Source organism: Streptococcus sp. 3.1 (assembly GCF_016648915.1).
GTDB classification, from domain to species: domain Bacteria; phylum Bacillota; class Bacilli; order Lactobacillales; family Streptococcaceae; genus Streptococcus; species Streptococcus salivarius_E.
The window spans coordinates 1-107,177 of sequence record NZ_JACLQV010000006.1 but is presented as its reverse complement, the minus strand read 5'-3'; the positions used below and the strand labels follow the sequence as shown (position 1 = coordinate 107,177).

The following is a 107,177-nucleotide window of genomic DNA, read 5'->3' as shown; positions in this document are numbered from 1 at the left end:
ACATAAAAAAAGAGAAGACCTATCAGGTCCTCTCTAGATGTTAGCTTTTCGTCACCCACTACAGTTGACAAAGAGCCAAAAAAAGGCAAAATTTCCTTAAACGATTTCCGTTTTCAAGAAATTTCACCTAAACAATCATATAGTTTTTCACTTAATATCTCATATTAAGATTAGAATGAGTGATTATTTATCAAAATCAGCATAACCATTTTCGTCGAAGAAGACTGTCTTACCATCTTGGAATGTAATCCATGTATTTGTCACACGTTCTCCAAGAACTGATTCGTAATACTCCACTCCTTTTGCTGTGCTAATAGGGCTTCCTTTAACCTGACGTCCCAAGTTATCAAAGTAATACTCTTTGCCATCAATGTTTTGACGTCCAGTTACAGCCTTACCATCTTTGAAGTAATACCAAACATTGTTTCCAGTTGTCAAGAAACGGTTATTAAGACGCTCACCTGAATCTTTATCATAATATGACAGCGAACCATCCGCATTCTTAACAAAGTCACCTTTGACCTGGCTACCATCTTCTTTGAAGTAATAGTTTTTACCGCCGATACTATAGGCACCTGTCACGATTTCACCATTATCTTTGGCGTAGTACCATGTCTTACCACCATCAAGTGTGAAGAAGTCAGATTTAACTTGGCTACCATCAGCATTGAAGTAATAGTTAAGGTGGTCAATAGTTTGGCGACCTGTGACAAGGTTACCATCCTTATCAGCATGGTACCATTTACCATTCACTTCGAAGAACTTATCTTTAACCTTGTAACCATTATCTACAGTATAGTAGCTAATCTTGCCGTTTTCAGTAACAAAATCACCTTTAACTTGAGCACCATTTGCACGGAAGTAGTATTCGTGACCATCCAAAGTAAGGGCACCTGTCACATTTTTACCAGCCGCATCACGGTAGAACCATGTTGAGCCATCTGTAGTGTAGAATTCCCCCTTCTTAGCTTGTGCATAGCCTTGATCGTTGAATTCATACCAGATACCATCGATTTCTGCCCAACGATTTGTGTAGGCATTACCTGAATTTTTATCGAAGAAGTAGAGTTTTCCGTCTGGAGTCACATACTTAGTGCCTTTAGCTTGGAAGCCATTTTCATCAAAGTATTGCAATCCTCCACCAGCATAAGTCAAGCCAATTGCCATTTCTCCAGTTGGTGAGAAATAACGGAATTTAGCTTCTGTTTCTGAAGTACCTTCTTTTGGTACATCGAATACAAAGTAACCATCTTTGTACTGCTCACCAAAGCTACCAAAGTAATAATATTTACCATCTTGCTGATAAATAGAATCACGAAGCTGGATACCGTTTGGCAAGAAGAAATAAGTCTTACCATCGATATCTTGACGACCAGTTAACATATAACCTTCTTTATCGAAGTAATAGTAATTTCCAGCATATTTAATGAAAGCATTCTTAGCTTGGAAACCACTATTATCAAAGTAGGCCATACCCTTACCATCATAGTAGAAACCTGTCTTACCACCTTGATCTGTCAAAGGTTTTGGCAAGAAGATGCCATTCTCAGTAACTTGATAGTAGCGACCAGTAGCATCGTTACTGAGAACATAACGACTACCACGACCAAGGATATTAGTACCATTCATGTACTTAGCAGACCATTGCTTGATTTTAACAGATGGATCAATCTTCTTACCAGTTGATATCATCACATCTTCAAACAACTGTGGATATTTCTTTTGGAGCTCATCAAGGAACTCACCACCATATTGAGCTTGGAAGTCCTTACCTGATGATTTAGAATTTGCAACATATAAAGTGTTATTGATATAGGCATTGGCCTTTGGAGTACCATAACTATTAGCACGTGTTGCTGTTACAACTTCTTGTCCTGGCAATTGGTAAAGTTGATCTGGAACCCAGTCAGCAATTGCTTGAATACCTTGCTTGTGAAGCGCCTTAAGGGCATCACGAAGATCTTCTTTAGAACCGTATTTGTTATTCTTGCTCATGGCAAGGTCATATCGGTCAGTAAAGGCATAACCATTTTGGATAACAGAATCAAGGAAGGTACGGTCATCAGCCGATACAAATTGAGGAGCCATCTCGAATGATGTGATTCCCCATGACTTGAAGAGTTCTGCATTTTCTGCAATCAATTTATTAGTATATTGGCTATCTTTTTCAACAAAATCTTGGAAGTTTGAGAAACCTTCATAGATAACTTGTGAGTCCAATGCTTCAGTAGCAGAAAATGTCTTGTCAAGTTTCTTATCTGAACCTTTAACACGGATATCTTGGTTATCAGGTGCACCTACTGGTACCCATACACCAAGATAACCTCTCATATCAACAGTACGATACCCCTTAATTTCATCTCCACTAAAAGTCAAGTTCCCTTCAGCATCAGTGTATTTAATTTTTCCAGCTGCTGCATCATTTTCGTAAGTGACAATTCCCTTATCAGTACCAAGAAGTAATGGACGGTAGGCTTGGTTAGCATGAAGTTTACCCATGTTAACTTTCAAAGTACCATCACCCAGTGAGAAATCCTGATTATTGGCAATAAGGGTCAACATACCAGAATGTTTACTTGTTTCTGCTACACCCGTAGTTTGGTCAGCAGTCATAATATCTTTACCGTAACGAACAGATGACAAGATTTCTTTTCCATTGAACGTGTCGACTTTCATCGATTGTCCACCTGAAACATATTTCATACGGTTCTTCAAGAGCGTTGTGATAGCATCGTAGTAAGGAGACTTGGTAGCCATATATTGGCCGTTATCCGTATAAAGATCTCCATAATAAACACGAGTTACCTGCTCCATATTTTGAAGAATCAAAGCATAGGCAGCTGGAATATTGTTAATAGTATAACGTTTTTCTGCCTTCTTCATATCTTCATTATAGATTTCAAAGGCACGTTTCAATTCAGCATCAGTCATGGTATAACCATCTGATTTTGGATTGATCTCTTTTTGAACAATATCACGAATGATATCTTGAACAAGGTTATCATGAGCACGCGCAAAGATATAGTTAGCTTGTGTATCTCCATACTTACTATTATTTGTACGGTCTGTCAAACTGCTAGTAATCAAATCTTTCAATGAAGAGCCCGATCCATAAAGTGCACCCATAATTGCATAACGAAGGTTATTGTCCATGGCAAGGGCTGCACCATCATGTTTTTGATTATAAGCATTATCATTTAAATCCCAAGCTTCAAGGATAGAAATGTGAGCGAGTGCATTAGCTTCAGATTTATCCACACCAAAGGCTGCTCGGAAGTAGTTTGTATAAACTTGGAGAAGGTCTGCATCAACATTATCAACTGCATCAACACGGATACCATCAAAGTTAGCATCCTTATCACCCATAACAATTGATCCCCAGTTCACAAGATAGTGAATTTGGTTCAACTGCTCAGCTTGCACAACTGGATTTGAGTTATCAACGTCATTGGCAAGTAGGAATTCATAACCACCCAAGTATCTTCCTGTACCATTTAGAGAACCATCTTGGTTACTTGGTGTACGGTTAAGCAAACGGTAATCAGAATTTGCCCAAGGGGTCTTGTCATTATTGACATAAAGAAGAGCTCCCCCTTGAAGGTGGTCAGCAAGGGTATAGTTTTCAGTTGTAGTATTCCACTGGTCTTGTTCTTTTACAAAAGACTCAATTGCTTGACGAAGCCATTCAGTTGATTTTTTAGCTGAAATTTCTTGTTCAATCTTAATTTGAATTGTCTTAGCAGCTGCATTCAATTCAGATTGACTTTGGCTGGTTGAATAAGTTGCGTTAAGGTTAAAGTGTTTAGAGAAAGTATTGAGGTAGGCAACTTGTGTATCTACATCAGGCCACCATGCCATCAAAAGTGGACGGAAGTCTTTCTCAGTTGATACACGCCATTTTTCACCATTTTCCAAAATAGTGACTGGACGGTACCAGCTATTAGGTGTCAAATAACCATCTACCAACTCAAAGCTTTCTTTCTTAGAATCGTAAGCACGGTTATGTGAAGAGAAAGCATCAACTAGATTAGTTGTACCTGGTGTGAACGAGTGTGTTGATGTGCTTGTCAAAGCACCATCTTTACCAAAGTAAAGCAACTGGCCATTAACTGAAACAGCAAAGTTTGTTTTGTATGAACCATCTTCTTTGACATAATAGTATTTACCATCAACTTGTTTGATGTTGTCCAAAGAGAGTGCTGCTGTTTCTTCTTTTTCAGTAACACCAGATTTTGGTTTTTCAGCTACTGTAAGCGTTGTATCTGTCGCAGTCGCAGTTGTAGCTGGTGCTTCTGTTGTTGCATCATTTACTACTGCTGCACGATCAGTTGTTGCTGGTACTGCAGTATTAGCACTTGTATCTGCTGCAGTGCTTGCTGCCGCAGGAGTTTCGACTGTTATAGTATCAGCAGCCTTGTCAGTTGTTACTGCTGTCGCATCTGTCGTAGCAGTTGCTGCTGGAGCGGCTACTTCATGCGTTTCAACGACAACATCGCTTTCAGCTGTCGTAGAGGCAACTGGTTTCGTTGTTTCATCGGCTGAAACCTTTTGATTAGCTACTGTAGCACCACCTACGATAGAGGCAAGTGCTGCCGAAGTGACGGCAATCGTCACCCACTGCTTCTTAACTTTGTGAAGCTTATAATGTACCTTTTTTCCCATTTTAGGTCCTCTTTTCATTTTCCTAGTTTGAATGAAATCTACATAATTCAAACAATTTCATTATAGCATATTTTTTTCAGCCATTTCGAGTCTTTATCAAGTCATTTCAATTTTTAATCATAATGTAAATTTAAAAACATTTCGATAATCATTAAAAACTACCGAATGTCGAAAACGGTAGTTTTTTTTTCTATTTTTTAGGAAAATTTTTAGAAATAATCGAGAGGTAAATAAGCTATCTCTATTCTATCAGTTAGCGATTTTCAAGTCAGCTATTAAGCAAAAACGACGTTATGTTGGACCCTGTAGCTGACTAAAAAGAGCAAGGTTTCTGTCACCAATTTTGCCAGAACCAGGCCAAGACCTAGAGCCACTAAGCTACTAAGTAAGAAATAGTTACAGGCCAGGAGGACCAGGACCAACATAAAGTAACGAACACTCGATCTAAAGAGGGAGCTTGTCGGATTAAAGACCACATTAGCGTTCAGCAAACACTGGCTGGAAGCCGAAATGACACGGGCTAGCACGACCGAAAGAAGCAGATTTTTCGTCAAGGCAAAGAGCACAAATAAGGCTGTTGCATCAATGACTGAGGCCAGGACGGCCGTGCCAGAGAACTTTAAAAAAGGGCTGTAAATACGGATGGAATCACGAATGGGGCGAAAGTGCGAACTTTTATTTTCCTCCAGATAAACGGTCTCGATAGGGACTTCAGAGATTTGGTGGCCTGACTTTTTGGCTTCAAGCAACATATTAAACTCGTACTCAAAACGATTGCCATCCAGATTAAGAAGCCATGGAATCAGATCGGTGGACATGCCTCGAAGACCCGTCTGAGTATCTGTTACCTTTTGGCCGGTTACTAGACGGAAAAGTCCAGCAGTTACCTTATTTCCAAAGCGGCTACGTGCTGGCACCTTACCAACAAAGGCACGCGCACCCAAGACAAGATGACTTGGATTTTCCTCGATTGCCTTGGCCACACGGACAATATCTTTAATCAGATGTTGACCGTCACTGTCAACTGTGACAATAGGTTGAGCCGAAAGGTGCTGACTGACTACTTCTTCTTGAATGTGAGCAAAGGCAGTTTTGAGAGCAGCTCCTTTTCCTTTATTGATAGGATGGGTAAGGACAGTCGCTCCAATAAAAGCCGTTTCGTCGTAATAGTCGTTATAGCCTGGGCCACTCCCATCATTAACAACAATAATACGGGCTTTAGGGAGTTTTATGGTAATATCTTGAACCACCTGAATCAGGCGTTTGTCTGGTTCATAAGCTGGAATAATAATATACATAGGCACTTCCTTTCTGTTTCATCCTATGACTCTTTAGTGACCTCCTCCAAAGCCACCTGGTTGTCCACCACCTTGGGGACCACCGCCACCTTGAGGGCCTCCGCCACCAGGCATTGAGTTCTCAATCTTAGTTTGTTTCTCACCATTAATAGTAATGTCACCACCGGTATAGGTCGCTGAACCATCAAAGTCAAAGCCAGACTGACCAGTCAAATTGATTGTTCCACCCGATACAATAATATCGCCGTTAGAATCGATTGGGTCGGTATCGCCCTCGCCAACCTCAACATTTAGGGTTCCACCGGTCATCTTGAAGAAAATCTCACTTTGACTGGCATTAGCATTGGCCGCATTGACACCATCATCCGTTGCATAGACATTGATGTTTCCACCATTGATGGTCACAGATTTACCTTCGATACCTTCAGTTGATTTTTCAACCTTGTAAGTACCACTATCAATAATCAGGTCACCAGAGGCATGAATACCGTCATCACCGGCCTTAATGGTCATGGTATTGTCAGACAGATACATGGTACCTGCTGAGGTGTCGTCATCATTGTTGACCTTAACAGCATCTTCTTCAGCCTCAATGGTCATAGTTGTTCCTGTGATGTTGAGTTCATCGTTGACATTGAAGGCATCACCGACTGAGGAAATCTTATAGGTACCGCCAGTCATATGAAGGCTGTCATTGGCTTTAATACCGTTGTTTTTCTTGGCATCAATGTTTAGAGTACCTGAACCGTTTATGGTCAAATCTCCTTTAGAGAAAATCACAGCATCCGCATCTTCATCACTATTAGAACTTGAATCAGATAGGCTACTTGTAGTGCCATCTTTAAGTGTCAGATAGACATGACCAGCACTTGTGGCATTAATGGCTGCATTTGTATTCGTCATGGTAACACCATCTAGAACAATATGAACATCATCTGAATCGCCAGCGTCAACCTTGATTTGCACACCATCAGATTTTCCAGAAATCACATAGGTACCAGCTTTGGAGATGGTTACGGTTGAACCTGACACGGCTACGCCATCACCTGAAACATCCGCAGATGAGCCTGACAACTTAATCTTAGAGGCAGAACTTTCATCATAAGATGTGTCTGAATCTTTAGAAGTAAAATAGTTGCTGTTGTTCTTATTTGTTTTCTTGCTGGTCGTTGATGTTACAGCACTTGTTTTGGAACTTGTAGTCGTCGTCCCAGTTGACTGACTGCTTGATTGACTACAAGCTGTCATGACTGTTAGGGCAGTCGCACAGGTCAATAAAGTCGTCCATTTTTTTAGTTTTTTTGATTTCATATATTTTTCCTCTCGGATTCGTTTTGATGATTACAGTTTACGGAACTTCCCTAAAACATTTCTGAAGGTTAACTAAAACTTTTCTTAAGTTAAGTTTGGTGAAAGTTTGACTTAGGCCTTCTTTCAGAAAAGTTCCATAGACTAATAGGCGAGCAAGTGAGTGCTATATAAAATAGTACATTTGCCCTCAACTTAATTTTCTACTATAAAAATAAAAGCCAAATCTTAAAGTGAAGGCTTTGAATATTATCTAATTGAACACGCCTACAACTCGGGAGAAAAAGATGGGTCCTGCTTGGAGATAAACTCCTGCGACTGGTCCCCTATTTTCCTGAGAGTTGTTTTACGGCTTTGTATCTTATCTATAAAAGGAGTTTTTTCATGGTTAAACAATTGGAAACACGTTTTAAACGTATTGAAACAAAATATGTGGTCTCAAAGGACAATCTTGAAGACCTGCTCGCTGATCTCAAGGAGTATTTGGTAGAGGATGATTATCCGACATCTACCATTTCAAATATTTACTTTGATACGGATAATTTTGATGTCATCCAAGATGCCCTTGATGGTAATCATCGTCAAGAGAAAATCCGCATGCGTACCTACCTAGCCAATCCCAAAATTGATAGCAAGGTCTTTCTAGAGGTCAAAGCTAAAGATGAGGAGGGAATCGGTCATAAGTTTCGTCTCGTTTCAACACCGCTTGCCATCACTAACTTGATGACAGACGGTAAGAATCATAGCCAAATCACCGATCGTCAGCTGTTACAGGATATTCACCACTTACGTCAGCGTTATGATGAAGGTCTCAAACCTCGTATGTATATCTACTACGACCGTTTTTCAATGAAAGAAAAAGAGACTATCCAAGGCTATGCATACAATAAAGTTCGTGTGACCCTAGACCAAAATCTGACTTACCGTGATGAAGACGTCAGTCTCTTCAAGGGAAATCATGGGTTTCCCCTTCTTGATGAAGATACGATTATCATGGAAATCAAGGCACCTGGCAAAAAGCCAGACTGGCTTCAAGCTATCTTAGACAAACATGGTTTGGAAGAGCAGAAATTCTCAAAATACAGCTGTGCCTATCATAAATCTCAAGGTCTAGATTACGGGCCACATCCAGTTCAAGAAAAAGGAGGTGCTGCCTATGTCTAATCTCTTCAATTCTATCTTTAATGATGCAACCGCAACTGCAAGTCCCCTTCAACTCATGCTGGCCTTACTGGTCAGCCTTGTTTTAGGCTTGGCCTTGACCTGGACTTACAAATATCGAACCCTCTACACCAGAGAATTCGCCATCAGTTTGACCTTGCTGCCATGCTTGATGACCCTAGTTATCTTCCTTGTCAATGGTAGTTTGGGGACCTCTATCGCCGTGGCAGGGACCTTTAGTCTCATTCGTTTTCGATCAGCGACTAGTGGTTCCAGGGAGCTAATCGCCGTCTTCATGGCCATGATTATCGGTCTGGCATCTGGAACAGGCTATCTGCTACTGGCCGTCCTCTTCACCGCCTTTCTATTGGCTGTTTGGCTCCTTTTGGAAAATCGTCAAAGTCGTACCGACAACCAACGTCGTAGACTCCTGACCATTAACGTCTCCTACCAAGACTTGATTGATCAAAAAATCACTAAAACCTTGCTCAATTTCACCAGCGAATGCGACCTGATTTCCCTTAACACCACTGGTGGGGGCGAGACCATGCAGCTGGTCTACGAAGTGGATTTGAATCCCCAAGTGGATGACTTCCAATTGACGAATCACCTTATCTCAAGTATTGAAAATTGTGATCTTGCCCTAACCAAAAAAGCTAAAAAGAAAAAGAATTTATAAGACAAAAAGACATCTCCGACTGATTTTCGGAGATGTTTTTGAATGTTTTGAGGTTAACATTTTCACTTAGCTATAGCCTATGCTTCTATGCCGCCAGTATGGAGTGCGAGATTATCGCAGGAATCAAAGTATCATCTAATCATCGTCATCTTGGACAACCTTACCATCTTGTATGTTAAAGGTATAGCCAATATATCCGGAATTGTCATAGTTAGCGGAATTTTCTTTATCAGTTGTGAAAAAATAAAATTCGTACTCTCCGTCTGGTAGCTTGCTAGCATCCAGTTTAGTTACTGCCTCTTCTAAATCTTTCTTACTAGTATTTTCTGTATCGCCTACTTCTATTCTCATAGTGACAAGGTGTTCATCAATCATTGTTTGGTAGGGAATTTGATAATAGCCATAAAAATCATCCTTCCCGTTTTTACGGTTTTCCTCAGCTAAATGCTTTTTACGATTACCAGCCTCTTGATCAATCGTAGTATTATCGCTGAAGGAGAATTCTTCGATATCAAGGCCTAAAGATTGTTTTTTAAGCTCCTTAAAGAGTTTCTGCTCTTCTTTTTTTACAGATTTTTGTTGTAAGTAGCTTTCCCAGTAATGACCAGGGGTCACATATTCTTCACCATTAACTGTCCAGTCCAGGTTAAAAGTAATTTGTGAATCTAATGATATGGTTTGATTATCGTAGGTGTCCTCTGAATAGGTATAATCGACATAAATACCATCTGAATCTAGAAACACCTTTTTGATAAGCTTAACTTGGACCTTTCCCTTAAAACCATTATGAGCCAAGATTCTTTGCGTTTTTTCCCTGGCTTTTGAGTAAGTAATTGGAAGTAGCACTGTGCAACGAACTAAAAGAATAGAACAGAGGAGGAGAATAGCTAAGTAAGAAAACTTTAAAATATTAGGAGTATTTTTCTTCATAGGACATCCTTCCTTTCCTCAATGATTTGTATAAATAAGCACACCAAATCCTTCAAATAAAACGAGCTTCCTTCACTCCTATCATAGCATTTTAAAGCGCTTTCTCATGGTAGTTAGAGGAACAAAATAATTAAAATTCCTCATAGCAAAAAAGCCTGAAATTAATCATCACTTCAGGCTTTTCATCTTAGTTCAAATCGGTTGAGATAATCCTTAATAATCTGTTACTTCTTTTCGGTCATGGATATTGCTTTGCTTGCCCTGACGTGCTTTAAGTACGGCTTCAACGTCTTCAGGGCTGACCCCTGTTTCAACGAGCATAACGGCTAGGTGATAGAGGACGTCTGCTGTCTCGTTGGCAATTTCTTCTTTATCAGCATTTTTGGCCCCAATCACAACTTCTGTCGCTTCTTCGCCAACCTTTTTAAGAATCTTGTCTAGCCCCTTGTCAAAAAGATAATTGGTATAAGACCCTTCTTTGGGATTCTTTTTACGATCTAAGGCTTCCTTATAAAGTGTTTCTAACATAGCTACTCCTATCTGTCTCGATTGTCATCATATATATCCGTAAAGAAACAGCTGTAGGCTCCTGTATGACAGGCTGCTCCTTCTTGTTCCACGGCGATAAGCAGGGTGTCCTGATCACAGTCAGTCTTGATGCTTTTGACATGTTGGAAATGACCAGATGTGGCTCCCTTATGCCAAAGCTCGTTTCTAGAACGGCTCCAGTAATGCATTTGTTTGGTCTCTAGGGTCAACTGATAGGACACCTCATTCATATAGGCCAACATGAGCACCTGTCCCGTCTTGTAGTCTGTCACAATAACCGGAACCAGTCCTCCTTGTTTCTCAAAATCAAGTTTAACCTCTGTCATCGTCTCACCTCAATTCCTGCATTTGCCAAGACTTGTTTGGTTTCGCCTATATTTACCTCACCAAAGTGGAAGATAGAGGCTGCCAGTGCACCAGTCGCTGTTGTCTTTTCAAAGACCTCTACAATGTCCTCAATATTTCCCGCGCCACCAGAAGCGATGATCGGAACATCAACGACTTCCGCCACACGATTTAGCATTTCCAAATCAAAACCAGACTTAGTGCCGTCCTTGTCCATGCTGGTTAAGAGAATTTCTCCAGCCCCCAAGGCGACGACTTCTTGAGCCCATTGGATGAGGTCCCTACCTGTATCCTTACGGCCACCCGCCACAAAAACATGCCAGCTCCCATCAGCCATCTTTTTGGCATCAATCGCAGCCACCACACACTGGTTGCCAAATTTTTGAGCACAATCAGCGATTAGTTGTGGGTTGGCAAGGGCTGAGGAATTAACCGCAACCTTGTCAGCACCAGCTTTAAGCATCTTGTTCATGTCTTCAACTGAACGGATACCACCACCTACCGTGAAAGGAATAAAGACCTGATCGGCAACACGACGCACCATGTCAACCGTTGTTTCACGATTATCTGAAGTAGCTGTGATGTCCAAGAAAACAAGTTCGTCACAACCAGCCTCATAGTAAGCACGCGCAGAATCAACAGGGTCTCCAACATCTGTCAGATTCACAAAATTAACCCCCTTTACGACACGGCCATCCTTGACATCCAAACAGGGAATAATACGTTTCTTAAGCATATTAACCTCCGAAAGACTTGAGTTGGTCTAATGTGATATTGCCGTTATAGTAGGCTTTGCCGACAATGGTTCCTGCTACACCAATCTCTTCTAGGTGATCTAAGTCAGCTACTTCTGCAATTCCACCTGAAGCAATGACTTTGGCGGTCGTGAGTTCAGATACCAAACGTTTGTAGTGATCAAGATTGGGTCCTGTCAGTGTGCCATCTCGATCAACATCTGTATAGACAAAGAGGGTTACGCCCATCTTTTCCATTTCCTTGGCCAAGGTGATGTAGTCTACATTGCTTGTTTCCAACCAACCTTCGGTAGCGACAAACCCTGCCTTGGCATCAATACCCACGACAATTTTATCGGCACCAAATTCCTCTAAAGCTGCTCGAACGAAGTCAGGATTTTTAACGGCCATTGATCCGATAATGATACGGTCGATGCCAACTTCCAAATAGTCACGAATCTGCTCCAAAGTACGGATACCGCCACCAACTTCGATGCCAAGTCCAGAAACCTTCTTGACCTCTGCAATCAAGTCACGGTTAGTGGCACGACCATCTAGGGCACCGTCCAAGTCGACGACATGAATAAATTGAATGCCCGCATCCTTAAAGGTCTTTGCCTGCTCAATAACATCTGGATTGACAACGGTCTGTTGGTTGAAATCTCCTTTAAAGAGACGAACAGCCTGTCCATCCTTAATATCAATTGCTGGTAGAATTTGCATCTCCCCTACCATCCTTTCTAACTAAAAAGTCTTTGCTCTCACTAGCTTCTAGGCTTTACATAAACCTGCAAACTTTTCAAGAATACCTAAGCCAATATCCCCTGATTTCTCAGGATGGAATTGAGCCCCATAAACATTATCTTTATGGATCATGGCTGGCACCTCAATACTATAATCTGCGGTAACATCAATGTATTGGCTAGGGACATCTGTGAAATAACTGTGAACGAAGTAGACAGCTTGGCCATCTAAACCATCTGTCAAAGGGCTGGCTTGCTTAACAGCCAAATTATTCCACCCCATATGTGGGACAGGTTGCTCCTTGCAGGCTGGAATAGGACGGCAGACACCTGGAATAAAGCCAAGACCATCTGTTTCTTCATGTTCCAGTCCTTTTTCTGTTAAAATCTGCATGCCTAGGCAAATTCCCAAAAGGGGAACTCCCTGTGCGACTGCCTCTTTGATAACAGCTACCAAGCCTCTTCGCTCCAACTCTGCCATAGCCGTTGGATAGGCACCTACACCAGGTAAAATCAACCCATCTGCAGCTAGGATTTTTTCTTTATCGGCAGACAATTCTGCAGTCACACCAATCTTTTCAAGGGCACGCAGAACATTTGCGGTATTCCCCGCATCGTAATCAATGACGATAATCATAGCATCCCCTTTGTCGAGTTTACGCCGTGAATGTCAGGATTGATTGTGATGGCTTCACGCAAGGCACGTCCTGTAGCCTTGAAAAGACTTTCTGACTTGTGGTGATTGTTTTTTCCGTGGAGAATCTTGAGGTGGAGATTCATCTGAACATTGAAAGCCAAGGCTTGGAAAAATTCTTCTACCAGTTCTGTGTCAAAATTACCTAATTTTGGATTATCGAAACTAGCATCAAAGACCAAGAAGCTACGTCCAGACAAGTCTAAACTTGCCATGCCAAGGGTTTCATCCATAGGTACAAAAGCCGTTCCATAACGATTGATACCTGCTTTATCGCCCAAGGCCTCTTTAAGAGCTTGACCAAGGACAATACCGACATCTTCAACGGTGTGGTGACTATCAACCCAAAGGTCGCCATCAGCCTTCACCACCAAAGACATACGGCCGTGACGGGCAAACAAGGTCAACATGTGGTCAAAAAATCCGACACCTGTTTGAATATCTACTGGTTCTTGAGCATCCAAATTGAGGCTTAACTTAATTTTGGTTTCAAAGGTATTACGTTCAATTTCTGCTTGTCTCATAACTTCTTCCTCTACTCTCTCAATTATTGTCGTTTCTGACTTCAATAGCCTTAGCGTGGGCCTGCAAACCTTCCGCATAAGCCAAGGTTGTGATATCGTGTTGAGCCTTATTGACTGCTACTTTGTCATACTGCGTATATTGGATACGTTTGACAAAATCGTGCACACCTAAAGCTGATGAAAATCGGCTGGTTGCTGTCGTTGGAAGAACGTGATTGGCACCAGCATAGTAGTCACCAATTGGTTCACTGGTAAAGTGACCAAGAAAGACGGAACCAGCATTCTCCACTTTTTCTAGATAATCATAGGCCTTGTCCATAGCAATTTCCAAATGTTCTGGCGCAACTAAGTTCATGAGTTCAAACATAGCATCTGTATCATTGGCAATAATAATTCGACCGTTATTTTCGATAGATGGACGAGCAATCGCCTCACGTGGCAAAAGCTTGAGTTGACGTTCAATCTCACTTTCAACTGCATCAGCCAAGGCTTGAGAATCTGTTACCAAAATGGCGCGTGCACGTGTATCGTGCTCTGCTTGAGACAAGAGATCGGCTGCCACATAGGTTGGATTAGCGCTACTATCAGCAATAACACCGATTTCTGATGGTCCTGCAATCATATCAATACCGACAATACCGTAAACTTGTTTCTTAGCAGTCGCCACAAAAATATTTCCGGGACCTGTAATCTTGTCAACCTTTGGAATCGTTTCTGTACCAAAAGCCAAGGCCGCAACCCCTTGAGCCCCACCGACTTGATAAATGCTATCCACACCAGCCAATTTTGCGGCTACTAGAATTGCAGGAACAAAGTGTTCTTGTGGGGGCGTAATCATAATAATCTCTTTAACCCCAGCAATTTTAGCAGGGATGACATTCATAAGAACTGATGATGGATAAGCCGCAGTTCCTCCAGGCACATAAACACCTATACGATTGATGGGACGAATCAATTGACCACGAATAACACCCTCACTTGGTTGGTCCTCAAAACCAGCCTCCAACTGATGCTTGTGGTAAGATTCAATGTTTTCTTTGGCATTAACTAGGGCTTGGTAAACCTCTGGATCAATCTCTTTAAAGGCCTGATCAATCAAATCCTGTCCAACCTCAAAATCAGTCAAGTCAACCTTATCAAATTTAGCTGAATAGTCACGAAGGGCCTCGTCTCCTCGTTTTTTGACATCCTCAATAATGGCTTGAACCGTGCTTTCAACGTCTCTATTTTCTTTTGAAAGTTCCAATTGCTCCTGATAAAGAAGCTCAGCAATTTCTTTATTTGTTCCAGTTAATCGTTTCATTCGAACGGTACCTCCTCGTTCCCTACAAGTGATTCAATCTTGCGAATGAATGGCAGGACTTCCTTGTTATTTTTCAAAGAAGCCTTGTTCACAATCATTCGTGCTGAAATACGGCAAATATCTTCATAAACTTTTAGGCCATTTGCAACAAGGGTATTCCCTGTTTCTACAATATCAACAATGGCATCTGCTAGACCAATGACGGGGGCAATCTCAACGCTCCCTTGAATCGAAATTATCTCGACATCCTCACCCTTTTGATTAAAATAATCTGTCGCAATGGTTGGATACTTGGTCGCAATACGTTTACGCTTATGGTCATCAGGGTTATAGTCTTCTGTTGATGCTACAGAGAATTTACAAAGACCAAAATTAAGGTCTAACATTTCTAAATAACCTGTCGGATGTTCGACCAAAACATCCTTACCGACAATCCCAATATCTGCGACGCCGTGTCTAACATAGGTAGTCACATCTGGAGCTTTGACCAAGAGAAAACGGAACCGGTTGTCAGGACTCTCGAAAATCAAATTACGTCCTTTATCGGCCATGAAAGACATATCAAAGCCAGCTTTTTCCAGTAATTTAACCGTATCTTTCTCAATACGTCCCTTGGTCAAGGCAATTGTGATTTGATTGCTAGTCATCCAAGTCACCTCCAAATTCCACATCGTCATGTACTGCTTGATAAACTGAGTCGATATCAATGGCCCAGCCAACCGCTGTTAACTCGGTAGCTCCAAAGCGTTCAAATAGTTTATCGTAACGGCCACCTGATACAAAGGCATCTGGTACCTTGTCACCGAAGACCTTAAACATCATGCCCGTGTAGTAAGGCACTGCTGGCAATTGAGCCAAATCAAGCGTCGTCTCTGGGAGACTATCTGATAAACGATTAGTTAAAACTTCCAAACTATCCAAGGCCGTCAAAAAGGCTTCACTGTCTGTTAACTGTCTAGCCTTGGTCAAGACAGCATTTGTCTCACCAAACAAGAAGGGTAACTGCTCCAAGACCTTGTCATATTGACTTGGATTTTCTTTGGTGAACTCCTTAAGACCGGTGATCGATTTGTCACGGATATAGGCCGCCAACTCTGCTTCTTTTACAGCTGGAAGGTTTAATTCTTCAAAAATGAGTTGTAGAAGGCGGGCATGTGAAAATTCAAACTTGTAATTTTTGACCCCTGCAGCATCTAGAGCCTCTTTAGCAGAAGCTATTGCTTCTTCCAATGCCTGGTGAACAGGGAATCCTATGATCTCAATACCAGCCTGCGTATGCTCATTTGATAGGCCACGCATTTCCTCATTGTAGTTAAAGACTTTTCCAGAGTAAGAAAATTTAATCGGTGTATGAACTTGAGTCGAAGCAATCACACGCCCAATTTGGCTAGTAATATCAGGACGTAAACTAACAAGCTCTCCATTTTTGTCAAAGAAATTATAGTTTCCATTGTCCACGACATCACTAAAGACTTCGAAATGTTCTAGGGTTGGTGTCTCAATTCGAAGGAAACCCTTTGTCATCAACAAGTCACAGATACGGTGTTCAATCTGATACATGGTACGGGCACGTTTGAAAAGTTTATCGTGCATTCCTAAGGCTAATGTCGTTTTTTTCATGCTTGTAACTCCTGTATTGTCATTAATACGCGCTCCATCTCATCCTGCGTCCCAATAGAAATGCGTAGTCTGTCTGAAATACGCTCCACTTTTGGAAAATAACGAACATAAATTTTCTTACTTTGGAGGTAGTCAAACAATTGACCTGCAGTCACTCCGTGAGGTTTGACCAAAACAAAATTAGTTTTTGAAGGTAGGATATCAAAACCAATCGCCTGCAATTCTTGGCTAAACCAGTCACGTGTTGCCATAATCTTTGCGCAAGTGTCCTCATAGTAGCCCCAGGACTTAACCGCTGCAGTCGCCAAGACTTCCGCAATGCTATCCACATTATAAGGGTTGACTGAATTCTTGACGGCATTGATTACAGCCATTAGTTTAGGACTTCCTATGCCGTAACCGACACGCAAGCCAGCAAGGGAGGCATCCTTAGAAAAGGTCCTAGTGATAAACACATTGTCATACTTTTCTAGGAGCGGTAAGGCCGTCTCCCCACCAAAGTTAATATAGGCTTCGTCAATAATCACAACTACCGACTGGTTGGCTTTTATAATCTCCTCGATTTGATCTAAAGGTTTATAAATACCTGTTGGCGCATTAGGATTGGTAATGACAATCCCACCATTTTCAACCAGATAATCTTGAGTAGCTATCTCAAATGAAGAACTCAAGGGCACTTCTCTAAAAGGGATGTGGTACAAATCTGCCCATACCTTGTAAAAACCATAGGTCAAATCTGGAAACAAAACTTCTTCCTCGCTATTAAAGAAAGCTAGAAAAGCCATTGACAGGATATCGTCTGAGCCATTTCCGATAATCACTTGATCGGCAGGCACACCCAACTGTTCAGACAAAGCCTGACGTAAAGCTGCTTGATCCAAAGTCGAATACTTTCGTAACTGATGGGCATCAAAGGATGCTAAAGCTTGATGGACTGCTGGACTTGGTCCATAAGCATTTTCATTAGTATTCAACTTAATGATATTTTTCTCAGCAGGCTGACTACCCGCTACATAGGGTTCAATCTTTCGTAATCCTTTGATTTCCATAGTTTTTCCTTTCTGTTCGACTCTAATCAAGTGTACTTCTCGCTACACACTCTAAAAAAAGTGTAGCAAAAAACGTCCTCGCAAAAATAACTTTTGCAAGGACGTTGGCACGTGGTTCCACCTTAATTCGAACAGGGGTCACCCCCTCTTCCTCATGAAGTCACAAAATCTCTCTTGTAACTCCTAGTCTCTAACGGAACCACCCGTCGTACACTACTGTCATCCAGAGTTCGCATACGCTCTCAAGAATGTGTCGTCTTTGATCTCATGCGTTCTCAGCTTCCCGCATTCTCTGTGAAACGATCTGACTTTTTCTATCAACGATTTTGATTTTAGTTCATTTTACCTGAAAATTCAAAACAAAGCAAGCCTTTTTTGTATATTTTTATAAAAACTTGAAATCCTTGTATATTTAATAGCCAAAACAAACTGCTGTGAAATTGAGTTCAAATAAATAAAAAGTTGATGCGGTATCTTTTTACAAACCAAGTGGATACCTAAAGAGACTTCTGACTGTGATCGCTTAACTGGAAACCACTACTTTTTTCAGCTACTTTCATCACTACAGAAGATTTCGTTCTATCTAAATTCCTATCACAAAAAATCTTGCTCAGTTATTTTTTTTGACAATTTCTTTGTACTATTTCCCAAATTGAAATCATTTCTTCATACTATAATTTGTATATTTATCCTAAATAATTTTTCAAAGCAAGACAAAAAGCCTGAAGCACAGCTCCAAGCTCTCATGGTTAAGCTAATTTTCTAGGTCTGATAAATCCTGTCATAATACTCAAACAAAGTAGTCCAGCTGCCACATACCAATAGGGCATATCTACACTAGTTGTACGTCCTGAGACTTCAACAATACCTTTAACTAAACAAGCACTAGCGACAATAGCGATGGCTGAATTAAAGAGAAGTTTCGAGGCACGATTTCTCACCCAAGACATCCCCAGTCCAGTAAGTAGATAGATAAGTGCTCCAGCCAATGGTGCAAAGAACATCATGCGCATAAACATGGATGATTCCCCATAAGAAAAGCGTTCATAAACAAAGGTAAAGACTAGGCTAAAAATAGTTAAACCGATGTAGGTGAAAAAGTGTTTGCTGGCTGATTTTTTAGTAACCGATGTAAACAATATCACTCACCGCCCTTTCTGAGATTTTGTTTCCGTTTGTGGTTGGCTTGTTAATGACTTGACCATTGAAGTACATGGTAGATGAGCCACCACCGTCAAGGTTATAGGCTGTCGTCACGCCATAAGATTTCATCAACTCTGCCATTTCATAAAGAGTCAATCCTGACGACTCACTGGTACGACCATCAGAGACAATGACAATATAGTGCACACTGCCGTCACTTTCTTCGATAACTCCGATGGCTGTACGTGGATTGTCAGCCATGGCTTGACCAACCTCTTCATTTTCTGATACAGCTACCTTGCCATTTTCAACCAAGGTTGGACCAAAGGCAAAGGTATTCACCACACCTGAATCAACCAATTTTTGAGCCGTTGTATCGCTTTCCTTAAAGGTCTTGAAGCTACCATCTGAGTAAACGGCAAGGTCCTCGTAATCACTGTTTCGATCAGTATCACGATAGACTTGACCATTCTTAATCACATAACCTGACTGATTAGCCCCATAATAGTCACCGTTTATGGCAAAGATAGCATTGTTTTGCTGAGCAATACTTGAAGTAGTCTCGGTGATGTTGGTCCCATAGGTATTTTGTGCCAAAGCTGTTTTAAGGTAGTCAGCACTTGACAGCTTGATATCTGCCACATAGTAAGTAGTATCACTGGTTTTACCCGTTGTGATTTTGATATCCATATTGTCATCTTTATAGGTCGTATCTGTCTTAGTTACCTTACCAGTGCTGGTAGATGCTGTCGACGAAGATGTGCTTGAGCTAGTCGTATTGGCTGAAACCGTTGAGACTGCTGAGGGAATGACAAAGACCTTTAAGAGAGAGTAGACATTTGCCCCCATCAGAAAAAGGGTAAAGAGTAAGGCATAGGCATGCCTTTTGAGAAATTTCATAGAAGACCTCCAATTTTGAAAGATAAGATAGAAACCATAAGTTTCTTTTGCTTGACATTAGCATAACAAGCAAAACTTAAAATCTTCTATAAATCCCACAACCACGCTTTTCCTTTAAGTTTTCCTTAAGAAAAAGACAGCTTCAGTTGAAGCCATCTTCGCTATATAATCATATCTTCAGTAATATCAAATTCTCTCAAGAGCCCCTGAATCTTATCAAAGTTCAGACGAAAATGCTCTAACTTATGCCCATCAGAGCCGATAGAATACTTGCAACATCCCAAATCCTTAACAAGGCCCAAGGCATAACGATAAAGATCTTCGTGATGATAGAGATACATACTCTTTGCATTCAGCTCAAAAGCCAAATCATTAGCCATCATTTTCTGGAAAATGCGTTTGAGCTGCTCCTCATAGGCTTTTAGCTCATCAACAGTCACGTCAAAAAGTCGGAAACCATAGTCAAAATGGGCCAGAACATCTGCGTCCACACGACCAATAGCGTACTCCAACTTGTCCAGATACTCTTGAATAATGCTTGCCTTGTCCATATCAGCTACCTCATCATCAAGATAATCATTGACCCCATTATGGTGAACAGAAAGCAGTTTGAGATCATAGTCCTTCCCATCCAAAAAGGCCAAAATATCCTTTTCCCTAGGCTGATAATAACCAATCTCGATGCCACGTTTAATACGATTGCCATACTTGAGGTTAAGACTTTCGATTTCGTGACTATAAGCCTCGTACTCGGGCACATCGTCCTGTTTGGTATAAGGATTAGAGAGATCATAATGCTCAGTCGTTACAATCTCCCCATCAAAATGTGTCAAATAATCAGTAAAGTTCGCATCCGAATCATAGGAATGATGGGTATGCAAATGGTTATCACGAATAGACATAACTACTCCTTATTTTTCAAATACATTGTAAGCTGCTTATGGGCCAACCAGGTCAAACTCACCACCAACCCCTCATAAATAATAAAGAAAATCACAAAACATTGAAGGAAATACTCTTCTGGTAAAACGTTGATAATCGGATCCAAGATTGGATTAAAGAGCCAACTGCTATCTCCAGGAAAGAGGGCTTCATGAAAGAGCGTAAAAAACTCATCAAATCCGAGAAAAACTCCCACAACCCCAATAAGGATTGGTAAAACAGCTAAACTCATATAAAGCCTACGATAAAGACCAAAGGTGCCCTTCTTCACATTTCGCCAAAGAAAGGTCACAGCTGGATAAGCCAGTAGAATAACAAGCCCCTGTACCAAATGAAAGAGCCACTTCACATCATGAAAATGCTTTAGCCCACTCTCCGACGATGGAAAATCAGCCATAGTCAGATGACCAACCCAAGGAAAGGTCAAGTACTGCATGAGGACATTGAAATTATGCCAAAGCTCCGTCTTTCCGATAATGACATAGTCCATAAGATGCATCCAGTCAATATCAAAATAATAGAATCCCCATGCCAGATAAATTGTCACCAGAATAGACAAGGCCAAGAGCCAAATCGGAGTCAGAACAGCATTAATCCTAGTTCGCATCAAAATCCCACTCCGCTAGACTAGAAAGTACATGGTCGGGTTTTACTGGTAAATTCGCAACCTCTTCCGCCTTGGTAAATCCAGTTGTCACAAGAAGTGTTGGAAAGTCATTTTTAATACCAGCTGTAATATCAGTCAAGTAATTGTCACCAACCACGATAGTTTGGCTACGTTCTGTCCCAAGGATTTCAAGAGCCTTGTTCATGATAATAGCTTTAGGCTTACCAATAATGATTGGTTTCACACGGGTAGCCGCCTCAATAAGGGCCAAGAGGGAACCAGCACCTGGAAGAAGACCACGTTCAGTTGGGATATTCAAATCTGGGTTAGTTCCAATAAATATGGCCCCTTTGTGGATGGCAAGCGTTGCTTTAACCAACATTTCATAAGTGACTTCACGGTCCAAGCCCACCACAACATAGGCAGGATTTTCCTCATCTACCGTATATCCCGCTTCCGCAATTGCAGATTTAAGCCCAGTCTCACCGATAACATAAACCGTCTTGCCACGATTCATATCGTTCATGTAGTCAACTGTCGCCAAAGTAGCTGTATAGATGGTCTCAAGGGGCGTTTCCAACTCACACTGATTACGCAAAAGCTCTTGCACCATCTCTGGTGTACGCATACTGTTATTAGTCACAAAAAGATAGGGAATCTGACGCTTCTGCAACTCCTTAACGAAGGCTTCTCCCTCAGGAATACGATCCTTCCCCTTGTAGATAGTTCCATCTAAATCAATCAAATAACCTTTATATGTCATCTTACTCGTCTCCTATTTCTTTCCATTGGATAATGGCCTGAGCATGAATATTGCCATCAACACAAATCTGATGTTGACTGCTCAAACTTTCTTGGTCAAACTCATAGCCTGAATAAATCTCTGACCCATGATGAATTTCCTTAACATACTTGAGGTCAATATGGGCTGGTGTGTACTTGGTCAAAAAGTCCAAATCGAAAACATCCAACATCCACTCCAAGTACTTGCTATTATTAACGTGACCATTCATGTCTAGGTCAAAATAACGCACACGATAAAGCGTCTCAATTGGATTTTCCAAAGCCTTATAGCGAGGCCCTCGAATCAACTTTTTAATCTTATCAGCCCCATAAGGTGCTACCACCTCATCTGGCACTTCGGCTACCTTACGCGTTTCATAATCCATAAGAGCAAAAGTAGTCTTAAAGAGCATGATTTGTTGACCAGTTTCATCCGTGATGTAAAAATTACGGTAACAAAAAATCTTATTATAGGAAACGGCTTCAGTTGTAATGGTCACCTTTTCATTGTAGCGAGGCAAACGGTCAATCTCAATCGCATAGTCTGTCACAATCCAAACCAGACCGTACTTATCAAAAACTTCCTTATCCGTATTACCCAGAGACTCTGACTGCATACCAGATACTTGCAATGAAAAAGCCAATAAATGTGGTAACTTCACCTGATGCGTGATATCCGTCTCATAAAACGGAATCTGATAAGGAATACTAAATTTTAATCCCATCTAATCCTCCAAGATAAATTGCTCAGCGACACTATCTCCCAAAAAGAGTCCTCGTTTGGTCATACGAACCACCTCTGGATCCTTGACCAAGAGACCATCTTCCTGTAGTTTTTTCACAATGTCTCCATAAGTATCCGAAAATGACAAACCAAACTTCTCTTCAAAACGTTTAATAGACACACCTGACTTTTTACGCAAACCAAGGAAGAACTCCTCCTCCATCATCTCCGCCTTAGTCAGATGCTCCTCGTGAAGTCTAGCATGACCATCCTCAGCTATAGCCTTTAGATAATGCTGGATAGGTCCTCTATTGCGATAACGAACACCATTGACATAACCAGAGGCTCCAGCACCAACACCATAGTACTCATCATTATTCCAGTACATGAGATTGTGACGACTCTCCATCCCAGGTTTGGTAAAGTTGGAAATCTCATAATGCTCAAAACCATTCTTTTCCAACTCTTGGATAATATAGTCAAACATCTCTGCTTCCAAATCCTCAGTTGGCAGATTGAGCTTACCCCGACGCATCTTATTCATAAAGACCGTGTGATGTTCCAAGATCAAACTGTAGAGACTTAGGTGTGGAATATCCAGTTCCAGTGCCTTTCTCACATTTTCCTTGACCTGATCCATGGTTTGACCAGGTAGCGCATAAATGAGGTCAATGGAAATATTATGGAAACCAGCAGACTTCAAGCTATCAATGCTTTCATAAATCTGTGCTTGATTGTGACTGCGGCCAATTTGACGCAAGTGCTTGTCATCAAAAGTCTGAACCCCTAAAGACACTCGATTAACAGCAGATTTTTTGAGTACTTCAATCTTATCAACCGTCAAATCCCCAGGATTGGCCTCAATAGTAAATTCCTCCAGCTTTGACAAATCCAAGTTTTTCTGAAGATGACTTAAAAGGTAGTCCAATTGCTCGGCAGAAATAGCTGTTGGGGTCCCTCCACCAATATAAAGCGTGCGAAGCTCCTTGATATCTAAAAGCTCCCACTCACGAATCAAAGCCCGTAGGTAGTCATCAACGGGCTGATTTTTAATAAAGACCTTGGAAAAGTCACAATAATAACAAATTTGTGTGCAAAATGGAATATGCACATAAGCTGAAGTTGGTTTTGTTTGCATGTAACTATTCTACCATTTTTTAAGCAGAAATGAGACCATGAATGATAAGAGTTGAGGCAAAAAAGAAGCTATCTCTTCAGATAGCCTCTTCCTATTATTTTGTTAATGAGAATGGGAAAGCATTGTAGTTGCTATAATCAAAGGTTGGGCCCAAGTCTGAAATGAATTGAACTGGCGTGTAGGTTCCATTTTCAAGAATAAAACCAGGCTTAGCTTGGAAACCAGCTCCCCCTAGTCCAGTAATACCAGGAAGCAAGGTTGAAAAATCGCCACCTTCCCAAACGTAGAGATTACCGGAAATTTGAACAGCTTTTGCAGTTGTTGAGCTTTGACGATAGGGTTCGTAATCGACATTGAAATTAGCTTTTGAAGTGATGTTCCCATCAGCATCAACTGTAAAACTAATGTCTGTTGCTTGAGGACTCGTACCAGTCCAAGTTCCCACTAATGCTGCTGGAACAGGAGCATCACTTTGAGTATCAGTTGTTGCTTGACTAGACTTGTTTGACTCAGAAGCAGCACTACCACTTGTTCCTGCTTGACCATCAGTTCCTGCTGTGGCTTGATTTTTTGAAGAGCTAGCTTCAGGAGCACTCGCTTCTTCTTGACCTTGAGAATCCTTTGAAGATGAATCCTCTGTCTTAGACTTTTTAGCAGATTTCTTCTCAGATGCTTTTGTTTTTGTTGATGACTTCACAACTTTAGAAGTTGACATTGTAGATGATGATGCAGTGTCTTTTTCTGACTTAGAGCCACATCCAACAAGGGTTGTAGAAACAGCTACAGACAACAAAACAAGAGAGCAAACACGAATAACTTTTCTTTTCATTTTCATAAACCTCTTTTCTATATGTCTATTATATCTATTTTGTTACAAAAATCAAGTGTTTTGTGTAATTTTTGTAATATTTATGTAATCATTTGTATCGCTGTTATAAGTTAATGTGGTATTTATAAGTAAAAAAAGCCTATCACCCCCTATAGGAATGATAGACTTTGGGATATGATCTAAGCACTTCTTATCTGCTAGAGGTATCCTAATTACTATTTGTCTTGTCTTTCAAGATAACCTTTATAAGAGAGAAGGTTAAAGCTATCCTCTAAGAGAATAATGCGCTTACCACCATCTACAAGGACATAATAGTATGACTTGCTCGCATCGTGGTAGATGTCATTAACACTCTTAGCATGATAACCATGTGACTTAAGAGACTTCTGTATTTTAGCAAACTCTTTTTGCACCTTACCATTATCTACGCTGCCTGATTGATCCACCAGATATTCTTTTAAAGGCTTAGCAATTAAGATATCTTTACCATCAGAATCTGTAGTAACAACCCCATTTTCAGAGATAGTCCCTTCTACTTCTGAATCATCATCAGAATCAAATTTTTTCCATTGCCCAACAAAAACTTTTGGAACCTCTGCCTTATGAAAAAGACATGTCTTTTTTAAATCTTTGGTACTTCTTGATCCGTAGTGGAGGTCTGATAAGAATAAATCTAGAACTAAGTTTGTCCCATCTTTCTGAATCAGATTATAGTATCCAAACACTTCCGTCTTTACCAGGATGATCTCTTTTGTCTGTAATTGGTATTTCTTGTCAAAATCAGCAATCGTTTTTAGTTTTGAATCACTGACGTCCTCTAAGTTTTTTTCAAACTTCTGTCTTACTTTCTGACCAATAGAGATTTCTTTGATTTCTTCTTCCCTATGGCCTGCAACAAGTTTTGACTTTTTCCCACTTAACTCATAAACCAAACCAGCATTATCACTAGTTACCCACAAACCACCCAAGTTTGTTCCTTTGGAAGAAAACAAAAAGAGGCCAAGACTTGTTGCTACAATAAGAAATAAAGCAATACCAAGACCAATAAAAGTCTTCTTCCCAAACTTTTTCTTCTTAACAAAGACCATTTGCTGTGCATAAGGTTGGTTAACTATTTGATTTGGTAAAGGCATGGTTCCTGCAGTCACGGAATTTCCATTGTTGGAAAAATTAACTTGTTTTCCTTCCATAACAAATTCACCATTTAGAAGGGCCTGCTGACACTCCTGAATAGTGGGCTTACGATTATTAATCGCTTCAAAATATTCAATCCATTCTTTTCTATTCATCATCTCTCCTAACAGTTCTTAACAGAAAAATCTATCACTAGCTTGGAAGTGATAGATTTTTCAATTATTTAAGCACTTCTTGAGTCTTAGCGTAGTTAGCTTCAACAGCTTCTTTTTCAGCTTTCCACCAATCTTGGTGATCTGTATACCACCTAATCGTTTCTTCCAAACCTGATTCGAAGTTTGTGAATTGTGGTTCCCAACCAAGTTCTTCACGCAATTTTGTTGAATCAATCGCGTAACGCAAATCGTGACCAGCACGGTCTGTTACACGGTCGTAAGCATCTTTTGGTTGACCCATTTTTTCAAGGATGAGTTCAAGCACTTCCTTGTTATTCTTTTCACCATCAGCACCAATCAAGTAAGTCTCACCGATACGGCCCTTAGTAAGGATGGCCCAAACACCAGTTGAGTGGTCATTAGTGTGAATCCAGTCACGGACGTTTTTACCTTCACCGTAAAGTTTTGGTTTAATCCCTGACAAGATATTGGTGATTTGACGTGGGATGAATTTTTCGATGTGTTGGTATGGTCCATAGTTGTTTGAGCAGTTTGAAATAGTTGCCTTAACACCAAATGAACGCACCCATGCCTTAACAATAAGGTCTGAAGCAGCCTTAGTTGATGAATAAGGTGATGATGGGTTGTATTTGGTTTCTGCTGTGAATTTTTCACCAGGACCTTCACCATGTCCAGGGAGATCTTCACGCAATGGAAGGTCACCATACACTTCGTCTGTTGACACGTGGTGGAAACGAATATCATATTTACGAGCAGCTTCCAAAAGTGTGTATGTACCAATAAAGTTTGTGTGGATAAATGGTGATGGGTCGTTCAATGAATTATCATTGTGACTTTCAGCCGCGTAGTGAACGATAGCATCAGCCTTAGCAGCCAATTTATCAACCAATTCAGCGTCAGCAATATCACCAACAACCAATTCAACACGGTCACCAAGGATTTCTTCAATGTTAGCACGGTTACCAGCGTAAGTGAGCTTGTCAAGGACAGTCACATGCACGTCTGGATGATTGTTGTAGACATAGTGTACGAAGTTTGAACCGATGAAACCTGCGCCACCAGTTACGATGATATTTTTATATTCAGTCATTTTTTCTCCAAATTTCTTAGTTCCTTGACCGTTCCTTTAGCTAGTGAGGGACGCCAGCAACCCTTTGGTTTCATGGCTAAATCCGGAGCCTAAGTCTCCGGATTTCCCTACAAGATTCCCTTAGGGAATCTTGTTCCCACTAGGGCAGGAACGATCTTATAACGCTCCTTGCAGTCGCGATACTGCTATGCAAGACTCATTCTTACAAATCTTCTGCTTTTAGGGGTTTAACGTCTTTGAGTAATGGGTGGTTTTTATCTGCTTCTGAGACTTCTGCTTCTTCCAAGTTTTCCCACTTGATATCAAGGCTTGGGTCTGCGTAATTGACAAAGGCGTATTTAGGTTTAAGCTCAAGTGCCCAGTAGTCGTTCACAAGGTAGCTATAGGATACTTTGTCAGACAAAACTTGAAAACCATTGGCAACACCACGAGGAACAAAGATTCCTTTTGAGGCATCAATGACTGTTTGGTAAGTATTTCCAAACGTTTCGCCTTCACGAAGGTCAACCCATGTTCCAAGAACCTTTCCTTCATCTGCTACTGAGATGTATTTATCCCAAGGCTCAGCGTGCAAACCACGTAAAACATTTTTTCGTGAGAAAGAAACATTGTTTTGCAATTTTCCTTCTGCAAAGAATGATTCTGGAAAACCAAGCGGCAACATTTTTTCCTTTTGGAAGTTTTCCTTGAACCATCCACGGTTATCTCCATGTACTGGAATATCAAATTCAAGTAAACCTGGGATGGCTTCAATCTTACGTGCAGCTAATTCTTTACCAAAAAATTGTTCAGTCATTATGCTTCTCCAATCAAACGGAGCAAATATTGCCCGTATTCATTCTTCTTAAGTGGTTGTGCCAATTCGAGGACCTGCTCTTTAGTAATGTAGCCCATGCGATAGGCAATTTCCTCAAGGTTAGCCACTTGAACATTTTGCAAACGCTGAACTGTTTCAATGTACTGAGCAGCTTGCAAGAGACTTTCGTGAGTGCCTGTATCCAACCAAGCAAAGCCACGTCCCATAAGTTCAACAGAGAGGTCACCACGTTCTAAGTAAGCCTTGTTAACATCCGTGATTTCAAGTTCGCCACGAGGACTTGGTTTGATATTTTTGGCAATTTTCACAACATCATTGTCATAGAAATAAAGACCAGTTACAGCAAAGTTTGATTTTGGATGCTCAGGTTTTTCCTCGATTGAGATGGCATTCATATTGTCGTCAAATTCAACAACACCAAAACGTTCTGGATCCTTAACTTGATAACCAAAGACTGTAGCTCCTTTTTCCTTAGCTTCGGCACGTTGAAGCATGGCAGAAAGACCATTGCCATGGAAAATATTGTCCCCAAGAACAAGGGCAACACTATCATCACCAATGAAGTCTTCACCAATGATAAAGGCTTGAGCCAATCCATCTGGACTTGGTTGTACTGCGTAAGAAAGGGAAATACCGAACTCAGAACCATCACCAAGGAGCTCTTCAAAACGTGGAAGGTCCTGTGGTGTTGAGATGATGAGGATTTCCTTAATACCAGCCAACATAAGTGTTGATAGTGGGTAATAAATCATTGGTTTATCGTAAATCGGCATCAGTTGTTTTGATGCAGCACGAGTCAATGGATACAAACGCGTCCCTGAACCGCCTGCAAGAATAATACCTTTCATAAGAAGGCTCCTTTTTTCTCTAATATATTACCTATATTTTAGCATTTTTCAGCCCTCTTGTCACGGTAAACCCTATGTTCTTAAGCTTTCATTAAGAAAATCACAAGTGTCCATTTTCTTAATCCAATGAAAAAAGGATTTCGATTGAAACCCTTTTAGATTGAAGATAACCTCTTGTAGCACTTTCCTTAGAAAGCGTAATCATCATCTTCTTCAGTGCCTTTGTGCACTCATCCAGTCAAAGATACTGTTATAGGTTTGCCCATTGACACTAGCTCGAGAGCCACCGCCATAGGTTGGGTCAGTGGCTACCATACCACTATAACCATCCCAATTTTTCGTATTTTCAGGATGCTGAACGCCAATCACCTGGTCATGGAAGAAATAAATCCAAGCCCAATGCCCATCATACTCTGTACCAGGAAGATCAGTCCCGGTAGCTGTTTCAAAGTATGAAAACCATTTGTTAGAAGCTCCAGAGGTAATCAAACTCTTGTATAGAGGCAAGACACTATTTTCTGGTTGAACTGTTGTGTCCGCTTTCGTGTGAATCAACCACATAGGCTGGTTCTTCAGTTTATCAATCCCAGATTGGTCAACAGTTAAGGGAGCAGCAATTGGAATGAGAGCTGCAAAATAATCTGGATAGGTTGCTCCCATGGTCAAGACCATACCACCACCATTGGAAACCCCTGCAAGATAAATTCGTCCCTTATCTACCTCTGGGTGATTAGCTAGGTATGTATCAATGGTCTCTTTGAGTTGTGCTGCATTATCCGACCCCCAAGGTGTCTGCGTTTGAACAGCAAGCACATTGACCCCACGCGCCTGATCACCAGTTGTTAAGAAATGACCTTGAATATCAGGCTGGGTAAGTGCATAGACGTCATTTGAAAGAAGGGGAATATTCATATCTGTCCCTCTTTCACCAATGCCGTGTAGCCAGACTATCAAAGGTTTGGTGCTATTTCCTGTACCAGTCTGGGCACTATAAGCCGCATACTGCATGTTACCTACCTGCCCTCGCTCATCGAAAACCTCCGTTGTTGGCATCAAACGATTATTGATGGCATCTTGCTCAGAAGACACCATTTGCGACTGACTACTACCTTCTGCCACTACTGACAAATCTTTCATCGATACCATATAACTTTCCAGCCATTGGTTAGTCCAAGTAGAAAGGTTAAAATACATAGGTTCAGCATTTCCACCCATATTGTAGCGATTATAAGAAGGTAGGCTCAATTCAAGCGTCACGTACTTGCTGTTATCATAATAGACCACATGCCCCTGATCGTCGGACACATAAGAATTCGTCACCTGACGACTAACTCCTGTTGTTGTAACCTGGGTTGAGCTGTGGACAACCTCTGGTGTGACCTTCTGATTAAATTCAAAAATGACTTTGGTTACAGCAGGACCAAACTCATAACTCTCTAGGACAATTCTTGTCTTTGTCACAGCCAAGTCTTCTGCTGCCCCTGCTTTGACAGACAAGCCTAAACTTATGACTAACAAGGAAACAAAGACTGTCACATATACTTTAACTTTTTGGAACATAGTCCCTCCCCATTTTTTATTAGTATTCACCTACAATCGATGAACAGTTACTATTTTATCATTTTCTAATCAAATAAGAAATAGATGTAAATAACTCTAATAAAAAAGAATCAGCCAACATCCCTCAATAGCGAGAAATAGCCAGCTGATTCTTGAGTCTAAATATCTAGAAGAACTTTAATACTATTAGTCTTTTTTCTTAATGTACTGAGCCACTGGATAGTCCGCACTATCCAAGCTACCAGGGCGATTCATGGCCAAATCAACCAGATTTTTTCCAATCAGTGGCCCTGTCGTGAGCCCTGAAGATCCTAAACCAGAAGCAACAAAGACACTCTCAAGTTCTGGAACTTCTCCAAAGAAAGGAGAGAAATCACTCGTGTAGGCTCTCGTTCCCACACGTTCTGAGAAGGAATTAGCCGTGCTTAAGCCAGGGAAATAGGTCTTAGCCTCTTCCTCCAGACTTGCAAGTACAGTCTCATCAACTGTCAAATCAAAGCCTTGGTCATTTTCGTGGCTAGCTCCTACCGAAATCTTTCCACCAGCAAAGGGGATGACATCTAGTTCGCCCTCTGGCATCAAAACAGGCAACTTACCAGTATCTAACCCCTCAAAGAAATAGTCACGTAATTGACCTTTTTGGGGGCGAACATCTACTTCAAAACCAAGGGGTTCAAGCGTTTGACCTAGCCAGGCACCACAAGCGAGAATGACCTTATCAAAAGTTTGAGCATTAATCTCGTAAGTGCCATTGTCAAGAGGAGAGAGTGTAACTGGTCCCTCCACCTTTTCAAAACCAGAGGCCTCAATCAAGGTAGCTGTCAACTCTGCCCCCTCCACTCTGGCTCCTCCAGAAGCATAGAGATAATGGTCAAATCCAGTGAATTCAGGGAGATCCTCAGCATTTTTTATAGAGAGTTCACCAATAATGGGTGATTCTTCTAGTCTCGTTTCTGCATGCTGGTACAAAGCATCCAATTTACTATCGTCTTTCTTGAGAAGGGCTACACCAGACTGATCATAGAAGCTTGTGTCATAACCATCCTTTTCAAGATCTGAAACTAAATCTTGGTAAAAATCGGCTCCCAAACGGGCCATGCGATACCAGGCCTTATTACGACGCTTGGAAAACCAGGGGCTGATAATTCCTGCTGCTGCCTTGGTTGCTTGTCCAAGACCATGGTCAAATACTGTAACTTCTACGCCTTTTTCTTTTGATAAGTAGTAGGCAGCCGTTGAACCGACGATACCTGCACCAACGATTGCAATTTTCATTTTTTACTCCATCTATTTGAAAAGAGCTGAGTCCTATATCAATAGGCACAGCTTTTTATTATTCTTTTACCCCAAGGCCACGTCCATGACCATCATGACGACAAAGCCAACCATAAGGCCCAAGGTTGCTACGTCAGTATTACCATTGGTTTGTGATTCAGGAATCAATTCCTCCGTTACCACAAAAATCATGGCACCAGCCACAAAGGCCAAAGCATAAGGAATGATTGCCATCATCAACATGACAAGGGCAGCTCCCATAACAGCCCCTATAGGCTCCACGATGGCTGACATAGATCCCCAATAAAAGGCCTTGATACGAGATTTTCCATCTGCTCGAATAGGAACTGAGAGGGCTGCACCTTCAGGGACATTCTGCAAACCAATACCTATAGCTAGACCAATGGCTCCCATAAGACCCGCGAATGTCATATTGCCACCAGCCAAGGCTCCGAAAGTCACACCGACTGCTAATCCCTCTGGAAAATTATGAATGGTGATAGCCAAAAAGAGCAGTGCTGTCTTGGACAACTTTTTCTTACGAGGTTGAATACCTTCTGCTTTAGAGATGTCATTCCCCAAATGCAAATGGGGAACGACGGCATCAATCAAACGAAGGGCAACACCGCCAAGCAAGAAACCAGATGCCGCAGGGAACCATGACCACTTCCCATAGCCATTTTGAGTCGCATAAGTTAAAGAGGGGTCCAAAAGCGACCAAAAAGAGGCCGCAATCATGACACCTGCCGCAAAGCCCATCATGATATCTAGCAATTTACGGCTAATATTCTTGAAGAAGAAAACAATGGCCGATCCAACAATGGTACAGCCCCAAGTAAAAAGACCAGCAAGCAAGGCCAAAAAGACTACATTTTGATGTAAAAGCCAAGTCACAGACTCATCCTCCTACAAATGGTCAAAAGGATTGGTTGAGGACTGACTTTCAAGTATGGTCACATTCCAATCATGCTCAAGTTTCCAAGCCTCAAGTTTCTCAGCAATCTTTGAGATAAAAAGGGCTTCGATATGGTGCCCGGGATCAATTGCCAAGAGACCATTAGTAATCATTTCCTGTCCTGTATGGTAGTAAACATCACCAGTGATGAAGACTTGTGCGCCCTTTTTCAAAGCATCCTGGTAAAATCCTTGACCGCTACCCCCACAAATAGCCACACGGCTAACTAGAGGATTGTCATGATTATAACGAACCAAGCGAACACTATCTAAGGCAAAAACAGACTTGACTTTAAGAGCAAGTTCTTCAATAGTCTGAGGCACGATATCACCTACTCGACCGATTCCATGATTTTCAGAAGTCTGCGTTAAATAAGTGGTGTCTTTAATGTCAAGTAAGTCACAGAACCAATCATTCAGCCCATCATTAACGACATCAATATTAGTATGACTCACATAGACTGCAATATCATGCTTAACCAGGTCAAGTAAAATATCTCGGTCAGGCGAAGACACCAAATCCTTAACTGGACGAAAAATTGGAGCATGTTTAGCAATAATGAGGTCCACACCTTTTTCAATGGCTTCGGCTACCGTATTCTCACGAACATCCAAGGTAACCATAACCTTCTGAATCTCTTTGTCCAGACTACCAATCTGCAAGCCAACCACATCACCTTCCATAGAAAGCTCCTGTGGACAAAATTCTTCATAAGTCTTAATAAGTTCACTAGCTAACATGATTCAAAACCTCCTTAATGGTTTGAATTTTATCTTCAATAGCTGTACGATCAGCCTGATTGGCCAGTGGAATGGATCCTAAAGCAATCTCTAATTTATTGATTTCGCGTTGCCATTTGAGCTGGAAAACCTGAGATTGGTCTTTCATGAGATGAGGACCAAAACGCACTTCCTTGTCCGAAAGGCTCATGTGTCCAGCTTCTGCCACCATGATTTCGTAGTATTTGCCATTTTCAGTCATGATAGACTCTGCAATAATCTCAAAACCATTTTCCATCAACCAGATACGGAGATCATCTTCACGATTATTTGGTTGTAAAATCAGGCGGTCTACGCCCTTAAGTTTGTCCTTTCCAGCATCAAGGATGTCCGCAATAAGACGTCCTCCCATACCACAAATCGTGATAGTTGTTACCTCATCAGCAGGTTCGAAGGCAGCCAAGCCATTAGCCAAGCGCACCTCCATTTTATCTTGGAAACCAGAAGCTGAGACATTAGCAAGAGCGGATTCATAGGGCCCTTTTACCACTTCTCCAGCAATAGCTGAAGTAATCAAACCTTTTTCAAGTAAATAAATCGGAAGATAGGCATGATCACTGCCTACATCCAAGAGTTTTGCGCCTTTGGGAACATAGGTTGCTACATCCTTAAGGCGTTGAGATAATTGTACGTACATGTTTCATCTTTCTATTTTTTTAAGTCTCTTCAATTATATCAAAAAAGGAGGTTGGTAAGAAATGCTTTTAACACATTTCCTAACAACTTCCTTTTTGCTTATACTTTCTCGCCTGTAAAGACGAAGAATTTAGAAATAATATAGTTCAATACAATGATAAGGACCTGAGAGAAGAGGCTCTCGATACCGTTTACCCAAGCATGACTATGACCAACAAATTGACCAATAATTTCTGGATAGGTATCGACCAAGAAATAGGCCAGAGCCAAATCCAAGACCAAGGTCAATAGGCGAGCACCCACGAACTTAACAAAGCGCGTAACCATACCTGTCTTTTCCTGATTAAAGACAAACATGTCATTTGTAAAAAAGGCAAAGATTATGGCAATCGCATTCGCTAAGACTGCTGAAAGTGTTCCTTGTTGGGTAAACTGGAAAATCAAAGTACGACTGACCATATAGACCAAAGTTGCCAAGACACCAAAGAAAAGGTACTTGAAAACTTCGGTAGCCATGAAGGCTCTGAGCTTAGCTATCATACTTAGTCCAATCCAATTTCTGCACGAACAACATCAGCAATCGTATCAACATAGTAATTCACTTCATCATCTGTTGGGGCTTCCGCCATAACACGAAGAAGAGGTTCAGTACCACTTGGACGAACCAAGATACGTCCATTTCCAGCCATCTCAGCTTCCATTTTTTCAATGATAGCGGCAATTGCAGGAACTTCCATAGCCTTATCTTTCATGCTATTTTCCACACGGATATTAACCAATTTTTGTGGATAGATGGTCACTTCTGAAGCCAATTCAGACAAGCTCTTACCTGTTTCAACCATGACTTTAGTCAATTGGATTGCTGTCAACTGACCATCACCAGTTGTGTTGTAATCCATGATAATAACGTGTCCAGACTGTTCACCACCAAGGTTGTAGCCGTTTTTACGCATTTCTTCGACAACATAACGGTCACCAACAGCAGTCACTGCCTTGTTAATACCTTCACGGTCAAGTGCCTTGTGGAAACCAAGGTTTGACATAACTGTTGTTACAATAGTATTTTTAGCCAACTCGCCTTTTTGAGACAAATGTTTACCAATGATATACATCACCTTATCACCATCAACAATATCGCCATTTTCATCAACAGCAATGAGACGGTCACTATCACCATCAAAGGCAAGACCAATAGCTGAGCCAGTTTCTTTAACCAAGGCTTGCAACTGCTCTGGGTGTGTCGAACCAACACCAGCATTGATGTTAAGGCCATCAGGCTGGTCACCAATAACAGAGATTTCTGCGTTCAAGTCAAGGAATATGTTACGTGCAGATACCGCAGCTGCTCCATTAGCCGCATCCAAGGCAACTTTCATGCCACCGAGGTCAACACCCGTAGCCACCAAGAATTTTTCGTATTTACGAAGACCCTCTGGATAATCCACAAGTGTTCCAAGTCCCTCAGCTGAAGGGCGTGGAAGCGTATCTTCTGCAGCATCGAGAAGGGCTTCAATTTCCGCTTCACGCGCATCATCCAATTTAAAACCATCGCCACCAAAGAACTTAATACCATTATCAAGAGCTGGATTATGGCTGGCTGAAATCATAACACCAGCGCTTGCATTTTCTGTACGGACCAAGTATGAGACGCCAGGTGTCGCAAGCACTCCAAGTTTGTAGACTTCAATACCCACTGAGAGCAAACCTGCTACTAAGGCAGATTCCAACATCTCGCCAGAGATACGTGTATCACGTGCCACAAAAACTTTAGGACGGCCAGTCTCATGTTGGCTAAGCACATAACCACCAAAACGACCTAATTTAAAGGCCAATTCAGGCGTAAGTTCAACGTTTGCTTCTCCACGAACACCGTCTGTTCCAAAATATTTACCCATAATTTTATTATTAGTGCTTAAGCACTAAATCCTCCTTAAACTGTGATGCTGTTTAGCAAGAGTCAATCTAGTGAAATCTATCTAGATAATCTAACTTTATAAGATTTCGCCAATATTTTCAACCCTTGATTTTAAACATTTTTAATTGGTTACATTTTTATGAGATTAGTCCCTCTCAATCCCATCCATTATACATGAATTTAGGAAAAATGTAACTCCCCTATTTTTGCGTGACTTTTAAGTTAACCTTAACAGTGCCAGGCTGAACCGTAACACCTTCTGCCTTAAGGTCTATTGTTTTTGATGTGTCCTTAGTCACTTGGCTAATGTCCACAGGAACTGTGATGCTATCAATCTTATCCATAGCTTCTTGACTACCAACAATAGTCACATGCCCACGATTAAAGCTGTAGCTGATACTAGACACATTGCTAGCCTTATCTCCAGTCAGTTCGACCTTAACAGGAACAGATTTGCTTAATTTTCGCAAACTAATCTTGGCATGCACCTTAGCTGGTGAGATTGAACTTGCTAGTACTGTTCCATTTGTCGAAACTGCTTGAAGGACCAAGTTCCCATCATAATCTTCAGACAGGTTGGAATCGCCTTCCAATACTGCTTGAACATGATCAATCTGGTTAATGATATCTTCACTCGAAGTTACCTCTACCTTGGTTGCATCCAGGCTAACTTTTTTAACTTCATAGCCATTTGCTAACTTATCTGATGTGATATTAGCTACGACGTCAAAGGTCTTGCTGGCTTTTTTACCAATAGTCGCCGTCAAGGTTGATGGCGATACTTGCGCAGACATTCCAGCTGGAAGATCCTTAACCTGAATAGGTACTCGACTGGTTCCTTGACCCAGATTCGACAAATCAGCAACTAATTTAAAGTGACGCGTATCACTACTTGTCTCAGTCGTTAAAGCCAGCTGTGTTGTCGCCGTCAAATAGACTTCGGCATCATAGGAATAACCACTGATAAAGTACTTATCACTATCATATTTAATATCCACAGGAACCGATTCAACGGTTTGTGTAAAGGTATTAGATGCACTTGAGCTATTGTTTTTATTTTGCGTATTTCCCGACCATGCCGTGAAAAAGAGTACCACAGCAAAGAAGAGAGCAACTAGCATCTGCCATAAACGATCGTCTTTAAAGAAATTTACGAAACGCTTCATTTTTTGCTACCTCCCATCCAACGTTGGAAGAATGACTGACGTGGTTCTTGTTCTTTCAACAAGATAAGACTCAACTCTTGTTCAAATTCTTGAACAGAGAGATCATGGATGAAATTTCCCTTGTAAGCAATTGAAATCGCACCAGTTTCCTCAGACACAACAAAGGTCAGTGCATCTGTCTGTTCTGAAAGACCAATAGCAGCCCTATGTCTAGTCCCAAACTCTTTGGAAATCTTATTAGATTCCGTCAATGGCAGATAAGAACAAGCCGTCGCAACCTTGTTATCTCTAATGATAACTGCCCCATCATGAAGCGGTGTATTTGGGATGAATATATTAATTAAAAGTTCCCCAGTCACCACCGCATCAAGTGGAATCCCAGTCGCAATCTGCTCTTGTAAGGTCTGAGTCTGTTCAATAGAAACCAGCGCCCCAATCTTACGAGGACTCATGTACTTAACAGCTTTAACGTAGGCTTGAACCAACTTCTCGTCTGAGCTAACCTCTTTATTTTGCAAAAAATGCTGAGGTGTCCGTCCAAAGGTTTCAAGTGCAGAACGAAGCTCTGGCGCAAAGATTACAACCGCCGCAATGGCTCCATAGTTGATAACCTGATTCATCAAATAAGAAATCGTCGTGAAGCCTATAAAATCAGAAATCAGTTTGACTAAAATAAATAAGACAACCCCTTGAACAAGGGTCATAATTTTTGTCCCTCGTAGGGCCCTAATAAAGCGATAAATTAAAAAAGCAACAATCAATATGTCCAAACTATTGACGATAACTTTCAGCGGACTATCAAAGAGTGACCGCCAAAAATCAATATCAATGGACGAAAGTATTCCCATACATATCACACTTTCTTTTAATTTTTAAACAGTTTCTATTATACCACGAATTCTAACTATTTTGAGACTACAATCACTACTTTTTGTGATAAAATAAATTCATGACTATGAAAACTACCATGGGAATTCTGGCGGGTAAAGCTAGCCATTTCGTCCTTTCAAAATTGGGACGTGGCTCAACCCTGCCTGGAAAAATCGCCCTTAAATTTGACAAAGATATTTTAGACACTTTAGCCAAGGATTACGAGATTGTCGTTGTCACTGGAACCAATGGTAAGACTCTGACAACAGCTTTAACAGTAGGAATTCTTAAAGAAGCTTTTGGTGAGATTGTGACCAACCCTAGTGGGGCCAACATGATCACAGGAATCACTTCTACTTTCCTAACAGCTAAAAAAGCCAAGTCTGGTAAGAAAATCGCTGTCTTGGAAATTGACGAGGCTAGCCTTCCAAAAATCACTGAATACATCACTCCAAGTCTTTTTGTCTTCACAAATATTTTCCGTGACCAAATGGACCGCTATGGTGAAATCTATACCACTTATCAGATGATTTTAGATGGTGCTGCTAAGGCACCTGAGGCCACTATTTTGGCCAATGGAGACAGTCCTCTCTTTAATTCTAAAGAAGTGGTCAATCCTGTACGCTTCTATGGTTTTGACACTGAAAAACACGCTCCAAAGCTGGCACATTATAATACCGAAGGAATTGTCTGCCCTAAATGTGAGAGCATTCTTCAGTATCGCCTCAATACTTATGCTAATCTGGGTGACTATGTATGCCTCAACTGTGACTTCCACCGTCCAGAATTAGACTATAAGCTAACAGAGTTGACTAAAATCACTAACACTACTTCTGAATTTGTCATTGATGGACAAGATTACAAGATTAATGTCGGTGGTCTTTATAACATCTACAATGCCCTTGCTGCCGTTTCTGTCGCTGAATTTTTCGGAGTGGATCCAGAGCAAATCAAAGCTGGTTTTGATAAGAGTCGTGCTGTCTTTGGACGCCAAGAAACCTTTAAGATTGGTGACAAATCATGTACTCTCGTACTAATTAAGAATCCAGTGGGAGCTAGCCAAGCTCTGGATATGATTAAACTTGCAGATTATCCATTTAGCTTGTCAGTCCTTCTTAACGCCAATTATGCTGATGGTATTGATACTAGCTGGATTTGGGATGCCAACTTTGAAAGCATTCTCGAGATGGATATCCCTGAGATTAACGCTGGTGGTGTTCGCCATTCTGAAATTGCCCGCCGTCTTCGTGTAACCGGCTATCCAGAAGAAAAGATTACGCAAGCAGAAAAACTTGAAGATATTATGGCCTTGATTGAAAAACAAGATTGCAATCATGCCTATATCTTAGCGACCTATACTGCTATGCTTGAATTCCGTGATATTCTTGCTCAACGTCATGCTGTCGGAAAGGAGATGAACTAATGACTTATACTTCACTCAAATCTCCAGAAAATCGTGACTACACCTATGACCTAAATGTTGCCCACCTTTATGGTAATCTACTCAATACCTACGGTGACAACGGAAATGTCCTTATGATCAAATACGTGGGTGAAAAACTTGGTGCTAAGATGACCTTCGACATCGTTTCAGTTGGTGATGACTTCGACAAGGACCACTACGACATGGTCTTCTTTGGAGGTGGTCAAGACTATGAACAATCTATTGTTGCTAAAGACCTCCCAACTAAGCGTGAGGCCATTGGTCAATTCATCCAAGATAACAAAGTAGTTCTTGCCATCTGTGGTGGTTTCCAACTTCTTGGTCAATATTACATCCAGGCTAATGGTGTCCGCATTGATGGTATCGGTGTTATGGGCCACTACACCCTCAATCAAGAAAATAATCGTTATATTGGTGACATCAAGATCCATAACGAAGAGTTCGATGAAACTTACTATGGCTTTGAGAATCACCAAGGGCGTACCTTCCTCTCTGATGATGAAAAACCACTTGGAAAAGTGGTCTACGGTAATGGTAATAACAAGGAAGACGGTTCTGAGGGTGTCCACTATAAAAATGTTTATGGTAGCTACTTCCATGGACCAATTCTTTCTCGTAACGCCAACCTGGCCTACCGTTTGGTCACTACTGCCCTTCGTAACAAATATGGCCAAGACATTAAATTGCCAAGTTACAATGATATTCTTTCAAGCGAAGTCGCTGAAGAATACGCAGATACTAAATCAAAAGCAGAATTTGAAAAATAATTCTATGACATAGCAAAATAGCGAAATCCTTAGGGTTTCGCTATTTTTTCATATCTATTTCCAAAGTCGTCTTTTCTTCAATCTGTCTTCAATTTTTCGATTATCAATCCTTAGAATGGCAATCATATCAAACAAGAGCCAAGTTCGTTTAGGATAAACAATGTATTTGGGAGACCAAATTGGAGAGAACTTCTCCTTATAACGTTGGAGCCCACTAAAAGAGTAAAAACGCTGCGCAAAGACATAGACCAAATTGGCAACCTTCTCTTCCAAAAAACTATCTTCTTCAGTACCCACATTCGCGAGTGGAGCCATTCCCATATCAAAATACTGCTTTCCTTCTGCTTGGAAGTACTGGAAGAGTTTCACAAAGAGGTAATCCATGATACCTTCGGGTGCCTTTTCAAAGTCATAACGCATAAGGTCAATCGTCGCCACCCGTTTGTTTTTGGTTGGCATGATGTTGGCAAAGGCTACAATTTCTCCCTCCTCACTCTCAACAATAGCAATCGGTGCTTGCTGCAAATAGGCTACATCAAAGAAACCAAGAGAGAAGCCCTTCTCCTTACGACCGTTAAGCCAAATATCTGAGACAGCCTTCATTTCTTGCATCTGAGTCTCTGAAAATGGAGGATCAAGTAACCTAAACTGGAAACCTGCTTTTTCAACACGATTGGTTGGCTTACGGAACTTCTTACCATGCTTACCATCAACAGAAAATGACGTCAAATCAACCATGGCATTTTCCCCAAATTTCATAAAATCAAAGCCATAATCATGAAGCATCAGGGTAATACTCTCATCTGCCTCATAAAACAAGGCTTGTAAATTCCAATCCGATAAGGTCTTCAAGAAAGATTCCCAAGCTGCTCGGTAATAGTTTTCATTACCTATCGGATTTCCCATAACCACACACTTGTTACTGGTTTGTGCAAATTGGAAAACAACCTGGTCTTGTCCATCAACACGATACCAAAAGAGGCGTTTATCATGTAAATAAGCCAGGGCACTTTCTGATGCACCTCCATATTTCTCAAGGAGAGCTGTGAAGCGCTCATCATCCATGCTTTGACCAAAAGGCCTGCGGGGTGCCAAAATTCTCAAGACTCCCCAAACAATAGTTGCAATGATAACTGATGCCAGTAAAATATCAAACCAAATATGAACAAAATGTCCAAGAACATCTCGGTTCTTAGGTGGCAACAAATGAGACCAAAAACCACTGCCACCCAAAACGAGAAGAACCAGAATCGTAAAGGCTAGGAAAAGAAAATCCTTGGTTTTGTCTTCCCAACTATAAACAAAGTAACGATGATACAACCTTTTTCTGATGATCAACATAAGCACCAAAGAGAGTAAAATTAGGAAAGACATGGCCCATGAAATACCATTGAGATTGACATAAATTAAGGCCAAGACAAAGGTTATCAAGGAGGCAACAAAAGCACCCTTAACCCGACGTCTAATGAGACGAGCCATGAAAATGAATAGGGTACCAAATAGGATACTTGGGAATTGCCAAATCAACTGTTCCTGAATAGGATCAAAACGGCTAATAAAGTAAACATTTGCCAAGCGTTCAGGGATTAGGGCAGACAAAATCAAGAAAATCCCTAAAAAACGTAGCAAATATACGAGAAAACGGTGGAGACTTCCACCAAATACTCGTGAAGAAAGTTTGAAGTATTTCTCGTTGATACGTCCTCCCATGTGTTTGAAAAAGAAGATAACACCAAGCAAGAAGGGAATAACGTAGTAGGTTAAACGAAAGAGCAAGAGCAGACTAACCGCAAGAGCATTGCTAACCCCCATAGAGGTCAGACCGGTAATCACAATCAAATCAAAACTACCAATCCCACCCGGAATCATAGAGAAGATACCAATAATAACCGCTAGGAAATAAAGTGGAACCAGATTATAAAGGGGAACATGTAAGCCCATTAAATAAGCCACACTGACAAAGCTCCCCAGGGCCGTTCCCCATTCAGCTGTCGAAGCTAAAAGAAGACTTAGCCTCGTTTTCAACGGTACTTGACCAAAATAGGTTAACTTTTCACGACTAGAAACAAAGAAAATAAAAGGCAGATAAAGGAAAATACCCAATAAGAGTAACCAATATTTTCTTAAGTCTGGACTGAGAGGGAAGAACCAAAAGACAGCGAATACCAAACCACTTAAAAGGGATAGGCCCGACATAAAATAAGGTAATAAACGAGAAAGTGCCTTAACACCTGTCTTTTCCTGCCCATCCTCAGAATAAAAGGAATATCGTAGTCCCACATCGACCAAACCAGCAAAACCAGCCAAGTTATTAATGGTATTGACAGCCCAACTTGTTTCTAAGATATAGGATTTGGAATAATCCGTTTCTAGCTCCTTATTCAGTATAATGTCATAAAAGAGCATGGGGGAGACAGCGACTAGTCCGATGACAGCCATCAAAACAAGATGCCAAATAGACAAACCGGACAGAGCTGACTCCAGTGACTCTAAAGTGATGGTCCGTTTTAGACGAACCAATTCTATGACGACAAGGACCGTAATCGAGATAAAGAAGATGGATTTAACGGCTGCTTTTAAAGGTTGAAGTCTCTCTAAAAAACGCTTCATGCCACCACCTCTTTTCGACTAATTCTCACAAGCTCACGAATCATATGATTAAAGACCTTATATTTACGTTGAGCTAGACGATGCCCTTCACGACGTTGGACATAGAGCTTATGAATCGGAAAGAGCTCTGAAATCTCTCTAGAATGCCTAATACTGATAACATCCCTTTGCCCCATAACTACCCAAACAGGATAGGCAGCCTGATGTAGACGTTCCCTATCTAATGGCAAGTCATGAAGCATAAGACCCGTTACCTGAGCCATGATATCCATTTTAGATGAAAATGGTGACAAGGCCTTTAAGCACAGATATTGTATATAGACCGCGAATCTTGAGCGTCTCGTCAACCCATTAAAGGTCATATTCCCTGCATTAAGTAGGAGTCCCGCAATCCGGTCAGGATAACGACTAGCATAAACCATAGCCAAATTAGCACCGTCACTATGACCGACAAATAAGGCCTTCTTGATATTCAAATATTGCAAAATTTCCTCCAAATCGGCAGCCATCTGTTCAAAGGTCATCTTTACACTCTGACGACTGGACCTGCCGTGATTACGACTATCAATGAAAATTAAACGATAGTCTCGATACAGAATTCCTTGCTTACCAAAGTAATTTCCTGACAAATTATTGCCATGCAAAAAAACAATTGGAAAGCCTTTACCGAGATCACGATAATAGATGATTTGACCATCTTTCACTTTGAATTCCATAATATTACCTACCTTTTCACTAACGCACTCTTATACGATAATTAGTCTTATAAGGCATTAGGGCTGATGAGTTGGACTTATCACATTCCAAAACCATCTAACCCCCTTCACTCCATTATAACACTTCCACTAGGGAAGAGTCAGAATATTTGTGCATTTTCTGCAAAAAGAAAAAGCCTTTTCAGGCTTCTCCTCTTATTGTTCGAAAGTTTGTTGAGCGATGAGCTTATTATAGTTTTCTTCATCTTCTTGGTTATCACGGACAACCTTAGATACTGTAAATGAAGATGAAATCAAACCAACACATCCCATGAGATAGTAACCCTTAACCATCAAAGGCTCTTTAAGGGTATAGAGGCCTACCAACATCAAGATTACGAAGAAGCCAAATGATCCCCATGCCATCATGTTGAAAGATGTTGTGTTACGATACACTTTTTTCTTTACTTTGTTCATAAAGTTAGTCTCCTTTTATATACTAAGACTATTATACCAACAATGTAAGCCTTTCACAACTCAAAACATGAAAAGGTTCTCATCATTCCTTAACTTTCCAATTGTTCTGATAGGTCACCCCACTCTTCCATCAGAGCTTCTTGATTGACTGATAAGTCATCCAGCTCTTTCTGTAAGTCAGACAATTCTGCCACGTCATTTGTTTCAAGCATGGCAGCAGAGATTTCCTCCAATCGTTCTTCAATCGTCTCTAGCTCATTTTCAATTTGCTCAATGCGTCGGCTTAATTTACGCATCTCTTTTTGATTGGCTTTTTGAGCTTGATAATCACTAGCACCCGCTGAAGCTACTTGGACTTCCTCTGTTACTTGATTTTCCTCTGCTTCAAGACGTGCTAACTCTTCAAGCTCCGCCTTCTTTTCAAGGTAGTAATCATAATCTCCAAGATAAATGGTTGCCCCATCCTCAGAAATTTCCATCACTTTGGTTGCCACACGGTTGATAAAGTAACGGTCATGACTGACAAAGAGAAGCGTTCCATCAAAGTCAATGAGGGCATTTTCCAAGACTTCCTTGCTGTCAATGTCCAGGTGGTTGGTCGGCTCATCTAGGATGAGAAAGTTGTTGTTTTCCATTGATAATTTAGCTAGGAGCAGGCGAGCTTTCTCACCACCAGAAAGCATTGAAACAGACTTTTTGACATCATCACCTGAGAAGAGAAAGGCTCCAAGACGGTTACGAATCTCAACTTCAGGAGTTGTCGCAAAATCATTCCACAACTCATCAAGAACAGTGTTCGACGGTGTCAAGGCAGATTGTGTTTGGTCATAGTAACCCACTTCAACATTAGCACCATAGGTTGACGTTCCCTTGATAAAAGGCAATTTACCCACTACCGACTTGATAAAGGTTGTTTTCCCGATACCATTTGGACCCACAATGGCGATTGCATCCATTTTCTTAACATCCAGGGAAATAGGCTCCGATAGAATCTCATCGTCATAACCAATAGCAGCATCCTTAACTGTCAAGACCACATTCCCAGAGACCTTATCCGCATGAAAAGTCATATTAGCTGACTTCTGGCCTTCTGTTGGCTTATCCAGACGTTCCATTTTCTCTAGCTGTTTGCGACGGGCTTGAGCACGCTTAGTTGTAGAAGCACGGACAATATTACGATTAACAAAGTCCTCCAACTTAGCAATTTCCTTTTGTTGTTTTTCGAAGTTCTTTGCTTCAGTGGCCAACTTTTCAGCCTTAAGGTCCATGAATTTTGAATAGTTTCCGACATAACGATCTAAACTATGTTTGGTCAAATCCAGGGTTACTGTCGCCACCTTATCCAAAAAATAACGGTCGTGACTGACAATGATTAGAGCTCCCTGATAATTGACCAGGTAATTCTCCAACCAGGCAATAGTTTCGATATCCAAGTGGTTAGTCGGTTCATCCAGTACCAAGAGTTCAGGCTTCTCAAGCAGCATTTTCGCCAAAGCTAAGCGCGTGTTTTGCCCTCCAGAAAGATCTGAAATAGGCATCTCCCACATGCTTTCATCAAACTTAAAACCATTGAGAATGGCTCTGATATCAGATTCATAGGTAAAACCACCTCGCTGTCTGAAATCCTCAGAAAGGCGATCGTAGTCAGTCATTAACTTGTCCAAGTCTGACCCAGTTAACTCAGCCATCTTCATTTCCATGTCACGAAGGCGTTTTTCGTCTGCACGAAGACCTGCAAAAACATTTAACATTTCCGCATAGATGGTATTGCTAGACTCAAAGCGACTATCCTGAGCTAAGTAAGACAAATTCAAATCACGTTTTGTGTTGATTTCACCACTTGTCGGCGCTTCCTCTCCAACCAAAATTTTCAATAGGGTTGATTTCCCAGCACCGTTACGTCCAACAAGGGCAATACGATCACGTTCATCTACCTGAATATTAATATTATCAAAGAGCACATCCCCTGAGAAAGAGCGCTCAATCTTGTTTCCTTGTAAAATAATCATAACGTTTCAATTATACCAAAAAAGCCAAGCTCCTGCTTAGGCTTTCTGACTTTCTTTCAAAATGCTTGCTACCTTAGTATTAATCAAATCGATAGCAACAGTATTTGTGACACCTTCAGGAATCACCACATCTGCGTAGCGTTTCGTAGGTTCGATAAACTGGTGGTACATAGGTTTAACCACACTGATATATTGCTCAATAATACTATCCAAGCTACGGCCACGCTCTTCCATGTCACGCTTGATACGACGGATAATACGAATGTCATCATCAGTATCTACAAAAAGCTTGATATCCATCAAATCACGCAAGCGTTTATCCTCAAGTACCAAAATTCCTTCAACAATGAAGACGTCCTGTGGTTCCTGACGATAAGTCTTTTCACTACGAGTGTGTTGGGTGTAGTCATAAATCGGAATATCCACTGGACGCCCAGCAATCAGCTCATTGATGTGTTCAATCATAAGATCTGTATCGAAGGCAAAGGGATGGTCGTAGTTAGTTGATACACGCTCTTCAAAAGTCAAATGTGACTGATCCTTATAATAAGAATCATGCTCAATCATAGCAATTTTCTCATCTGGAAAATTTGATAGAATGGCACGAGAAACACTGGTCTTACCTCCACCAGAGCCACCCGTAACCCCAATAATAATCGGTTTTTTAGGCATGGTAAATTCCTATCTAATATAGTCTTTCTTATTTATTCTACACTAAATCATGATATAATAAAAGCAAATCCATATAGAAAATGAGACTTTTATGTTTAAAAACTTTCCTGAACAATGGCAAGACCTCCTTAAAGAAAAAGGAATCACTACAGAGACTGCCATTCAAAAAGAACTCTTTGCACCAATCACTGAAGGAGACAATATCCTAGGTATCAGTCCTACAGGAACAGGTAAGACTCTAGCCTACCTTCTCCCATTGCTCCTCTCACTCAAGCCCAAAAAATCTCAGCAATTGCTTATCCTAGCACCTAATTCAGAGCTTGCTGGACAGATTTTTGATGTGACCAAACAATGGGCTGAGCCACTAGGACTCACTGCCCAACTCTTCCTTTCTGGCTCTAGTCAAAAGAGACAAATTGAACGCCTGAAGAAAGGACCGGAAATTCTCATCGGAACACCTGGCCGTGTCTTTGAGCTGATTAAACTCAAAAAGATCAAGATGATGAATGTCAACACCATCGTCCTAGATGAATTTGATGAGCTTCTCAGTGATAGCCAATACCACTTTGTGACAAAAATCAGCCACCATGTTCCTCGTGACCATCAAATGATTTATATTTCGGCAACCAACAAAATTGATGATCAAAATCTTGTCGAAAATACCATCGTTTATGACCTATCTGATCAAGAACTTGACACCATCAAACATTATTTTATCAGTGTTGATAAACGTAACCGTGTCGAACTTCTCCGTAAGTTCTCCAATATACCTGACTTCCGTAGTCTTGTCTTTTTTAACAGTCTATCTGACCTTGGGGCTACTGAAGAACGCCTCCAATTTAACGGGGCTTCAGCGATATCATTGGCTAGTGACATCAACGTCAAATTCCGTAAGGTTATCTTGGAAAAATTCAAGAATCATGAGATTTCACTCTTACTAGGTACTGACCTCTTGGCACGCGGCATCGATATTGAAAATCTAGAGGTAGTCATCAACTTCGATATTCCTCGAGATCGCGAAGCCTATACTCACCGTGCAGGACGTACTGGTCGTATGGGAAATGAAGGCAGCGTCATTAGCTTTGTAACCCATCCAGAAGACCTCAAAAAACTTAAAAAATTCGCTAAAGTTTCAGAACTGGTTCTTAAAAATCAAGAACTTCACGAAAAATAAGGCATTACAAAAGCACTTCAGTTTACTCTGAAGTGCTTTTAACATATACAGACTAGGCTTTTTTACCAAAGTCCTCAATCATTTGTTCCATTTCCTCACGACTTGGAGTTGTCAACATATAGAGGAAGTCACCTTGCAACTCTGCAAAGGCTGCAGGCATGATTTTCTTAACTTTAAGTTGTTCACGATACTTATCAAAAAGTTCTTCTTCTGAATAAGCATAGTGAGAGCTTGCACGACGTGAAGTCGCCAAACAGTAAAGTGGCTCAAACTGAGAAGCTGGGAATGGTTCGCCAGCAACGATATCCGCATACCCCTTGTACAAATCGAAAGAGTGAGCATAGTTATACACGTCGATTGTGAAACCACCTGCTGGACGGTTGTTATATTCAATAGCAATATAATCGTCACCATCACGGAAGAACTCAATATGGAAGAAACGTTCCTTCATACCAAATTCTTTGACAATTGCCTCACCATACTTACGTAACTTAGGATCCATTTCCTTAAGAACGTAATAAGAATTATCCATCTTGTAAATCATCAAGTCAAGTGGTGTGTGGGCATAATCAAAAGTTGTCGAGAAGACAATATTACCATCATGATCAATCAAACCATCGAAAGTACAGATTTCGCTTGAAGTTACAAATTTTTCAAAGAAATAAACTGTTTCATGATCCCACTCAGCCTTAAAGTGATTGATATCATCTTCTGTTTCAAGTTTGAAGGTTGCAGCTGCACCAACCCCATTATCTGGCTTAGCAATCATTGGAAGACCGATTTCTTTCACAGCTTTATCCACATCTTCATTAGTTTTAATGACAGCACCAGGTACAACTGGAACTCCAGCTTTTTGGAAGAGTTTTTTCATTTCAGACTTAAATTTAGTCTTCTTAAGATCTTCTGGCTTAGCACCAAAAACATTGAACTGTTCACGAAGAGCAGCATCCAATTCCAACCAGTATTCGTTATGAGATTCGATTCGGTCAATTGGTCCGTGTTTATAGAAAAGAAAGGCTACCGCACGTTTAACTTCATCCAAGTTTTCCAGATTGTCTACACGGAAGTACTCAGTCAAAGCCTCTTTCAAAGGTTGATCCAATTGTTCATAAGGCTCTTGACCAATACCAAGAACAGTGATGCCCTTATTAGCAAGTTCAACTGTAAACTGTTGGAAGTTTTGTGGATAGTATGGTGAAATAACAAGATAATTCATTAGTAATTCCTCTTTTATAGTTATTTAGATGGGATGGACAAAGAAATTATAGGTTCATATTGTCAAGGAAATAAGGCATTTGTTTACGCCACCATTCCCAATCGTGAGCGACATCATGACCCCACTCAGAGAACCAAGCTGGAATATTCTTTTGTTCAAAGGCTTCCTTGAGTTTATAGTAAGATGGAAGACCATCTTGTTCCCATGCACCAAGACCTGTACATACGATGATCTCAGCTTGACGGTAGCGGTCGATAAACCAACCATCATTTTGGTTCCAGATATAATCTGATGGGGAATTTTGGTAAATAGCTTCGTCCCCTCCAAACTCACCCACAAAGAAACGAGCATCGTAGACACCACTAAGGGCTACTACTTTATTGAAAACATCAGGGTGTTGCAAGAAGAAATTAAGCGCATGGTATGCCCCCATTGAACAACCTGTTGTCATCATTGGATCAAACCAACCAGTTTTGTGTTTGATAAATGGAATAGCTTCTTCAATAACATAACGTTCATAAGCACGATGCATTTCAGCACGATCATGTGGGTTTTTCCAATCACATAGCCAGCTTTCACTATCCACACTTGAAAGAGTAAAGAATTGTACGCGTCCTTCTTCGATAAAACGTGCACAAGCATCAATCATACCAAAGTCATAGTATTCGTTATGGCTACCACCTGATGAGGCAAAAACCACAACAGGGATACCAGCGTGCCCATAACGGTTAACATACATTTCACGGTTAAGTTGACCACTCCAGTGGCTAAGATGTTCGATATTCATATTTATATTCCTTTTCCTAAATTAAATTAATTTGCGTTAATAAAGACTAGTCCCATTTTTCAGCGAAAAAGCGAAGACAGTCTGGTAGATTCTCGGCCCAAGCTTCTTCATTGTGTTCAGCACCAGATTGAATGTGAATCTTGATATTTTCCAAATCAACCCCACGAGCAATCAAATCATGATAATAGCTCAATGAAGAGTCTATATAAGCCTGCTTAATATTACCAGCCATCAAGGTCTTGTCAGTATCATCAGCTTCCTCCGTCCCTACATAAATGTAAACACGTTGATCTGCATCCAATTTTTGACGCGACATGTAGCGATCAAAGGCATCTTGATGCAACCAGTTAGCTGAAGAAAATACCCCAAGACAACCAATCTGCTCCTTATAATCAAGCCCCATAAACTGAGTAATATTACCACCGAGAGATGAACCAATCATAGCTGTATGCTGACGGTCAGAGAGGGTACGGTATTCCTTATCAATAAAGGGTTTAACCACATCCATGACAAACTCTGCATACTCTACACCCTTACCTCCGAACTGGACACCAGGGATATTAGATTCTTGGTACTTCCACGCAGAATACTCATTCATACGGCCAGGACCATCATTATCAATGGCTACAACAATCATGCGCGAAATATCAGGATTACGCTTGACTGTTGGGATAATCTTCCAAGAATAGCCAGAAAACGACTCCTTACTATAAAGAACATTCTGACCATCATGGAAATACACGACAGGGTAAGAACGATCTGTATCCGTTTCATAGTTCTTAGGTAGAAGAACACGCACACGACGAAGTTGACCGGTGTATGGTACCTCTAACTCATGCGTCTTCATAACCAAGTAAAAATAAGATTTATTCATTGTCAGAAAACTCTCTATATTCGAAATTTAGTTCTATTATACCATATTTTAAAAGAAAAAGAGCCCCTATTATTGGGACTCTTTACACTTTTTTAATGATTGAATAGCTACACTCTTAGTAGTTTGCGATATCAAATACTGTTGATTTCACACGAGTCATAGCTTCGATAGAGTATTTCACACCTTGAGTTCCGGCACCAGATCCTTTAACACCAAGGAATGGGAAGTTATCTGTACCACGTTGTGTTTTGTTGTTGATGTGAACTGTACCAACTTCAAGTTGTTCAGCAATTGCAAATGCACGTGGGTAGTCTTGTGTGAAGACAGCACCTTGAAGTCCAAATTCAGATTCGTTAGAAATCTTGATTGCTTCTTCAACTGAAGATACACGGATGAATGGCAATACAGGACCAAATGGTTCTTCCCAAGCAAGACGCATATCAGTTGTTACATGGTCAAAGACTGCTGGGTAAATAAGGTTACCTTCACGTTTCAATTCAGTTTTAGCAGTAGCACCTTGTTCAACTGCATCATCAATCAAACCTTGAACGAAGTCAGCAGCTTTTGTATCGATAAGTGGTGTAACGCTTGCGCTTTCTTCAGGCATACCAACAGTGATATTACCTACCAAAGCAGTTACTTTTTCTACCAATTCATCTGCAACGCTATCCATTACAAGGACACGTTTGATAGCTGTACAACGTTGACCTGAATAGTCAAAGGCACCAGCAACAATGTTTTTAGCAGTCAAGTCAAGGTCAGCATCTTCAAGAACGATAGCGGCATCTTTACCACCAAGTTCAAGCATGATTGGACGCATAGCTGCCAAACGACCGATGTTTTCACCAACTGGTGTTGAACCTGTGAAGTTGATGAAATCAACTGCTTTGTGTTCAACGATGTAGTCACCGATAACAGAACCACGACCTGTGATAGAGTTCAAGACACCTGCAGGGATACCAGCTTCAACAAATGCTTCAACCAAAAGAAGACCTGAGATAGAACCTTGTGTTGGTGGTTTGAAGGCAACAACGTCACCAGCAATCAAGGCAGGAGCAATTTTAGAACCAGCCAAGTTTACTGGGTAGTTAAATGGAGAGATAGCAAGTACAAGACCTACTGGTTCGCGACGAACAACAGCAATTTTTTTCTTGCTACCAGCGTCAAAGGCACCACCTTCAAGTACTTCACCTTCCAAACGCAAACCTTCTTCAGCTGCATAGTGGATGATTTCAGCAGTACGAACAACTTCACCGATTGCAGATTTCAAACCTTTAGAGATTTCTTTAGAAAGAACTTGACCGATCTTTTCTGCATCACGTTCCAAGATATCTGCTGCTTTATGAAGGTAAGCTGCACGTTCAGCATATGAAAGCGCACGCCATGCTGGGAGTGCTGCTTTAGCTGCTGCGTAGACTTCGTCCACTTCAGCTTGGCTCATAGCTGGAACTGATCCAAGTTCCTCACCGTTTGCAGGTGCGTAAATAGTAATTTCGTTTTCAGATGTTTTCCACTCACCATTGACATAGTTTTTGTATTGTTTAGCCAAGATAGTAACTCCTTTTATCTATTATAAGACCTATTTTATCATTTTTTTAGAAATATTCCAAGATTTAAACGAGAATTATTCAGAAAATTTTGACAAAAAATAGTTAAAATTGTTAACCTAGGTTAGCCGTATTCTACTCCTAACTAAAGAATGAGTCAATTATTTTGTCTCCGTTTAGATATAAAAAAAAGTGAAAGCCTAAGCCTCCACTTTTTATAATTAGTCTACGTTAACGTATTCTTTTGAAAGTTCAAGAACTTCTTCCATTGTTGCACATTCAGTAAGAGCACGGTTAGCGTATTCTTCCATTTTAGCTGTGTCGAGTTTCTTCATCAAGCTACGTGTACGAAGAACAGATGTCGCTGACATTGAGAACTCATCCAAGCCCATTCCAACAAGAAGTGGAACAGCAGTTTGGTCACCGGCCATTTCACCACACATACCAGCCCATTTACCTTCAGCATGAGCCGCTTTGATAACATTGTTAATCAAACGAAGGATTGATGGGTTATATGGTTGGTAAAGGTATGAAACTTGTTCGTTCATACGGTCAGCAGCCATTGTGTATTGGATAAGGTCATTTGTACCAATTGAGAAGAAATCAACTTCCTTAGCAAATTGATCAGCAAGCATAGCTGCAGCTGGGATTTCAATCATGATACCTACTTCGATATCGTCTGCAACGGCAACACCTTCAGCAACCAATTTAGCTTTTTCTTCTTCAAGAATACCTTTAGCAGTACGGAACTCAGTCAACAAAGCAACCATTGGGAACATGATACGCAATTTACCGTGAACAGATGCACGAAGCAAAGCACGCAATTGTGTACGGAACATTTGATTACCAGTTTCAGAGATAGAAATACGCAAAGCACGGTAACCCAAGAATGGGTTCATTTCTTTAGGAAGGTCGAAGTAAGGGAGTTCTTTATCCCCACCGATATCCATTGTACGAACGACAACAGGTTTACCGTTCATACCTTCAAGAACTGCTTTGTAAGCTTCATATTGGTCATCTTCAGTTGGGAAGTCTTGAGAATCCATATACAAGAATTCTGTACGATAGAGACCAACAGCTTCTGCACCGTTATCATTTACACCTTCAACGTCTTTAGGTGTACCGATGTTAGCAGCCAATTCGAAATGTTTTCCATCAGCAGTAACTGTTTGAGCATCTTTAAGGAGAGCCCATTCAGCTTTTTGTTTAGCGTAAGCTTCACCAGCTGCTTTGAACTCAGCAATTTGCTCTTCAGTTGGGTTGATAACAACTTCACCAGTAATACCTGAAACAGCCAAAACATCACCATCTTTGACAAGTTCTGTGATGTTATTTGTTCCAAGAACAGCTGCGATTTCAAGTGTACGCGCCATGATAGCTGAGTGACTTGTACGTCCACCGATGTTAGTAACAAAGGCTTTTACGTACTTTTTGTTCAACTGAGCTGTATCAGATGGTGTCAAGTCATGAGCAACAACGATTGATTCTTCGTTGATTGTTGCCGGGTTAGGCAATTTCTTACCAAGCAAGTTAGCAAGCACACGTTTTGTAACGTCACGAATATCCGCTGCACGTTCTTGCATGTATGGGTTATCTTCCATACCTTCAAAAATAGCGATAAACATGTCTGTTACTTCTGTCAAAGCAGCTTCAGCATTAACTTGTTTAGCACGGATAGTTTCTTTAATTTGACCAGTCATTTCTGGGTCAGCAAGAACCATCAAGTGAGCATCAAAAACGGCTGCCGCTTCTTCACCAAGGCTTTCAACTGCTTTTTCACGGATAACAGAAAGCTCGTCTTGTGACGCCGCTAGAGCAGCATCTAGACGAGCCTCTTCTGCACTTGTATCTTCAACTGTTACAGTTTCAAATGACAAGTCCGGTTGAACAAGCAGATATGCCTTAGCAACTGCAACACCATCAGATGCTGCGATTCCTTTAAGCATTTCTGTCATATTCTTATGCCAATCCTTCTTTTGTCATTGTTTCTGCGATTGCTGCGATTGCATCATCAGCATCAGCACCTTCTGCAGAGATAGTTACGTCAGCACCTTGACCAACACCAAGGCTCATAACACCCATGATTGATTTAAGGTTAACTGCTTTACCTTTGTAGTCAAGAGTGATATCTGAAGCAAATTTGCTAGCTGTTTGAACAAGCAAAGTAGCTGGACGTGCGTGGATACCTGTTTCTGCAACAATGTGGAAATCTTTAGAAGCCATAATGGATTCTCCTTCTTAGTTTGGAATATTTGAGTTATCAATGATAACCCTTACAATTTAGAATTATAACATAGCTAATTGAGATTATCAAGGTTAAAACGTACTTTCTACAAGTTTTTCAAAAGCCTGTCTCTCATTTTGCTGCTCATTTTCATTTTTTTAAACATAAGCAAATACTAGTCTCTAGTTATTTACAACATTTTCAGAAAATTTCTTTCATGGTGTTTTCAATCGTTAATTTTCATTTTCGAGCAAAAACAATCACATAATTGAAAGAATTTGATTGCTAAAGGCACTCGTTGAATAAGCTTGTTTTCCAAATGCCAAGTCAGCTGTAAAGATATCAGCTTTAAATGTCTTTTCAATAGCACTTGTAATCAGTTGAGCTGCCTCAGTCCAACCAATATAATCTAGAAGCATGCAGCCAGATAATAGAACTGAGCAAGGATTAGCCTTATCTTGATTCGCGATATCCGGAGCTGTTCCATGTGTTGCTTCAAAAATAGCATGGCCTGTTTGATAGTTAATGTTGGCTCCAGGGGAGATGCCGATACCACCAACTTGTGCAGCTAAGGCGTCACTGGCATAATCACCATTCAAGTTGGTTAAGGCAACAACATCAAATTTTTCTGGATTTAAAAGAATCTGTTGTAGAAAGTTATCCGCGATTATATCATTAATCTCTAAACGACCAGCCAGCAATTCTTCTTTATATTCTTCCTGAGCCACTTCATAACCCCATTTACGGAAGCCACCCTCTGTAAATTTTTGAATATTCCCCTTATGAACCAAGGTCACTTTTTTTAGATTGTTCTTGAGAGCATAGTCGATAGCCGAGCGAATGAGACGTTTACTTCCTTCTATTGAAATTGGCTTGATTCCGATACTACTTGATTCTGGGAAGCGAATTTTACTAACATTCATTTCTGTCTGGAGAAACTCAATCACGCGCTTAACATCTGTTGTTCCCGCTTCCCATTCAATTCCCGCATAAATATCTTCAGTATTTTCACGAAAAATAGTAATATTCGTTTTTTCTGGTTCCTTAAGCGGACTTGCTACTCCTTCAAAGTAACGAACCGGTCTAACACAAGCGTAGAGATCAAGTTCTTGACGTAAAGCTACATTTAAAGAACGAATCCCTCCACCTACTGGCGTCTCAAGCGGACCCTTAATAGCAACTAAACTTTCTCGAATAGTCTCCAATGTTTTTTTCGGCAACCATTCTCCTGTTTTATCATAAGCCTTCTTACCAGCTAGGAGCTCTTGCCACTCAATATGACGCTTTCCTTCATAGGCTACTTCTACTGCTTTATCAAAGATTGCTTGGGTATTCTTCCAGATATCATGTCCAACACCATCCCCTTCAATAAAAGGGATAATTGGACTATCAGAAACTTGAAGCTGTCCATTTGTCATTACGATTTTTTCTGCCATATAGCTTTCCTCCCTAGCGTTTTTCTAAAGGAATATAGGTCATATTTTCTTGTCCAATATACTGTGAGCGAGGACGAATCAATTTGTTATTTTTTTGCTGCTCTTGAATATGAGCAATCCAGCCGGCAACACGACTCATTGCAAAGATAAGTGTGAAGATATCGCTGTCAATTCCTAGAGTATGGTATACGGTGGCTGAATAGAAGTCTACATTGGGAATTAATCCCTTCTTATCTTTCATGAACTCTTCAATTTCTTGAGACATATTAAAGAATTCTTCATTCTCGGTACCCTCTGTCAACTTTTTAGCCATATCTCTTAAGAAAATTTCACGAGGATCCTGTTTCTTGTATACACGGTGCCCAAATCCCATGATTTTCTCTTTAGAGTCAAGTTTTTCCTGCAAGTAAGCATAAACATCACCTGATTCGCGGATTTCTTTAAGCATATCAAAGACGCGTTCATTAGCCCCACCATGCAGAGGACCTTTTAGAGCACCAATAGCTGTTGTAACACAAGAATAAATATCTGTCAGAGTCGAAGCACAAACACGCGCTGCAAAAGTTGAAGCATTCAACTCATGATCAGCGTGTAGAATTAAGGCCTTATTCATAGCCTCAACTTCAATTTCAGAAGGTTCAACACCATTCAGCATGTAAAGAAAATTAGCAGCAAAACCTAAATCTTCTCTTGGTTTGAGGGGCATTTTACCAGTGCGTAAGCGTGCAAAAGTCGTAATAATTGTTGGCAATTTAGCCATCAATTCAATACTTTGCTGATAAACGGCTTCCATGGATTTCTCCTCAGCATCCACATTGTATACCCCAAGAAGTGAAACTGTTGAACGTAAAACACTCATTGGGTGCAAATGTGGACGAGATTGGATAAGAATGCATTGTTCTACAGCATCTGAAATGTCATAGTTCTTACGCAACTCAGCTTCAAAATACTTGAGTTCCATTTGCGTAGGAAGATGACCATTCCATAAGAGATAAATCACTTCCTCAAAAGACGCTTTATTTTCCATAAACTCGGAAATATCATATCCTGCATAGGATAAATGGTCATCAATAATAGATGAAATCCTAGTATTACAGGCAATCATATCCTTAAGTCCATTAATTTCAACTGTTGTCATATTAGGCTCCCTTCAATTTTTTTCTTACAACCATTGGTAAGATACCACCATTTTTATAGTAGCGAATATCAGCATCTGCATCGAAGCGTACCAAGGCTTTAAATGTTTTGGTTTGTTCAGGTGTTAAAGCTGTAACAGTGATAACATCATGGACACCTGGATTTTCTGAAAGATCAAAGCTAAAGGTCTCATGTCCTGTCAATCCAAGACTTTCAGCATTTTCCCCTTCCATAAATTGTACTGGTAAAATCCCCATCATAACTAGATTTGAACGGTGAATACGCTCAAAACTCTCAGCAAGCACTACTTTCACACCAAGGAGATTTGCACCTTTAGCAGCCCAGTCACGACTAGAGCCCATACCATAATCCTTACCAGCAATTACAAGCGTATCTTGATTAGCTTCTTTATATTTCATAGCAGCATCATATATAGGTAGAATATCACCATCATATTTAGTATATCCACCAATTTTTCCATCTGCTAGCTCATTCTTGATACGAATATTAGCAAAAGTTCCTCGCATCATGACTTCGTGATTTCCACGACGGCTACCATAAGAATTAAATTCTTGATAATCAACACCATTCTCAGTCAAATAACGAGCTGCTGGGCTATTTCTGGCAATATTACCCGCTGGAGAAATATGGTCTGTTGTAACCGTATCTCCAAATTTAGCCAAAACCTTCAAATCATCCAATGGTTTAATACTCAAATCATCTCCTAAAGCATCAAAGTAAGGTGGGTTTTGAATATAGGTAGAGTTTTGATTCCATTTATAATTTTGACTTTGTTCAGTAGGAATGGCATTCCACTTCTCGCTATCAGAAAAGACACTGGCATATTCATCTTGGAAGAGTTGACGGGTGACGTATTTATCAACATAAGTCTCAATGTCATCACGAGAAGGCATAATCTCCTCTAAATAAACAGCTTGACCATTGTCGTCAAAGCCTAGAGGCTCAGTTGTCAAATCAATATTCGTGTTACCAGCCAAGGCATAAGCAACAACCAATGGTGGACTAGCCAAGAAATTCGCTTTAACAAGTGGATTAATACGCCCTTCAAAATTACGATTTCCTGACAATACAGCACTCGCTAGGAGGTCATTGTCTACAATAGCCTTAGCCACTTCAGGACGTAAATCTCCAGAATTACCAATACAAGTTGTGCAACCATAACCTACCAAGTTAAAGCCAAGCTTATCTAGATAGGTTTGCAAGCCTGAAGCTTTGAGATAACCTGTAACGACTTTAGATCCAGGCGCCAAAGAGGTCTTGACTGTTGGAGAGACTTTGAGCCCTTTCTCAACCGCTTTTTTGGCTAAAAGACCGGCTGCCATAAGAACGTAAGGATTAGAGGTATTGGTACATGATGTGATTGCTGCAATGGCAACATGACCCGTTTGAATTGTTTCTGAATGACCCTCAAAATCAACTTTTGCAGTTTTTGCTAACTCTTCATTATCCAAACCGAAACCACGGACACCTGCGTCACGTACCACTGCATCTTGAAATTCTTGCTTAGCATCAGATAAGAGAATCAAATCTTGTGGACGTTTAGGACCTGAGATAGAAGGTTTAATAGATGACAAATCGACTTCAACAATCTTAGTATACTTGGCTTCTTTACTTGGATCATAGAAAAGATGATTGGCTTTTGTATAGGCTTCAGTGACTTGGATATGTTCCTCATCACGATTAGTTAAACGCATGTAGTTAAGAGTCTCGTCATCAATAGGAAAATAACCACAAGTCGCACCATATTCCGGTGCCATATTAGCGACAGTAGCACGGTCAGCTAGAGATAAACTCTTCAAGCCAGGTCCAAAGTACTCAACAAATTTACCAACCACATTTTCAGAACGAAGCACCTGAGTAATCTTGAGAGCCAAATCTGTTGCTGTGGCAATTTTAGGCAGCTCTCCTGTCAGATGTACACCAATAACCTCTGGAATTGGGAAATAAGACGCTTCACCTAGCATAGCTGCTTCAGCTTCAATTCCACCAACACCCCAACCAAGAACGCCAATACCATTAATCATAGTCGTGTGACTATCTGTACCAAACATAGAGTCAGGATATAGGAGCCCATCATTTTCAATAATGACATCACTCAAAAATTCAATATTAACCTGATGAATAATACCTGTTGCTGGTGGAACAGCACGGTAATTTTCAAAAGACTGTTCGGCCCACTTAAGAAACTCATAGCGCTCGTTATTACGTTTAAACTCTAGATTGATATTATCTTCAAGAGCAGTATCACATCCATATGAATCAACTTGGACAGAGTGGTCGATGACCAAATCTACTGGAATCTCGGGATTAATAAATTCGGCTTTACCTCCATTAGCCACTATAGCATCACGCATGGAAGCTAAATCAACAACAACAGGAACCCCTGTAAAATCCTGTAAGATAACACGACTTGGTTTAAAAGGTACTTCAGAAATTGTTGGAAAATTCGGAAATTTTATTAGATCAGAAATGTGAGATTCCTTAACATCGACACCATCTTTTTTTCTGAGGAGACTTTCAAGTAGTATTCGAATGGTATAAGGTAGTTCTCCGACCTTAACATCATGAGATTTTGCTGCTTTTTCGAGATCATAGAAAGAGAATGTCTTACCATTTACAGTTAGATTTGAACAGTATTCTTGCATACTTGAACCTCCATTAGTTAAAAATTTTCTTTATTCTACACTGTTATTTTTGAAAAAACAAATAGAATCGGCATTTTGATGTTATATTACATAACATTTATAGTGAGATATTTCTTTTTTAGCCATTTTCATAAACAAATTCTATTCAATTTAGAGAACTTAAAAAAGCCTTTGAAACACAAGATATAGGGTTGTGTTTCAATACTAAACACAAAATATTGTATTTCCTTAAGATATTTAGCTTGATTTTTCCCAATATTTTGGGTATTCTATTAGAGTTGAAAAAGTGACTCCTAGTCACTTAAAATCTTTTTATAAAGGAGTATTTGCAATGGCAAAGATTACATTGTTTTCTAAAAACAACTGCATGCAGTGCAAAATGACTAAAAAATTCTTGGAAAAGGAAGGTGCTGATTTCGAAGAAATCAACATTGATGAACAACCAGAAAAAATCGATTACGTAAAAAGTCTTGGTTTCACTGCTGCTCCAGTTATTGAAGCAGGCGATATCGTCTTTTCAGGTTTTCAACCGACTAAACTTAAAGAAATCCTTTAATTATCAAGTTTTTAAATAGAAAGGAACTTGTTTGCTTAGTTTAATATTTTAACCTTAATATACTATTAAACTGAGCCTGGTATCTGTATTATGTCTTTAAAAAATCTTGGCGATGTCTCATACTTCCGCCTCAACAACGAAATTAACCGTCCTGTTAACGGTCAAATTCCTTTGCATAAGGACAAAGAAGCACTTCGTGCCTTCTTCCTTGAAAACGTTAAGCCAAATTCAATGGCATTCAACAGCATCACAGATAAAATTAATTATTTGATTGAGAACGATTATATCGAGTCTGAATTCATCGGTAAATACGAACCTGCTTTCATCGAAAAGTTGTCTGCAGAAATTCATTCTCAAAAATTCCGCTTCCAATCTTTCATGGCAGCCTACAAGTTCTACCAACAATATGCCCTCAAAACAAACGATGGCGAGTCTTACCTCGAAAGTATTGAAGATCGCGTTCTTTTCAACGCCCTTTACTTTGCTGATGGTGATGAAAACCTTGCTAGTGACCTTGCTAACGAAATGATTCACCAACGTTACCAACCTGCTACTCCTTCATTTCTAAATGCTGGACGTAGCCGTCGTGGTGAACTCGTGTCATGTTTCCTTATTCAAGTAACGGATGACATGAATTCAATCGGACGTTCTATCAACTCGGCCCTCCAGTTATCACGTATTGGTGGTGGGGTAGGTATTAGCCTATCTAACCTACGTGAAGCTGGTGCTCCTATCAAAGGTTATGCTGGGGCAGCCTCTGGTGTCGTGCCTGTTATGAAGCTTTTTGAAGATAGCTTCTCTTACTCAAACCAACTTGGCCAACGTCAAGGTGCTGGTGTTGTTTATTTGGATGTTTTCCACCCAGATATCCTTGCCTTCCTTTCTACTAAGAAAGAGAATGCTGATGAGAAGGTGCGTGTTAAGACACTATCACTTGGTGTTACAGTTCCAGATAAATTCTACGAGTTGGCACGTAATAATGAAGATATGTACCTCTTCAGTCCTTACTCAGTCGAAAAAGAGTACGGTAAACCATATAACTACATTGATATTACAGCTATGTACGATGAGTTGGTTGCCAATCCAAATATCACAAAAACCAAGATTAATGCCCGTGAGCTAGAAACTGAAATTTCTAAACTCCAACAAGAATCAGGTTATCCATATATCGTCAATGTTGATACAGCCAATCGACACAATCCAATCGATGGTAAGATTATCATGTCCAACCTCTGTTCTGAAATTCTCCAAGTTCAAACACCAAGTGAACTTAACGATGCACAAGAGTTTGTTAAACTCGGTACAGACATTTCATGTAACCTCGGATCAACTAATATCCTTAACATGATGACTTCACCTGACTTTGGTCGTTCGATTAGAGCTATGACACGTGCGCTTACCTTTGTTACAGATAGCTCAAGTATTGATGCTGTACCATCTATCAAAAATGGTAACCAACAAGCTCATACCTTTGGTTTAGGAGCTATGGGGCTTCACTCTTACCTTGCTAAACACCATATCGAGTATGGTAGCCCCGAATCTGTTGAATTCACTAATATCTACTTCATGCTTATGAACTACTGGACTTTGGTTGAATCTAACAATATTGCCCGCGAACGTCAAGAAACCTTTGTCGGTTTTGAAAAATCAAAATATGCTGATGGTTCTTACTTTGATAAATACGTTACAGGCCAATACGTTCCTAAATCTGACCGTATCAAAGAACTTTTCGATGGTCACTTCATCCCACAAGCCAAAGATTGGGAAGAACTACGTGAACTCGTTAAGAAAGATGGACTCTACCATCAAAACCGTTTGGCTGTTGCACCAAATGGTTCAATCTCTTATATTAATGACTGTTCTGCTTCTATCCATCCAATCACACAACGTATTGAAGAACGTCAAGAAAAGAAAATCGGAAAAATTTACTATCCGGCCAACGGTCTTTCAACAGACACAATTCCTTTCTACACTTCAGCCTACGACATGGACATGCGTAAAGTTATCGACGTCTATGCCGCTGCGACTGAACACGTTGATCAAGGTTTGTCATTAACCCTATTCTTGCGTAGTGAGTTACCAAAAGAAATTTACGAATGGAAAACAGAAAATAAACAAACAACTCGTGACCTTTCTATCCTTCGTAACTACGCCTTTAACAAAGGAATTAAATCAATCTACTACATCCGTACTTATACAGATGATGGAGAAGAGGTTGGTTCTAACCAATGTGAGAGCTGTGTCATTTAAGATAGTGATTTAACGATAGCAACTTCACTACTCTTATTTACAAAATGCATTAAAAGGTCGGTTCGCCGACTTTTTTAATAGATCAACTCAAAAAAACTATATCATGATTTTGAATTATGATAAAATAGTAACGATATCAATAAAGAAAGAGGTTTCTAATGGAAACTTACTACAAAGCCATTAACTGGAATGAAATCGAAGATGCGATTGATAAATCTACCTGGGAAAAATTGACCGAGCAATTTTGGCTAGATACACGAATCCCACTTTCAAATGACCTTGATGACTGGCGTAAACTTTCAGCTGAAGAAAAGGATTTGGTTGGAAAAGTTTTCGGTGGTTTAACATTGCTAGATACCATGCAATCTCAAACAGGTGTTGAAGCCATTCGTGCAGACGTCCGTACACCTCATGAAGAAGCTGTATTGAACAACATTCAGTTCATGGAGTCTGTTCACGCCAAATCTTACTCTTCAATCTTCTCAACTTTGAATACAAAATCTGAAATTGAAGAAATTTTTGAGTGGACTAACAGTAACGAATACCTTCAAACTAAGGCGAAAATCATTAACGATATCTATGAAAATGGAACGCCTCTTCAGAAAAAGGTTGCTTCAACATATCTTGAAACTTTCCTTTTCTATTCAGGGTTCTTCACTCCACTCTATTATCTTGGTAATAACAAGCTAGCTAACGTCGCTGAAATTATCAAGCTCATTATCCGTGACGAATCTGTTCACGGAACCTATATTGGCTATAAATTCCAACTTGGATTCAACGAATTGCCTGAAGAAGAGCAAGAAAGTTTCCGCGAATGGATGTATGATCTCCTCTATCAATTGTATGAAAATGAAGAGCTCTACACTAAATCTCTTTATGACGGTGTTGGATGGACTGAAGAAGTTATGACTTTCCTTCGTTACAACGCCAACAAGGCTCTTATGAACCTAGGACAAGATCCACTCTTCCCAGATAGTGCGAACGATGTTAACCCAATCGTTATGAATGGTATTTCTACAGGAACATCTAACCACGACTTCTTCTCTCAAGTTGGTAATGGTTACCTTCTAGGAACTGTCGAAGCCATGCAAGACGATGATTATAACTACGGACTATAATAAAAAACTAGCTGAGCTAGTTTTTTATTGTGTTCAATACTATATTCGAAAAACAAATAGAAAAAGAGTTCACGGTGAACTCTTTTTATTTTGCTTTTACTTCAAAACCTTCTGCTACACCTTCAGCAAAGTTTTCTTCAACAATGCTAGCACAGTGATCACAGATAGTTGCGTTGTAGCTACGTTCTTTAGTAGTTGGATCGATACGACGACAACGATCACAGACATCACCTTTAGCACGTTCTACTGTGAATGCCACACCTTCAAAGCTTACAGCAGATTCAGGTGCTTCTCCTTCAGCAATAGTCAATGCTGAAACAATCAAAAGTTGAGCAAGGTTAGTGTTCAAACCTTCAAGAAGTTCTTTGACTTCAGCATTAGGATAGATTGTCAAATGAGCTTCAAGCGATTTACCGATAACTTTTTCATTACGAGCTTCTTCCAAAGCTTTTTGAGCTTGGCCACGGAAATCCATGAAGGCATTCCATCTTTCAAGAAGTGCATCTTGACCCACAAAATCTTCTGCTTCTGGCAACTCTGACAATTGAACATAGTCTTCTGTTTCAAATTCAAGATATGACCAAATTTCTTCTGCAGTGTGAGGAAGGATTGGTGTCAATAGTTTTGTGATTTTAACAAGAATATCGTAGAAGACTGTTTGCATTTGACGACGTTCAAGTGATTCCGCACTCTCAATATAAACCACATCTTTGGCAAAATCAAGATAGAAGGCAGACAACTCAACGTTAATAAAGTTAACTAAGGCTTTGTAGATAGTCAAGAACTCAAAGTTTGCATAGGCATCACGAATAGTCTTAACCAATTGGTTAAATCGAATAGTCATGTACTGATCTACAGAACGCAAGTCTTCAAAGGCTACAGCATCAGTTGTTGGATTGAAGTCAGAGGTATTGGCAATCAAGAAACGAAGTGTGTTACGAATCTTACGATAAGATTCTGATACTTGGCTAAGGATATCCATTGAGATACGAACGTCATTAGTTGTATCAACACTTGTTACCCAAAGACGAAGAATTTCAGCACCAAATTGTTTCTCAACATCACTAGGAGCAATTGTGTTACCAAGCGATTTAGACATCTTCTCACCCTTACCATCAAGCGCAAAACCTTGAGACAAGAGTTGTTTATATGGTGCAACACCATTATTGGCAACAGATGTAATAAGGGATGAATTAAACCATCCACGGTATTGGTCTGAACCTTCGAGATAGAGGTCAGCTGGATAAGTTAACTCAGGACGGTTAACAACAACACCGTTCCATGATGAGCCTGAGTCAAACCATACGTCCATAATGTCAGTTTCTTTAGTAAACTCGCCGTTTGGTGAGCCAGGATGTGTAAAACCTTCTGGAAGAAGATCTTTGGCATCACGTTCCCACCAAATAACTGAACCGTGTTCTTCGAAAAGTTTAGCTACATGTTCGATAGTTTCTTCAGTCATGATCGGTGTTTTATCTTCAGCATAGAAGATTGGGAGTGGCACACCCCAAGCACGCTGACGAGAGATTACCCAGTCACCACGGTCACGAATCATGTTGTAGAGACGAACTTTACCCCACTCAGAATGGAATTTAACTTTTTCAATCTCATCCAGAATCTCTTGACGGAATTTAGAAACAGATGCAAACCATTGTGGTACTGCACGCCAGATGATTGGTTTCTTCGTACGCCAGTCGAATGGGTATGAGTGTGAGATTTCTTCTTTGGCAAGGAGTAAATCGCCGAGTTTTTCCATAACAATTGGAGCCACTTTATCGTAGAACTGACCTTCAAAATCAGGTCCAGCATTTTCCATCATGATACCACGCTCATTAACGGTTACGGCAACTTCAAGACCATTAGCAATACCTACGTTATAGTCATCCTCACCAAAACCAGGAGCCGTATGGACGATACCTGTACCTGAATCTGTAGTAACGTGGTCACCAAGAATAACAAGCTCATCAACTTCTGTATCCCATGGGTGTTCAGTCACAATTTTATTTAATTCTTCACCACGGTATGATTGAAGTACTTCCACATCTGTCCAACCGAATTTCTCAGAAAGACTATTAAGTAATTCAGAAGCAACAACAAATTTACGGTCTTCTCCGGCAGGTTTTACGAGAACGTATTCGATATCAGCACCAACAGTCAAACCACGTGAAGCTGTTACTGTAAATGGTGTTGTTGTCCAAACTACGATATATGTATCTGTGTCTAGTACTCCTTTACCATCCTTAACCTTATTGGCATAGTAAAGTGAAGTTGAAACTAAATCATGGTACTCGATTTCGGCTTCAGCAAGTGCTGACTCTGATGACCATGACCAATAAACTGGTTTTGCACCTTGATAGATGTAACCTTTTTTAGCCATCTCACCAAATACACGGATTTGTGCAGCCTCATAGTCTGGTGTCAAAGTAACATATGGGTTATCCCAATCAGCCGAAACACCAAGACGTTTGAAATCTTCACGTTGTTTGTCAACCTGTGAAAGTGCATAATCGCGACACATCTTAAGGTATTCAGCACGATCAAGTTCTTTACGTTTCACACCTTGTTTTGCCAACACTTGTTCAATTGGAAGACCATGCGTGTCCCAACCAGGAACGTAAGGAGCATAGAAACCAGACATTGATTTTGAACGCACAATGATATCCTTAGAAATTTTATTCATCGCATGTCCAACGTGAATATTACCATTGGCATAAGGAGGACCATCATGAAGAGTGAAGTGAGGTTTACCTTGGTTCAACTCTTGACGACGTTGATACATCTTGACATCTTCCCACTCTTTTTGCCAGATTGGTTCTTTGTTAGGAAGTCCAGCTCGCATTGGAAAGGCTGTCTTACCTAGATTTAAGGTTTCTTTGAGTTTCATTATATCTCCTCTTTAATTTAATTTACTAAATAAAAAGAACCTTCATCAAAAAGGACGAAAGCTCGTGGTACCACCTTAATTCAGAGCAAAAGAATTTGCTCCCTCATATGTCCGTAAGGAGGACCATCCTTCTAACTTACTTATTTCAGTTAGAATGCTTGAAAATGATAACTATCCAAATAGGGAATGTGGGACTCACACCATCTCCCACTCGCTGTTAATATACTTGGTAAGTTGTATTTTTCTTATTCGCTAATATTCAATTTAAACGTTTGTGTTTCGTTTAGATTAATTTCACCTGTTGTCTCAGGTTGCAAATCAAAATCTTCATCTACTGGTGCTGAAGTTGGGAAATCTGCCACTTCACTCTCGAAAGTGTCTGGAATACCAAACTCAACTGGAGTTGAAACAACTTCGTTTGTTTCATCAACTTCTGGACTAGAGAAATCTTCAACTTGCTTATTACTTTCAGCAACGCGACGTTGAAGTTCAGCCATTTCATCAGGAGTGAATTGACGAGTTGCATCAAATGAAGCTGCATCATTTGAATCAGGTACATGCTCATCCAAAACTTTTTCAACAACTTCTTTAAAGGCAGCATCTGAATTTTGAAGATAAATAGCTGTTGGTTGCAACAATTCACCCCATTCTGGAGCACTTGCTAAGCTAAGCTGACCTTCAACTGCAGCCAATAGGCGTTGGTGGAAGACACGACTTTGACGTTTAAGTTCTTCTGTTTCGATGGCAACACGTTTGGCTTCATCTGTTGCATCACGAAGAATTTCAGATGCCTTAGATTTAGCTTCTTCAACCAAATGAGTAGCATTGAAGTTAGCCTTATTAATCAAGTTAGCTGATTCGTCAGCCGCTGAAGCTTTAACTTTTTCTGCTGTTTCTTGAGCCAAAATAACTGATTGACTCAATGATTCTTTCATTTCATCAAAATAAGCCAATTTTTCTTCAAGCTCTTTTACACGAGCAGCAAGTTCACGATTGTCACGAACTAAATCTTCATAATCGTCTACAATAATATCAAGAAATTCATCAACTTCTTGCTCATTATATCCACGAAATTTAGTTGTAAACTGTTTATCTTTAATATCAAGTGCTGTAATAGCCATTACAGGCCTCCTTTATTTTTCATTACCATATTTAATGGTTTAAATTAAATAACTACTTTTTTTCTCCGTCTTAACAGACTTTCAATAACGATTTTAGCTTTTCCGGACTTTGAAAATCCATCTTGTTGAGCTAGTCGAAATCGACCATAACCTCTAACCGAAATCATATCACCAATAATAACCGCCTGATCAGCCTTCTCAACTTGTCTATAATTTAATTTTACTTTTCCTGAAGCAATAAGTTTTAAGGCGTTAGAACGAGATAAGTTTAATACCGTCGCCAACACATTATCAAGACGCATACTGGAAAGTAAGACAAAAGTTTTTGAATACTTTTCTTGATTTGAAATCCAATCGTCTTTACTTACTTCTTTTAGAGTAATCGAAACATTACCAATCTTAGTAATAGTCATTATCGCATAACTTGCTAAATGAGAAGCAATGTAAAATTGAACACGTCCTTCTTCATCAAGAATAATATCTCCAAATACTTGACGATCAAGACCAAGCTGATTAATCAGTGCTCCCAAAACTTTTGGGTGTGTCAACTTATTGAACTGTCTCGCATATGAGATTTCTAATCGTTTAATTTCAAAGTCATCTTCTTCAAGCTCGTAATATTCGGGAGCAAGTATCACTCTTCCATACTCTTCAGATTCAAGAGTTGAACTCACAAAAAATTTTAAATTGTAATAATGAGCCAACTCTTCAACAATCTGAATTTCACGAGGGTTCAAGAAATCAGTTAAGTAAGGACTGTACCTCTCATCAACTAAATGACAAAATCCCCTAACCTTCTCTAGAAAAGGCCGTTCATCTAACGAGTAATGCTGTTCAATTTTTTTAATATCTGACATCAGAGTAGAATAAATCTAAGAATTCTAAGTGAAAAGTTTAGTAGAAGTACAATTACGATTATTGAAAAATCAATACCAGCAAAAGCTAAATTCAAGCGACGAAATGGTGCGAGAATCGGTTGAACAATTTGTCTAATGATTCTTCCAAGTCTAGTATCATAAGCTCCTGGAAACCAGGATAACAAAGCATAGACTACAAGAAGAATCTCTATCACGTTAACAACACGTGCCCAAATAACATAAAGTAATACTGACATCACTTAACGTCTCTTCATGTCGAAGTCAAAATTAGCTTCTTGGTTGCCGTGAGCCAAACCAATCTCTTCAATGTCAACTACGACATTAATTGGCGTAAGCAAATACATTGAAGAGCCGACTTTTTGCAAGTTGCCTGTAAGTACCTTGCTAGCACCATCAATAAAGTCAAGACAACGACGAGCTTGCGCTTCCAACATATATTGAAAATCGATTAAAACACATTCATTTTCAATCAATAGTTCTACAATTTCCTGAGCATCTTCATACTTTTTAGGATATTTAATTGCAATTGTTGTTTTAGTTGTATTCATTTGTTGTGGTCCCTGATTTGCTTGTGAACGACTCAGAGGTAAACTACGAAGGACTTGAGTTTCCTGTAAGTCTGAATTAACATGTTGGCGACGAGGAGGGACTGTTGCCTGAGAACGCTCAGGTTGACGTTGCTGACGAGGAGGTGGTGTCTGCACAGGTCTCTGTGCTTTTACTGGACGTGCTTTTACTGGACGTGCTTTAGCCTCTTCTTTAGCAGCATCTTCATAATCTGTTACTTCGTCGGTATCAAAATATGAAACAATTTTATCAATTGCGTCTTTTAATGCCATAAGGTTATTCTCCGTTCTCTTTAAAGAATGCACTGCCTATTCTGACAAAGGTTGATCCATTCTGAATAGCCATGTCATAGTCTCGACTCATCCCCATGCTTAACTGATCACAAGGAACATTCTTTAGTTTTTTCTCTTGAATTGATTGTCTAAGCTCATTTGTCTCAGAAAAAATCTTATCAAGTTCTTGAGCATCTGCATCAATTGGAGCCATAGTCATTAGTCCAACTATACAAATGTTATCAAGATTTTCAATTTGTTTTAGAACAGTATCAAGTTCTTCAGCTGAAAAACCATGTTTTGATTCCTCCCCTGAAACGTTAACTTGTAGGAAGCAATTAATAGTATGGTCGGCACGCTTTTGAATTTCCTCTGCTAATTTAACAGAATCCAAAGCATGAAAATAATCAACTAAATTAATAACATCCTTTACTTTACGACGTTGCAAGGTACCAATAAGGTGCCAAGTCAAATCATAATTTTTTAAAGCTTGATACTTATCTAAGAATTTATCAACACGATTTTCAGCAATGTGCTTAATTCCCGTTTGAACCAATTCCTCAGCGACATCACTTGAAACATATTTGGTTACGGCAATAATATTGACTTCATCACTAGAGCGATTAGCCTTTTCACATGCTTCTTTTACCGCTTGATAAACATTATTTTTATTCTTTTCTACAGTCATTATTAACGATTTTTAAAGAATGGTGGTGTCTCTAATTCATCATCATCTTCGACATCACTTGAGAATGTAGACATAGTCAATTGACTATCTAGTTGACCAGTTTCAGGACGAGAAATATTATCACGTCTCAAATCCCAATTACCAAAAGCTGACTGCTCCTGTTGAGGAGCTGCCGCTGCAGGACGAACTCCTGGTTGTGGCATTGAAGGTGTTTCATTATAGTCAAAATTTGGTTGACGTTCAAATGAAGGTTGAGAGACTGGACGTTGTTCTTCTTGAACAACTTGTTGAGTAGGAGCTGATGGTTGTGAAGGAGCTGTAGTCACTTTACGTGGTTGAGCTTTGATACCAGATACTTTTTCAGCACGATCTTTGCGAACACCAGTTGCAACAACTGTTACACGGATTTCATCTTTCAATGTATCATCGATTGATGTACCAAGCCAAATGTTAACACCGTTACCAGCTGCTTGACCAACAATTTCAGAAGCTTCTTCTGCTTCTGTAAGCGTCATATCAAGACCACCAGTTACGTTAACGATAACATCTTCTGCACCATCAATAGTAGTTTCAAGAAGTGGTGAATAGATTGCTTTGCGTGCAGCTTCAACAATACGTTCTTCACCAGACCCAATACCGATACCCATAAGTGCATTACCTTTATTGGCCATAACTGTTTTCACATCGGCAAAGTCGAGGTTAATCAAACCTGGGTTAGTGATAAGGTCAGTAATACCTTGAACCCCTTGACGAAGAACATTATCTGCTTCACTAAGAGCTTCAAGAAGTGGTGTTTTCTTATCAACGATTTCAAGAAGGTTATTGTTAGAGATAATAAGAAGAGTATCAACTTGCTCACGCAACTCTTGAATCCCTTCGACAGCAAAGGCACCACGTTTGTTACCTTCAAATCCAAATGGACGTGTCACAACTGCAACTGTCAATGCACCCAAACTTTTCGCAATACGTGCAATAACTGGTGCTGCCCCTGTACCAGAGCCACCACCCATACCAGCAGTGATAAAGACCATATCAGCTCCTGTAAGAGCTTCTGTAAGTGTTTCTTCACTTTCTTCAGCTGCCTTACGACCAACTTCAGGTTGACCTCCGGCACCAAGGCCACGAGTCAATTTAGGACCCAATTGGATTACTGTTTCTGCTTTAGAAGAACTGAGTGCTTGAATATCAGTATTAGCTGCAATAAATTCAACACCAGCAAGACCTTCTTCAATCATTCGGTTGATGGCGTTTCCGCCACCTCCACCGACACCGATAACTTTAATTACCGCACCTTGAACTGATGCGCTATCAAATGAAAAACTCATTTTATTTCCTCGCTTTTACTAGATTCAATTAATCAAACATACTGCCGAAAATTCCACGAACACGATCACCAAGTTTTTGTTTTTGTTCATGATTTTCTTCTTCAACTGGCAGAGGTACCTCAATAGTGTTCTCAACAGGAATAGGATTTGGTTGAGGAGCCACTCGAGGTGCTGGAGCAGGAGTTCTATCAAAACTCAAGGAAGGAGTCTCATTGTCGATTGGTTTACGACGAAGATACTCTTCACCAGACACAGCCTGTTGCGCGATGATGTCAACTTCTGTAAGAAGACCAACATACTCAACAAGACTAATCACATTTGCAAACATTGGATTACGGATACCAACTTGGTTTGGCACGTAAAGTTTAACATTTGTTTCAAAAATCTCTTGAGCAACTTCAACCACACCTGGCATGATAGCTGTTCCACCTACAAGGACAATGCCACCAGGCAAATCAAGTAGACGTCCTCGAGTCAAGTCTTGTTTAACTCTATCAAGGATATGCTTCACACGAGCTGAGATAATCTCAGCAAGGTATTTTTCTGTAATTTCAACAGGTGAATTCTCACCTACAACCTCTACTTGGACAGTTTCTGTTTCGCTTGCTTCTTCAATATCTGCATTACCAAAATTGAACTTAAGCGCTTCAGCAATCTGCATTGAAGTCTTCAAAACTTTTGAAATATCCTTAGTGATGTACTCGCCACCTTCAGAATAAATATTGGTAAATTGAAGTTCTTGAGCACGCATGCTTGCAACAGTTGTTTGACCGCCACCCATATCAATAACAGTAGCACCAAACTCACGTTCACCTTCATTTAGAACAGCACGTGTCATTGCAAGAGGAGAGATGATAATATTCTCTACTTGAATACCAGCACGTTCAACTGTCTTACGAAGGTTGTGAAGAATTGTCGTTGGTCCTGTATAAATGAGACCTCTCATTTCAAGACGAATCCCCATCATTCCACGAGGATCACGAATTCCTTGGAAGCCATCAACAATAAACTCTTCAGGAACTAGTGAGATAACCTCACGCTCAGGTGTAATGCTCTTTGTCAAGGCTGAGCGAACAACACTTTCAACATCTTCATCTTTGATTTCTTTTGATTCACTTGTTACAGGAATCATACCTTGCGTAGGCTCAATTTGAAGAAGATTAGCTGGAAGCCCAACGTTCACTTGCTCAATAACAATCCCAGCTTTTTCCTCTGCTTGTTCAATAGCTGTTTTGATTGTTTTCGCTGCAGCGTCAATGTCAACAATGATGCCATCTTTCACACCAGAACTCTTAACATTACTTACCCCGATGACATTCATTGATCCATCAATAAACTCAGCAACAAGAACCTTAATCGAGCTAGTTCCTATATCTAATCCTGTAAAAAAGCCATCTCTAGCCATTCACTCGACCTCTCAATCTTTCCATTCAATATCTTTGTAAACTGTATAAAAACAGAATTATTCGGATACTATTGTACCATAAAAAAACGTAAAATGTCAGCATTTTACGTTTTTTATTATTCAATATTAGCCTTGAGCAGGGGAAGGACGAAGAGTTGTTTCTTGACCAACAGTTGGATTTTCCTGTCCTTGAATACCCGGATTTTCAGAATTAGACTCTCCCTCAGAATGCTGTTCAGTTGATGTTGTAGTATCTTGATCTTCTTCAGAAGTTTTATTTTCTTCCTTTTTATCAGTCTTATCTTTGTCTTTCTTTTTATCCCCATCAGTTTTTGATGATTCAACCTCAGGAGTCGTTGTATAAAGTCCAACTTCCATATCAACAATACTTCCATCTGAAAGTTGGCTCTTAATTTTCTCGTAGTAAGGGAGCTTAACCGTTAATTGAGAAAGAGGAACACGAATGGAATTGCCATCATACAACTCAATCGTTAGTAAATCTGAAGTTGCTTTAGTTGGCGTAAGATTAATAATTTGAATATTATTCTTGATTTTTGAATCAAGTTTATTCAATTCTTTTACTAAATCTTCGATTTTCTTCTCGTCATCCATCTTTAAAGTGATGAATTTATCAGGTAGATTGCTAGTTGAAACCGTTCCTCCTGTCTTACCACTTTCAAGAATAGAAACATAACCATTTGTAGTTTGACGATAAGCAACAATTGGGTATTCTTTTACTGCAATATTAAATTGATTTGGAAAACTATAAGTTACTGTAGCCTTTTTAACCCAAACATTGGTTTTTTCAACAGTTGATGCAACCTTTCCTTGGTTGAAAAAGACATGAGTGATATAGTCTGTATCAAGAATTCCACTTGCAACTTTCACATCTTCTGGTAGAGCATTTTTTGTTCCTGATACAGTGAGAACCTTTTGTTTTGACCAAGGTGAAATAAAGAAAAGTGAAAATACGATTAGGATTGCAGCGATAAAAATAACTAGTCCCGCAAGATTTTGTTGTGCAATTGGAATATTACTACTCGTATTCCCTTTTTTTCGTTTCCTCTTTTTGGTCTTTTTTTTCTTTCTAACCTTCTTTTTCACTGGTGGCTGGCTCTCATTTGAAGTCGCTCCTTCTGAATGAACGACCTTCCCATTCGCAAATTCTTCAGAATCTCCGGTTTCTTTTTTTCTCAAAAATTCGAGGTTTCTCTTCTGCCACTCTGTGAGAACTTGTTTTTCTTGTGATTCTTGATCCTTTTTTGCCATGAAATTCCTTTATTTTTTTGAAATACTAGTCACTAATAGGTTATAAAAATCATCAGGAGAAGTAATTTCCTCAGATTTAGCCATAGCTTCTTTGTAAGTCTCTGCATGTTCAACAAGTTGTTCAAGCTCATGATTTAAGGTTTCCCAACTTAACTCTGCTTCCTGTAATTGACGTGCGTAACCTTTTCGTTCAAAATAGGCAGCATTTTCAAGTTGGTCTCCTCGGCTAGCTTCTTTCCCTAAAGGAATAATTAAATGAAGTTTTTTCATAGCTAACAATTCAAAAATCGTATTTGAACCACCACGAGTGACAACTAAATCTGCCGTATCCATAAGAGGTTGATACAAATCTGTCACATAATCAACTCTATAAAGATGACGTTCTAAGGTATTCAATGAAGAGTCTCCAGAAATATTAATGACATTATATTTTTCAGTCAGTTGTGGAGTATTACTAATAAAATCATTAAATACCTTTGCACCAGCTGATCCACCTATGAAAAGGACAGTTTTTAACTTGTCATCAAACTGTACTTTAATCTTATCCAGAGTATCAGACTGATTGGACGTTGCCATCCCTACCTTTGTAATAGCACCTATATGTTTTGTCTTCGCCAATCCTTTAGATTGTTCAAAAGTCGTAAACATAGTAGTCGCAAATTTATAGGCAATCTTATTGGCCAAGCCCATAGAAAGATCAGACTCATGTACATATACAGGAACGCCTAATAACTTAGAAGCAATTACCGGTGGCACTGAGACAAATCCACCTTTTGAAAAGAGTGCTTGAGGACGAATCTTGGCAATAATTGCAATTGACTGTAGAATCCCCCAACCAACTTTAAAGACATCCAACATATTTTGCCATGAGAAATAACGACGTAGTTTACCTGTAGCAATACTATGGAATGTCACATCCAAGCCAGATTTATCAATTTGCTCGTGTTCAATTCCGTGCTTATCACCAATATAGTGCACTTCCCATCCATCTTTTAGAAATTTTGGAATTAAGATAAGATTTAAAGTCACATGTCCAACAGTTCCACCACCGGTAAAAACAATTTTTTTCGCTTTTGCCATAGCCTATCCCTTCAATTGCTCAACAGTTGTGATAAATTCGTCACCACGCACTTCGAAATTCTTGTACATATCCCAGCTTGCATTTGCAGGGCTCAACAAGACAACATCTCCTGCACTGGCTTGATCAAAAGCAATACGTGTCGCATCTGCCACATCTTTGGCATCAAGATAAGTTACTCCTGCTTTATCAGCAGCACGCTTGACACGAGGAGCTGATTCCCCTAAAATCACCATTTTCTTAAGATCGGTAATGTCAGGAATGAGTTCATCAAATTCATTACCACGGTCCAAACCACCAGCAATCAAAATGACTTTACTATTATCAAAACCAGAAAGTGCTTTTTGTGTCGCTAAAATATTAGTTGACTTACTATCATTATAGAATTTCACTTCATCGATAGTATCAACGAATTGGAGACGGTGCTTAACACCACCAAAACTTGCGAGGGTTTCCTTTATAGCTTGGTTTGAAATACCTGACAATTTTGCTACAGCTATAGTTGCCAAGGCATTTTCAACATTGTGACTACCAGGAACGCCAATTTCATCAGCTTGCATCACTAATTCACCTTTGAAGTAAAGAGCACCATTTTCAAGATAGGCACCATCTACTTTTTCCACTGTTGAGAATGGAACTACTTGTGCCTTAGTTTGTGTAGCTAATTCCTTAGCTAAATCTTGATTGAAGTTCAAAACAACAAAATCATCCACAGTCATTTGATTTTGAATATTCCACTTGGCAGCCACATATGCTTCAAAACTACCATGATAGTCAATATGTGTCGGCATCAAGTTAGTAATCACAGCAATATGTGGATGGAAGCTGTCAATCCCCATCAATTGGAAAGAAGACAATTCCATAACTAAGGTATCTTGATTAGTTACTGACTGTGCAACTTCTGACGCAGGGAAACCAATATTCCCAGACAAGACACCTGATTTACCACCATGATTTAGGACATCAGCAATCATAGTTGTCGTTGTTGTCTTACCATTTGACCCTGTAATACCGATAATAGGTGCTTCAGATACTAGATAGGCCAATTCCACTTCAGTCCAAACAGGAATACCTTTTTCTAGTGCACGAGCTACCATTGGATTGTCATAACGAATTCCAGGATTTTTCACCATTAATTCAAAATTTTCATCCAAAAGTTCAAGAGGATGTCCGCCGCAAACAACCTTAATGCCTTCTTCAAGAAGGGCTTGAGCCGATGGATTTTCCTCAAATGGTTTACCATCATTTACTGTGACAATAGCACCCAACTTAGCCAATAGGCGGGCAGCTGCTTCGCCAGATTTAGCCAAGCCAAGGACCAAAACTTTTTTATTTTCAAATTGTGTTACTGATTTCATAATTCGTCCATTCTCTCAAATTGTATCATAATCATTTTACCCTTTATCCCAAGCTATTTCAAGGAGTTACCTCTTCTTGGTAAAAGAAAAAGCCAATCTATCAGACTGACTTTTAATCTCATGCTACTTATTTATCCTCATGCTCAGCTTTTTCATGATTAAGCTCCGACATGGCGAAAAAATCTTTCAAGGTGAAATAGCTCAATACAAGCATTCCAACTGTAACAAAGAACTCACCAGGTAGGCTGAAGAATTTAATGATTGATAGCACTGCCAAAAGTAGGAGCAATGCTAAGGTAGCCATGACAAAGAGAAGATTCATGGTGTTTTTTACCGACTTTGGTGCAATAAAGAAATAGAATGATGCAATCAATACAGCAACAATCAGATAAAACATCTCTTCTCCTCTCTATATATTATTCAGCTTCTGCTGCTTTTTTCTTACGTTTATTGGCTTTATCACGCTCTGCTTTATTCAAAATTTGTTTACGCAAGCGGATAGATTCAGGCGTTACTTCCATGTATTCATCATCATCCAAGAATTCAAGTGATTCTTCAAGAGTCAAGATACGTGGAGTCTTGATAACTGCCGTTTGGTCCTTAGTTGCTGAACGCACGTTTGTCATTTGTTTTGCTGTAGTGATATTGACACCAAGGTCATTTTCACGAGCATTTTCACCAACAATCATACCTTCATAAACTTCAGTACCTGGGTTAACAAAGATTGTACCACGTTCTTCAATACGCATAATTGAGTAAGTTGTCGCTTTACCTGTATCGATAGAAACGAGGGCACCACGGTGACGTCCACCAATTTCACCAGCAACAACTGGCAAGTATTGGTCGAAGGTATGGTTCATGATACCGTAACCACGTGTCATAGACAAGAATTCAGTAGAGAATCCGATAAGTCCACGAGCTGGTACAAGGAAGATAAGGCGAGTTTGACCGTTACCAACCATTTGCATATCAAGCATATCACCTTTACGTTCTGAAAGGGCTTGAATGATAGAACCTTGGTACTCTTCTGGAGTATCAATTTGAACACGTTCAAATGGCTCACATTTCACGCCATCAATTTCTTTGATGATAACTTCTGGACGAGACACTTGAAGTTCGTATCCTTCACGACGCATTGTTTCAATAAGGATAGACAAGTGCAATTCACCACGACCTGATACAGTCCATTTATCTGGAGAATCAGTTGGATCAACACGAAGAGAAACGTCTGTTTGCAACTCTGCCAAAAGACGCTCTTCAACCTTACGTGATGTCACGTGTTTACCTTCACGGCCGGCAAATGGTGAGTTATTCGCCAAGAAAGTCATTTGAAGTGTTGGTTCGTCAATACGAAGAACTGGCAATGGTTCAACAGCATCAGTTGGTGTAATTGTTTCACCAACGAAGATGTCTTCCATACCTGAGATGGCAATCAAATCACCAGCTTTTGCTTCTTCAATTTCACGACGTTCCAAACCAAAGAAACCGAAAAGTTTAGTAACACGGAAGTTCTTTGTTGTTCCGTCAAGTTTTGAAAGGGTAACTTGGTCACCAACTTTTACAGTTCCACGGAAGATACGTCCAATACCGATACGACCAACGAAATCATTGTAGTCAAGAAGCGACACTTGGAATTGAAGAGGTTCATCTGAGTTATCTACAGGAGCTGGGATGTGATCAATAATAGTGTCAAAGATTGGAGCCATAGTGTGCTCTTGATCAGCAGGGTTATCTGACAATGATGATGTACCGTTAATCGCTGACGCATACACAACTGGGAATTCCAACTGATCATCATCGGCACCAAGCTCGATGAAGAGTTCAAGAACTTCATCAACAACTTCTTCAGGACGTGCTGATGGTTTATCAATCTTGTTAACAACAACGATAGGTGTCAAGTTTTGCTCAAGCGCTTTTTTCAGCACAAAACGTGTTTGAGGCATTGTACCTTCGTAGGCATCGACAACAAGGACAACCCCATCAACCATTTTCATGATACGTTCAACTTCTCCACCGAAGTCCGCGTGACCTGGTGTATCCATGATGTTGATACGTGTACCGTTATAAGCAACAGCTGTATTTTTGGCAAGAATTGTAATTCCACGTTCTTTTTCAAGATCGTTTGAGTCCATTGCACGCTCATCAAGCTCTTTACGCTCATCAAGAGTGTGTGATTGTTTCAACAATTCATCAACAAGTGTTGTTTTACCGTGGTCAACGTGGGCAATGATGGCTACGTTACGGATATCTTCTCTAAGTTTAGTCATTTTTTCCTCTTTAATTTTTATTTCAACTTTTAAAGTATACCACATTTTCAACAAAATGGCAGAGCTCAGCTGATTGTAAACGTTTTTCAACAAGAAAAAGGTGCTGTCCACCTATAATTGGTCAGACACACCTTCTGTCATTAGTTATCAATTGTAAGTGCAAGACTAGCAGCTCCAATAATACCAGCATCATTTCCAAGCTCTGCTAATTTCACTTTTGTTGTACGGCGAACTTGTGGGAATGCATAACGTGTAAAGTATCCTTCAACACGGCTACGCAAGAATTCACCAGCTGCTGAAACACCACCACCGATTACAACTGAATCTGGGTTAAGAATGTTTGAAATGTTTGCTGTTGCAAGTCCGAGGTATTGAGAGACTTTATCAACAATGCTATTAGCAAACTTATCACCTTCAGCAGCAGCTACGAAGATATCTTTACTTGTCACTTGCTCACCATTATCTACAGCAGCTTTAATAGAAGAGTTCCCTTCGTATCCTTCTGCCAAATGACGTGCTAAACGTACAACACCTGTTGCTGAAGCTACAGTTTCCAAACACCCCTTGTTTCCGCATGTACATTCAAATCCTGTTTCAGGTTCAACAATAATGTGACCAATTTCACCACCAGCACCGGCAACACCATGAATTAAATTACCATCAGCGATAACACCGCCACCAACACCTGTACCCAATGTTACAAAGACAACATCTGGATTGTTAGCACCAGCACCAACCCAACGTTCCCCCAGTGCAGCCACATTAGCATCATTATCAATAGCGAATGGAATACCAAGTTCTTTTTCAATGACAGAGCCAACTTCTTGAGTATCTGCCCAGTTCAAGTTAAAAGCACCCGTTACTGTTTTATTTTCACGGTCAACTGCACCTGGAGATCCCATACCAATTCCAATGAAGTCTTCAGCAGTAAGTCCATACATTTCCAAACGGTGTTTCAAAGATTCTACAATGTTAGGAACGATGTGGCGACCATTTTCAAGCGTATTTGTCTCAATAGCCCATTTTTCTTGCACTTCACCTTCCGAAGTCAAAATACCAAACTTAACAGTTGTTCCACCAAGGTCAATTCCTAAGAGTTTTTTAGCCATTTTCTTTCTCCATTTCAATGCGATGTTCACGTCGTAAAATCATTTCAGCAGTAAGATAGTTGTCCTTGTCCACTAAACCATTCTGGTAGAGGGCTTCTAATTCAATCTTCATCATTTCGATATCATAGAGCCTTTTCCCTAGGTAAACCACTATGCCAAACTGTTTCAACAACTGTTGAACGTCATATAAAGTTTTCATAGCAATATTTTAGCAAAAAGCTTCTGCCATGACAAGATAGTTTTGAAAACCTTTACAGATTATTGTATACTTCAAGACTTAAAAAACCTAAGTCATTAAGACTCAGGTTATTGACAGTTTGGGCAAATTCCATGTAATATCATCTGTTCACGAGTAATGCGAAAACCAATTTGTGATTCTACCTCTTCCTTGAAAGACGGAATTGGTAGGTCTAAGTCGGTAATGTGACCGCATTTTTCACAAACAATATTTAAGTGATCATGTCCCATAAAATCATAATAGGTTGTATTATCATTATTAACCTTAATTTCAGAGACAATTCCTTCTTCAACCAATACCTTCAGGTTGTTATAGACTGTCGCCAAACTCATCCCAGGATTGTCAGGGAGAAGATCATAATATATCACATCTGCACTAGGATGTTGATCAGACATCATCAAATAGCGAATAACAGCTTTACGAGATTCCGTCAACCGAATTCCCTTAGCTTTTAACTGATTTAGGACATCTTCATAAACGCCTAGACTACGTCGATGCTCAGACATATCTCCGCCTCCCTTCTTCTAAAAGTATTTTACATCTATTATACACTTTTAGAGGAACTCTTGACAATCATCTTAACTCAAAAATGCTTATCTCAAGCCTGGCGCTTGTCCAAGCTCAGCAGTCAACATCCAGATTGTCTTATCAATTTCAGATTTAGCTGCAGTGAAGATATCATTTGAAGGAGCATCTCCTTCTTCATCTGTGATATCCAAACCAACTTGGAACAATACTGACAAATATTTGTATGTATCAACCAATAATTGAATTTGATCAGACATTGGCTTATCAAATGTACCAGTAGTTTCAGTCAAGCCTGAATTAGATGAAAATTCTACCAAAGTTGAGTATGGTTCCCCACCGATAGTAATCAAACGTTCACTAATAACATCAAGATGAGCATTCAAACTATCCATCAATTCATCCATTTTTGGATGAAGATAGAGGAAACCAGGACCACGCATATACCAATGAACTTGGTGAACAATTGAAGCTGCTACAGACAAATCAGCAACTGCTTGATTCAAAACTGCTTTAGTTTTTGTATTTGTTGGAGTTTCAGCTTGTTGGTTAACTGTTTCATTGATTGTTTCTTTAATTGAATCTACCATATTAATTCTCCTTATTTAGAATTACTATTATTTACACTTTTATTTTAGAATATTTCTAAATAATATGCAAGTGAAATGCTTTTTCTCATTCTTTTTCGAATAATTAGGTATGTTAAGCATTATTTATTTTTTTCTAGGAGCCTCCTTAGGCTCATTTATCGGACTAGTTTGTGATCGTTTTCCTGAGAACTCGATTATTTTTCCTAGTAGTCACTGTAGCCATTGCAAGCATCAGTTGCGTTTTTCCGAGATGATTCCTATCCTCTCACAACTTTTCTTAAGATCTCGATGTCGTTCATGTCAGTCTCCTATCCCTTTTCGTTACCTCTTTATGGAAATATTTTGTGGGGTAATATGTCTTCTATATTTCTATGACTTTTTAAGTCTTGAAGTAACCTACTTTCTTTACTTCAGCCTTTGTTTATCTATTTTTGATTTGAAACAGAAATCCTATCCACTTCTGATTTGGATAGTTGGAACAGTCCCACTCCTATTCATGGGCAACTATTACCTCACATTTGCCATAGGGATAATCCTCGCTTTCCTTTCTTTTATAAAACATCTAAACATTGGGGAAGGTGATTTTCTCTACTTAGCAAGTGCCTCACTTATTTTCCCATTTTCAAAAATACTTCTAACTATCGAGCTTGCGTGCCTATTAGGGCTAGCGTACTTCCTTATACGAAGAAATCTTAAGGAATGTATCGCATTTGTCCCATTTCTTTTTCTAGGGATTGTACTTCTTACCTTTTATTCAATTGTATAGAAAAAAGCCGATAAACTCGGCTTTCTTTATTAGTTCATATTAACACGGTGCCACTCATTAATAACATAAGAGAGCATTCCTAATTGTTGGAGACCCCAACCGCTGATTTCATCTGAATTTTCAGTTGATCCACCAAGGTAACGTGTATAGATTGCAACCATATAAGGTGTATCTTCCATAACGATAGCATCAACGTTAAGTGCTTCACGGACATAACCTGGTTTTTGATAAATTGTCAGATTAGGAAGATATGTCTTGTAGTACTCATTAGGGAATGACTCACCAATGTAGTGGAGAATATCCTTGTAATTATCTTGGTGTTTCCAAAGGTAATCCAAAACTTGGATGTAATAATCCGTCGTTGTCTTATTACCATGCATTTGGATAGTTTTCACTTCACCTTTTGATTTACCGTATTTATCGAGCATGCCATAGAATTTTTCCATACCACCAAGGCGCTCCGCCAAAGCGTAGGCAGGAGTATTCTCAGAGTAAACAAGAGAGTACTCTTGCATTTCTGGAATAGTCATTGAACCACCGAAAGCAGCAACATAATTATCATGTTCACCTTGGTATTCATACTCAGTATTAGTAATATCAAAACGTTCAGTTAAAGAAAGTTTACCTTTGTTAACCTCATCCATGACAAGCATGTTTAGTGGCAATTTATAAGTTGATCCTGCAGTCATTGGCTGAGTATCATTCATAGAGAATTGCTCATTTGTCTTGGTATTTTTATATGAAAAGGCAATTTGGCTAGACTCGATACCTTGGTCAGCCATAAAAGCTTCAACCACTTGGTTCAATGTCATGTTAGCATAATCATAATACAATCCATTACCATACATGGTATCTGCATCTGCTTCCATGACTGCTTGTTTAGCTTCGGCTGATTTATTAGTTGGAGTTACTTTTTCCTCTTTTTCTTTGTCTTCTTTTTTAGTGACTTTAGAACTAGAGCCGAAGATATTTCCAAGGCTACCGGTGTGACCAGCTTTTTTCCCACGTCCTGCTAAAGCAAGCATGGCAACAAACAAAAGTATTACCAGAACACCTAGGAAGGCTAAGATAAGATATGCTTTTTTATCATCACGAGATGATTTTGATTTAGATTTCTTAGAGCGTTTACTTCTAAGTGCCAAGGTTTCAGTTTTTGTTTCTTTTTCCTTGTGCTCAACTGGTACTACTGTTTCTTCAGCTACTTTTTTGTCTGCTGATTTTTTAGAAACCTTTTTTGTATCTTTTTTCGCTTCTTTTTTGTTGGCCTTTTTAGCGCCTTTTTTGACATCTTTTTTAGTATCTTTAGTGTCTTTCTTGACGTCTTGTTGAAGGTCTTGTTTTACCGAATCTTTCTTTTTATCTTTAGTTTTTCGGCGACTTCCACTGTACTTCTTGCTTGAATGTTTTTTCTTTTTTTTCATAACAATAATAGTTTAAGCTATAATTCACTAAAAAGCAAGGAGATTTTACAATCATATTACAAAAAATTATCCCCAATAGTGAGGATAATTTTAAACTTATTTAGCTGCTGCATAAAGCTCAGCAACTTTATTCCAGTTAATGATTTCAAAGAAAGCTTTGATGTAGTTTGGACGTACGTTACGGTAGTTTAGGTAGTAAGCATGCTCCCAAACATCAAGCGCCAAGATTGGTTTCTTACCGTCTGAGATAGGAGTGTCTTGGTTAGCAGTTGAAACAACTTCAAGTTTACCTTCATTGTTAACAACAAGCCATGCCCAACCTGAACCAAAACGAGTTGTTGCTGCTGCTGTGAAAGCTTCTTGGAAGGCTTCAAATGATCCGAAAGCTTCGTTAATAGCAGCTGCTACTTCAGCAGTTGGTTCTTGTTTTTCAGGAGACAAAAGTTCCCAGAAAAGTGCGTGGTTAAGGTGTCCACCACCATTATTAATAAGTGCTTGACGAATATCAGCTGGGATTTGTTCCACATCACCCAAAAGTGCTTCAAGGTCTTCACCAATTTCTGGGTGTTTTTCAAGAGCAGCATTAGCATTTGCTACATAAGTTGCATGGTGTTTATCGTGGTGAAGAGTCATTGTTTCAGCATCAATGTATGGTTCCAAAGCATCATATGCGTAAGGAAGGTCTGGAAGAATAATTGCCATAGTAAAGGTCCTCTTTTCATTTTTTCTTCATTTTACCGCAAAGTGGTAGAGCTTTCAAAAATTTTGCTTACAAAATCATAGAAAACTCTAAACCTCTAGCGGTTTGATAGAATTTTTAAAAGTGCTAAATCAAACAAGTAGTCTTTATCTAAAGTTCCTGTTTTTATCTGGTAATCTGTCTCTACTAAAATCTTAATCGTCATCTTTAAGAATGCTACTGATAAGGGACGGCTATCTCTCAGTGCGAAACGAACCTGAAACTGATTAACTTTACGCCCTAGATAATCTGAGAGACTTGAAACAATTTGCTGCTCACTTTTACCTTGAGCAGATAAAAGTTTAACCTGTAAATAGGTACGAAACTGTCCCAACATAACAGCAATCAACTTAATCTCATCTTCACCCTGCAGCCGTAAATCATGAACCAATTCACGAACGCTCTGAATCTGTCCTCGTATAAGAAGTTGCGTCATATCAAAAATGTTATCTTGCAAACTTTTCGGAATGGCCTCCGCAATGTCCTGTGATGAGATATTCCCTTCAGTTTTATATCCCTTTAGAAAAGCTAAGTTTTTTTGAACATCTGAAAAATCAAAATTTGACTTGATCAAAAGTTCCTCAAAAACTCCTGTATCAAAAGTAAGCCCCTCTTGATGCGCCTGCTTTTGAAAATAGGTTCTAAGTTCTGCATCTTTTAAAGGACTAGCTTCAAGCACCATGGCATCACGTTTGAGAAGTTTGACTAAACGACGCTTTCCATCTAGCTTTCCTGCAGACATTAAGACAAGACGAGTTGTTTCAACAGGAGACTCAAGATAATTTTCAAGACGCTTCAACTCTTTCTCATCCAGATACGACTTTTTAGCAGTAGTCATATCTGCGAAATGATCAAAAATGACCACCTTCTCATCTGCAAAAAAAGGCATACTTTCTAAATCGAGCTCAGCATCATGATAATCAGTCTCTGACATATCAAAATAAGAATAGGTCAAGTCACTGGGATCGAAACCAATTTGTTTTAAAAATTTTTCTTTAGCTTGACTATACTGCCCTAAATCTTCACCAGCCAAGACAGTTATCATGGGAAGCTTTTCTTTGGACAGCTTTTCAATCGTTTCCATAGCAATCATGGTCCTATTATAACAGAAATTTTCTCATAACAAAAAGCCCACCACTAAAGTGATGAACTTTACTTGATTAACCAGAGTTACGAAGACCTGTTGCAATACCATTGATGGTAATGTGAATAAGGCTAATTTCGTCATCGGTCAAATCATTGTTACGAAGACGTTTAATCAATTCAATTTGGATGTAGTTCAAGACATTGAAGTATGGCAAACGGAAGTCCAAACTTGCTTTAAGTGACGGACTCTCATCTAGGAAGCCATCATGTTTTTCAATCGCAAGAATGACATCTTTAGTCAACTGCCACTCATCCAAAATAATATTGAAGACACTACGAACTTCTTCACTTTCTGCCAATTGTGCATAGTGGAAGGCGATATTCATATCTGATTTTGAAAGCACCATGTCTACGTTTGACAAAAGTGAACGGAAGAATGGCCATGTTTCAAACATATGTTGAAGTTTCTCGAGGTTGCCTTCTTCAGCTTGGATAAAGCGATTAAAGGCAGAACCCACACCATACCAACCTGGGAACATGATACGGTTTTGTGACCATGAGAATACCCAAGGAATCGCACGCAGACCAGAAATCTCAGTAATAGTCTTACGAGCCGCTGGACGAGAACCGATATTCAAACTTGAGACTTCTTTAATAGGGCTTGCTTCAAAGAAGTAATCATAGAAATGTTCGTTTCCAAAGACAAGGTCACGATAAATAACATTTGAATCGTGAACAATTCCGTCCATAACCTCACGGAAATCAACCAATTCTTCTGGATCGGCAATTTGACGTGTCACCATACGGTCAAGAGCAGCTGAAACAAGCATTTCAAGATTGTAGTAAGCAGCATCCTTGTTGCCATATTTATTACCGATAACCTCACCTTGTTCAGTCAAGCGGATACGGTCTTTGATTGTACCAAATGGTTGAGAAGTAATGGCATCATATGATGGGCCACCACCACGACCAACAGTACCACCACGACCATGGAAGAAGGTAATCTTAATACCACGCTCTTCCCCAATCTTAGTCAATTCATTTTGAGCCTTGTAGAGGGTCCAACCAGATGACAAGTAACCACCATCTTTGTTAGAGTCTGAGTAACCCAACATGATTTCTTGGTAATTGTTACTATTTTTAATCCAACGTTTAACGATATCATAACCAAGGTATTGTTTCATGATATCATTAGAGTTTTCCAAGTCTTCGATAGTTTCAAAAAGTGGAACGATTTGGACACGCGCACGTTCTGTATCAACCAAGCCAACTTCTTTAAGAAGGATAGCCAACTCAAACATATCAGAAACGCTCTCAGTGTGAGAAATGATATGTTGTTTGATGACATCTTCACCAATATAGTCTTTCAAGAGACGAGCTGTACGGAAGATTGCCAATTCTTTTTCAAGAATTTCTGACTTAGGCACATTAGTTGATGACAAAGTACGAGGATCTTCTTGCAATTCTTTGAGAAGAACCGCAACCTTTTCAACCTCAGTCAATTCACTATAGTTATCAACAATATTAGCAGACTTAAGCAATTCTGCCACACAAGTTTCATGAACGCTTGAATCCTGACGCATATCGATTGTAGCAAGATAGAAACCAAAGACTTCTACAGCTTGGAGAAGCTCTTCAAAATCACCTGAAATTAAGACAGCATCGTCGTTTTCAAGAAGTGAATTTTTGATTGCCAAAAGATCATCATGGAAATCCTCAGCTGTTTCATAAAATTCAGTCGTTTGTTGTGAGACAGCTTGAAGACTTTGGCTGAGACGTTGTTGCACATAATCAGCTACTACTTCACCCGTTGAAGCTGAGCCTAGACGAACATTTTCAGAAAGACGTTTAGCAACTCTTTCCTTGCTAAAGTTTCCTTCTTTAAAGAAAAGAAGTGTCTGAATCAACTTAGACTGGATGTAACTGAAAGCACGACGGTAAGGTTCATTTTCACGATAAACAGATGTATCTGGAGAATGTTTCGCCATCTCTGCTACTGTATCTGAAACCTCAGTCAAGCGTGATGAGAGGGAGAACGAACGGTAAAGATTATCAACTTTTTCAATATAGTAGTTAAGGATAACTTCACTTTGTACAGTGGCAGAAAGTTTAAGAGTTTCTGCTGTTACAAATGGGTTCCCGTCACGGTCACCACCAATCCACATCCCCATAGTAATAGGTGTTGGATTGTCAAGTTTGATACCTTTTTCAACCGCTAAACGTTTGAATTCATGCGATAAGTTCGTAATCGCCTTAATCAATGAGGAGTTATAATACTCCATAACGTTAGTGATTTCGTTTTTAACCTTAAGTTTTTTCTCACGAATGATATCTGTTTGCATCATGATTTCTACATAACGACGCAAATCTGCATACCATTTATCCTTGTTGATAAGACCAGCCTTAACATCACGATGCTTACGGAGAAGTTCGTGAATGTGGTTAGTCAATTCAAGCATGGTTTTACGTTGAACCTGAGTTGGGTGGGCTGTCAATACCGGCACGACATTGACATGTTCAAGAATGTCACGTGCATTTTCACTTTCAGCGACAACATCAAAGGTTTCAGACAACTTACCTAGATAAGATTCATCAATATTGTTCTTGTGGTTGACTTCATAAGCCAAATCCACGTCTTCAGAGATATTAATCAAAAGAGGTAACAAAGAGAAATAACGTGATGCAACGACCATATCGTCATTTGTCATTTCTGAAATGGCTTGTGTAAGGGCCACATAGTCACCTTCATCATAAAGTTCAACCAAATGTTGGATAGTTGTGAGACCTTGCTCTCCAGCCATGCCTCGTGTTGCATCATCCAACAATTCTTTCAAGATACCAACTTCTTCAGAGATGATTTCCTGGTTGTTACTGCTTTCCAATTTGTTAAAAGCCAAACCTTATTCTCCTTACTTTATGTAGTACCCTCTTATCATATCACTTTTAAAACAAAAGTAAACTATTTTCCTTTAAATCGTCAGTTATTTTGCAATTTTCCGACTTTTTCAAACAAATTTTCAAGGCTATTTCCGAACTTTATAAAAAAGACTCTGAAACAGAGTTCAGAATCTTAATTATACTTTTCTTGATAGAATTTGATTTCATCGCCATCTTCAACCTTAAGTTGGTTGGCTGCTTTTTCACCAAGTTTACCATTGACATCAAACATCCAATAGATTCCCTTATCTTTATCTTGAGAAATACCATCGATCTCAGTGATGAAGCCATCGTTTTCTTGAACAGGATATACTTCTTCCAAGACATCAAGTACTGTATCACCTTTTTGGATTTCTACTGATTTTTTCTTACTTTCCTTATCTGTTTTCAAAATCAAAGTCACTTGACCTTGAACCTTAGACTGATGATTATTTGTGCTGCTAGTAAGTTTAGCTGCCTCATTTTTTCCACAGGCTGCTAAAGTAACAAGTGATACGGCAAGAAAAATATAGGTCAATAATTTTTTCATTTCAAAAACCTCCTAAAAATAGACTGGATGAATGGATAGAATAGAAGCGTCGATACTGCATGATAGGTGTCGTAAAGCAGACCAGAAATAACAAAGGTAATCCCACTTCTAAATAGGAGGCCATAGCTATAATCCATGAGAACCCCATAGAGAAAGGACAAGAGAGTTACCAAAGCAATCTGCCAAACAAGTGACAACCTAGGTGCAATCAAACTCCAAAGAGCCATCAAGACGCCGAAGGCCAGAATCTGATTAAAGACCCAAGGACCAAAACCAAAGATGAATCCTGAGATGGACATGGTTAAAGCCATAATCAACAGACCATCTACCAAACCCAAGTAAAGAACAGCCACAAAAAACATAGCTGTAATAGGCTGAATATTTGGCAATCCTATAAATGCTGACCGCAATCCTACTGCCAGAGCTGACAGAATGGCTATCCGAGCCATTCGTTGAATCGTTAGTTTCATACATCTATTATGCCAGAAATAAGGAAATATGACTAGTTTTTCAAAATAAAAACTAAAGATTTCTTGAAATACAGAGTAAGATCGTACAAATTGTAGAAAATAACATTCCTTGTTGCCTCTCCCAAATATCAAACAGTTTGAGCAGGCTGAATATTTGATATAAAAAGTGTTCTCTCATTCACTATCCTCTGTCATCTTGATAACAGTAAATAATTAAGTTCAATTAATTATAAAAGTTAACTTGACTTAATTTTTGTTTTAAAGTATATTAAACTCAAGGAGGTAGCTAATGATTCAAATTGAAAATATTAATGTGTCTTACCAACAGACATTAGCTCTGGATAATATCACCTTAAACTTGGAGGGACCTAGTATTACTGGAATTATTGGACCAAATGGTGCTGGTAAATCAACTCTAATTAAAGCATTAATTGGTATTATTCCTCACTCTGGAAAAATCCTTTTCAATAAACAACCGATTCGTCAGCAATTGAATCGTATTTCCTATGTTGCACAGAAGGCTGATATTGATTTTAACTTTCCGATTACTGTCAGAGAATGCATCTCTCTAGGACTCTATCCCAAAACCAAGTTCTTTAAACGTCTATCTAAGAGTGATTGGTCTAAGGTCACAGATGCTTTAACACTACTTGGTCTAAATGATTTGGCCCATCGACAAATAAGCCAATTATCAGGAGGCCAATTTCAACGTGTTCTAATCGCTCGTTGTCTTGTACAAGAGGCTGATATTATTTTATTAGATGAACCCTTTGTAGGGATTGACTCTGTTAGCGAAGATATTATCATGAACACCTTGAGAGAACTTAGGGACAAAGGTAAGCTTATTCTTATTGTCCACCATGATTTGAGCAAAGTTCCTCATTATTTTGACCAAGTTATCCTCCTAAATCGTAAACTGATTGCTAGTGGGCCTACTAATCTTGTTTTTAATGAGGATAATCTCCGTAAAACCTACGGTAACAGTTTATTTTATAAAGGAGATGTAAATGATTTCTGAATTTATTGATGGTTTGCTAAATTTCCACTTCTTACAAAATGCTCTTATAACGGCTTTAGTTATTGGAATTGTCGGGGGTGCTGTTGGTTGTTTTATTATTCTAAGAGGTATGTCACTTATGGGTGATGCAATTTCACATGCGGTTCTACCTGGGGTAGCCATTTCCTTTATCTTGGGTATTAACTTTTTCATAGGAGCTATCATCTTTGGACTTTTAGCTTCTACAATGATTACCTATATCAAAAGCAATTCCATTATTAAGAGTGACACAGCAATTGGGATTACCTTTTCGAGCTTTCTAGCTCTCGGTATTATTCTCATCGGTGTTGCTAATAGTTCCACAGATCTCTTTCATATTCTCTTCGGGAATATTCTAGCTGTACAAGACATGGATATGTGGATAACGATTATCGTTTCACTTCTCGTACTAGCAACTATTACAATCTTCTTTCGCCCTCTACTCCTAACATCCTTTGATCCAATTTTGGCCAAGTCTATGGGAGTTAAGGTCACCTTCTACCACTACTTACTTATGGTTATTCTAACTTTGGTTTCTGTAACTGCCATGCAGAGTGTTGGCACTATTCTTATTGTGGCACTTTTAATTACACCGGCTGCCACTGCCTACCTTTATGTTCATAGCCTAAAAACAATGATTCTTCTCTCATCAGGATTGGGGGCTCTGGCATCTGTTCTAGGTCTTTTTATCGGCTATAGTTTTAATATTGCAGCTGGTTCGAGCATTGTATTAACGTCTGCTCTACTCTTTCTCATCAGCTTTTTCATCGCCCCAAAACAAAGTGGCATGAATAAAACTTCTAAACAATAAAAAATAGGATGAAAATAATATGAAAAAAATACTATCAACAATAGTACTACTACTTTTAGCGGTAGTTACTCTAACAGCTTGTACCAATAAACAAGGCAGTAACAAGGATAAATTACGAGTCGTTACGACCAATTCCATTATTGCTGATATCACCAAAAATATTGCCGGAGATAAAATCACTCTCCACAGTATTGTCCCCGTTGGTAAGGATCCTCACGAATACGAACCCCTTCCTGATGATGTAAAGAAGACATCGCAAGCTGACTTGATTTTTTACAACGGTATCAATTTAGAAACTGGTGGAAATGCTTGGTTTACTAAGTTAGTCAAGAATGCTCATAAGACAGAAAATAAAGATTATTTTGCAGTTAGTGATGGTGTTAAGGTAATTTACCTTGAAGGTCAATCAGAAAAAGGTAAGGAAGATCCCCACGCTTGGCTTAATCTGGAAAATGGGATTATTTATGCTCAAAATATTGCCAAGCAACTGATTGCTAAGGACCCTAAAAACAAGACCTACTACGAAAAGAATCTAAAATCTTATACTGACAAACTTAGTAAACTGGACCAAGAAGCTAAAGAAACATTTAACAAGATTCCCGATGAGAAAAAACTGATTGTCACTAGTGAAGGATGCTTCAAATACTTCTCAAAAGCCTATGGCGTACCATCTGCCTACATCTGGGAAATCAATACAGAAGAAGAAGGCACACCAGACCAAATCAAAACACTCGTGGAAAAACTACGTCAAACAAAGGTACCAGCTCTCTTTGTCGAATCTAGTGTCGATGAACGCCCTATGAAAACAGTATCTAAGGATACCAATATTCCTATCTATGCAAAGATCTTTACAGATTCTATTGCTGAAAAAGGGCAAAACGGTGACAGCTACTACAACATGATGAAATATAATCTGGATAAAATCACCCAAGGCTTGAATCAGTAAAAATCTTATCTAAGATATCTTCTGTATTCTTCTGATAAATCTGTTATACTAAGATGAGACTATTTTCAAAGGAAGAGACATGACACCTAATAAAGAAGACTACCTCAAATGTATCTATGAGATTGGTACTGAAGAAGGCAAAATTAGTAATAAGGAAATTGCGAACCGCATGCAGGTGTCTCCACCTGCTGTGACAGAAATGATTAAGAAATTGATTTCAGAAGGCCTTATCATCAAAGATAAAGCCAAGGGCTACCTCCTAACGGAAACAGGTACAATCAACGTTGCTGAACTCTATCGGAAACATCGCCTCATCGAAGCCTTTTTGGTGGACCACTTGCAATACACTTGTGATCAAATTCATCAAGAGGCAGAAATTTTAGAGCATACTGTCTCTGATCACTTTATCAATGCCCTTGACCGCCTACTCAATTACCCTCAAACCTGTCCACACGGTGGGCAGATTCCTAAATCAGGTCAGCTCATAGAGGAAATCTACAACCAGACTTTTACACAAGACCTTGCTCCTGGAGACTATGTCCTTCGTCGAGTTCAAGATCAAATTGATCTACTCCATTATTTGAAGACTGTCGGTCTTAAAATTGGAACACCTTTTACCTTTGAAGGCTTTGACCCTTTTACACTACTATACCGCCTGAATATTGATGGAAAAGAAATTCAAATTCCAGAAACTGTTGCTAGCAACCTTTATATTGAATCAAACTAAAAAAGCGAGGCTGATGAACACACTTAGAAGTGTCATCAGCCTCACTTTTTTTACATTTGTTTCAAGCGTTCCACCCGTTCTGAAATTGGGGGGTGGGTATAAAAGAGCTTCTGCAAACCAGATTCTTTTTTAGGGTCATTGATAAAGAGGGCTGCGCTAGCATCATCCACATGATGTTGCATTGGCGCACTATTATCAAGTTTGAGCAGAGCGTTAATCATACCTTGTGGGTTACGTGTCAATTCGACGCTAGAAGCATCAGCTAAAAATTCACGCTGGCGTGAAATAGCCAACTGAACCAAGGTAGCTGCCAAAGGCGCCAGAATAATGGCAATCAAAGAAATAATGAGAAGAATAATTTCCAAACCGCTACTTCCATTACGGTCATCATCATTTCTACGACGCCCTCCACCCCAGAACATCATATTACGAGCCATCCCAGCTAGCATGGTAATGGCAGATGCTAAGGCAACTGCTATGGTAGAGATTCGGATATCGTAGTTGCGAATATGACTCACTTCATGTCCAATAACTCCTTCAAGTTCCTCACGATTCATAACCGCAAGAAGACCTGTTGTAGCAGCTACAGCAGCATTTTTAGGGCTTGATCCAGTCGCAAAAGCGTTCATTGAAGGATCATCGACAATAAAGACACGTGGCATCGGTATTTGTGCCACCATAGCCATATCCTCAACAACATGATAAAGGTTCGGAGCGGTTTGTTCGTCAACCTCTCGTGCACCATTCATAGCCATAACGACATTGGTTGATTGGAAAATCATGGTAACGGCATAGATAAAACCGATAACTAGAGCAAGAATCAGACCACCGAAGCCTGAACCTAACCAAAGATAGCCGACACCGTAACCAACAAGGCCCAACAAGAGGAAAAAGACCAGGAGCAAAAGCCAAGTCTTTCTCTTATTTCGAGCAATCTGATCAAATAACATATTAGTTACCTAGTCCACTGAAATCAACCTTAGGAACAGCTTTTTCTTCTTCTGGTGTTTCAAGGAATTCAGCAGCCTTAAAGCTAAACATTTTAGCAATAACATTGCTTGGGAAGGTTTCCAATTTCACATTGTAGTTACTTGTCACACTGTTATAAAGTTGGCGCGAATAGGCAATTTTATTTTCAGTGTTCGTCAACTCTTCTTGAAGCTGGCTGAAGTTGGCACTAGCCTTAAGATCAGGGTAACTTTCAGCTACCGCAAAGATTCCAGAAACCTGACGAGTCAATTCATCACTGGCACGCATAGCTTCTGCAGGAGAAGTCGCAGCTGCAACTTGATTACGAAGTTCTGCTACTTTTTCAAGCGTTGAACCTTCATATTTAGCGTAACCTTTAACTGTTTCAATCAAGTTAGGAAGGAGATCATTACGACGTTTCAATTGAACATCAATTTGACTCCATGCCTCCTTGGTTTGCATACGGCTTTTAACCAAGCCGTTATAACTTGCAATAACAAAAATCACAAGAACAACAATAATGGCAATAATAATCCAAATCATATTTAGTTTCCTTTCTTATACTTAAAAAGAGTCGGTACGACTTCTCTTACAAGTATTTTGATAGTCTCAGTATATCAAATTTTCAGATAAAAGTGGTAAAATGTGAGTCGTTTTACAAAAAAACTGGACATCTTGTCCAGCTTTTTTTTATTACTCTTTAGACGTGTGTCGTTTGCCTTGGGCTAGGGCATCTGCTTCTGTCATAGTAACGACATTTGCTTTGTTGGTGTTGCTAGGCATACTATTGATGTCATACCAATAAACATCTGCTGTTCCATGACGCGCCACATAAACTGTTCTATTCTCTTCTTGTATAGGTTGCACAGGCTCTGGTTCAGAACTTGGTTGTTCAGTCACCTGTGAACTCTCAGAACTAGGCTCAGATGGTGCTTCAGTAAATTCAGTTACCGTATTTGTTGCTGTCCCATCTGCATAATTGATTTCTGCATTTGGTGATTGGTTATCTAAGACAACATGTGTAACTCCCTGACTATCAAGAGTCTCCTTATCTCCACCAAGTTTAATTTCCAAGAGATTTCCAGAACTATCGATACCAACATACTGAAGTTCCACTTGACGAGGCAACAACTCGTCTCCACTGTAGATAGCTGTTACCTTATAATCTAACCAATAGTTAGGGTGGAGTGCCAGCCAGTTATCCAAGCGATTCTCGTAATAAAGCATGCCTGACTGATTACCTTCGTCAGTTCCTTTATAATTTCCAGAGTTCAACCAGGCAGTCATAGGTACTAAATTCTTGCCCTCGTCATTGACACCAGAAAACTGATAGCCAATCAAATGTCCTCGATTCATTAACCAAGATTTTGATTTACCATCACCATAATAAAACTTATAGTTATGCCATCCTACAGGATCATATTTTATTTTACCGGGGCGTTTATTCTTTGGCTCGTCCTTATCTTGTAACTGTATATGAGCACTGTGGGCACGTCCTAACTGGTCCTTTTCCTCCATGACAAACTGCTTTTGACCATTAAAAGCTAATATACCGTTGTTCTCATCCGCTTGAGCTACTTGAGAGCTTACAGTCAACGATTGTTTGCTAGTATCTATTGAAAATCCTAAACCTAAAGTAAATACTAAAACAAGAAGAGCAAATAAACGAATCCTACTATTTCTTTTTTCTTTCATTATCTTAACTCCTTAATTTTTTATCACTTTAATTATACAGGACCAAATCAAAGTGGATGATTAAAAATAAAGAATAATGATATTAGCCATCTTAGAACTTGCTTAAAAAACAAAAAACATCCATTTTCTTGGATGCTTCTTTCCTATTATTTACCTGCTTTTTTACCTTGTTTTGTAAGGTAAACTGTAGATATACTTAGTGCCGCAGCAACTCCGACAAGAAGGAAGACCGTTGTCGTGTTAGACTTACCTTTTTCTTTTGAAGTGCTAGCTTGGCTTTCAGAACTCTTGGCCACCTGTTTAGCCTCAGTTGCTTTATCAATACGGGCGACATTCTTAGGTGTGTCATCCTTCTGGTTTTCCGCCAATTCTGACAAATCACTGCTAATCTCTTTGGCAACACCTTCAGAGCTTGTAAGTGATGCCGCTTCTGAGGCTAATGTTTCAGAGGCCATAACCGCCATAACTTTACTTGCAATCACATCCACAGACTTCTCATTCAAAAGAGAATTAAAGCGAATAGCTTCTGAGGCGAGCTGACTGCTTGTTACAGGAATTATTAGGTCATTTTTATAAGCGACCTGACTATTTGGTGCGATGCTGACAACTTCAGATGTATGTGCTGTTGTTGGAGATTCAGAAACTTTGACATCGACCTGACTTGTTGAACCTTTTTCAATAACTTCTGAAGAAACCTCACTTATCGGATCTTTTTGTGTGCTTTCTGAAGTTGGAGATTTCTCTGGGCTATCAGAAGTAATTGCTACGTCAACCTGACTAGTAGATGAAGCTACTGATTCTTCCTCACTCTTTGGTGTTTCTGATACTGAAGTCTCGGAAACCACCTCACTGTTAGATGCTTCGGAAACTGGAGTGCTTGAACCTGCTTCACTCTTTGGTGTTTCTGAAACTGAAGTCTCGGAAGCTACTTCACTGTTAGATGCTTCAGAAACTGGAGTGCTTGAACCTCCCTCACTCTTTGGTGTTTCTGAAACTGAAGTCTCGGAAATCACCTCACTGTTGGATGCTTCGGAAACTGGAGTGCTTGAACTTGCCTCACTTTTCGGTGTTTCTGAAACTGAAGTCTCGGAGATCACTTCACTAGTTGAGGCTTCAGAAACTGGAGTGCTTGAACTTGCTTCACTCTTCGGTGCTTCAGAAACTGAAGTCTCGGAAATTACTTCACTGTTTGATACTTCAGAAACTGGAGTGCTTGAACTTGCCTCACTATTTGGTGTTTCTGATGCTGAAGTTTCAGAAACTACTTCACTAGTTGATGTCTCAGAAACTGGAGTACTTGAACCCACTTCACTCTTTGGTGTTTCTGATGCTGAAGTTTCGGAAATTACTTCACTGTTTGAAGCTTCGGAAACTGGGGCTGATGAGCTTTCCTCACTCTTTGGTGTTTCTGATGCCGAAGTTTCGGAAACTACTTCACTATTGGATGCTTCAGAGACTGGAGTACTTGAATCTGCTTCACTCTTTGGTGTTTCTGATTCTGAAGTCTCGGATACCACTTCACTAGTTGATGCTTCAGAAACTGGGGTACTTGATCCTGCTTCACTCTTCGGTGTTTCTGATGCTGAAGTCTCAGATGCCACTTCACTGTTTGATGCTTCGGAAACTGGGGTGCTTGATCCTGCTTCACTCTTTGGTGTTTCTGATGCTGAAGTCTCAGAGACTGGATTATTGACTGGCTTTGGCTCAGACTTTGTTGGAGAAACTGTTGAAACAGCTCCAACAATCGTCGCCTTATTGTCAATCGTATTATTTGATATACGGATTTCTCCATTACCATTGTCACCCATCTCAAAGTTTTTAGTAATCACTGGATCAGCCAAGGTATTCAATAGTTTATTATCGTAGACATCGACATTCTTGATTGTTCCACGAACTTGTTGGAAATCAATCGCACCACGATGGAGGTTATAGAGGTCATTAGTTGTCCCTGAACGTAGAATGGTATTGTCATGAATCTTAATTCCAGAATCATTGAGGTCAAAATTGTGACCTGCAAAGACTGTGTTCACACGAATACCTGCTCCAGCAAAGACGTCCTTGATGAGGTTTCCTGAGATTTCATGACCCTTACCACCAAAAATACCGATACCAGCCGCACGCCAGCCTGATTCAATGGTGTTGTTGAGGAATTTATTATTTTCCTCGGCTGCGGCATTTGTCCCATCTGAAATACTTGACCAGATAGCCAAACCATCATCACCATTCCCACGGATGTTAGAGTTTTTTACCGTTGAATTCTTGGTTCCTTGAGCAAAGTTAATACCATCAGCCAAGTTATTACGGATACGAGCGTTTTCAATAACAAGACCGTCCGTATACTTCATATTTCCCGTCTGGTCGTAGTCTCCAATCCACATACCAACTTCAAAATGCTGAACCCAGATGTCATGAATTTTCGAATCCTTGCCAAGTGTTCCCGAAATAGCCTTGTACTGTGCATCCTCGTTATAACGAGAGGTCAAGTTGGAATCCATATAAAGATTGCTCAACTCAATACCATTACTATTATGACCGAAGACAATTCCACCACCATAGCGTTTATCACTTGTAAAGTGCAGTTGTGTATGCCAAACACCAGCACCTGAAATTTTTAGATTATCAGCTTCGATATTAACTTGTTTGTCGAAATTGAAACGTCCCTCTGGAATATAGACAGATTTTCCGCTAGCTTTAGCTTCCTCAACAGCCGCAAGTAGGGCAGCTGTGTCATCACTATCATCATTGGCAGATGCACCCTTATCCACAATACTGATGCTATTTTCACCTTGGGCAACTGGCGCTGGAGCCTGTTCTAGCTCAATAAAATCAATACCATAAGTGACATTGTCATCTTTCTTCTTAACCAAAGAAATCTTATCACCAGATTTCAATTGGATGTCCTTGAGGAGAAGACGTGTCTCATCAAAACGGAAGCGTGCACTTGATCCATCAACGACTTGATCATATTCGTGGTCACCTTTAAGGTACTGCCATGCTGAGTGAGATGACAAATCAAGATTACCAACGCTTGAACCATTAACCTGCACATCCAACTGACCTGATACACCATCAGGTATTGTATAACGCACATTCAAAGCATTGGCTGGCTCGGTGACATTGAAAGTAACTGCTGCATCTTTTTTAGGAAGCTCGACATAAGTTTGGTTCGTCGCTTCCACGGCCGTAGATTCCATGTCAGTTGACTGTTGGATTGTAGCTCCATTTTCGATAGTCGCATTTTCTGCTTCATGAGTCGTGTAAGGCATTTTGGCACCGTAGGCATCTGTGTTATACTCCTTGCCTTGTCCTTGACCCTCAGTCGCATTGGTTAAGACATTTGCTGACGTTCCTTGATTTTGAGAGGTGCCTGTCTCAATCACTTGATCGATGGTCGGAGTCTGCTCAGCTGCTTGAACAGTCCTTACCTGAGGTTGAGACGGCATAATATTGGCAGGCTGAGAAGCTTGCACACTCTCTGATGCTAGCTCTGAAGTCGCCAACTGAGCTGTTGAAACCGCTTGAGGGGCCTGCGCTTGATTTGAAGCATCAGTCAAGTCACTAATCGATTGTGCCTCGTCAGCCTGAACTGCTTGCCCATTGGCAAGGGCCATGAAGCCAATCAAAGCCGATGCTGCCCCAATGGAATATTTTCGGATGCTGTACTTTGGTTTTGTTTTACTTTCTCTAAACAAGTTAATTCTCCCGATACTTTTTTTCACAATCTCTCCATTTTAGTTTTAAGCTATTCTCGAACTAAAAACAGAGACTCTTAAATATTTGATGTACTTAATGATGCTGTTGTTTCTTTAATCCAAAACAAACCAAAACAAATTATAAGTCATGAGAACACAAAATAAAAGGCTAAGTAATCCATTTTAACAAGGCCTTAACAAAAATGTCATATTAGAAAGTTCAGTTATTCATTTCTAAATTATAGTCTAAAAATGTCGCACAAAAAGGTAATTTCTTTCACGTGTAAGAAAGACAAACATCTAATTTCCCTCCAATCCTTATTTAGCAAGATCTATCGGCTAAAACAATCAAATTGTTTTAAATCTGTTTTCTCAGATTTCTGTCAAACGTTTGACAGTCTTTTTTAATTTTACGATTCAAAGTATTATTTTCCGAATGTTTTAGTATTACAAATGTTAAATACCCAAAAATAAAAAAAGAGACAAAAACTGCCTCTGACTTTTCAAATAAATATTTATTCCTAACTGATTCTTACGATAACAATGTCTCTAGTTCTTCAACCGATAAACCAGTAACATCTGATACTGCCTCTAGTGACAGGCCTTTTGAGAGCATCTTACGAATCAGTTCTAATTGTCCCTCATGACGGCCTCGTTCCAACCCTTGCTCTAACCCTTGTTCCAAGCCTTCTTCACGTGCTTCATCGATAGCTGTTTCCATAGTCATGTCATAATTTTCTTGAATACGTATGCGTTCATCAATCATCGCCTTTTCCTCCTGTGTCCAGCTGGATTTAGGATAACATAGCCTCTAGTTCCTCAAGCGATAGACCAGTCACATCTGATACTACCTCTAGTGAAAGGCCTTTTGACAGCATCTTGCGAATCAGTTCTAATTGTCCCTCATGACGGCCTCGTTCTAACCCTTGCTCCAAGCCTTCTTCATGCGCTTCATCAATAGCTGTTTCCATAGTCATGTCATAATTTTCTTGAATTCGTATGCGTTCATCAATCATCGCCTTTTCCTCCTATCGGTTGGCTCTTACGATAACAAAGCCTCTAGTTCCTCAAGCGATAGACCAGTCACATCTGACACAACTTCTAGAGATAGACCTTTTGACAGCATCTTACGAATCAGTTCTAGTTGTCCCTCATGGCGACCTCGCTCCAAGCCTTGTTCTAGTCCCTGCTCTAACCCTTTCTCTATGCCTTCTTCACGTGCTTCATCGATAGCTGTTTCCATAGTCATGTCATAATTTTCTTGAATACGTATGCGTTCATCAATCATCGCCTTTTCCTCCTGTGTCCAGCTGGATGAATCCAGTAATGAATCGGCATGCGTGACCGCTTGACTAGGTGCCTTGGAAAATGGGAGATTTCCAAAAAACTCTAGCCACTGCCGCCCTTCATCCCTGATATGCTTATCTTTATTATACTTATCCAACTCTAAAAAGGCAATCTGAAGAAGGTTTTGCCGTTTCCCATCCTTGTAGTAAGAATTTAACGGATTGCCCGTCCGACTATTGGCCATCCAATAAGTATTAATCGGGGACTCCTCATCTGGCAACAAGGTCTTCTCCAAGATAGCTATGCCATAGACTGGCTCCATCTGCTCATACATCTTATGCGTCTGTCCTTGTTGACGTAATTGTTGCACATTTTCCACCAGCTGATTAGCCAAATAATAATGAAAACGATTGAGAAAATAATGCTGCTTACGCACCTGAATTTCAATAATGACCTCAGTTCCATCATTCAACTTAGCCCGAACATCCACTGACGTTGAGAAAAGCTCATCCTCCTCAAAGTCCTTTTTATGAAGCTGTGTCCCCTCCAAAATCTGAGCATCCACAACATCCAAATCCAAAATATCTCGAATGAAAGCCACCGTCACCTCAGGCAGACTAAAAATCTTCTTAGCCATGATATCCAAGGTCGGTGAGACATGCTTGTGTCTTTTTTCCATTTACCTCTCCTTAAGAAAAAATAGAAGGTTGGCCCCTCTACTTCTATTATTCGGAAAAAGTAAATGAAAGATGCAATTACCCCTTAAATGCTTCGACAAATTTTTTGAGTTCTTCGTCTGCTTCTGGTGTGGTTCCATGAAGCTGACCAAGCATATCAAGAAGGGATGCTGTCTGACTTTCGATCGTCAAATTGGTCTGATTAATCTTAGCCACAATCTCGGTCAAGGGCTCCACTTCTTCTTCCTCAAAGGTATCCACATAGCGAGGAATATTAAGGTTGTAGTCATTTTCCACAATCTCTTCAAAGCTAGCCAGATGAGCGAACTTGTCCATATCCTCACGGCTCTTATAAGCATCAAGAATCTTCTCAATATGGGCATCTGTCATGATGTTCTGATTTTTCCCCTTATCAAACTCCTTAGAGGCATCGATAAAGTAAACATCACGATTGGTGCGGTTCTTTTTGAGAATGATAACCGTCGTTGGAATACTGGTGTTAAAGAAAATATTAGCAGGCAGACCGATAACCGTATCAATGGCTCCTTCTTCTAACAAAGCCTTACGAATAGTCCCTTCAGCATTACCACGGAAGAGCACCCCATGAGGTAGAACGATAGCCATGACACCATTGTCTTGTTTCAAGTGATAGTAGCCGTGCAAGAGGAAGGCAAAATCAGCCTTAGACTTAGGTGCTAGTTTCCCAAATGGTGAGAATCGAGGATCATCCATGAATCCTGAGCTAGCAGACCACTTGGCTGAATAAGGTGGATTCATGAGAACACCGTCAAAGTTAGTCGGCTCTTGGGTTGGCCAATCCTCATCCAAGGTATCAGCGTTGTGTAAAAACTGATTTTCAATCGGCACACCATGTAGAATCATGTTCATACGTGCCAGGTTATAGGTTGAGGTATTCAACTCTTGACCAAAGTAAACCACTGTCTGTGGTTGACGTGAATAGCGTTTTGCATTAAGCAAGAGCGATCCTGACCCCATAGTCGCATCGTAAAGGGTAAAGCCTTGCTTATCCTCACGTCCTAAAAAGGCAATCTGGGTCATGAGTTTGGCAACAGGTTGCGGTGTATAGAACTCACCAGCTTTTTTACCCGAATCCGTCGCAAACTGACCAATCAAGTACTCGTAAGCATCACCAAGCATGTCACCAGCATGACCTGCCACATCTAAGACAGCCAACTCTTTCATCACAGCCGCAACAGTCTGGTTTTGCTTTTGTGGAGTCGCACCAAGTTTCTTAGAGTAGAGATCGATATCTTCAAAAAGGTTTTCATAGAGCTCGTCACTCTGTTCAATATCACGGAAGCCCTGGGCCAAGTCCTCTAGCTGAAAACTTCCATCATTCACTCGCTCTACCAAGGCCGTAAAGGTTAAGTCAGGATGAATGGCATAGCTCATCTCATCAGTGATGACTGCCAAGAGGTCTTCGTGAGTCTCCTCGTCCTCGTAGTATTTACGATAGACTGCCAGTGCCTCTTCCAAGCTTTCTGTCTCTTCCTCCATGGTCTCTGCCACGAAAAAGAGCATCTTGTCCGACAAATACTTGTAAAAGACCATGCCCAAGAGATAAGACTTGTAGTCGTTGGCATCCATCTTAGATCGGAGCACATCCGCTGAGTTCCATAGGGCTTGATAGAGCGACTGGGAGGTTTGTGTTGTTTCCATAGTAATTCTTTCTGATTTCTTTTAGACCTTTTCTTGTTCCAGTGGGACGACAGCGAGGGTCTTGCCCAGACTGGCTAAGACTTTCAAAACCGTGTCCAATTGAGGACTGGTCTTTCCTGTCTCCATCCGAGCGATGACCGGTTGACTAACCCCACTGAGTTCTTCTAGTTTCTTTTGGCTAATGCCCTTTTCATGCCGAGCTTCGATCAGCTCAGTCATAATCGCGACCCGCAGATCACTTTCCAGGATTTCTTCCTTGGTGAAGAGTTCTGCTCTCACATCTTTCCAATTGCTACCGATGGCACTATTCTTCATCTCTTAGCCCTCTTTCCTTCAAATCTTGCAACTCCCGCTTGGCTTTCTCGATCTCTCGTCTGGGTGTCTTTTGCGTCTTTTTGACAAAATGATGCAGTAAGACAAAGCTCCCATCCAGCCAAGCCACGAATAAAATCCGATCCCGCAAGGGTCTCAACTCCCAGATCTCCGCATCCAGATGCTTGATGTAGGGTTGGCCAGCACGGGTTCCCTGCTGGCTCAACAGTTCAATGTAGTCGTTGAGCTTGTTGAGTTTAATCCGGCTGTCCTTGCTATCGCGACGAGCTAGCTCCCTCATGTAGTCCAGAACCGGTTGATTCCCCTGTTTATCCTTATAAAAATAAATAGCGTGCACAAAGCGACCTCTTTTCGAATTCATTATAACTCTAAAGTTATTAAAAGTAAATACTTTTAAGTTATTAAGCACTAAGAATCACCCTTTGAAAGAATCAAAGGGGCTCACTTATACTATTCGAAAAAGGCTGTGCTTAGGGTTGCAGATAAGGATCATTTTTTAAGGTTAGATAAACATATCTTGTAAGAGTTTCTTTTTCAGAGTTTCTAGCTGAGAAATTTTTTCTTGGTGAGAGTTGATAAGATTATCGAGGTTTGAGAAATAAGAGCCAATGGCTTGTTGTTCTTCCATACAAGGGATTAATATCTTTTGATTTTTTACAATATCACTATTGAGATTGACTTGACTTCCTGGTTGACCGTATCGATTCCATTTTTTTCTAAACATTTCTAGCCATTGAAACATAAATTCTCTATCAAATTTTGGATTCATAAAAATTAAAAATCCATCATGTACACCAGTTTTAACGTAGTTGACAACAGGTTTTCCAACAGTCGCAGCAATACTAAGTAATAAATGAGGTTCCGTTAGAACTCTTGTTTTTTCTTGACCTAATTTTGATATTTTTTGTTCCAAACTATGAATTCTACCATTCTGACTTGTCACATCAGAGATACGTAACCAACCAATTTCTGAATTTGAATCAAACCATTTTGGATCTTGTATTGGTCTTGGAGAAGCACCTCGTACAATATCAGCTATTTCCCCTATACACTTTTCTTCCCATTCTCCTTCGAATCGATCCAAACGTATCTCAGGAACGGTCTTTCCAGCTTTTGGAAACATTTTGGAGAGCATATTAGCCTTAAGAGATTGGTAGTTGGCAAGATTGTCCTTGTAGCTAGTCAGAAAGTCGTCGAGGGTACGGAAGAGGGAACCAATGGCGGATTGTTCGGCTAGGGATGGAACTGATGCCTTTATTGATTTAAATTTTCTTAATGATAGCACTTTTTGCCCTGTCCCTTCGGCTTGTAACATTGCTTGCTTGGTTATTGATGTATTTAGAAGTTTTAGATAAAAGTCACTGTCACCTTCTACAATACTAAAGACTGGATAAAAGTAACTGATTATACCTTTCTCTACAATGTCATTTCTATTGAACTTAAACACACCATTGTCACTTCTAGACCGATATGTGAAAAAACCCTTCGGTAGCACAAAATAACCAATATTACTATCTGTAGTCACTTGCCTATTTGCAAAATAATCTTCCTGTCTTACAATTCCCCTATTTTGAGAAGAAGTTAAAACTGGATATTGGTTTTGAACTGTAGTTTTTTCAACATAATCTTCAATATGTTCTCCTAAAGTACATAGTTCCCATGCTCCCTCAAACCCTTCAACTCTTACCAAAGGTATGTTTTTTCTCTGGCTTATCATCATTTCCCTCTCTTCTGAATTAAATTATATAGTTTTTTGCTACTTTATAATGAATATTAGTGATTACTCCCACAGTAATTTTTCGTAATAATTATTACCTTTGAAACAGTTCACTCACTTTTCGACCATAATCTAGTTAATACTACATCATCACTATTCGGTCTAATGACTTCTTCTTTATCTACTTTCACAAATACTGGAACTTGAATTGCATTACCTGTAATTATAACTTCACCTTTGCCTAAACTAGGAATTTTATTAAAGGATGTTTTATCCAACGTAGGCATCGTATTTACCAGCATACGTAAATCATTATCATTAACCAATCTATGGATGAAATAATTATGAACTTGTGAAAGAATAGTAGGTGAAATATCTGCTGGTCGTTGACTTGATAAAGTTAAGTAGAAACCAAATTTCCGTCCTTCCTTAATGATTTCTTCAAAAATATTCAATCTGTAGTCCTGCCAAGTATCTCCTACAGAATGGTTTTGAGCATTTAAAATATTATGTGCTTCATCAATAATCAAATGACTAGTACATGTAACATCGTTTCCTGCTATTTTCGTTTTCTGTTGGTCATAGACCATCTTAGAGATAAGCATAGGAATTAATCTGGTAATCTCCTGATTAGCATGTACGAGATTAATAATATTTAAACTAGAAAAATCCCCTTCAATTCTCTCTTTGACTTCAACAACTTTCTTCAAACTATTTAAAGCTGTATCAATTCTATGAAACAAAGGATTAATATGTTCTAAGTTTGTTGATTTCCAAGCTGATTGATGTACTTTTTGAAAATCAAGATGAAATTTTAATTTATCAAATTCTGATAACGAGTCAAATTTTAATTTTAAATCCCTCTCGATTTCATCAATTTTAAGATACTTTAATTCAAAGTCAGCAATTGGTGTATTGGGATTAATAATATAATTATTGGTACCATTAACTACCGTGTAATAAGCTTCTGTATTGTAATTATAATGCAAATTGCTTTTTAAAACATCAAATAAATCATTATCAATGTACTTCTCTGCAATAGATATCCAATTATCTTTAGAATCTAGACTTGCAGAATTCCCGGTAGTTAAAATCCTTTTCAAAGTTCCTACAACAAAATGTGCAATACTCTCACCATTGAACTGTCTTTCGTTCCAAATTTTAAGCGATTTTCTTAAAAAAGGAACTTGCGTAGCGGTAGTCGCTCCGAATAGAATTGACAAAATATCTGGATCAAATAAATAATCTGAGGTTATCGGAAGTTTAGTCGATGTTAGATTTTTAGTATTAATTTCAAATACTCTTTTTTGGTTAATTACACCAAAACTATCATTTTTAGTATATTCACCATTAAAATCAATAACATAGAATTTTGAATACTCTAAAATTTTCTCTTTATACTCTGACCGGAATAGTTCTAGATATAACTTATGCAAAGTATTAGATTTACCACTACCAGTATTTCCAAAAACACCAACATGGGACGCAAAAATTTTATTAATCGATAAAGGTACAACTTGACCTTCCAATATTGACTTGCCAATAGAAATTGTCGGCTCTGCATCATTAATCCCATATATTAATTCTAAGTCCTTTTTCGAAGTAATACATACCTCATTACCAATCATAGGCACGTATTGACTTGTGACTTGGAATTCACCATTTTCGATTACACCTTTAGTTTTTAAATGAACAATTCGATTTATCGAATTCTTTGAAAAACGATTATCAAATTCTGTACTCCGAATTGTATTTTGCTGATCAGCAACTTTCTCAGTAACAACAGAAGCGATAATTTTTACATTATTCTGCAAAATTGTCAGATATGCTCCGATTTTTGCTCCTTGTAACACATCACCATACCATAGATATTCTGCATCATTAGATAAATGATACATTCCAACTTGAGAAATATCACCATCAACACCTACGATTACACCTAATTTTTTCACAACTCGATTCATTTTGCATCTTCACCCTCAATAATCAGTAACTTTGTCAGACTATTAATATCAAAATTTCCACTTGTATGCAAATTGTTCTTATCCCTGGCTTTAAAATCAGATGGGGTCACTATCTGAAGATTCCTAGGAATATTATCAAGAGATAAATTCTTCTTAATAACATCGAAATCGCTATCAGCATAACAAAAAATATAAATCATTAATTCTGGATTCTTTAAGGCTCTCCTTATCATCTTTGCAATATGATCATCTTGAAACGAGAATCCTACAACAATTAATACTGATTGTGGTTTATCTAGCTCTAGTTGGAATACTCTTAACATATCATGAAAATGATTGTTAAGATATGTTTCCTGTCCCTCAAGTCCCGTAGGTCTAACAACAACTGGGTGATTGACTGCACACGCTCTTATTAAAATCTGATTATTTTCGTCTTTTTCCCAATTCATAGAGCCGTGAGGTTTAATTAGAGAGATTGTAGGTAACTCATTTAAATAATTTTCATTTAACCCTCTATATGCCACACTTTTATTATAATTTGAACTATCTAATACTTTATAGAAATAACCATTGGAC

At 39.7% G+C, this 107,177-nt stretch carries 95 protein-coding genes and 4 pseudogenes; 13 read left to right on the top strand and 86 right to left on the bottom strand.

Annotation, left to right across the window (positions count from 1 at the left end; genetic code table 11):
* Positions 1–183: 183 nt before the first annotated feature.
* From H7U02_RS05345 to H7U02_RS05335, 3 genes are all read right to left on the bottom strand, one after another.
* Positions 184–4,662, bottom strand: a complete 4,479-nt coding sequence (locus H7U02_RS05345; protein WP_110980946.1) for a glycoside hydrolase family 70 protein — start codon at positions 4,660–4,662, stop codon at positions 184–186.
* Positions 4,663–4,937: 275 nt separating this feature from the next.
* Positions 4,938–5,960, bottom strand: a complete 1,023-nt coding sequence (locus H7U02_RS05340) for a glycosyltransferase (protein ID WP_073689290.1) — start codon at positions 5,958–5,960, stop codon at positions 4,938–4,940.
* Positions 5,961–5,993: 33 nt separating this feature from the next.
* Positions 5,994–7,271, bottom strand: coding sequence for a carbohydrate-binding domain-containing protein (locus tag H7U02_RS05335; RefSeq protein WP_110980947.1), 1,278 nt, complete (start codon positions 7,269–7,271; stop codon positions 5,994–5,996).
* A 381-nt stretch (positions 7,272–7,652) separates the two neighbouring features.
* On the opposite strand from H7U02_RS05335, the gene H7U02_RS05330 reads away from it, so the two are divergent.
* Together H7U02_RS05330 and H7U02_RS05325 are read left to right on the top strand one after the other, a co-directional pair.
* Positions 7,653–8,432, top strand: coding sequence for a polyphosphate polymerase domain-containing protein (locus H7U02_RS05330; protein ID WP_110980948.1), 780 nt, complete (start codon positions 7,653–7,655; stop codon positions 8,430–8,432).
* A complete protein-coding gene (locus H7U02_RS05325; protein WP_073950522.1) occupies positions 8,425–9,108 on the top strand; it encodes a DUF4956 domain-containing protein in 684 nt (227 codons plus the stop codon). The genes H7U02_RS05330 and H7U02_RS05325 overlap by 8 nt, the downstream gene beginning before the upstream one ends.
* Positions 9,109–9,243: 135 nt before the next feature.
* On the opposite strand, the gene H7U02_RS05320 is transcribed toward H7U02_RS05325, so the two are convergent.
* From H7U02_RS05320 to cdaA, 32 genes are all read right to left on the bottom strand, one after another.
* The gene (locus H7U02_RS05320) at positions 9,244–10,038 is read right to left on the bottom strand and encodes a hypothetical protein (RefSeq protein ID WP_110980949.1); all 795 of its coding nucleotides are present in this window, start codon (positions 10,036–10,038) and stop codon (positions 9,244–9,246) included.
* Positions 10,039–10,251: 213 nt separating this feature from the next.
* Positions 10,252–10,566 (bottom strand): phosphoribosyl-ATP diphosphatase, encoded by a 315-nt coding sequence (hisE, locus tag H7U02_RS05315; RefSeq protein ID WP_110980950.1) that lies wholly within the window; start codon positions 10,564–10,566, stop codon positions 10,252–10,254.
* Between the two features lie 8 nt (positions 10,567–10,574).
* Positions 10,575–10,913 (bottom strand): phosphoribosyl-AMP cyclohydrolase, encoded by a 339-nt coding sequence (gene hisI / locus H7U02_RS05310; RefSeq protein WP_110980951.1) that lies wholly within the window; start codon positions 10,911–10,913, stop codon positions 10,575–10,577.
* On the bottom strand, positions 10,910–11,668 hold the full coding sequence (gene hisF, locus H7U02_RS05305) for an imidazole glycerol phosphate synthase subunit HisF (RefSeq protein WP_002890735.1): 759 nt from the start codon (positions 11,666–11,668) through the stop codon (positions 10,910–10,912). The genes hisI and hisF overlap by 4 nt, the downstream gene beginning before the upstream one ends.
* Before the next feature lies 1 nt (position 11,669).
* Entirely contained in the window at positions 11,670–12,389 is a 720-nt protein-coding gene (hisA, locus tag H7U02_RS05300) for a 1-(5-phosphoribosyl)-5-[(5-phosphoribosylamino)methylideneamino]imidazole-4-carboxamide isomerase (protein ID WP_022495758.1), read from the bottom strand.
* Positions 12,390–12,437: 48 nt separating this feature from the next.
* Entirely contained in the window at positions 12,438–13,046 is a 609-nt protein-coding gene (gene hisH / locus H7U02_RS05295) for an imidazole glycerol phosphate synthase subunit HisH (RefSeq protein WP_014634295.1), read from the bottom strand.
* A complete protein-coding gene (gene hisB / locus H7U02_RS05290; RefSeq protein ID WP_002888923.1) occupies positions 13,043–13,627 on the bottom strand; it encodes an imidazoleglycerol-phosphate dehydratase HisB in 585 nt (194 codons plus the stop codon). Before hisB ends, hisH begins: the two co-directional genes overlap by 4 nt.
* 19 nt (positions 13,628–13,646) lie before the next feature.
* Positions 13,647–14,930: a histidinol dehydrogenase gene (gene hisD, locus H7U02_RS05285; protein ID WP_110980952.1), complete on the bottom strand. Its 1,284-nt coding sequence runs from the start codon at positions 14,928–14,930 to the stop codon at positions 13,647–13,649.
* Entirely contained in the window at positions 14,927–15,577 is a 651-nt protein-coding gene (gene hisG, locus H7U02_RS05280; protein ID WP_021144333.1) for an ATP phosphoribosyltransferase, read from the bottom strand. Before hisG ends, hisD begins: the two co-directional genes overlap by 4 nt.
* Positions 15,570–16,550, bottom strand: coding sequence for an ATP phosphoribosyltransferase regulatory subunit (locus tag H7U02_RS05275; RefSeq protein WP_110980954.1), 981 nt, complete (start codon positions 16,548–16,550; stop codon positions 15,570–15,572). Before H7U02_RS05275 ends, hisG begins: the two co-directional genes overlap by 8 nt.
* Positions 16,547–17,599 carry a histidinol-phosphate transaminase gene (hisC, locus tag H7U02_RS05270; RefSeq protein WP_110980955.1) on the bottom strand — a complete coding sequence of 351 codons (1,053 nt, stop codon included), beginning with the start codon at positions 17,597–17,599 and terminating at the stop codon, positions 16,547–16,549. The genes H7U02_RS05275 and hisC overlap by 4 nt, the downstream gene beginning before the upstream one ends.
* Positions 17,600–18,348: 749 nt before the next feature.
* A complete protein-coding gene (locus tag H7U02_RS05265; RefSeq protein ID WP_181419169.1) occupies positions 18,349–18,738 on the bottom strand; it encodes a hypothetical protein in 390 nt (129 codons plus the stop codon).
* On the bottom strand, positions 18,719–19,642 hold the full coding sequence (locus H7U02_RS05260; protein ID WP_110980956.1) for a phosphodiester glycosidase family protein: 924 nt from the start codon (positions 19,640–19,642) through the stop codon (positions 18,719–18,721). Before H7U02_RS05260 ends, H7U02_RS05265 begins: the two co-directional genes overlap by 20 nt.
* Before the next feature lie 161 nt (positions 19,643–19,803).
* The gene (locus H7U02_RS05255) at positions 19,804–20,538 is read right to left on the bottom strand and encodes a PHP domain-containing protein (protein ID WP_110980996.1); all 735 of its coding nucleotides are present in this window, start codon (positions 20,536–20,538) and stop codon (positions 19,804–19,806) included.
* 8 nt (positions 20,539–20,546) lie between these two features.
* Positions 20,547–21,191 carry a TIGR01906 family membrane protein gene (locus H7U02_RS05250; RefSeq protein WP_070476367.1) on the bottom strand — a complete coding sequence of 215 codons (645 nt, stop codon included), beginning with the start codon at positions 21,189–21,191 and terminating at the stop codon, positions 20,547–20,549.
* Positions 21,181–21,954: a TIGR01457 family HAD-type hydrolase gene (locus tag H7U02_RS05245; protein WP_021145568.1), complete on the bottom strand. Its 774-nt coding sequence runs from the start codon at positions 21,952–21,954 to the stop codon at positions 21,181–21,183. The genes H7U02_RS05250 and H7U02_RS05245 overlap by 11 nt, the downstream gene beginning before the upstream one ends.
* Before the next feature lies 1 nt (position 21,955).
* Positions 21,956–22,699 carry an acyl-ACP thioesterase domain-containing protein gene (locus H7U02_RS05240; RefSeq protein WP_070575025.1) on the bottom strand — a complete coding sequence of 248 codons (744 nt, stop codon included), beginning with the start codon at positions 22,697–22,699 and terminating at the stop codon, positions 21,956–21,958.
* The gene (hemW, locus tag H7U02_RS05235; RefSeq protein WP_110980959.1) at positions 22,700–23,836 is read right to left on the bottom strand and encodes a radical SAM family heme chaperone HemW; all 1,137 of its coding nucleotides are present in this window, start codon (positions 23,834–23,836) and stop codon (positions 22,700–22,702) included.
* Positions 23,837–23,930: 94 nt separating this feature from the next.
* Positions 23,931–24,671: a hypothetical protein gene (locus tag H7U02_RS05230; RefSeq protein WP_110980960.1), complete on the bottom strand. Its 741-nt coding sequence runs from the start codon at positions 24,669–24,671 to the stop codon at positions 23,931–23,933.
* 209 nt (positions 24,672–24,880) lie between these two features.
* Complete coding sequence (locus tag H7U02_RS05225) at positions 24,881–25,954, bottom strand: hypothetical protein (RefSeq protein WP_201042907.1); 1,074 nt, start codon at positions 25,952–25,954, stop codon at positions 24,881–24,883.
* Between the two features lie 64 nt (positions 25,955–26,018).
* On the bottom strand, positions 26,019–27,065 hold the full coding sequence (gene rfbB / locus H7U02_RS05220) for a dTDP-glucose 4,6-dehydratase (protein WP_037601000.1): 1,047 nt from the start codon (positions 27,063–27,065) through the stop codon (positions 26,019–26,021).
* Positions 27,066–27,267: 202 nt separating this feature from the next.
* Complete coding sequence (locus tag H7U02_RS05215) at positions 27,268–27,861, bottom strand: dTDP-4-dehydrorhamnose 3,5-epimerase family protein (protein ID WP_037600997.1); 594 nt, start codon at positions 27,859–27,861, stop codon at positions 27,268–27,270.
* On the bottom strand, positions 27,861–28,730 hold the full coding sequence (rfbA, locus tag H7U02_RS05210; RefSeq protein ID WP_110980962.1) for a glucose-1-phosphate thymidylyltransferase RfbA: 870 nt from the start codon (positions 28,728–28,730) through the stop codon (positions 27,861–27,863). Before rfbA ends, H7U02_RS05215 begins: the two co-directional genes overlap by 1 nt.
* A gap of 213 nt (positions 28,731–28,943) precedes the next feature.
* Positions 28,944–30,290 carry an acyl-CoA thioester hydrolase/BAAT C-terminal domain-containing protein gene (locus H7U02_RS05205; RefSeq protein WP_110980963.1) on the bottom strand — a complete coding sequence of 449 codons (1,347 nt, stop codon included), beginning with the start codon at positions 30,288–30,290 and terminating at the stop codon, positions 28,944–28,946.
* Positions 30,291–30,476: 186 nt separating this feature from the next.
* On the bottom strand, positions 30,477–31,565 hold the full coding sequence (locus tag H7U02_RS05200) for an NAD(P)/FAD-dependent oxidoreductase (RefSeq protein ID WP_110980964.1): 1,089 nt from the start codon (positions 31,563–31,565) through the stop codon (positions 30,477–30,479).
* A gap of 66 nt (positions 31,566–31,631) precedes the next feature.
* Positions 31,632–32,459, bottom strand: coding sequence for a ZIP family metal transporter (locus tag H7U02_RS05195; RefSeq protein ID WP_110980965.1), 828 nt, complete (start codon positions 32,457–32,459; stop codon positions 31,632–31,634).
* A 12-nt stretch (positions 32,460–32,471) separates the two neighbouring features.
* Positions 32,472–33,260 (bottom strand): Nif3-like dinuclear metal center hexameric protein, encoded by a 789-nt coding sequence (locus H7U02_RS05190; RefSeq protein ID WP_110980966.1) that lies wholly within the window; start codon positions 33,258–33,260, stop codon positions 32,472–32,474.
* The gene (locus tag H7U02_RS05185) at positions 33,250–33,936 is read right to left on the bottom strand and encodes a tRNA (adenine(22)-N(1))-methyltransferase (RefSeq protein WP_110980967.1); all 687 of its coding nucleotides are present in this window, start codon (positions 33,934–33,936) and stop codon (positions 33,250–33,252) included. Before H7U02_RS05185 ends, H7U02_RS05190 begins: the two co-directional genes overlap by 11 nt.
* A gap of 98 nt (positions 33,937–34,034) precedes the next feature.
* Positions 34,035–34,475 carry a GtrA family protein gene (locus H7U02_RS05180; RefSeq protein WP_013990768.1) on the bottom strand — a complete coding sequence of 147 codons (441 nt, stop codon included), beginning with the start codon at positions 34,473–34,475 and terminating at the stop codon, positions 34,035–34,037.
* A 2-nt stretch (positions 34,476–34,477) separates the two neighbouring features.
* Positions 34,478–35,830: a phosphoglucosamine mutase gene (glmM, locus tag H7U02_RS05175; RefSeq protein ID WP_048790754.1), complete on the bottom strand. Its 1,353-nt coding sequence runs from the start codon at positions 35,828–35,830 to the stop codon at positions 34,478–34,480.
* 220 nt (positions 35,831–36,050) lie between these two features.
* A complete protein-coding gene (locus H7U02_RS05170) occupies positions 36,051–37,016 on the bottom strand; it encodes a YbbR-like domain-containing protein (protein WP_037600530.1) in 966 nt (321 codons plus the stop codon).
* Positions 37,013–37,864, bottom strand: coding sequence for a diadenylate cyclase CdaA (gene cdaA, locus H7U02_RS05165; protein ID WP_037600527.1), 852 nt, complete (start codon positions 37,862–37,864; stop codon positions 37,013–37,015). Before cdaA ends, H7U02_RS05170 begins: the two co-directional genes overlap by 4 nt.
* A gap of 101 nt (positions 37,865–37,965) precedes the next feature.
* Here cdaA and murT point away from each other — a divergent pair, with 101 nt between their 5' ends.
* Positions 37,966–39,309 (top strand): lipid II isoglutaminyl synthase subunit MurT, encoded by a 1,344-nt coding sequence (gene murT, locus H7U02_RS05160; protein ID WP_110980968.1) that lies wholly within the window; start codon positions 37,966–37,968, stop codon positions 39,307–39,309.
* Positions 39,309–40,097, top strand: a complete 789-nt coding sequence (gene gatD, locus H7U02_RS05155) for a lipid II isoglutaminyl synthase subunit GatD (RefSeq protein WP_048674479.1) — start codon at positions 39,309–39,311, stop codon at positions 40,095–40,097. Before murT ends, gatD begins: the two co-directional genes overlap by 1 nt.
* A 54-nt stretch (positions 40,098–40,151) precedes the next feature.
* On the opposite strand, the gene mprF is transcribed toward gatD, so the two are convergent.
* From mprF to udk, 5 genes are all read right to left on the bottom strand, one after another.
* Positions 40,152–42,707, bottom strand: a complete 2,556-nt coding sequence (mprF, locus tag H7U02_RS05150) for a bifunctional lysylphosphatidylglycerol flippase/synthetase MprF (RefSeq protein WP_037600970.1) — start codon at positions 42,705–42,707, stop codon at positions 40,152–40,154.
* A complete protein-coding gene (locus tag H7U02_RS05145) occupies positions 42,704–43,423 on the bottom strand; it encodes an alpha/beta fold hydrolase (RefSeq protein WP_037600967.1) in 720 nt (239 codons plus the stop codon). The genes mprF and H7U02_RS05145 overlap by 4 nt, the downstream gene beginning before the upstream one ends.
* 195 nt (positions 43,424–43,618) lie before the next feature.
* Positions 43,619–43,879, bottom strand: coding sequence for a YiaA/YiaB family inner membrane protein (locus H7U02_RS05140; protein ID WP_048674474.1), 261 nt, complete (start codon positions 43,877–43,879; stop codon positions 43,619–43,621).
* Positions 43,880–43,968: 89 nt separating this feature from the next.
* Positions 43,969–45,888 carry an ABC-F family ATP-binding cassette domain-containing protein gene (locus H7U02_RS05135; protein WP_049528783.1) on the bottom strand — a complete coding sequence of 640 codons (1,920 nt, stop codon included), beginning with the start codon at positions 45,886–45,888 and terminating at the stop codon, positions 43,969–43,971.
* A gap of 36 nt (positions 45,889–45,924) precedes the next feature.
* Positions 45,925–46,560, bottom strand: coding sequence for a uridine kinase (gene udk / locus H7U02_RS05130; RefSeq protein WP_002890688.1), 636 nt, complete (start codon positions 46,558–46,560; stop codon positions 45,925–45,927).
* Between the two features lie 91 nt (positions 46,561–46,651).
* On the opposite strand from udk, the gene H7U02_RS05125 reads away from it, so the two are divergent.
* On the top strand, positions 46,652–47,734 hold the full coding sequence (locus tag H7U02_RS05125) for a DEAD/DEAH box helicase (protein ID WP_049528780.1): 1,083 nt from the start codon (positions 46,652–46,654) through the stop codon (positions 47,732–47,734).
* Positions 47,735–47,786: 52 nt separating this feature from the next.
* On the opposite strand, the gene H7U02_RS05120 is transcribed toward H7U02_RS05125, so the two are convergent.
* The 9 genes from H7U02_RS05120 to acnA form a co-directional block, all read right to left on the bottom strand.
* Entirely contained in the window at positions 47,787–48,950 is a 1,164-nt protein-coding gene (locus H7U02_RS05120) for an ATP-grasp domain-containing protein (protein WP_049528776.1), read from the bottom strand.
* Positions 48,951–48,996: 46 nt separating this feature from the next.
* Positions 48,997–49,737, bottom strand: a complete 741-nt coding sequence (locus H7U02_RS05115) for an esterase family protein (RefSeq protein ID WP_002884014.1) — start codon at positions 49,735–49,737, stop codon at positions 48,997–48,999.
* Positions 49,738–49,783: 46 nt separating this feature from the next.
* Positions 49,784–50,611, bottom strand: coding sequence for an alpha/beta hydrolase (locus tag H7U02_RS05110; protein WP_201042905.1), 828 nt, complete (start codon positions 50,609–50,611; stop codon positions 49,784–49,786).
* Positions 50,612–50,726: 115 nt separating this feature from the next.
* On the bottom strand, positions 50,727–52,160 hold the full coding sequence (locus H7U02_RS05105; RefSeq protein WP_002890682.1) for an NADP-dependent glyceraldehyde-3-phosphate dehydrogenase: 1,434 nt from the start codon (positions 52,158–52,160) through the stop codon (positions 50,727–50,729).
* A gap of 219 nt (positions 52,161–52,379) precedes the next feature.
* Positions 52,380–54,113 (bottom strand): phosphoenolpyruvate--protein phosphotransferase, encoded by a 1,734-nt coding sequence (gene ptsP / locus H7U02_RS05100; RefSeq protein WP_002890681.1) that lies wholly within the window; start codon positions 54,111–54,113, stop codon positions 52,380–52,382.
* A gap of 4 nt (positions 54,114–54,117) precedes the next feature.
* Positions 54,118–54,381, bottom strand: a complete 264-nt coding sequence (locus tag H7U02_RS05095) for a phosphocarrier protein HPr (protein ID WP_002884015.1) — start codon at positions 54,379–54,381, stop codon at positions 54,118–54,120.
* A 261-nt stretch (positions 54,382–54,642) separates the two neighbouring features.
* On the bottom strand, positions 54,643–55,818 hold the full coding sequence (gene icd / locus H7U02_RS05090) for an NADP-dependent isocitrate dehydrogenase (protein WP_110980970.1): 1,176 nt from the start codon (positions 55,816–55,818) through the stop codon (positions 54,643–54,645).
* A gap of 13 nt (positions 55,819–55,831) precedes the next feature.
* Positions 55,832–56,956 (bottom strand): citrate synthase, encoded by a 1,125-nt coding sequence (locus tag H7U02_RS05085; RefSeq protein ID WP_002890679.1) that lies wholly within the window; start codon positions 56,954–56,956, stop codon positions 55,832–55,834.
* Between the two features lies 1 nt (position 56,957).
* Positions 56,958–59,621 carry an aconitate hydratase AcnA gene (gene acnA, locus H7U02_RS05080; RefSeq protein ID WP_110980971.1) on the bottom strand — a complete coding sequence of 888 codons (2,664 nt, stop codon included), beginning with the start codon at positions 59,619–59,621 and terminating at the stop codon, positions 56,958–56,960.
* Between the two features lie 331 nt (positions 59,622–59,952).
* Between acnA and nrdH the strand changes: the two genes are divergently transcribed.
* The 3 genes from nrdH (at position 59,953) to nrdF (ending at position 63,545) form a co-directional block, all read left to right on the top strand.
* The gene (nrdH, locus tag H7U02_RS05075) at positions 59,953–60,177 is read left to right on the top strand and encodes a glutaredoxin-like protein NrdH (RefSeq protein WP_004182714.1); all 225 of its coding nucleotides are present in this window, start codon (positions 59,953–59,955) and stop codon (positions 60,175–60,177) included.
* A 90-nt stretch (positions 60,178–60,267) separates the two neighbouring features.
* A complete protein-coding gene (gene nrdE / locus H7U02_RS05070) occupies positions 60,268–62,427 on the top strand; it encodes a class 1b ribonucleoside-diphosphate reductase subunit alpha (protein ID WP_013990782.1) in 2,160 nt (719 codons plus the stop codon).
* A gap of 158 nt (positions 62,428–62,585) precedes the next feature.
* Positions 62,586–63,545 (top strand): class 1b ribonucleoside-diphosphate reductase subunit beta, encoded by a 960-nt coding sequence (gene nrdF, locus H7U02_RS05065; RefSeq protein WP_014633295.1) that lies wholly within the window; start codon positions 62,586–62,588, stop codon positions 63,543–63,545.
* A gap of 85 nt (positions 63,546–63,630) precedes the next feature.
* On the opposite strand, the gene ileS is transcribed toward nrdF, so the two are convergent.
* The 18 genes and pseudogenes from ileS to H7U02_RS04980 all read right to left on the bottom strand — a co-directional run bounded on the left by ileS (position 63,631) and on the right by H7U02_RS04980 (position 81,119).
* Positions 63,631–66,429 carry an isoleucine--tRNA ligase gene (ileS, locus tag H7U02_RS05060; protein ID WP_110980973.1) on the bottom strand — a complete coding sequence of 933 codons (2,799 nt, stop codon included), beginning with the start codon at positions 66,427–66,429 and terminating at the stop codon, positions 63,631–63,633.
* Positions 66,430–66,674: 245 nt separating this feature from the next.
* The gene (locus H7U02_RS05055) at positions 66,675–67,550 is read right to left on the bottom strand and encodes a DivIVA domain-containing protein (protein ID WP_002890673.1); all 876 of its coding nucleotides are present in this window, start codon (positions 67,548–67,550) and stop codon (positions 66,675–66,677) included.
* 44 nt (positions 67,551–67,594) lie between these two features.
* Positions 67,595–68,407, bottom strand: a complete 813-nt coding sequence (locus tag H7U02_RS05050) for an RNA-binding protein (protein ID WP_201042903.1) — start codon at positions 68,405–68,407, stop codon at positions 67,595–67,597.
* Positions 68,407–68,664 (bottom strand): YggT family protein, encoded by a 258-nt coding sequence (locus tag H7U02_RS05045; RefSeq protein WP_201042901.1) that lies wholly within the window; start codon positions 68,662–68,664, stop codon positions 68,407–68,409. Before H7U02_RS05045 ends, H7U02_RS05050 begins: the two co-directional genes overlap by 1 nt.
* A gap of 3 nt (positions 68,665–68,667) precedes the next feature.
* Complete coding sequence (locus tag H7U02_RS05040) at positions 68,668–69,267, bottom strand: cell division protein SepF (RefSeq protein WP_049528752.1); 600 nt, start codon at positions 69,265–69,267, stop codon at positions 68,668–68,670.
* Between the two features lie 4 nt (positions 69,268–69,271).
* Positions 69,272–69,955, bottom strand: a complete 684-nt coding sequence (locus H7U02_RS05035; RefSeq protein ID WP_201042899.1) for a YggS family pyridoxal phosphate-dependent enzyme — start codon at positions 69,953–69,955, stop codon at positions 69,272–69,274.
* Between the two features lie 2 nt (positions 69,956–69,957).
* Positions 69,958–70,116, bottom strand: a pseudogene (locus H7U02_RS11700) (cell division protein FtsZ); the annotation flags it as partial.
* Between the two features lie 74 nt (positions 70,117–70,190).
* Positions 70,191–71,280 (bottom strand): annotated as a pseudogene (gene ftsZ, locus H7U02_RS05030) (cell division protein FtsZ); the annotation flags it as partial.
* 28 nt (positions 71,281–71,308) lie between these two features.
* Positions 71,309–72,685 (bottom strand): cell division protein FtsA, encoded by a 1,377-nt coding sequence (gene ftsA, locus H7U02_RS05025; RefSeq protein WP_002890666.1) that lies wholly within the window; start codon positions 72,683–72,685, stop codon positions 71,309–71,311.
* Positions 72,686–72,811: 126 nt separating this feature from the next.
* On the bottom strand, positions 72,812–73,954 hold the full coding sequence (locus tag H7U02_RS05020; RefSeq protein WP_037600923.1) for a cell division protein FtsQ/DivIB: 1,143 nt from the start codon (positions 73,952–73,954) through the stop codon (positions 72,812–72,814).
* Between the two features lie 9 nt (positions 73,955–73,963).
* Positions 73,964–75,034, bottom strand: coding sequence for a UDP-N-acetylglucosamine--N-acetylmuramyl-(pentapeptide) pyrophosphoryl-undecaprenol N-acetylglucosamine transferase (locus tag H7U02_RS05015; RefSeq protein ID WP_156685200.1), 1,071 nt, complete (start codon positions 75,032–75,034; stop codon positions 73,964–73,966).
* A 3-nt stretch (positions 75,035–75,037) separates the two neighbouring features.
* Positions 75,038–76,390: a UDP-N-acetylmuramoyl-L-alanine--D-glutamate ligase gene (gene murD / locus H7U02_RS05010; RefSeq protein WP_049554182.1), complete on the bottom strand. Its 1,353-nt coding sequence runs from the start codon at positions 76,388–76,390 to the stop codon at positions 75,038–75,040.
* Between the two features lie 127 nt (positions 76,391–76,517).
* Positions 76,518–76,787 carry a DUF3165 family protein gene (locus tag H7U02_RS05005; RefSeq protein WP_002890660.1) on the bottom strand — a complete coding sequence of 90 codons (270 nt, stop codon included), beginning with the start codon at positions 76,785–76,787 and terminating at the stop codon, positions 76,518–76,520.
* 19 nt (positions 76,788–76,806) lie between these two features.
* Positions 76,807–78,657: a translational GTPase TypA gene (typA, locus tag H7U02_RS05000; protein ID WP_002884130.1), complete on the bottom strand. Its 1,851-nt coding sequence runs from the start codon at positions 78,655–78,657 to the stop codon at positions 76,807–76,809.
* 140 nt (positions 78,658–78,797) lie between these two features.
* Complete coding sequence (locus H7U02_RS04995) at positions 78,798–79,766, bottom strand: ROK family glucokinase (protein WP_110980978.1); 969 nt, start codon at positions 79,764–79,766, stop codon at positions 78,798–78,800.
* The gene (locus tag H7U02_RS04990) at positions 79,759–79,965 is read right to left on the bottom strand and encodes a YqgQ family protein (RefSeq protein ID WP_002890657.1); all 207 of its coding nucleotides are present in this window, start codon (positions 79,963–79,965) and stop codon (positions 79,759–79,761) included. Before H7U02_RS04990 ends, H7U02_RS04995 begins: the two co-directional genes overlap by 8 nt.
* A gap of 107 nt (positions 79,966–80,072) precedes the next feature.
* Positions 80,073–80,510 carry a Fur family transcriptional regulator gene (locus H7U02_RS04985; RefSeq protein ID WP_107372893.1) on the bottom strand — a complete coding sequence of 146 codons (438 nt, stop codon included), beginning with the start codon at positions 80,508–80,510 and terminating at the stop codon, positions 80,073–80,075.
* An 87-nt stretch (positions 80,511–80,597) separates the two neighbouring features.
* Positions 80,598–81,119, bottom strand: coding sequence for a Dps family protein (locus H7U02_RS04980; protein WP_037600458.1), 522 nt, complete (start codon positions 81,117–81,119; stop codon positions 80,598–80,600).
* 109 nt (positions 81,120–81,228) lie between these two features.
* On the opposite strand from H7U02_RS04980, the gene H7U02_RS04975 reads away from it, so the two are divergent.
* Positions 81,229–81,885 (top strand): prepilin peptidase, encoded by a 657-nt coding sequence (locus H7U02_RS04975; protein ID WP_110980979.1) that lies wholly within the window; start codon positions 81,229–81,231, stop codon positions 81,883–81,885.
* Positions 81,886–81,914: 29 nt separating this feature from the next.
* Here the strand turns inward: H7U02_RS04975 and H7U02_RS04970 are convergent, their stop codons facing one another.
* The 6 genes from H7U02_RS04970 to H7U02_RS04945 form a co-directional block, all read right to left on the bottom strand.
* On the bottom strand, positions 81,915–83,306 hold the full coding sequence (locus H7U02_RS04970; protein ID WP_110980980.1) for a serine hydrolase: 1,392 nt from the start codon (positions 83,304–83,306) through the stop codon (positions 81,915–81,917).
* 96 nt (positions 83,307–83,402) lie between these two features.
* On the bottom strand, positions 83,403–84,008 hold the full coding sequence (gene sodA, locus H7U02_RS04965) for a superoxide dismutase SodA (protein WP_060972751.1): 606 nt from the start codon (positions 84,006–84,008) through the stop codon (positions 83,403–83,405).
* Between the two features lie 95 nt (positions 84,009–84,103).
* A complete protein-coding gene (gene holA / locus H7U02_RS04960; protein ID WP_073685349.1) occupies positions 84,104–85,138 on the bottom strand; it encodes a DNA polymerase III subunit delta in 1,035 nt (344 codons plus the stop codon).
* A gap of 67 nt (positions 85,139–85,205) precedes the next feature.
* Positions 85,206–88,028, bottom strand: a complete 2,823-nt coding sequence (ppc, locus tag H7U02_RS04955) for a phosphoenolpyruvate carboxylase (RefSeq protein ID WP_002890650.1) — start codon at positions 88,026–88,028, stop codon at positions 85,206–85,208.
* 173 nt (positions 88,029–88,201) lie between these two features.
* Entirely contained in the window at positions 88,202–88,597 is a 396-nt protein-coding gene (locus H7U02_RS04950) for a DUF4430 domain-containing protein (protein WP_070438914.1), read from the bottom strand.
* Positions 88,594–89,067: a substrate-specific component CbrT of cobalamin ECF transporter gene (locus tag H7U02_RS04945; RefSeq protein WP_021147012.1), complete on the bottom strand. Its 474-nt coding sequence runs from the start codon at positions 89,065–89,067 to the stop codon at positions 88,594–88,596. The genes H7U02_RS04950 and H7U02_RS04945 overlap by 4 nt, the downstream gene beginning before the upstream one ends.
* 289 nt (positions 89,068–89,356) lie before the next feature.
* Here H7U02_RS04945 and H7U02_RS04940 point away from each other — a divergent pair, with 289 nt between their 5' ends.
* The 4 genes from H7U02_RS04940 to H7U02_RS04925 all read left to right on the top strand — a co-directional run bounded on the left by H7U02_RS04940 (position 89,357) and on the right by H7U02_RS04925 (position 92,587).
* Positions 89,357–90,085, top strand: coding sequence for a metal ABC transporter ATP-binding protein (locus H7U02_RS04940; protein ID WP_002890643.1), 729 nt, complete (start codon positions 89,357–89,359; stop codon positions 90,083–90,085).
* Positions 90,075–90,914, top strand: a complete 840-nt coding sequence (locus H7U02_RS04935; protein ID WP_002884063.1) for a metal ABC transporter permease — start codon at positions 90,075–90,077, stop codon at positions 90,912–90,914. The genes H7U02_RS04940 and H7U02_RS04935 overlap by 11 nt, the downstream gene beginning before the upstream one ends.
* Before the next feature lie 19 nt (positions 90,915–90,933).
* Positions 90,934–91,860 (top strand): metal ABC transporter substrate-binding protein, encoded by a 927-nt coding sequence (locus H7U02_RS04930; protein ID WP_037600444.1) that lies wholly within the window; start codon positions 90,934–90,936, stop codon positions 91,858–91,860.
* Positions 91,861–91,939: 79 nt separating this feature from the next.
* Positions 91,940–92,587, top strand: coding sequence for a metal-dependent transcriptional regulator (locus H7U02_RS04925; RefSeq protein WP_201042897.1), 648 nt, complete (start codon positions 91,940–91,942; stop codon positions 92,585–92,587).
* 50 nt (positions 92,588–92,637) lie between these two features.
* Here the strand turns inward: H7U02_RS04925 and htpX are convergent, their stop codons facing one another.
* The 13 genes and pseudogenes from htpX to H7U02_RS04860 all read right to left on the bottom strand — a co-directional run.
* Complete coding sequence (gene htpX / locus H7U02_RS04920; protein ID WP_002890638.1) at positions 92,638–93,537, bottom strand: zinc metalloprotease HtpX; 900 nt, start codon at positions 93,535–93,537, stop codon at positions 92,638–92,640.
* Position 93,538: 1 nt separating this feature from the next.
* Entirely contained in the window at positions 93,539–94,099 is a 561-nt protein-coding gene (locus H7U02_RS04915; RefSeq protein ID WP_002884070.1) for a LemA family protein, read from the bottom strand.
* Between the two features lie 150 nt (positions 94,100–94,249).
* Positions 94,250–95,251, bottom strand: coding sequence for a DNA/RNA non-specific endonuclease (locus tag H7U02_RS04910; protein ID WP_201042896.1), 1,002 nt, complete (start codon positions 95,249–95,251; stop codon positions 94,250–94,252).
* Positions 95,252–95,397: 146 nt separating this feature from the next.
* On the bottom strand, positions 95,398–98,970 hold the full coding sequence (locus H7U02_RS04905; RefSeq protein WP_311633147.1) for a YSIRK-type signal peptide-containing protein: 3,573 nt from the start codon (positions 98,968–98,970) through the stop codon (positions 95,398–95,400).
* A 505-nt stretch (positions 98,971–99,475) separates the two neighbouring features.
* Positions 99,476–99,736 (bottom strand): annotated as a pseudogene (locus H7U02_RS04900) (hypothetical protein); the annotation flags it as partial.
* 1 nt (position 99,737) lies between these two features.
* Positions 99,738–99,971: pseudogene (locus tag H7U02_RS04895) on the bottom strand (hypothetical protein); the annotation flags it as partial.
* A gap of 14 nt (positions 99,972–99,985) precedes the next feature.
* On the bottom strand, positions 99,986–100,909 hold the full coding sequence (locus tag H7U02_RS04890) for an Rpn family recombination-promoting nuclease/putative transposase (protein ID WP_201042892.1): 924 nt from the start codon (positions 100,907–100,909) through the stop codon (positions 99,986–99,988).
* Positions 100,910–100,985: 76 nt separating this feature from the next.
* On the bottom strand, positions 100,986–102,587 hold the full coding sequence (locus tag H7U02_RS04885) for a type I restriction-modification system subunit M (RefSeq protein ID WP_107372879.1): 1,602 nt from the start codon (positions 102,585–102,587) through the stop codon (positions 100,986–100,988).
* A gap of 21 nt (positions 102,588–102,608) precedes the next feature.
* Positions 102,609–102,902 carry a helix-turn-helix domain-containing protein gene (locus H7U02_RS04880; RefSeq protein ID WP_021144391.1) on the bottom strand — a complete coding sequence of 98 codons (294 nt, stop codon included), beginning with the start codon at positions 102,900–102,902 and terminating at the stop codon, positions 102,609–102,611.
* Positions 102,892–103,257, bottom strand: coding sequence for a type II toxin-antitoxin system RelE/ParE family toxin (locus tag H7U02_RS04875; RefSeq protein WP_073685896.1), 366 nt, complete (start codon positions 103,255–103,257; stop codon positions 102,892–102,894). Before H7U02_RS04875 ends, H7U02_RS04880 begins: the two co-directional genes overlap by 11 nt.
* Before the next feature lie 165 nt (positions 103,258–103,422).
* A complete protein-coding gene (locus tag H7U02_RS04870; RefSeq protein ID WP_260318418.1) occupies positions 103,423–104,640 on the bottom strand; it encodes a restriction endonuclease subunit S in 1,218 nt (405 codons plus the stop codon).
* A gap of 107 nt (positions 104,641–104,747) precedes the next feature.
* Complete coding sequence (locus H7U02_RS04865; protein ID WP_195950488.1) at positions 104,748–106,601, bottom strand: ATP-binding protein; 1,854 nt, start codon at positions 106,599–106,601, stop codon at positions 104,748–104,750.
* Positions 106,598–107,177 (bottom strand): SIR2 family protein (locus H7U02_RS04860; protein WP_201042889.1); only part of this gene is annotated, 580 nt, incomplete at its 5' end. The genes H7U02_RS04860 and H7U02_RS04865, both read right to left, overlap by 4 nt.

Excerpts from the sequence above, each read along its gene's own strand:
- hisD (WP_110980952.1), bottom strand. The coding sequence starts at position 14,930 with ATGAAACGATTAACTGGAACAAATAAAGAAATTGCTGAGCTTCTTTAT.
- H7U02_RS05115 (WP_002884014.1), bottom strand. The coding sequence starts at position 49,737 with ATGAATATCGAACATCTTAGCCACTGGAGTGGTCAACTTAACCGTGAA.
- H7U02_RS05020 (WP_037600923.1), bottom strand. The coding sequence starts at position 73,954 with ATGGCAAAAAAGGATCAAGAATCACAAGAAAAACAAGTTCTCACAGAG.
- H7U02_RS04950 (WP_070438914.1), bottom strand. The coding sequence starts at position 88,597 with ATGAAAAAATTATTGACCTATATTTTTCTTGCCGTATCACTTGTTACT.
- hisF (WP_002890735.1), bottom strand. The coding sequence starts at position 11,668 with ATGCTTAAGAAACGTATTATTCCCTGTTTGGATGTCAAGGATGGCCGT.
- udk (WP_002890688.1), bottom strand. The coding sequence starts at position 46,560 with ATGCCTAAAAAACCGATTATTATTGGGGTTACGGGTGGCTCTGGTGGA.
- H7U02_RS05085 (WP_002890679.1), bottom strand. The coding sequence starts at position 56,956 with ATGACAACAGTTGAAATTAATGGACTTAAGGATATGATTGCCTGTAAT.
- H7U02_RS05095 (WP_002884015.1), bottom strand. The coding sequence starts at position 54,381 with ATGGCTTCTAAAGATTTCCACATTGTTGCAGAAACAGGTATCCACGCA.
- H7U02_RS04885 (WP_107372879.1), bottom strand. The coding sequence starts at position 102,587 with ATGGAAACAACACAAACCTCCCAGTCGCTCTATCAAGCCCTATGGAAC.
- glmM (WP_048790754.1), bottom strand. The coding sequence starts at position 35,830 with ATGGGTAAATATTTTGGAACAGACGGTGTTCGTGGAGAAGCAAACGTT.
- nrdE (WP_013990782.1), top strand. The coding sequence starts at position 60,268 with ATGTCTTTAAAAAATCTTGGCGATGTCTCATACTTCCGCCTCAACAAC.
- rfbA (WP_110980962.1), bottom strand. The coding sequence starts at position 28,730 with ATGAAAGGTATTATTCTTGCAGGCGGTTCAGGGACGCGTTTGTATCCA.
- H7U02_RS05110 (WP_201042905.1), bottom strand. The coding sequence starts at position 50,611 with ATGAATAAATCTTATTTTTACTTGGTTATGAAGACGCATGAGTTAGAG.
- H7U02_RS04925 (WP_201042897.1), top strand. The coding sequence starts at position 91,940 with ATGACACCTAATAAAGAAGACTACCTCAAATGTATCTATGAGATTGGT.
- H7U02_RS05015 (WP_156685200.1), bottom strand. The coding sequence starts at position 75,034 with ATGGCAAAAGCGAAAAAAATTGTTTTTACCGGTGGTGGAACTGTTGGA.
- H7U02_RS05050 (WP_201042903.1), bottom strand. The coding sequence starts at position 68,407 with ATGTCAGATATTAAAAAAATTGAACAGCATTACTCGTTAGATGAACGG.
- H7U02_RS05040 (WP_049528752.1), bottom strand. The coding sequence starts at position 69,267 with ATGGCATTAAAAGACGCAATTGATAAAATTGTTTCATATTTTGATACC.
- hisB (WP_002888923.1), bottom strand. The coding sequence starts at position 13,627 with ATGAGACAAGCAGAAATTGAACGTAATACCTTTGAAACCAAAATTAAG.
- murT (WP_110980968.1), top strand. The coding sequence starts at position 37,966 with ATGACTATGAAAACTACCATGGGAATTCTGGCGGGTAAAGCTAGCCAT.
- H7U02_RS05035 (WP_201042899.1), bottom strand. The coding sequence starts at position 69,955 with ATGACTGTAGAAAAGAATAAAAATAATGTTTATCAAGCGGTAAAAGAA.
- H7U02_RS04975 (WP_110980979.1), top strand. The coding sequence starts at position 81,229 with ATGTTAAGCATTATTTATTTTTTTCTAGGAGCCTCCTTAGGCTCATTT.
- H7U02_RS04945 (WP_021147012.1), bottom strand. The coding sequence starts at position 89,067 with ATGAAACTAACGATTCAACGAATGGCTCGGATAGCCATTCTGTCAGCT.
- H7U02_RS05125 (WP_049528780.1), top strand. The coding sequence starts at position 46,652 with ATGTTTAAAAACTTTCCTGAACAATGGCAAGACCTCCTTAAAGAAAAA.
- H7U02_RS05055 (WP_002890673.1), bottom strand. The coding sequence starts at position 67,550 with ATGGCTATTACAGCACTTGATATTAAAGATAAACAGTTTACAACTAAA.
- H7U02_RS04870 (WP_260318418.1), bottom strand. The coding sequence starts at position 104,640 with ATGATGATAAGCCAGAGAAAAAACATACCTTTGGTAAGAGTTGAAGGG.
- hisE (WP_110980950.1), bottom strand. The coding sequence starts at position 10,566 with ATGTTAGAAACACTTTATAAGGAAGCCTTAGATCGTAAAAAGAATCCC.
- H7U02_RS05120 (WP_049528776.1), bottom strand. The coding sequence starts at position 48,950 with ATGAATTATCTTGTTATTTCACCATACTATCCACAAAACTTCCAACAG.
- H7U02_RS05200 (WP_110980964.1), bottom strand. The coding sequence starts at position 31,565 with ATGAAAATTGCAATCGTTGGTGCAGGTATCGTCGGTTCAACGGCTGCC.
- htpX (WP_002890638.1), bottom strand. The coding sequence starts at position 93,537 with ATGTTATTTGATCAGATTGCTCGAAATAAGAGAAAGACTTGGCTTTTG.
- H7U02_RS05045 (WP_201042901.1), bottom strand. The coding sequence starts at position 68,664 with ATGTCAGTATTACTTTATGTTATTTGGGCACGTGTTGTTAACGTGATA.
- H7U02_RS04995 (WP_110980978.1), bottom strand. The coding sequence starts at position 79,766 with ATGGCTAAAAAACTCTTAGGAATTGACCTTGGTGGAACAACTGTTAAG.
- nrdH (WP_004182714.1), top strand. The coding sequence starts at position 59,953 with ATGGCAAAGATTACATTGTTTTCTAAAAACAACTGCATGCAGTGCAAA.
- H7U02_RS04880 (WP_021144391.1), bottom strand. The coding sequence starts at position 102,902 with ATGAAGAATAGTGCCATCGGTAGCAATTGGAAAGATGTGAGAGCAGAA.
- sodA (WP_060972751.1), bottom strand. The coding sequence starts at position 84,008 with ATGGCAATTATTCTTCCAGACCTTCCTTACGCATATGATGCTTTGGAA.
- acnA (WP_110980971.1), bottom strand. The coding sequence starts at position 59,621 with ATGCAAGAATACTGTTCAAATCTAACTGTAAATGGTAAGACATTCTCT.
- hisG (WP_021144333.1), bottom strand. The coding sequence starts at position 15,577 with ATGACTAGCAATCAAATCACAATTGCCTTGACCAAGGGACGTATTGAG.
- H7U02_RS05340 (WP_073689290.1), bottom strand. The coding sequence starts at position 5,960 with ATGTATATTATTATTCCAGCTTATGAACCAGACAAACGCCTGATTCAG.
- H7U02_RS05335 (WP_110980947.1), bottom strand. The coding sequence starts at position 7,271 with ATGAAATCAAAAAAACTAAAAAAATGGACGACTTTATTGACCTGTGCG.
- H7U02_RS04910 (WP_201042896.1), bottom strand. The coding sequence starts at position 95,251 with ATGAAAGAAAAAAGAAATAGTAGGATTCGTTTATTTGCTCTTCTTGTT.
- H7U02_RS05135 (WP_049528783.1), bottom strand. The coding sequence starts at position 45,888 with ATGATTATTTTACAAGGAAACAAGATTGAGCGCTCTTTCTCAGGGGAT.
- H7U02_RS05180 (WP_013990768.1), bottom strand. The coding sequence starts at position 34,475 with ATGATAGCTAAGCTCAGAGCCTTCATGGCTACCGAAGTTTTCAAGTAC.
- hisC (WP_110980955.1), bottom strand. The coding sequence starts at position 17,599 with ATGGAAATCAAAGGATTACGAAAGATTGAACCCTATGTAGCGGGTAGT.
- murD (WP_049554182.1), bottom strand. The coding sequence starts at position 76,390 with ATGAAATCAGTAACACAATTTGAAAATAAAAAAGTTTTGGTCCTTGGC.
- H7U02_RS05225 (WP_201042907.1), bottom strand. The coding sequence starts at position 25,954 with ATGAATAGAAAAGAATGGATTGAATATTTTGAAGCGATTAATAATCGT.
- H7U02_RS05320 (WP_110980949.1), bottom strand. The coding sequence starts at position 10,038 with ATGAAGAAAAATACTCCTAATATTTTAAAGTTTTCTTACTTAGCTATT.
- ileS (WP_110980973.1), bottom strand. The coding sequence starts at position 66,429 with ATGAAACTCAAAGAAACCTTAAATCTAGGTAAGACAGCCTTTCCAATG.
- H7U02_RS05140 (WP_048674474.1), bottom strand. The coding sequence starts at position 43,879 with ATGAACAAAGTAAAGAAAAAAGTGTATCGTAACACAACATCTTTCAAC.
- H7U02_RS04935 (WP_002884063.1), top strand. The coding sequence starts at position 90,075 with ATGATTTCTGAATTTATTGATGGTTTGCTAAATTTCCACTTCTTACAA.
- hisH (WP_014634295.1), bottom strand. The coding sequence starts at position 13,046 with ATGATTATCGTCATTGATTACGATGCGGGGAATACCGCAAATGTTCTG.
- hisI (WP_110980951.1), bottom strand. The coding sequence starts at position 10,913 with ATGACAGAGGTTAAACTTGATTTTGAGAAACAAGGAGGACTGGTTCCG.
- H7U02_RS04970 (WP_110980980.1), bottom strand. The coding sequence starts at position 83,306 with ATGAAAAAAAAGAAAAAACATTCAAGCAAGAAGTACAGTGGAAGTCGC.
- H7U02_RS05170 (WP_037600530.1), bottom strand. The coding sequence starts at position 37,016 with ATGAAGCGTTTCGTAAATTTCTTTAAAGACGATCGTTTATGGCAGATG.
- H7U02_RS04980 (WP_037600458.1), bottom strand. The coding sequence starts at position 81,119 with ATGGTAGATTCAATTAAAGAAACAATCAATGAAACAGTTAACCAACAA.
- H7U02_RS05215 (WP_037600997.1), bottom strand. The coding sequence starts at position 27,861 with ATGACTGAACAATTTTTTGGTAAAGAATTAGCTGCACGTAAGATTGAA.
- holA (WP_073685349.1), bottom strand. The coding sequence starts at position 85,138 with ATGATTGCTATGGAAACGATTGAAAAGCTGTCCAAAGAAAAGCTTCCC.
- H7U02_RS04940 (WP_002890643.1), top strand. The coding sequence starts at position 89,357 with ATGATTCAAATTGAAAATATTAATGTGTCTTACCAACAGACATTAGCT.
- H7U02_RS05275 (WP_110980954.1), bottom strand. The coding sequence starts at position 16,550 with ATGAAAAAAACGACATTAGCCTTAGGAATGCACGATAAACTTTTCAAA.
- gatD (WP_048674479.1), top strand. The coding sequence starts at position 39,309 with ATGACTTATACTTCACTCAAATCTCCAGAAAATCGTGACTACACCTAT.
- H7U02_RS04915 (WP_002884070.1), bottom strand. The coding sequence starts at position 94,099 with ATGATTTGGATTATTATTGCCATTATTGTTGTTCTTGTGATTTTTGTT.
- nrdF (WP_014633295.1), top strand. The coding sequence starts at position 62,586 with ATGGAAACTTACTACAAAGCCATTAACTGGAATGAAATCGAAGATGCG.
- H7U02_RS05345 (WP_110980946.1), bottom strand. The coding sequence starts at position 4,662 with ATGGGAAAAAAGGTACATTATAAGCTTCACAAAGTTAAGAAGCAGTGG.
- typA (WP_002884130.1), bottom strand. The coding sequence starts at position 78,657 with ATGACTAAACTTAGAGAAGATATCCGTAACGTAGCCATCATTGCCCAC.
- mprF (WP_037600970.1), bottom strand. The coding sequence starts at position 42,707 with ATGAAGCGTTTTTTAGAGAGACTTCAACCTTTAAAAGCAGCCGTTAAA.
- ptsP (WP_002890681.1), bottom strand. The coding sequence starts at position 54,113 with ATGACAGAAATGCTTAAAGGAATCGCAGCATCTGATGGTGTTGCAGTT.
- H7U02_RS05145 (WP_037600967.1), bottom strand. The coding sequence starts at position 43,423 with ATGGAATTCAAAGTGAAAGATGGTCAAATCATCTATTATCGTGATCTC.
- H7U02_RS05205 (WP_110980963.1), bottom strand. The coding sequence starts at position 30,290 with ATGTTCCAAAAAGTTAAAGTATATGTGACAGTCTTTGTTTCCTTGTTA.
- hisA (WP_022495758.1), bottom strand. The coding sequence starts at position 12,389 with ATGCAAATTCTACCAGCAATTGATATTAAGGATGGACAGGCTGTTCGT.
- H7U02_RS05185 (WP_110980967.1), bottom strand. The coding sequence starts at position 33,936 with ATGTACGTACAATTATCTCAACGCCTTAAGGATGTAGCAACCTATGTT.
- H7U02_RS04990 (WP_002890657.1), bottom strand. The coding sequence starts at position 79,965 with ATGAAAACTTTATATGACGTTCAACAGTTGTTGAAACAGTTTGGCATA.
- cdaA (WP_037600527.1), bottom strand. The coding sequence starts at position 37,864 with ATGGGAATACTTTCGTCCATTGATATTGATTTTTGGCGGTCACTCTTT.
- ftsA (WP_002890666.1), bottom strand. The coding sequence starts at position 72,685 with ATGGCTAGAGATGGCTTTTTTACAGGATTAGATATAGGAACTAGCTCG.
- H7U02_RS04890 (WP_201042892.1), bottom strand. The coding sequence starts at position 100,909 with ATGGAAAAAAGACACAAGCATGTCTCACCGACCTTGGATATCATGGCT.
- H7U02_RS04930 (WP_037600444.1), top strand. The coding sequence starts at position 90,934 with ATGAAAAAAATACTATCAACAATAGTACTACTACTTTTAGCGGTAGTT.
- rfbB (WP_037601000.1), bottom strand. The coding sequence starts at position 27,065 with ATGACTGAATATAAAAATATCATCGTAACTGGTGGCGCAGGTTTCATC.
- H7U02_RS05005 (WP_002890660.1), bottom strand. The coding sequence starts at position 76,787 with ATGTTTTATCTGATTGTTGCTGTATTGATTGCATCATTCTATTTCTTT.
- icd (WP_110980970.1), bottom strand. The coding sequence starts at position 55,818 with ATGGCAGAAAAAATCGTAATGACAAATGGACAGCTTCAAGTTTCTGAT.
- H7U02_RS05245 (WP_021145568.1), bottom strand. The coding sequence starts at position 21,954 with ATGACATATAAAGGTTATTTGATTGATTTAGATGGAACTATCTACAAG.
- H7U02_RS05240 (WP_070575025.1), bottom strand. The coding sequence starts at position 22,699 with ATGGGATTAAAATTTAGTATTCCTTATCAGATTCCGTTTTATGAGACG.
- H7U02_RS05190 (WP_110980966.1), bottom strand. The coding sequence starts at position 33,260 with ATGTTAGCTAGTGAACTTATTAAGACTTATGAAGAATTTTGTCCACAG.
- H7U02_RS05325 (WP_073950522.1), top strand. The coding sequence starts at position 8,425 with ATGTCTAATCTCTTCAATTCTATCTTTAATGATGCAACCGCAACTGCA.
- H7U02_RS05260 (WP_110980956.1), bottom strand. The coding sequence starts at position 19,642 with ATGAAATTTCTCAAAAGGCATGCCTATGCCTTACTCTTTACCCTTTTT.
- H7U02_RS05330 (WP_110980948.1), top strand. The coding sequence starts at position 7,653 with ATGGTTAAACAATTGGAAACACGTTTTAAACGTATTGAAACAAAATAT.
- hemW (WP_110980959.1), bottom strand. The coding sequence starts at position 23,836 with ATGCAAACAAAACCAACTTCAGCTTATGTGCATATTCCATTTTGCACA.
- H7U02_RS04865 (WP_195950488.1), bottom strand. The coding sequence starts at position 106,601 with ATGAATCGAGTTGTGAAAAAATTAGGTGTAATCGTAGGTGTTGATGGT.
- H7U02_RS05250 (WP_070476367.1), bottom strand. The coding sequence starts at position 21,191 with ATGCGAACTAGGATTAATGCTGTTCTGACTCCGATTTGGCTCTTGGCC.
- H7U02_RS04985 (WP_107372893.1), bottom strand. The coding sequence starts at position 80,510 with ATGTCTGAGCATCGACGTAGTCTAGGCGTTTATGAAGATGTCCTAAAT.
- H7U02_RS05230 (WP_110980960.1), bottom strand. The coding sequence starts at position 24,671 with ATGAAAATGAAAAGAAAAGTTATTCGTGTTTGCTCTCTTGTTTTGTTG.